A 114817-nucleotide genomic window follows, 5' to 3' on the forward strand; every position below is an offset into this window, starting at 1 on the left:
GGGATCCGTCTGGTCACCGGCACCGGCGAAGCGCTGGACATCTCCGCCGAGCACAACCCCGAGGTGCTGCCGGCGGCCCGGCTCTCCCTGGGCGCGCTCGGTGTCGTCACCCAGGTCACGCTGGACGTGCAGCCCCGGTACGAGCTGAAGCGGCGGGCGTGGTGCGCCCCGGTGGATTGGACCCTCGACCACCTCGCGGAACTCCAGCACACCAACCGCAACATGGACTTCTACTGGTACCCCCGCAGCGACATGACGCAGGTGCGCATCATGAACCGGGCGGACGACGTCGCGGCCGAGCGCCCGTGGGCCGTGCCGCGCGTTCCCGGCTCCGGGCCCTGGGAGGACCCGCGCGAGGTGCGGGTGGGCCCGACCCACCGGACCATCCCCCAGCACCGGGAGCTGCGATTCGAGGAGATCGAGTACATGCTGCCGTCGGAGGCGTTCCCAGCGTGCTTCGCCGAGGTGCGCCGCCGGATCCGGGAGCGGCACCGCCGGGACGTGGGCTGGCGGGTGCTGGTCCGCACGATCGCCGCCGACGACATCTGGCTCAGCAACGCGTACGGTCGGCCCACGACCACCATCGCGTGCCTCCAGAACACCTCCTTGCCGTACGAGGAATACTTCCGCGACGTGGAGGCGGTCTTCCGGCAGTACGGTGGCCGGCCCCACTGGGGCAAGAAACACTGGCTGACCGCCCGGGAGCTGCGCCCGCTGTACCCCCGGTGGGACGACTTCCAGGAGCTGCGCCGCCGGCTCGACCCGGACGGGGTGTTCCTCAGCCCCGACCTGGCCCGGTTGCTGGGGAAGGCGTGATGGCGGAGATCGGCGCGCGGACGTGGGTGGTGTCCGGCGGACGGGTGCCGTTCCCCAGTCACGGCCCGGAACCGGGGTTCACCGGCTTCGACCAGCTCTGCGTGCTCAACGCCACGGACCGGGAGGCCGAGCTGGCCCTCGACTTCTACTACGAAGACGCCGACCCGGCCGGGCCGTACCGGCTCCTGGTCGGCGGGCGGAGGATCCGGCACATCCGGGTCAACGATTTGATCGATCCCGAGGCGGTCCTCCTCGACCGGCCGTACGGGTGCGTGCTGCGCTCGCCGGTGCCGGTGGTCGTGCAGTTCCTCCGCCAGGACACCCGCTTGCCTGGAACGGTGGCGCTGACCGGCACCATGGCGTACCCGGCCTGAGAGCGTGCCAAGTTCGACCGGCGTCAGCACGGGTAACCGCCGCCATGGCGTCCGACCTTGCGGGTGGGTTGTTGGCCGGCTGGCTGCGGACCTGGCTCGCGGGCACCGGCCGGGACAGCGTGCGGCGGTTGCGGACGTACCTGATCATCGGCGTCCAGGCCGGCCTCGCGGCGGCGATCGCCTGGCTGATCGCCCACGAGGTGCTGGGCACCGAGGAACCCACCTTCGCTCCGGCCGCCGCTGTGGCGGTGATCGCCACGTCGCTGGGCAACCGTGCCCGGCGCACCATCGAGCTGCTCGTGGGCGTCGGTCTCGGCATCGCGGCCGGTGACCTGCTGATCGCCGTGCTCGGCACCGGGCCGTGGCAGACCGGACTGATCGTCTTCCTGGCGGTCACCGGGGCAGCCGCCATCCGTGGCGCCGGCCTGCTGATGACGCAGGCCGGCGCCACGGCGGTGCTGGTGGCGACGCTGACCCCCGGTAATTCCCGACCTGGAGCTGCCGCGCACGGTCAACGCCCTGGTCGGCGGCGCGGTCGGACTCCTCGTGATGCTGGTCCTCGCACCGTTGAACCCGCTGCGCACCGTACGCCGGGCCGCCGACACCGCCTTGGACCTGTTTGCCCACCAGATCACCATCTGCGCCAAGTCTCTCACCGATCGTGACGCCCGCCTGGCGGAGGCGGTGCTGGACCAGATGCGCGACTCGGAGCCGAAGCTGACCCAGCTCACCCAGGTGGTGACCGCAGCCGACGAGGTGGTCCGTTTCTCACCGCTCCGCTGGCGCCGCCGCCGGATCGTGCGCGCCTACCGCCAGGGCGTCAAGCACATGGAGCGGGCGTTCCGCAACAGCCGAACCCTGGTCCGCCGTGCCGGCACCGCCCTGCGGGACGCCGAGTCGGTGCCACCGGACCTGCCCGCCGCGCTCGAACACTACGCAGCGGCCGTGCGGCTGCTGCACCGCGAGTTCCTGGCCGGGCAGGAGCCGCTGCAGGCCCGGGAGCGCGTACTGCAGGCGGTGCGCCATGCCGGGGAGGCGTGCCGGCAGGACATCGGATTCTCCGGGACGATCGTGGTCTCCCAGCTGCGGACAGTCGCCAACGAGCTGCTGCGGGCCACCGGTGTGCGGCACGACGAGGCGCGCCGGCTGGTCCGCCGCGCCGCCGCCGGCTACTGACCAAGCCGTCCCCATCCTACCGTTAGCGCCACCGCCCGACGGCTGCGGACTTCTACGACGACGGCGCGACGGTGAACGCCCTGCGGCTGTCGGTCAGCGCGGTGACCCCGGACCAGATCGGCCTCGGGCTGGACCGGCTCGCCGCGCTGGTCACCGACGAGTTGGCCCACGCCGGGCTCGTCAGCCCGGGTGCGGTCCCCTGATCTCGCCGGAGCCGCGGGGGATCAGCCGGGACGGGACCAGGTGGGTGCGGGGCGGCCACCGCTCGCCGTCCAGCCGCCGGAAGATCAGTGACGCGGCCACCCGGCCCATCTCGGCCGCGTCCTGCGCGATCACCGTGACGGCCGGTTGGAGCAGGTCGGCGAGGGGGAAGTCGTCGAAGCCCACCAGGGCGACCCGGTCCTGCCAGCCGAGCTGCTGGAGGGCGCGGATGGCGCCGACGGTGACCAGGTTCTGCGAGGTGAACAGCGCGGTGGGTGGGGCGTCGGCGGTGAGTAGCCGGCGTGCCGCCTCCACCGACTCGCGCTCGGTGTGCAGGTCGTGGACGACGCCGGCCGGCCGGATGCCGTGCTCGGCGAGGGCCTCGCGGAAGCCCTGGAAGCGCTGGCGGGCGGTGGCGATCGTCTGCAGGTCGCCCAGGTAGGCGACGTTTCGGTGCCCGTGCGCGACGAGGTGGTGGACGGCGGTCGCGGCACCCTCGTGGTTGTCGGCGAGCACGGCGTCGGCCGGGAGGCCGATCGGCGGCCGGTCGACGAACACCACCGGGGTGCCGGAGCTGACCTCGCCGGCGAGGTAGCTCTGGTCGTCGCTGGCCGGCACGACGACCAGGGCGTCGGCCTGCCGCATGGTGAAGGCGTGGACCAGTTCCCGCTCCCGCTCCGGGCTCTCGTCGACGCTGCCGGCGAAGATGAGCACGCCCCGTTCCCGCGCGACGTCCTCCAGCGCCCGGTGCAGGGCGGCGGAGAACGGGTTGGCCAGGTCCTCCAGGACCGCGGCGATGGCCGCGCTGCGGCCGTTGGCGCGCCGCAGGCTGCTCGCGGTGAAGTTCGGCCGGTAGTCCAGCTGCGCGATCGCCCGCCGCACCGCGGCGGTCTTCGGCGCGGAGACGCCCGCCTCACCGTTGACCACCCGGGAGACGGTCTTCGGGCTCACGCCGGCGAGCTGGGCGACGTCGCGGAGGGTGGGCCGGGCCCGGCCCTCGGACGGCGCGGCGGAGGCGGCACTGTGCATGGGCGCTCCTACCGGACGGGTGTGGCGGGCGGCCATCGGAACGCCGTGGCCACCGACCGACGGTGATCGACCGACACGGTATCGGCCCGCTGGCCACGCCGTCCGGCCGGTACGTGCAGGGGCATCGTCGAGGCTGCTGACATCGTTGTCAAGAGTTGCGGCCGGGTTACGTACTGCTCCTGAAAAACTCGTGCTCAACTTATTGACATCGGCGGTCAACACCTCGGAAACTGCGCTGACATCGTTGTCAGCCTCTGCCACGGCAGGACCATGGGACCCCCGAGGGAGCACATATGATCCAGCGCACCCGCCGCCGCCGCGCCGCCATGCTGCTCGCCGCCGCCGCGGCGACTGTCCTGGTCGTCAGCGGATGCGGTGACAGCTCCGGCGACGACGCCTCCGGCGGCAAGACCGTCGCCGTCTCCCTGATCACCAAGAACTCCACCAACCCCTTCTTCGTCGCCATGCAGAACGGCGCCAAGAAAGCCGCCGAGACCGAAGGCGTCAAGCTGACCCTGGCCGCCGGCAAGGAGGACGGCGACGAAGCCAGCCAGGTGCAGGCGATCGAGGACGCCATCGCCCGGGGCGACGCCGGCATCCTCATCACGCCGAACGGCCCCGGCGTCAACCCCGCCATCAAGAAGGCGCGCGACGCCGGGCTCTACGTCATCGCCCTGGACACCCCGCCGGACCCGGCGGACACCGTGGACATCACCTTCGCCACCGACAACTTCAAGGCCGGCGAGCTGATCGGCAAGTGGACGGCGGTCCAGCTCGGCGGCAAGCCGGCCACCATCGCCCTGCTGGACCTGTTCAGCGACAAGATCGTCTCCGTCGACTACAACCGCGACCAGGGCTTCCTGACCGGCATGGGCATCGACACGGCCGACAAGAAGAAGAACGGCGACGAGGCGAAGACCGGCAGCTACTCCGGCGGCAGCTACACGATCGCCTGCAACGAGCCGACCAACGGCGCCGAGGACGGCGGCCGGACCGCGATGGAGAACTGCCTCACCAAGAACCCGGGCATCAACGTCGTCTACACCATCAACGAGCCGGCCGCGGTCGGCGCGCACAAGGCGCTGCAGGCGGCCGGGAAGAAGGACGTCCTGGTCGTCTCCGTCGACGGCGGCTGCGACGGCGTGAAGCAGGTCAAGGACAGCGTCATCGGCGCCACCTCCCAGCAGTACCCACTGAAGATGGCCGAGCTGGGCGTGCAGGCGATCAAGAAGATCGCCACCGGCGGGGAGAAGCCGAAGGTCACCGACGGTCTCGACTTCTTCGACACCGGCGTCGCCCTGGTCACCGACAAGACCGCCACCGGGGTCGAGAGCATCACCAGCACCGACGGCGCCCAGCGCTGCTGGGGCTGAGCCACCGGCCGCGGGCGGGGCGGGGGCATCCACCCCGCGCCCTCGCCCGGGCACCCCGTCCGTCACCGCCGACACCGGCAGAGGGAGCCCGCGATGACCGCCACCACACCGACGACCGCCGCGCAGGAGTTCGCGCTGCGCCGGCACTCGCCACTGCAACGTGTGCAGCACGTCCTGCACGCCCACCCCGCGATCAGCCCGTTCCTCGTCCTCGTCATCTCGTTCGTCGTCTTCGCCACCCTCAACCCCCGCTTCGCCTCGCCGAACTCGCTCTCGCTCGTGCTCCAGCAGGTGGCCGTCATCGGCGCGCTTGCCGTCGGGCAGACGCTGATCATCCTGACCGCGGGCATCGACCTGTCGGTCGGCGCGATCACCATCCTGGCGATGATGCTGGGCGCCAAGATCGCCGTCGGGCAGGGGCTGCCGGGCCTGCTCGCCATCGGGCTGGCCGTCGTGGTGGGCGCTGCAGCCGGCGCGCTCAACGGCGGGCTGGTGACCCGGCTGAAACTGCCGCCCTTCATCGTCACCCTCGGCACGCTCAGCGTCTTCACCGCCGTCGGGCTCCTCTACTCCGAGGGGCGCAGCGTGCAGGGCACCGACCTGCCCGCGGTGCTGAGCTGGACCGGGGAGACCTTCCCGGTCGGCCGGTTCCGGATCACCGTCGGCGTGATCATGGTGCTCCTGCTCTACCTGGCCGTCGGGTTCGCCCTCGCCAAGACCGCCTGGGGCCGGCACGTCTACGCGGTCGGGGACGACAAGGAGGCGGCCCGGCTCGCCGGCATCCGGGTCGACCGTGTCCTGCTGAGCGTCTACCTCGTCGCCGGCGCCATCTACGGCCTCACCGCCTGGATCCTCATCGGACGCGCCGGCGCGGCCAGCCCGAACGCGATCACCGACGCCAACCTGGAGAGCATCACCGCCGTCGTCATCGGCGGCACCAGCCTCTTCGGCGGCCGGGGCGCCGTGCTCGGCACCCTGCTCGGCGCGCTGATCGTCGGCTTCTTCCGTAGCGGCCTCTCCCTGGCGGGGGTCGACGACCAGTACCGCGTCCTCGCCGTGGGCGTGCTGGTGATCCTCGCCGTGGCCGTCGACCAGTGGATCAGGAAGGTGAGGTCATGACCGCCACCACCACGCAGACCCCCGCCGGGCGGCCGGGCAGCGCGGACAGCGGACAGCGTATGCCGGTGCTGTCGGCCCGGGGCCTGGTCAAGACGTTCGGCAAGGTCGTGGGCCTGGACGGGGTGGACCTGAACCTGTACCCGGGCGAGGTGCTCGCCGTCATCGGGGACAACGGTGCCGGGAAGTCCACGCTGATCAAGTGCCTGACCGGGGCGCTGACCCCCGACGCCGGCGAACTGTTCCTGGAGGGGAGGCCGGTGCAGTTCAAGCGCCCCCAGGACGCCCGGGACGCCGGGATCGAGACCGTCTACCAGACCCTCGCCGTGGCGCCGGCGCTGGACATCGCGAGCAACCTCTTCCTCGGCCGGGAGAAGCGCCGGCGGGGTGTGCTCGGTTCGGTGTTCCGGATGCTCGACCAGAAGGGGATGCGCCGGGACGCGGAACAGGCCCTCGCGGAACTCGGGATCGGCACGTTGCAGAACGTGGCGCAGGCGGTCGAAACCCTCTCGGGTGGCCAGCGCCAGGCGGTCGCGGTGGCCCGGGCCGCGGCCTTCGGCAGCAAGGTGATCGTGCTCGACGAGCCCACCGCGGCGCTCGGTGTCAAGGAGTCCAACCAGGTGCTCCGGATGATCGAGGAGCTGCGTACCCGAGGGTTGCCGGTCATCCTCATCAGCCACAACATGCCGCACGTGTTCGAGGTGGCCGACCGGATCCACATCCAGCGGCTGGGCCGCTGTGCCGGGGTGGTGACCCCGGCGTCGCACACCATGCCCGAGGCCGTGGCCATCATGACCGGCGCGACCACGCTCGAAGAGACGCCGGGCCGGCAGGCGGGCTGACCCGCCGCCGACGCGACCGGGCCCGCGGCCCGGGAAGGGAGCATCGTTGATCACGGTTGTCGGCGAGAGCCTGGTGGACCTGATCGAGGAGCCGACGGGCGAGGCGACCGCGTACCCGGGTGGGAGCCCGGCGAACGTCGCGATCGCGCTCGCCCGCCTCGGCGAACCCACCACCCTCCTCACCCAGCTCGGTGACGACGCGTACGGGCGGCTGCTCCGCGCCCACCTGGCCGGCAGCGGCGTACGGCTGGATCCGGCGTCGGTGTCGGACCTGCCGCACACCAGCGTGGCCCGGACCCAGGTGGGCGCCGACGGGCAGGCCCGGTACGACTTCGCCATCGACTGGCGGTCCTTCCCCGACATCGGCGCGGTGGCCAGCGGAAGTGCGTGCCTGCACACCGGGTCGCTCGCCACCGTCCTCGAACCGGGCGCCGGCGACGTGCTGGCACTGGCCCGGCAGCGGCGGGCGACCACGATGATCAGCTTCGACCCGAACTGCCGTCCGTCGCTGACCGGCGACGCGGCGCGGGCCCGGCGGCGCGTCGAGGAACTGGTCGCGGTCTCGGACCTGGTGAAGGTCAGCCGGGAGGACCTGGACTGGCTGCACCCGGGACGGTCGTCGGAGCGGGTGGCGCGGGAATGGTTGGCGCTCGGGGCCAGCCTCGTCGTGGTCACCCTCGGTGCGGAGGGGGCGCTGGCCGTCACCGCGCGGGAGGAACTCCGGGTGGCCGCTCCACGGGTGACCGTGGTGGACACGGTCGGCGCGGGTGACGCGTTCACCGCCGGACTGCTGTCCGCGCTGCGGGCGCGGGACCTACTCGGCGCCGCCCGGCGTCCCGCGCTGCGGGCCGCCGGACCCGAGACGCTCGCCGCCGTGCTCGGCGACGCCGCGCGCGTGGCGGCGTGGACCTGCGGACGGCGGGGCGCCGACCCGCCCACCCGGGCCGAGCTGGCCGCCCTGCCCGCCCCGGCGTGACACCGCGGTGTCGTCGTTACGTCACCATCCGTGTTTCCGGCGGGACATCCGTCCGTAGATAATGGACGGAGGGTTGCCTGGGAGTACGCGTCGCTGGTCCGCCGCTATCAGGGGCAGGGCCGCAACTTCCACGTGTCGTTCGTCTGGTACGCCACGGACGGGTCGCGCACCGACGTGACCGCGTACGGCGACACGGCGACCGCGCACTGAAGTGACCCCTGTCGGCCGGACACCTCGATGTCTGTCAGGGACTCTCGGTGGATCTTCTCGTAGGTGTCGGGGCTGACGTTACCTAGACGGCTGTGCCGGCGGCGAGGGTTGTAGAAGCCCTCGATGTAGGAGAAGACCTCCATCTCCAGCTCGTGTCGGCTGGGCCAGGCTCGGGTGTAGACCAGTTCGGTCTTGAGGGCGGCGAAGAGGCGGATTCAACCGATCGCTCCAGCAACCCCGTGTTGCGACGACCGGTTGAATCGCCCAGGCCACCGACGCAGTGATCGCCTTCGCGCGGGACCACGACGTGCTGATCCACCCCGTCACAGGCGAGTACCACGACTGCGGCAACCCCGCCGGATGGCTCGCAGCCAACAACGCTGCGGCCCAGAGCGGTGCCCTTGCAGGCTAGAGATCCGCAATGGCATCACGAAGACTGCCCGCCGCTTACGCCCAGCCTGCTGACCTGCAGCAATGGGCCCGGCTGGAATGGCATATCGAGAACCGGCTGCACTGGGTCCGCGACGTGACCTTCGGCGAAGGCACCCACCGAGCCCGCACCGGCACCGGACCCGCCGTCGCAGCCGTCCTCCGCAACACCGCCATCGGCTTCCACCGCGGCAACGGCGAAACCAACATCGCCCGAGCCACCCGACGCGCCAACCGCCGCCCCACGACCTCATCACCACCGTGACCAGCAGCTACCCACTACGCAATGACCCTGGGTTACGGTCCCCTCTTGATGGACCGGAAACAATCTGGCAACCTTCCTAGCATCGATGGGGAGCGCTCCCATACATCGATGCGAGACGTTACGGATGACGCCCGCCCACTTTCCACCTCGACATCCTGGTCACCCACCCAACGCTCGGATCCAGCACGCGCAACCGCCGCAACCTCGTGGCGCGGGCCAGCACCGCGCCCGTTCGCCGGATGAGTGTTGCGGGCGCATGACCGGTACCGGTGCCTCGACCATCCACATGAGAGAAGGACTCACAATACTCCCCATTTCAGACACTGGCTCCCGTTCCGTTAACCAGTGCATCTGCTCCACGGTGATTCACCCCAGGCGCGGCCTCCGGTGCAGGTCCGTCTGCACGTCGTACGACAGGAAGTGAGCAGCCAACCATGTTTCGAAGATTGGCCTTCTGCCTAGCCATCATCGTGGCGGCGGTAGGCTTCACCCCCGTGCCCGCAAGCGCAGCTGCGGACTTCAATGTGTTGATCTTCAGTAAGACGGCCGGTTTCCGGCACGACTCGATCCCGGCCGGCATCACCGCGATCAAGCAGCTCGGCACGCAGAACAACTTCACCGTCGAGACCACCGAGGACGCCGCCCAGTTCACCGCCGCGAACCTGGCCCGGTTCCAGGCGGTCGTCTGGTTGTCCACCACCGGGGACGTGCTCAACGCCAGCCAGCAGGCGGCGTTCGAGGCCTACGTCCGCGGCGGCGGCGGGTACGTGGGCATCCACGCGGCATCTGACACGGAGTACGACTGGCCGTGGTACGGCAACCTGGTCGGCGCGTACTTCGCCAGCCATCCGGCCAACCAGAACGCGACCGTGCGGATCGAGGACACCTCCCATCCATCGACGGCCGGGCTGCCGACGGCGTGGTCCCGGTTCGACGAGTGGTACAACTACCGGACCAACCCGCGTTCGCAGGTCCGCGTGCTGGCCAGTTTGGACGAGAGCACGTATACCGGCGGCTCGATGGGGGGTGACCACCCGATCGCGTGGTGCCGGGGCTACGACGGTGGCCGCTCGTGGTACACGGGCATGGGCCACACGAACGAGAGCTACAGCGAGGCGAACTTCCGTACGCACCTGCTGGGCGGTCTCCGGTACGCGGCGCAGGGGACCGGCAACTGCTCGACCGCTCCGCCGCCGCAGGCCGGCTACCGCATGGTGAACCTGGCCAAGGGCGTCGCAGAGGTCGGCGAGCCGATGGGTCTGACGGTGCTGCCCAACCGGGGCGTGCTGCACACCTCGCGGGACGGCACCATCCGCTACACCGACCCGGCCGGCATCACCAAGGTGGCGCTGACCATCCCGGTGTACACGCACGACGAGGAGGGGCTGCAGAGCATCAAGGCGGACCCGAACTTCGCCACCAACCGGTGGGTGTATGTGTACTACTCGCCGCGGCTGTCCACCCCGTCCGGCGACGCGCCGGCGACCGGCACGCCGGCGCAGTTCGCCCCGTTCAACGGCGTTAACCGGCTGTCCCGCTTTACGGTGAACAACGACTTCACGCTGAGCGCGTCGTCGGAGGTGACGGTCCTGGAGGTGCCGACCAGTCGTGGCATGTGCTGCCACGTCGGCGGCGACATCGACTTCGACGCGGCTGGCAACCTATACCTGACCACAGGGGACGACACCAACCCGTTCGACTCCAGCGGCTACACGCCGATCGACGAGCGGTCCAACCGCAACCCGGCCTACGACGCGCAGCGCAGCGCCGGCAACAGCAACGACCTGCGGGGCAAGATACTGCGGATCCGGCCGAGCTCCGGCGGTGGGTACACGATCCCGGCCGGCAACATGTTCGCGCCGGGTACGGCCAACACCAAGCCCGAGATCTACGCGATGGGTTTCCGCAACCCGTTCCGGATGTCCGTGGACAGGGCGACCGGCATCGTGTATCTCGGTGAGTACGGGCCGGATGCCGGCACCAGCAACCCCAACCGTGGGCCGGCCAACCATGTGGCGTTCGAGCGGATCACCCAGCCCGGCTTCTACGGCTGGCCGTACTGCTCGAGCTACAACACGCCGTACATCGACTACACCTTCCCGTCCGGTCCTTCGGGTGCCCCGTTCAACTGCACCGGCGGCCCGGTGAACAACTCTCCCAACAACACCGGCATCACCCAGCTGCCCCCCTCGCAGCGGGCGTGGCTGCCGTACGGCGGTGAGCAGAATCCGCCGGCGCTGGGCAGTGGCGGCCTGTCACCGATGGGCGGCGTGGTGTACAACTACAGCGCCTCGCTCGCCTCCGACGTGAAGTTCCCGGCGTCGATGAACGGCAAGGTGTTCCTCGGCGAGTTCGGCCGGCGGTGGATCAAGACGGCCACGGTCACCAGCTCCGGTGGGGTGGGCACGATCGAGGCCTTCCCGGCGTACACCGGTACCCAGGTGATGGATCATGAGTTCGGGCCGGACGGCGCGCTGTACGTGCTCGACTACGGCACGGGCTGGGGGAGTGGTGACGCAAGCTCGGCGGTGTACCGGATCGAGTACAACTCCGGCGGTGGCCGGTCGCCGACCGCGTCCGCCTCGGCCAACCCGACGAGCGGGAGCGCGCCGCTGACCGTGCAGTTCAGCTCGGCCGGCTCGGGCGACCCGGACGGCGACCCGATTACCTACGCGTGGGACTTCACCACCGACGGCACCACCGACTCGACGGCCGCCAACCCGTCGTTCACCTACACGGCCAACGGCGAGTTCACGGCCACGCTCACGGTGCGCGACAGCACCGGCCGCAGCTCGACGGCGAGCTTGGTGATCGGGGTGGGCCGGCCGACGGTCGTCCTCAACCTGCCGCTGAACGGCAGGCTGTTCGACCCTGGTGACGCCATCCCGTTCGATGTCACGGTCACCGACGCGAACGCACCGACCGTCGACTGTAGCCGCGTGAGGGTCAAGTACACCCTTGGGCACGACAGCCACGGTCACGACATAAGCAGCGCCACTGGTTGCTCGGGCACGCTGCAGACCACCGCGGACGGTGAGCACGACACCAACGCGAACATCTTCGGCGTGCTGACCGCCGAGTACACGCCGGCCGGCTCGACCACGCCGGTGACCTCGCCGCAGGTGATCATGCAGCCGCGGACCCGGCAGGCCGAGCACTACAGCGCCCAGCAGGGCACCACCACGGTGGCGAAGCCGTCGGCCAACGGCGGCAACGCGGTCGGGTACATCGAAAACGGTGACTGGATTTCGTTCACGCCGTACAACCTGAGCGGGGCCACGTCCTTCACCGCGCGGGTCGCCTCCGCCGGCTCGGGCGGGACCATCTCCCTGCGTACCGGCTCGGCGACCGGGCCGGTAATCGGCTCGGCCACGGTTTCGCCGACCGGCGGCTGGGAGACCTGGACGAACGTCACCGGCACGGTCAACGCACCGGCCGGTACGCAGAACCTGTTCCTGGTCTTCACCGGCGGCTCGGGCAACCTCTTCGACGTCGACGCGTTCACCTTCAACGGCACGCCACCACCTACCACGCCGCCGCCGACGACTCCGCCACCTACCACTCCGCCGCCCACGACGCCACCGCCCACGACGCCACCGCCCACGACGCCACCGCCCACGACCCCGCCGCCCGGTGGATGTACGGCGGCGTACTCGGTGACGAGCCAATGGTCCGGTGGCTTCCAGGCCGAGGTGCGGATCACCGCCGGCTCCACCTCGATCCGCGGGTGGACAGTCACCTGGACGTTCACCAACGGGCAGGCCATCAGCCAGTCCTGGAGCGCCACGGTCACGTCGAGCGGCCCCAACGTGACCGCGCGGAACGTCGACTACAACGGATCGGTCGGCGCCGGCGCCAGTACGGCGTTCGGGTTCATCGGCTCGGGGAGTGGTGCGTCCGGCGTATCTTCGCTCACCTGCACCGCCACTTGATCCACAAGCGGCGCGGCACCAGTATGGTGCCGCGCCGCTCCGAACCGGCCGCCATCGCAGCGGGCGCTGCGTCACGCGTGGTTGACCGAACAGATCCGCGCGGTGCATCTGGCCTCCAGCCGGTAGCCGGCGTCCGTGGCCGAAGCACCAGAGCCCAACCGCGAGCGATCTGGTCAACCGCGACTTCACCCGCTCGTCGCCGAACCAGTTGTGGGTCACCGACATCACCGAGCACCCGACCCGGGAGGGCAAGGTGTACTGCGCCGTCGTGCTTGGACACCTTTCCCCGCAAGGTCGTCGGCTGGTCCATCGACGCCACGCAGACGGCCATGCTGGTCACCAACGCCCTGAGCATGGCCATCAGCAACCGCCAGCCCACCGGCACCGTGATCCACTCGGATCACGGAGTCCAGTTCACCTCATGGGCCTTCACCCGCCGCGTCCAGGAAGCTGGCCTGGCGCCGTCGATGGGATCGATCAGCGACTGCTACGACAACGGCATGATCGAGTCGTGCTGGGGCCGGATGCAGACCGAGCGGCTCAGCCGCCGCCGCTGGCGCACCCGCATCGAACTAGCCAACGCAATCTTCGAGTACCTAAAGATCTTCCACAACCGGCAACGCCGCCACAGCTCACTCGGCATGCTCACCCGACCGAGTATGAAAGGCTCCACCCGATCGCCCTATCCGTAGCCTGACGCCAACCAACACGGCTCGGAAGAACCCGGGGAACATCAGATACATCGACATTGTGAAATGTATTGATATGATCTAGCGTATGCCCTGCCTGCGGCGTCGTAGGCGACACAAAGCAGAGGAGTTGGACATATGCTGCCCCTCAAGGCAAAGATCGCCGCGTCAGGACTTCTGGCGGCCGCTGCCGTTGTCGGCGGTGTGGGAGCGACCCCGGCCAGCGCTGCAACGGAGACCGTGACCGTGACAATCCAGGTCATCCGCAACAGCGTCCCGTACGCTCTTCCCTCGGTGCTCTACAGCGTCGGAGATGGGAACACTCAGTGTGCGGGTCGCTACACGCCGCTCCCGACAATCGAGGTGGTGGCCCCTAAGGGTGCGATGATCCGCCTTTTCTCGGTCTCGGGGTGTTACAGCGGTCTGGGCGGCGCGGCTCACTTGGTGGCCGACGCCACCAAGACCGTGCAGGTTGAGCTCTGACCCAGGACGGCGGGAAACTGCCGGGTTAGGTTTTTCAGGGTGAACGGCGGCTAGCACGTCACTGGCGGTCCCCGCTGAGACAACTCCCGCAGGAGACAGCCGTCGGCTTCACTTGCGGGAGTTTCCTGTGGGGCCGGATGTCAGGACTGTTACATAGTCGGTTGCAGGGCTGTTGAGCTGGGGTTTTGGCCGGGATTCGGCGAGATCCGGGGGTCCATGTAGGACGGGTGCGACCTGCTGGTGATCATGAGTTTGCGAAGCCATGACCCAGAACAGGACCGCACCCGCTGATGTCAGCATCACTGACCGAGATCGTGCTTTCGTACCGACCCCCACTATGCCGTCGGCCGGCTGTGGTCACCGATGGTTGGAGTAATCCGACTATGCAATAGCCCTGGCTGATCCTGCCGAGCGAAATTTTCCCCGAGCATTGGTCCCCAAGAGCCGGACCGGGCGGTCAGCGGAGCCCGGGACACCAGACTTTCGGCGTACCGGTGGAGCAGGCCGGAGGGGCTGCGCCACCTGAGGGCGGCGCTCTGGCGTTGCGAGTTGCGGTGAGCAGCGCTGTCCGACAGCCGACAGTGGCCGAGCCCGTCTGGGCCTTCCTCGGCTGGGATCGATGCTACAACGATGGGTGTCGCTAGCTGGCCCTTGTTGTGGAAGGAGCACCACATGAGGTTCCGGTCATGGTTGTCCGTAGCAGTGCTGGCGGCGGCGGGCGTGGTGGCCGTGAGCCCGCCTGCCCCTGCGGTGTCGGCCCAGTTCGACGCCACGCCGTCGGCCACGGCCCGCCCGACGAGTGGGTTGTCGGCCTCGTCGGTCGTCAGGGTCACGGCGACCGGCCTGCCCAGGAAGACCGAGGTCGACATCGTCCAGTGCGACGAGGCCACCTACGACGACGGCGGCCGCATCGGCTGCCCGGTCGTGCAAACGGCGACCACCAGCGGGCTGGGGCGGATCTCCGAGCGGGTGAACGCCAGCATCACGGTCTACCGCAGCCGCCCCTACGGCGACTCCGAGCCGGTCTACTGCCGCGCGGACACCTGCCGATTCTTCGTTGAATGGGTCACCGATGGTGATCGGCACTCGGTCGCCACGGCGGCCCTGGAGTTCACCGGCGACCCGGCCACCATCACCGCGACCCCGAACACAGGCCTGATCGACGGGCAACTGGTCCAGGTTACCGGCACCGCGAAGGGCTCACCCAGCCGGCACGTGACCATCACGCAGATCGCGTGCTACGACATCATCCAGGAGAGCGGCTGCGTCGACAGCACGCCGCTGGCCACGGTGCCGCTCACCGAGGACGACATGTTCACGACGACCGTGGCCGTCCAGTACTGGCCCAGCTGCGCGCCGGATTCCGATATCACCACGTGCGAGCTGCACGTGGTGGTGTTCGACGCGCAGGGGCAGCCCGACAGCTCGTTCGGCTCCGGCTGGTCCGGCCCGCACCGCGCCTACCTCGGCTTTGCGTCGGTGACCTAGTGCCTCGTCATGCAGCCTTGAACGGGTAATCCGGGTGGCGGATTTCGGAGTTGATCGCGAATCCGGTTTCGGGCGTGCTCGTTGGTTGCGCCAGCGGATGTAGGCGCCGATGGCGGTGTCCTGCTCGGCGTGGCTGCGGTGGTCGGTGCCGTTGAGGGCGAAGTAGCGCACGGCGGCGACTCGGCCTCGACCCAGTTCAGCCAGGACGCGTACGTCGGCAGGTACACCATGCGCGTCGCTGGGTGAGATCACCGACCACGTCGGCTACGCCAACCATGATCAGCCGTTAGCGTGACACGTCCCTGCTGGGCACGACCGCCGGGGCCTGCTCCAGCACCGCGGCGGGCAGCTGCGGCCCGGCCGGTAGCGCCAGCGGCACCTTGGCTCGGGTAACCAGCTCCACCACGGTACGGCTGAGTCGCGCCGACGACTCCGACATGGACCGGTTGGCGGTGACGATCGCGCCGACCACTTCGGCCCGTGCCTGCTGGCCATGGCGAACCGCGTCCTGAATGCCTCGGGCCTGCGCGTCGATCGACTCGGCGACCTCGAGGATGGTCTCCGGCCGGACCGTCGGGGTCTGGACCACCCGGGCGATCTGCGGCACTGCCGTTTTCGACGCCGACGCGTACGCCGACAGAACGTCGTTGGCGCCGTCGGCCACCGCCTGCTGCATGTCGGCGGCCTGGTTGGCCTGCAGCAGCAGCGCCCACTGGGCGATGGTCAGCTTCATCGTCGGGATGATGCTGAGGCGCCCGGCACCGAACATCGGCGCTCGAGCCGGAGTAGCCGTTCGTCTCCTCGGGCACGATCGGTAGGCGCCAGGCGGCGTCCAGCGTGCCGGGCACCGTCTGGCGGCCGTGGTTCGGTCCAGGACCTTGAGGTCGCTGCCCTGGATCGGGCCGAGGTCGGCGTCCCAGTTGAGGACGGCGGGCAGGCCGGTGGCGGGGTGGACGAGGACGATGGCGACGCCGTCGCGGCGCAGTACTGTCCAGGCGGCGTGCGGTGCGGGGGATACGTCTCTCCTGGTTCCCGTCGTCGAGCGGTACTGGGCGGGGTGGAAGGGCCGCGTCAGACGGGCGTCCTGGCCATGTGCTGCACGGGGATGCTGCGCAGGACGTGGAGGGCGCCACCGATGGCAGCGGCGGTGTCCACGTTGGCGGAGAGGAGGACACGAGGCCGGCTGAGCGCCCGGCTGAGCGCGTGGCGGGTCAGCTCCGCCTCGACGAAATGCTGGTAGAGCGGGCCGGCGCTGATGAGGGCGGGTCCGGCCAGCACGACGGTGTCGAGATCGAAGAGATTTACCATGGTCACCGCGGCGCGGCCGATCCATCGGGCGGATCGCTGGAGGATCGCGGTGGCGTCCGGGTCGTCTGCCTGCCACGCCCGGGCGACGCGCTCGAAGTCGGCGAGGGTGTCCTCCTCGTGGGCCTTGATGCCGAGGCGCCCGGCGAGGTCGGGATGAGCGAGCACCTGCGCGACGACGGTGTGCGGACCCGCCTCGGCCTCGGCACAGCCACAGTTGCCGCAGACGCAGGGGGCGCTGGCACCCATGAGCCCCACGTGCCCGATCTCGACGGCGTTCGAGGCGCGACCGCGGTAGGCGTTGCCGTTCGCCACGATGCCGCCGCCCAGGCCGGAACCCAGGTAGATGAGCCCGAACGTGTCGGTCGGCACCGTGCCGGACCACTGCTCGCCCGTGGCTGCCGCCGTCGCGTCGTTCTCCAGCAGGACGGGCAGGCCGAGCCGGTTCGACAGCGTCGACGTCAGGGGATACTGGAGCCAGTCGGGCGTCGGATGGGCCATGAGGAGCATGCCGCGCTCGCGGTCCTGAGGTCCGTGGGTGACCAGGCCGACGCCGATGACCCGCTCTCGCGGCACGGCGGTGCTGTGCAACAGGTCGTCGATGTGGTCGGCCAGCGCGGAGACGGCCGCATCCGGCCCGCTTGTCCCGGTACCGCGGAAGCCGGCGGTCGCGACCCGCCGGCCGGCGAAGTCGATCACGACGATGGTCGTCGTGGTGCGGTCGACTTGGACGCCGACGGCGTACCAGGCGTCCGCATTCAGCTCCAGCAGCCGCCGGGGCTGGCCCCGGCCCTGCTGCTCACGGCCCACCTCAAGCACGAGGCCACCGTCGATCAGGCGGCGGACCACGTGCGTGATCGTGGCCTGTGTGAGGCCGGACAGCTCGGCGAGCTCTACCCGGCTGAGCGTGCTGCGCGTGCGCAGGAGATCGAGCATCCGCCCAGCCGTGGTGACGCGGCCATCGTCGTTGCGGAGCATGCCGCGAGGCCTCCTAGACCCGTCCCGGAGCTGGAGTTTCCGGTGATCGCTCCAGCTCATGTCTTGAGGTAATCAACTAACTTGTCAATGATCCGGTGGCGGCGACCACGCTGGCCAGCGAAGTTGATGATGGTGGGGATCGGCGTGGTGTGGGTCGAGCTGGGTGCCGACGGCGTACCAGGCACCCGCGTCCGGCTCGAGTGGACACCGGCGACGGCCCCAAGGCATATCCGCTGCTCGTGCGCTATTTGACGTACGAGTGACCCTCGGCGAGGCGGCAGCCCGTGATCGTGGCCGGGGTGGGTCCAGGTAGCTGCGGGCCCGCTGGGTGGCGGTTGCGGTGCTGAAATTTAGCGAGATCAATCAAGTCTACTTATTGACTGAGTAAATTAAGTAGCCTAAGAATGCATGCCATGCCCTTCCTGGGCCACGGCGGGCGAGCATCGCCCCCGCACGTGAAAGGACCAAGATGTCTCTTCTCACCGGCAGGCCGCGCCGCGCTGCGGCGCTCGCGGGCGCAGCCGCGCTCGGCCTCGTGCTAACCGGCTGCTCCGGCGGGACCTCGTCCGCCGGCTCGGAGGCCACGCTCGTGGCCTACAGCGGCCAAGCGGGCGACTACCAGATCAACTTCAACCCGTTCTCGCCGTCCCGGATCGGGGGTTTCGGCACGATCTACGAGTCGCTGTTCTTCTTCAACAAGGCCAGGGTCTCCGACCCGGTGCCGCTGCTCGGGACGCAGCAGTCCTGGAACAAGGACGGCACGATCCTTTCGGTGACCCTGCGCGACGGGGTGACGTGGAGCGACGGCCAGCGCTTCACCGCGAAGGACGTCGCGTTCACCTTCGATCTGGTGAAGAACAACCCGGCGATCAACAACACCGGGTTCGACGGCACCGCCGCGGCGGTGGACGACACCCACGTCACCTTCACCTTCAAGGCACCCGCCTTCGTCAAGGGCCCCGACGTGCTCGGCGTACCGATCGTCCCCGAGCACCTGTGGAAAACCACCAACCCCACCGAGGACGTCGTCGAGAAGCCCATCGGCACCGGCGCCTACCTGCTCAACGAGTTCAAGCCGCAGGCCTTCACCTACGGGGCGAACCCCAAGTACTGGGGCGGCGAACCGAAGGTCAAGAAGATCCGTTTCGTCTCCCTGTCGGGCAACCAGGCCGGCGCCGACTCCATCGCGGCCGGCACCACCGACTGGTTCACCGGGCCGATCCCCGACATCAAGAACACGAGGAAGAACTTCCCGAAGTACGACGCGTACACCCAGTGGCAGAACCAGATGGTGCTCGCCACCTGCTCCAGCGCGGAGATGGGCTGCAAGGGCCCGCAGACCGACCCTGCCGTCCGGCACGCCCTCTACTCCGCCATCAACCGGACGCAGCTCAACAAGCTGGCGTTCCAGGAGACCGCGAGCGAAATCTCCCCCACCTTCACGCTCACCCCCAGCCAGGACCGGTTCGTCTCCGCCAGCCTCGCGGAGAAGGTGGCGCCCATGGCCGCCGAGCCGGAGAAGACCGCGCAGACCCTGGAGAAGGCCGGCTGGGCCAAGGGTGCCGACGGCATCTACGCCAAGGGCGGCCAGCGGCTGTCGCTGACGGTCGAGGTCGTCACCGGCTGGACGGACTACATCACCGCGATCGACACGATGGCTTCGCAGGCCAAGGCCGCCGGCATCGAGCTGCAAGCCGCCCAGTCCTCGTGGAACGAGTGGACGGAGAAAAAGGGATCCGGCAACTTCCAGCTGGTCATCGACTCGCTGGGGCAGGGCCCCGCGCCGGATCCGTACTACCTCTACACCTACTTCTTCGACTCCGGCACCGGGGCCAAGGTGGGCAAGTCCGCCGGCAACAACTACTCCCGCTACGCCAACCCCGACGTCGACGCGGCGCTCGACAGCCTGGCCGCGCTCCCGCTCGACGACCAGGCAGCCCGGCAGCCGTACTTCGACACCATCCAGCGGGCGGTCGTGCGGGACATGCCGTACGTCCCGGTCCTGACCGGCGGGACGACGAGCGTGTGGAACACCGCGAAGTTCAGCGGCTGGCCCTCGGACCAGGACCTGTACGCCTTCCCCGCGGTGTGGTCGGCCCTCGACGCCGCGGAGATCTTCAAGCGGCTCAAGCCCCAGAGCTGACCGCCCCAGACGTCGCCCCGAGGAAAGAGCTATGCCGTGAGTTACTTCCTACGCAAGCTGGGTTTCTACGTCGTTGCCCTGTGGGCCGCCCTGACCCTCAACTTCGCCATCCCGCGCCTCCTGCCCGGCAACCCCGTCGACATCCTGCTGGCCAAGCTGCAGCAGCGGGGCGGCACGGTCTCCCCGGAGACGCGCAAGGCGTACGCGCTCCTCCTCGGGGGCGACGACACGGGGCCCCTGTGGAGCCAGTACCTGAACTACCTCAAGAACCTGGTGCGCGGCGACCTCGGGATCTCGGTGAGCTACTACCCGGCCAAGGTCTCCGACGTGATCCTGTCGTCGCTGCCCTGGACCGTGGTGCTCGTCGGGGTCGCCACCGTCCTCGCCGCGCTGCTCGGGGTGCTCCTCGGCGCGATTGTGGGGTGGCGACCCGGCACGTGGCTCGACTCGCTGGTCCCGGCCACGACGCTGTTGGCCGCAATACCGTACTTCTGGCTCGCCCTGATCCTCACCTACCTGCTGGCCCGGATTCTCGGCTGGTTGCCGCTGCAGGGTGGCTACGACGTCGCGCTCACACCCGGTTGGAACGGGCCGTTCATCCTCTCGGCGGTGCAGTACGCGATCCTGCCCGCCCTGACCATCGTCCTGGCTTCGATCGGCGGGTGGCTGCTCGGCATGCGGAACATGATGGTCTCCACTTTGTCGGAGGACTATGTCCTGACGGCGGAGGCGAAGGGCCTGTCGCCGAGGAAGATCCGGCGCTCCTACGCGGCGCGCAACGCCGTCCTTCCCTCCGTGGCCGGATTCGCCATCTCTCTCGGGTTCGTGGTCTCCGGCTCGGTCATCACCGAGCAGGTCTTCTCCTATCCCGGGATCGGCGGGCGCCTGCTCGGTGCCGTGACGAACAACGACTATGCGCTCATGCAGGGGGTCTTCCTCTTCATCACCCTCGCCGTGCTCGGCGCCAACCTGGTCGTCGACCTGCTCTACGGCCTGATCGACCCGCGCACCCGCGCGCGGCACTGACGGGGACAGCACGATGACGAACCTCACCCCCGCCAGCGCGCCGACCGTGGCTGACGCTGCCGGCACGCTGACCCGGACGACGGTTCCGGCGGGCCGCCGGGCACGGGCCGGCTGGCGCATGCTTCTGCCCCCCATGACGCCCTGGTTGGCCCTCGGTCTTGCGCTGGTCGTCGGGATCACGCTCTTCGGGATCTTCGCCGTCTATTTCGTGGGCGACCCCAGGCAGATCCGGGACCAGGGGCTGACGCCGCCGTCGGCGCAGTTCCCGCTCGGCACCACCCAGACCGGGCAGGACGTGCTCGCGCAGCTCGCCTACGCCACCCGCGGCTCGCTGCAGATCGGCGTGCTCGTCGGCATCCTCGCCACCGTCCTGTCGGCGTTCTTCGGCATCTACGGCGCCTACCGCGGCGGGTTCATCGACGAGGCGTTCTCCCTGCTGTCGAACGTGTTCCTGGTGATCCCCGGCCTCCCGCTGGTCATCGTGATCTCCGGCTTCGTGCCGCGCGAGAGCCGCGGCCTGTGGACCATCGTCGTGGTGCTCGCCCTGACGAGCTGGGCCGCGTCGGCACGGGTGCTGCGCGCCCAGACGCTCTCGGTGCGAAACCGCGACTACGTCGCCGCGTCGAAGGTCGCCGGCGAGAAACCGTGGCGGGTCATCGTCGTGGAGATCCTTCCGAACCTTCTGCCCGTCATCGCGTCCCAGTTCGTGTTCGCGGTCATCGCCGCGATCCTCGGCGAGGCCGGTCTGGCCTTCATCGGCCTCGGCGCCTCGAACTCCTCGACGCTCGGCACGATGCTCTTCTACGCGCAGAACGGGTTCGCGCTGTCGCTCGGCGCCTGGTGGTGGTTCGTGCCGCCGGGCCTGATCATCGCGCTCTTCGGGATGGGCCTGTCCCTGGTGAACTTCTCGATCGACGAGATCATCAACCCGAGGCTCAAGAACCTCCGCCTGTACCGCAAGCGCGCGCGGCAGGTCGCGCGCATGGAGCGGGGACTGGCACGACGCGGGACAGGTGCCGCGGGCACCCCCGCCGACCGCTCGACCGTTTCGGAGGTGCCCCCGCGGTGAACACGAGGCTCCCGCACGACAACGCTCCCGCTGCCGACGGGTCGAGGGCCGACGCCGTGCTGACGGTCGAGAACCTCACCGTCGTGTACGAGGCGGACGCGCTGGTCACGGCCGTCCGGGACGCGAGCCTGACTCTGCACCGGGGGGAGATCCTCGGCCTGGCCGGCGAGTCGGGGTGCGGCAAGACCACCCTGGCGTACGCGATCAACCGCCTGCACCGCCCGCCCGCCAGGATCGCGTCCGGCCGCGTGACGTTCCACGACGGCGGCGGCGAAGACGTCGACGTGCTCGCGCTGACGGAAGCCGAGCTGCGCGCGTTCCGCTGGGAGAAGCTCTCCATGGTGTTCCAGGGGGCGATGAACGCCCTCAACCCCGTCACGACCGTGCGGGCGCAGCTACGCGACACCCTGCTGGCCCACCGCCCCGGCCTGTCGCGGGCCCAGGTGCGCGAGCGATCCGAAGAGGTGTTGCGACGTGTCGGGGTGGACCCCCGGCGCCTGGGCTCCTTCCCGCACGAGCTGTCGGGAGGAATGCGCCAGCGAGTCATGATCGCCATGGCGATGCTGCTTGAACCGCAGGTCATGATCATGGACGAGCCCACGACGGCGCTGGACGTCGTCGTCCAACGCGAGATCTTGAGTGAGATCGTGCGGCTACGCGACGAGCTGGACTTCGCCGTCGTCTTCATCACGCACGACCTGCCGCTGCTGCTGGAGATCAGCGACCGGATCGCCGTCATGTTGGCGGGCGAGATCGTCGAGCTTGGCGCGGCCGGCCTGCTGTACCGCCACGCACAGCATCCGTACACGCGCAGGCTCCTCGGCTCGTTCCCGAGCCTGTCCGGAGCGCGCGGCGCGTTCATCCGCACCGGGGTCGACGAGACCGCCGTACCGACCGACGGCGCCATCGAGGAGCGAGCATGACCCTTGTCCACGTGACCGACCTCGTCAAGGACTACCGGATTCGTACGGGCCTGCGCCGCACGCGGCTGCGTGCCGTCGACCACGTCAGCTTCTACCTGGTCCCCGGGCGCACCGTCGCCCTCGTCGGGGAGTCGGGATCGGGCAAGTCCACCATCGCCAAGATCCTCACGCGCATGGAGAAGCCCACGTCGGGCAGAGTCGACGTGCGTCTCGACGACGGCACTCCGGTGCAGGGGTCGCTGTACCGGCGGCAGGTGCAGATGGTCTTCCAGGACCCGTTCGCCTCCCTCAACCCCTTCCACTCGATCGAGCACCACATCGCCCGTCCGCTGCGCATCCACCAGCGCACCCGCACCGCCGCCGAGACACACGATCGGGTGCTGGAGATGCTCGAACGGGTCAACCTCACACCTGCCGAGACCATCGCGCAGCGCCGTCCGCACGAGCTCTCCGGCGGCCAGCGGCAGCGCGTCGCGATCGCCCGCGCGCTGGCGCCGGGGGCGCAGGTACTCGTCGCGGACGAGCCGGTGTCCATGCTGGACGTCTCGATCCGCCTCGGGGTGCTCAACCTCATGGGCCGCCTGCAGCGGGAGGACCGGCTCGCCGTCCTGTACATCACCCACGACCTCGCCACCGCGCGACATTTCTCGGACGAGATCCTCGTGCTCTACCGCGGTCGCATCGTGGAGCGCGGGCCGTCCGATGCGGTGATCCTCGACCCGCACCACGACTACACCAAGTTGTTGGCGAGCGCGGCGCCGGATCCCGAGCGCCTCGACCGGGTCACGGCCGCGGTGACGGTGGACCGCGACGCGATCGACAACAGCGTCTGCTACGACCACCGCACCCGTCGGTGGGAGGAGGCCGGGGTGCCGCCGGCCGCGGCGGACGGCCCGCCCGGGGGCTGACCCAGCTCCCGTACTTCCGCATTCGTTTTCGAACCCGAGGACATCGCATGGCTCACCTCCCCTCCACCTTCCGTGCCCTGCACCACGGCTGGGCCCTCACCGCCGCCGCGCTCCCCGACGACGTCCCCGCGGCCGTCGCCGCGGCCCTCGCCGGCGGCGTACCCGCCGTCGTGCCCGGCGAGGCGCACCTGGACCTGCGGCGCGCCGGCCTGATCGACGACCCGTTCGACGGCGCCAACGAGGCCGCGCAGCAGTGGATCGGCGACACGGCGTGGCGCTTCTCGACGACGTTCAGGTGGTCCGACGACCCCTCGACGCGCCACGACCTCGTGGCTCACGGGCTGGACACCGTGGTCACCGTGCAGCTCAACGGCGACGTGGTGGGGCGGACGCAGAACATGCACCGCTCCTACCGCTGGGACGTGCGCGGGGCACTGCGCGAGGGGGAGAACACTCTCACGGTGACGTTCGCCGCCCCGGTGCCCGAGGCGACGGCGCGGGCTCAGCGCGACGGCGCCCTGCCGCGCGCCAACCACCACGAGTACAACCAGCTGCGCAAGATGGCGTGCTCGTTCGGCTGGGACTGGGGCATCGACGTCGCCGGTGCCGGCATCTGGAAGCCGATCGGGCTCGACTCGTGGTCCGGGGTGCGCATCGCCTCGGTACGGCCGCTCGTGGACGTGGTGCCGACCGGGGGGAGCGACGGCCCCGTCCGCCACGACGACGGCCTGCTGAGAGTGCACGTGGAGGTGGAGCGCGACGGCGTACGCGCCGACGAGGACGTCTCGCTCGTCGTCACCGTCACCGACCCCGACGGCGCCACGCTGAACGCCAGCGGCATCGTGCCCGCCGGCGAGACATCCGCCGTGGTCCTCGTCACGGTGACCGACGTGCGGCGCTGGTGGCCCGTCGGGTACGGAGACCAGCCGCTGTACGGCGTGGAGGTCGAGGCAGGCACCGCGGGCGGCGTCGCGTCCTGGTACGGGCGCGTCGGCTTCCGCACCGTCGAGCTCGACACGACACCCGACGAGGCCGGGGCACCGTTCCTGCTCCGGGTCAACGGCGAGCGGGTGCTCGTGCGGGGCGCCAACTGGATCCCGGATCACGCGTTCCTCACCGCGATCGACCGCGACCGGTACGGCCGACGCGTGGCCGACGCGCTGGAGGCCAACATCAACCTGCTGCGCGTGTGGGGCGGCGGCATCTACGAGTCCGACGACCTGTACGACCTGGCCGACGAGCACGGCTTGCTGATGTGGCAGGACTTCCTCTTCGCCTGCGCCGCGTACAGCGAGGACGCACCGATGTGGACGGAAATCGACGCCGAGGCCCGCGAGAACGTGGCACGGCTCAGCCCCCACCCGTCCCTCGTGCTGTGGAACGGCAACAACGAGAACACGTGGGGCTCGGTGGACTGGGGGTGGCCCGGCCGCCTGGACGGCCGGGGCTGGGGTGACCTCTACTACCGCGACCTGCTGCCGCGCGTGCTCGCCGAGCTCGACCCCACGCGCCCCTACTCGCCGGCGAGCCCCTACTCGTTCGGCGACTACCGGCACCCGAACGATGAGCGCTACGGCACCATGCACATCTGGGACGTGTGGAACCGGGCGGACTACACCGTCTATGCCCGGTACAAGCCGCGCTTCGTCTCCGAGTTCGGCTTCCAGGCGCCGCCCGCCTGGTCCAGCCTCACCAGCGTGGTGCACGACGAGCCGCTCGACCCGTTCGGCCCGCAGATGCTGGTGCACCAGAAGGCCAACCTCGGCAACGCGAAGCTCGAACGTGGGTGGAAGGGCCACCTGCCCGACCCTGTCACCATCGGGGATTGGCACTGGACCACCCAGCTCAACCAGGCGCACGCCATCCGGTTCGGCGTCGAACACTTCCGCTCCCTGACGCCCCACAACACCGGGACGATCCTGTGGCAGCTCAACGACAACTGGCCGGTGGTGTCCTGGGCCGCCATCGACTTCGCCGAGCGCCGCAAGCCCCTCTGGTACGCCCTGCGGGCCGCGTACGCCCCGCGCCTGGCCACACTGCAGCCGCGCGCGTCCGCCGAGGCGTGGGCCAGCGCGTGGGAAGGACTCGAGCCGGACCCGGACACCCTCGCGCTCGTGCTCGTCAACGACACCGCCGAGGCGTTTCGCGGCACCTTCACCGTGACGCGGGAGACGTTCGACGGCACGCTGCTGGCGAAGGCCACGCTCGAGGCGTCGGTGCCCGCGCGCGGGGCGGCCACGCTGACGGTCCCGGACGAGGTCGCCGCGTTCGGGGATCCCGCCACCGAGGTCATCGTGACCGAGCCCGACGACGCCACCGCAGGATTCGCGCCGGCGTTCCGGCACGGCGCCGAGGTGCTCGACCAGCGCCTCGACCCCCAGCCGCTGCGGGTCGAGGCCGTGCCCACGGACGACGGCTGCCTGCTGCACGTGACCGCCACGTCCTACACCCGCGACGTGTTCTGCCCTGCCGACGTGGTCGATCCCGCGGCCTGCGTGAACGACGGCATGGTGAACCTTCGGGCCGGCCGGTCCGTCACCTTCCGCGTGACGTCGCCGTCAGGCGACCCGCAGGCCTTCGCCGCCGCCGTGCGCTGCGCCAACACCCTCTTGGGCCCGGCAGAGAGGACCCTTCCGTGACCGCCACCCCGGCCGTCCCCGTGGACCGGCTCGCCCTGCCCGCCCACCACGCATGGCTGGACGCCGAGTGCCGCCGGCTGCTCGCCTTCGGCGCGCGGTCCGCGCTGCCCGACGGCGGCGCCGCCTACCTGGACACGACTGGCGAACCGGATCCCACGTACGGCGTGCTCACCTGGATCACCGCCCGCACCACGCACGCGTACTCACTCGGTGTGCTGCTCGGCGTGCCCGGCAGCGCTCCCGTCGCCGACGCCGCGCTGAAGGCCCTGACCAGCCGACTGCGTGACGCCGAGCACGGTGGGTGGTTCCATGCGCTCGGACCCGACGGCGTCCCCGATCGCGCCGCCGGCAAGTCCTGCTACGACCACGCCTTCGTGCTGCTCGCTGCGTCGTCCGCGGCGCTCGCCGGCCGGCCCGGCGGCACCACGCTGCTCGCCGACGCCGCCGACGTCTACCTCCAGCGGTTCTGGGACGACGACGCCGGTCGCCCGGTGGACACCTGGGACGCCGACTTCACGCGGCCCGACGACTACCGTGGCCTCAACGCCACGATGCACTCCGTCGAGGCGCTGCTCGCCGTGGCCGACGCCGTCGAGGTGCTCGAGGCCCCGGACGCACCCGCCGTCGGCGGGGGAGCGGCCGCCTGGCGATACCGTGCCGCGCGGGCGGCACGGTTCGTCGTCGAGCTTGCCGCCACCCACGACGGGCGCCTGCCTGAACACTTCGGGCCGGACTGGGCTCCGGATCTCGGCCGCAACCGCAACCAGCCGGCCGACCCCTTCGAGCCGTACGGCGCCACCCCCGGACATGGTCTGGAGTGGTCACGGCTGCTGTTGCACGTCGAGGCCGCGGTCGGTGCCGATGACGCCCTCGCCGCAGCGGCGGTGCGCCTGTTCGACCGGGCCGTCGAAGACGGCTGGGACGCCGACGGCGCGGAGGGCTTCGTCTACACCGTCGACTGGGACGGCACGCCCTTGGTGCGCCAGCGGATGCACTGGGTGATGGCCGAGGCGATCGCCGCCGCGGCGGCGCTGTACCGGCGCACTGGCCAGCGGCGGTACGCCGCCCGCTACGCCGCCTGGTGGGACTACGCCGAGCGTCATCTGCTCGACCACACGGGCGGCTCGTGGTGGCACGAGCTCGACCCGCACAACAGGCCCGCCGCGACCGTGTGGCCCGGCAAACCCGATGTCTACCACGCGTTGCAGGCCACGTTGCTGCCGCGCCTGCCGCTCGCGCCCACGCTCGCACGGGCGCTACGGGCGGGGCTGCTCGGCCCTTCCAGGACGGGCACCGACGGCCGATGGCAGTTGACGTGAGCAGGCGCGTGGACGTGCCCCCGGTGAGGGCGGTGGTGGTGATCGGCGAGACGTTGATCGACGTGGTGTCGGCGAGCCGCGGCGACGGTGCCGACCTCGGTGTGCGCGAGCTACCCGGCGGCAGCCCCGCGAACGTGGCCGTGACGCTCGGGCGCCTGGGCCGCGGGCCGGTGCTCGTCACCACACTCGCCGACGACTCGCGCGGCGCCGCCGCGCGGGACTGGCTCGAGGCGTCGGACGTCGCCGTCGTGGCGCACCGCGCTCGACCCGGGCGCCGCCGCGGTCGAGGACGCGCTGCGCGAGGCCCGCGGGCGCGGGCTGGTGACGTTCGACCCGAACGCGCGCCCGGCGATCACCCCGGACGTCGCGCAGGTGCTGCCGCGCGTCGAGCGGCTGGTCAGGCTCAGCGACGTCGTCAAGGTGTCCGACGAGGACCTCGGCTGGTACCACCCCGGCGCCGACCCGGTGGAGGTGGCCCGCGCCTGGACGGCGTCGGGGCCGGTCCTGGTCGTTGTCACCCGGGGCGCGGACGGCAGCGTGCTCGTACGCGGCGACGAAGTCGTCACTGTGCCGGGCGTGCCGGTGACCGTGGCCGACACGATCGGCGCCGGCGACACCTTCATGGGGGCGCTCATCGACGCGCTCGTGGGTCTCGGGGCGCACGGTCCGACCGCGCGAGGCGCTCGCCGCACTGAGCCGGGAGAACTGCGCCGGGCTGCGTCTCGGTCGGCGAGCGCCGCCGCCATCACGGTGTCCAGGCCGGGCGCCGACCCACCGACGCCGGCCGAGCTCGACGCGGCGACGCAGGCGGCGACCGCCTGAGGCGACAGCGTCACCACGGCGGCTGCGGGTCGGACAAGACCCGCAGCCGTTCCGGCGGGGACGCGGGGGACGCCCGGTCAGTCCTTGTCGGGCCTTTCCTCGGCCCGAGCTGCCGCGTTGGCGGAGCGCAGCACGCGCGGATGCAGCAGAGCGGACGGGTCGGCCAGGGACGCCGCGGTGCGCACGGTGAAGGCGTGGGTCTCGCCCGCGAGCAGCGAGACGAGCATGTCGTCCACTACCGCGTCGGGGGCCACCTTGTCGGCGAGCAGGGCGAGGTCCCGCACGTACGACGTGGCTCGCACGACCACCCGGTAGCCGCCGGCCACGGGCGTGACCTCGGCGGTGTAGGGCGTCGGGTCGTAGGCGAGGTCGCGGTCCTCGGCGAACTGGTGGTGGACGCGGGCGCCGCCGGCGGCGGCGGCGAACAGAATCTCGCTTCTCGGATCGACGGGTGTAAGCAGGTCGTCGGTCAGATCCAGCAGGGCGACGGACCGGGGCGCGACATCGAGCGGCAGCTCGGCGGTCGCCAGGATGTCGCCGGCGAGGGTCTGCCGGGCGGCGAGGATCGTACCCGTCCACGGCTCGTCGTGGTCGTTGACCGCGACCAGTGTGGCTCGTCCCTCGCGGGGTTGCACGGTCAGCAGCCGCGGCGCGAACGCGTGCTTGAGCGCGTAGTAGAGGGGCTTGGGCCGTTCGTCGCTGTCCACGGCAGCCCAAGAGGTGACCGGCCAGCAGTCGTTGAGCTGCCAGACAAGGGCTCCGGCCGTCCGTGGCCACCAGGAGCGGAAGTGTTCGACGCCGAACGCCACCGCCCGCGCCTGGTTGAGCTGTGTCGCCCAGTGCCACTGCTCGAAGTCGTCCGGGACCGGCAGGTGGGGTGCGAGGCCGCGGTCCAGCTTGCCGTTGCCGTCACCGGCCTTCTGGTGGAGCAGGAACGCGGGTGAGGTGGGTGTCAGCGGCTGGTCGTGGATCCAGCGGGTGAGGGTCGCCCAGGTTGGTGGGCCCTGGAAGCCGAACTCCGCGCAGAACCGCGGGATCTGGTCGCGGTAGTGGGTGTAGTCGAGCACGTTCCAGACGTCCCACTCGTGGCGGGTGCCATAGAGGGCGTCGTTGGGCGGAAGGTCGCCAGGGCTGTAGGGGCTGCCGGGCGCGTAGGGGCGGGTGGGGTCCAGTTCGGTGACGAGTCCGGGCAGCAGTTCGGTGTAGTAGCCGAGCCCCCAACTGCGTCCGTCGAGGGCCTCCTGCCAACCCTCCCAGTCAGTGTAGGCGGGCAGGTTCTCGTTGTTGCCGTTCCACAGCACGAGCGACGGGCGGGCGACCAGCCGGGTGACGTTCTCCCGCGCCTCGGCCTCGACCTCGCCACACAGGGGCTCTTCCTCGGCGTAGAAGGCGCACGCAAAGGGGAAGTCCTGCCACACCAGCACGCCGCGTTCGTCGCAGGCGTCGTAGAAGTCGTCGGTCTCGTAGATGCCGCCACCCCAGATCCGCAGCATGTTCATGTTCGCCCCGACGGCCTGGTCGATCCGGCGGGCGAGCCGCTCGGGGGTGACCCGGGTGAGGAGGTGGTCGTCCGGGATCCAGTTGGCACCCTTGGCGAAGACCCGGGTGCCGTTGACAACGAAGGTGAACGGCGTGCCGGTCTCGTCCGGCTCGGTGTCCACGGCGACGGTGCGGAACCCGATCCGGCGCCGGTCGGTGTCCACCGGCTCGCCGTCGGCCAGGAGCGTGATGGCCAGCTCGTAGAGCGGCTGCTCGCCGTAGCCGACCGGCCACCAAAGCCGGGCGCCCGGCACGAGGACGGTGACGTGGGCGGCGTCGCCGGATACGGTTACCCGTTCCTCGCGGTCGCCGACCGTGACCACCGCGGTGTAGTCGCGGTCCGAGGCGCGGTCCAGTTCCAGGTGTACGTCGACGCGTCCGGTGCCGTCGGCGTCGACGGCGACGAGCGGGCGCACCCTGGCCAGGCGGGAGGTGTCCCAGCGTTCCAGCCGCACAGGCTTCCAGATGCCGGCCGTCTGCAGGTCCGGTCCCCAGTCCCAGCCGAACGAGCAGGCCATCTTGCGGATCGCGTTGTACGGGTGCGGGTAGGCGCGCTGACGCCAGCCGAGCCGGGCCTCCATCTGCTCGGCGTGGGTGAGCGCGGATCCCAGCGTCACGGTCAGCTCGTTGCCGCCCTCCCGCAGCGACTCGCGGACGTCGAACCGGTAGCCGCGGTGCATGTTGGCGGTGTGGCCGAGCACGACGCCGTTGAGCTCGATGGTGGCGACCGTGTCGATGCCGTCGAAGACCAGCTCGACCCGCTCGCCCACGCCGGGCGCACTCGCCTGGAACCCCGTCGTGTACTGCCAGTCGACGCGGTGCATCCAGGTCAGGGCCGCCTCGTTGCGGTCCAGATACGGGTCGGGGATGAGGCCGGCGGCCATCAGGTCGAGGTGGGTGCTGCCGGGCACCTGAGCGGGAACGTCCCGCTCGGCGAGGATGTCCGGCGCGGGGCCTTTGATGGCACGCAGACGCCAGCCCGCGTGCAAGGTCGTGCGCATCATCGGGGTCCTCCTCGTTGGCGGCAGGGACCAGACACGAGGATGATCCTTACGTAGGTTACCGAAGTAAGTCAACGCACCAGGTGCGCAGGGGCCTCAGCGGACAGCGACATCCGGGCCCAAACGCGCGGCGTCGCCCGAACCGGCGGCGCGCGTCCTGCCCTCCGGGCGGGGACGGCCGAGGGTCAGCTCGCTCTGCAGGACGAGGACCGCCCCGCCGATCGCCGCCGCGTCCGACCCGTTGACCGACGGCACGATCCGTACCGGGTGCGCCCGCCGTGCGAACATGCGGCGGTCCACCTCCTGCTGGATCATCGCCTGGTAGATCGAGCCGGCCACCGCGAAGCTCGGGCCGGCCAGGACGATCGCGTCCAGATCGAACAGGCACGCCATGGTGACCGCCGCGCAACCGAGATAGCGGGCCGACTGCTCGACGAGGCCCCGTGCGTCGGTGTCGCCGGCGTTCGCCGCGGCCGCGATCCGCGCGAACTCGGTGAGGACGTCGGCGGCGGTCGGGTCCAGCGCCAGCCGCCGGGCGAGCCCCGGTGTGGCCAGGGCCTGCCGGACCAGCGCCGACGGGCCTGCGTAGTTCTCCAGGCAGCCGACGTTGCCGCACGGGCACTCGTCGCCGTTGATGTCGATCGAGATGTGACCGATCTCCACGCTGTTCGAGGAACTTCCCCGATAGACCTCGCCAGCGACCACGACCCCGCCGCCGATCCCGGTGGCCATGTAGATGCAGCCATAGGTGCTACGCGGGTCCACCGAGCCCATCCAGTACTCGCCGATCGCGGCCGCCGCCGCGTCGTTGTCGAGCAGGACGGGCAGCCCGAGACTCTCCGCCAGCCGCCGCACGACCGGGTGGTCGAGCCACTCGTCGGTCGGCTGCGGCGTCAACAGCACGCCCGCGTGTCGATCCTGCGGCCCGTAGCTGACCAGGCCGACCCCCAATACCCTGTCGCGATCGACGGCCGCCGTGGCCAGCAACGCGTCCACCTGAGTGGCCACCAACGGCAGTGCCCGCTCCGGCGGCATCGACGCCACCCCCTGGAACGACGTCCGGGCCACCTGCCGGCCCGCCAGGTCGACGACAACGATCACGCACGTGTTGCGCTCGAGCTGGACCCCGACGCTGTAGCGGGCCAGCGGATTGAGCTGCACCATGGTGCGTGGCTTGCCACCCGTCGGCGCACCCCGGCCAGACTCGACCACCAGGCCGTCACCCATCAGCTCGCGCACGACCTCGGAGATCGTCGCGCCGGTCAGACCCGTCGCCGCCGCGAGCTCCACCCGGCTGATGCTGCGCGCCGACCTGATCACGTCCAGCACCAGGCCGCGCGTCTTCGGCCGGCTGGCCCAGATCGGGCTGCTCGCCACGGTCCCTCCCCCTGTATTCCGCCCGCTTTGCCAGGTTACTTCACTTACCGCTTTCTTGGTCACCCGCACTGCCTTCGCCCATAACTCAAGCGCGGCCCTGCGGTGTATTGACTTTCATAACCAGCCTAATAAAGGGTGTTCCGTAGCGCTCCCATCGATCTCTCACCAGCACGAGGAGATCAGATGCAACATCGTCATGCGCTGCTGGCCGCCGGCACCGCTGGCGCGCTGATGCTGGGTGGCATGGCAACGGCCACCCTCCCTGCCGCGGCGGCCTCCCCCGGCTGCGCGGTCAAGTACCTACCAACAGGGCGTCAAGGACTACGTGGACCTCTTGGTCGCCAACGGCATCAACGTCATCCTCGACCTGCACTGGAACTGGGGCGCCTACACGAACAGCCCGGACTGGCACTGCAAGGACGAGCACGCCACCTGCCAGAAGCCGATGCCGGACGCGCGGTACGCCCCGCAGTTCTGGACCGGCGTCGCCAACACCTTCAAGGGCAACGACGCGGTCGTCTTCGACCTGTTCAACGAGCCGTACCCGGACATGCCCGCCGAATGGAACAAGACCCTGGGCTGGCAGTGCCTACGCGACGGCGGCACCTGCGCCGGCCTCCCCTACGAGGCCGCCGGCATGCAGGACCTCGTTCTCGTCGTAGGGAAAGTTGTCCCTGGCGTCCGCCCAGTTGCCCCTCGGAATCGGCTGGTAGCTACCTGCGCCGTACGGCCATCATCATCATGTGCTCCATGTCAGTAGCCGATGCCATCTCAGGCTCGGCACGCGGCGGTGCCTGAACCGGATGCGGTGGCGGCTATCCCAGGCGCCATTGTTGGTTGTTGCCGCCGTTGCAGGACCACAGTTGTGCCAGGGCGCCGTTGGCGGTGGAGCCGCCGGTGACGTCGAGGCAGAGGCCGGACTGGACGCCGGTGATGGTGCCGTTGGCGTTGACGTTCCACTGTTGGTTGGGGTTGCCGGTGCAGTCCCAGATGGTGAGCTGGGTGTCGTTGGTCTGGGAGGCGTTCGGGACGTCCAGGCACTTGCCCGCGCCCACCGCGCGGATCGGCCCGCCGGAGGCCGGCGGCGTGGTGACCGGCGGGGACGACGGCTGACCGGTGGATCCGTACGGGCATTCGCTGAGGTACCGCGAGACGCCCGTGGAGTCCGCGAGTGACGGGCACAGGAACTGCGTGTAGCGGTTGTCGTTGTCGAGGAAGATCTTCAGCCAGGGGATCTCCCGCCGGGTCACCTGGGAGTTGCCCCAGGTGGGGAACCCGTGGCCGCCGCCGGAGAGCTCGACGTAGGCGCCCTTCGTGGTGGACGGTTTGGTGGCCCACAGACTGTTGAGCGAGGACGCGGGGATGGTGCCGTCGTCCCGCGCGCCCATCATCAGCGTGGGTACTCGTACGCTGGACAGGTTCTGGGAGAACGAGGCCGGCGCCAGGGGCACGGCCGCCTTGAGTGAGGGTCGGCGCATGGTGGCGCTGATGGCACCGCCGCCGCCCATGCAGTGACCGAGCACGGCGAGCCGATTCGGGTCGGCCCGGTCTCGGACCGGGCTCTGCCCGGTGAGGTATTCCAGCGCGGCCAGTATGTCGATGCGTCGCGAGCATGTATGTCCGGTTCGGGCGCGGAGCTGGTTGATGGCATCAAGAAACTGGGCCAGCCTCACCCGGGTCGCGGGAGGCGGGCGTCAGCGGCCGAGGATGCGGTGCTGCAGAGCGATGACGGCGGCGCCCCGGGCCCACTCGCTGAAGGTGAAAGGCTTGACCACCACGTCGATGGGCGTCGAGGTCCAGTGGGTATGGGCGGCGAGCGCCGCGTCGAACGCCCCGGCGCACACGTCGTACATCGCCACCGCCTCACCGGACAGGATGACCAGCTGCACGCCGGTGATGTTCGCGACCGTGGCGACCACCTGCCCAAGAGCTTCGCCGGCCTCCTCCAAGATGCGCCGGGCAGCAGGCTGGCCCTCCGCCGCCAGCGCCAGGCACGCCTCGAAGGTCAGATCCGGACGGTCGAGGGTCGTCGCGACAGCGCGACGGATCGCCGCCGAGCTCACGTACGCCCGGGCGCAGCCGCGGTGGCCCATCTCGCACAGCGGACCGCTGTCGTGGATCGACATGTGGCCCACCAGGCCAGTGCCTCGGCCGGCGCCACGCACGAGGCGGTCGCCGATCACGAGGCCGCAACCGAGACCGGCGCCTACCGTGACCAGCGCGAACGAGCTGTGCCCCACGCCCGCACCGAACCACTGCTGCGCGGCGGTCAGCGCGCGTACGTCGTTCTCCACCACCACCGCTGGTATGCCCGTGGCCGCCGCAACGAGGCCGCCCAGGGGCACATTCCGCCAACCCAGAAACGGAGAGGTGGGCACGACCGGGTCTCCTCCGGAGGCCGTGCCCGCCAGGCTTATCCCGACCGCCGCGGGCGGCTTCCCCGATCCGGTCAGATCGCGTACGGCCTCGCCGACGCAGGCCACGACGTCGTCGACGTCGTGGCTGATCAGGGGGCGACGCAGCTCGCGCTGTATCTCGGCGCGAAGATCGGTGCGGACCGCGAACAGCTCGTCTTCGGTCAGCTTGACACCGATCAACGCCGCACGGGCCGGATCGACCGCCAGTGGCTGGGAGGGGCGACCCATCGCGTTGCGGTCGCCGACCGGCTGTTGGAGCAGATAGCCATCTTGCAGCAACGGCTTGGTCAGCTTGGTCACGGCGGACGGCGACAGGTCCAGCCGGCGTGCCGCCTCTGCCCGTGACAGCGGCCCGTGCACCAGCAGCTCCACGAAAACCGATCGCATGCCCTCGGTCAGATGCGCCTCGGACAACACACTGGACATCCTGACCGGGTTTGTTGATGATGTCAAGGAATGAACGTGGCCCGCTCGCCGCTCGGCGCTTGTTCTGCCGAACATAGTTCACGGAGGACATAATACCGCTGGTGCCGCTCGACCAGCACGGCCGGTTGTGGGCACTCAGCACCCGCAATTCCACCTACGTGGTCGGGGTCGAGGTCGACCCCGCGACCGACGAGGCGCTGGTGCTTCAGAAGTACTGGGGAACGAGCCTACCGCCGCAGGCCGCCCGGGAAGCCGCCACCATGTCGGCCGGGCCCGCCAACCCGTCGGGTGCCGGACGGCACGTCACCAGTTTCTCCCGCCCGTCGTAGATCGAGGAACTGCTACCGGTCGACGGCGGCCTGCGGTGGGGCGTGCCGGCCCTGCAGGTAGCAGTGGACCAGGTGCGGTCGCTGGAGCTGCGGTTCGTCAGCGCCAGCGCGGTCTCGGAAGAGGGGGCGGACCGGCTCGACATCACACAGGAGGACCGCTTTTCCCGATCGACGTGGTGCTGCACGCGCGCGTTACGCCGACTCGGACGTTATCGCACGATGGGTGACCGTGCGGCACCGTGCCGGCAGCGACGCGACCGTGGAGATCACCCGCCTGGACTCCGGCAGCTGGTTCATTCCCGACGCCGAGGACTACCGGTACCGGGCGCTGTCCGGGGCTTGGGCGGAGGAGAGCCAACTCCAGCAGGGTCGGCTGCCGGTGGGCGAGTTGACCTTCACCAGCCGGCAGGGCACCACCGGCCACCACGCCAATCCCTGGATCACGATCGACGCCGGAGACGCCGGCGAGGAACACGGCGAGGTCTGGAGTGTCGCCCTGGCCTGGAGTGGCAGTTGGCGGATGACCACCACCCGCCGGCCGGAGGGCGGGACCGCCGTGACCGCCGGGTTCGGTCACGACGGTCTGCGGTGGCCGCTGCCGGCCGGGGCCGAGCTCGTCACCCCGACGGTCCTCGGCCTCTACAGCACCAACGGGTTCGGCGGCACCAGCCGCGGCTGGCACGAGCACATACGCCGGCACATCCTGCCCGCCGGCGACGAGGACCGCTCGGTGCTCTACAACTCCTGGGAATCAACCGGCTTCGCGGTCACCGAACCGGAACAGCTCTCCCTCGCCCGGCGTGCGGCCGGCCTTGGCGTCGAGCTGTTCGTCGTCGACGACGGATGGTTCGGCCGGCGCGACGACGAGCACAGCTCCCTGGGCGACTGGTGGCCGCACCGGAAACGGTTCCCCGACGGGCTCAAGGACCTGTTCGACGGCGTTCGCGCGCTGGGTATGAAGGCCGGGCTGTGGGTGGAACCGGAGGCGGTCAGCCCGGACAGCGACCTCTACCGGGCGCGCCCGGACTGGACGCTGCACCTCGAAAACCGTCGCCGCGACCGCAAACGCCACCAGCTCGTGCTCAACTTCGCCCGCACCGACGTACGCGGCTGGGCCCTGGGATGGCTCGACCAGCTCGTCACCGACCTACGCCTCGACTACCTCAAGTGGGACATGAACCGGCCGTTCACCCAGGCGGGCTGGCCCGACCCGCGCCAGAGTCACGACCGTGTCTGGATCGAACACACCCGGCACGTCTACCAGGTCATGGCCCAACTGCGCGCCCGCCATCCCGGATTGCGGATCGAGGCGTGCGCCGGTGGGGGCGGCAGGCTCGACCTCGGCATCCTGCACCACATCGACCAAGCCTGGCCGTCGGACAACACCGATCCGGTCGACCGGCAGACCACGCAGCACGGCGTCTCCCAGCTCTACCCGGCCAACGTCATGTCCGCGTGGGTCACCGACTCGCCGAACGCGAACGTCGGCCGGTCCACGCCATTGCGCTACCGCTTCCACGTAGCGATGGCCGGAGTGCTCGGTATCGGAGTGGACCTGGCCCGATGGTCGGCCGCGGAGATGAACGAAGCCCGCGCACTCGTCGAGCGGTACAAGACGGTACGCCGCACCATCCAGCACGGCCAGCAGTACCGGCTCGGCGGACGGCCCGGCGCTGAGCGGTCCGCCCTGGAGTACGTGCTCGACGACCAGGTCGTGGTACTCGTCTACAACCCGCACGGAAACGCCAAGAGTGGCCCCCGGTGGTTGCGGCTGACCGCCCTGGACCCGGGCGCACTTTACGAGGTCGCCACCGGTGGCGACACCGACAGCGTACCCGGACGGCTGGCCGTCGAGTCGCGCTGGCACGGCAGCACGCTCATGGCCGTCGGCATCCGCCCCACCTCCTGGGAACCCATCGGCGCCGACCACCGCAGCGACCTGATCGTGCTGCGCCGCACGCAACACTGACGCCCCGGCCCCGGCGGCCATGCCGCAGTCACCTGAGGGAACCTCAAGCCGACCCTCGCGTCTTTTGTGGTTACCCGCCGGACTGGCATATTTGACCTCACCGACGGCCTCCTTCTCGTCACCGCCATGCCCTGTCTGGCACGGTGGGTTGAGGCCAGCGGCTCATAGCAAGTCCGCCGGACAGGGCGAGTTCAGGATCCAGAAGCTGAGATCACCGACCACGTCGGCTACGCCAACCATGATCAGCCGTTAGCGTGACACGTCCCTGCTGGGCACGACCGCCGGGGCCTGCTCCAGCACCGCGGCGGGCAGCTGCGGCCCGGCCGGTAGCGCCAGCGGCACCTTGGCTCGGGTAACCAGCTCCACCACGGTACGGCTGAGTCGCGCCGACGACTCCGACATGGACCGGTTGGCGGTGACGATCGCGCCGACCACTTCGGCCCGTGCCTGCTGGCCATGGCGAACCGCGTCCTCAATGCCTCGGGCCTGCGCGTCGATCGACTCGGCGACCTCGAGGATGGTCTCCGGCCGGACCGTCGGGGTCTGGACCACCCGGGCGATCTGCGGCACTGCCGTTTTCGACGCCGACGCGTACGCCGACAGAACGTCGTTGGCGCCGTCGGCCACCGCCTGCTGCATGTCGGCGGCCTGGTTGGCCTGCAGCAGCAGCGCCCACTGGGCGATGGTCAGCTTCATCGTCGGGATGGTCAGGTTGATCAGCAACGCCAGCCGCTGGCCGAGCCCGTAGTTGAGGCTGCGGATGTTGCGCACCTGCGGTGAGGTGGACCAGGCGACGAAGAGCCGCTGCTGGAACTCGTTGATCCGCACCTCCAGCGCCTGGATGAACTCGGTGACCGCCGACAGCCGCTCCTGGCGGTCCCGCTCGTCCGGCGCGTCTGGGGTGACGACGATGGACTTCGCCTCGGCGAGGGCCTCGTCGCGGACCAGCTCCATCACCGCGATCGCGCCGACCAGTTGGCTGATGGCCGCCTCGTTGGCCCTGTACAGCTCGTCGCAGAGCACCACGTTGCGACGCAGTTGGAGCTGCTTGTCGCTGAGCTGCCCGGCGACCCGGTCGAGCTGCTGCTCGACGGTGCGCGCCTCCTCGAAGAGCATCTCCAGCAGGTCCCGGCCCTTTCGGAACAGACCGCGGATGGCGTCGGAGAACTTGGTGAAGGTCTCCCGCACCTTGGGGTCGCTCGGATCGTACTTGCGGCGGAAGCCGCGCATCCGGTCGTTGATCTCGTGCATGATGCTGGTCAGTTCCGGGATGTCGACCCGACCGACCTCCCGGAAGATCCGGCTGACCTGGGCATTGACCTGGTCGAGCGCCTGATTGCCGAAGCTCGCCAACGCCTCGGTGTTGACCAGCATCGTCGGGTAGAGCTGTCGGGCGGCCTGCCGCGCCTGGTCGAGCTGCCCGGGGGTGAGCAGGTCCCGACAGGCGAACGTGGCCGGCTGGGCGCCGGTGGCCAGCGCGGTGGTGATGGCGGCGTCGGCGGCGCCGGCGGGGGGTTCGGCCTGCCCACCCACGATGGTGCCGAAGTCGATCTGCAGTCCCTCACTCATGTCCGGTCCCCTTCATCGGCACGCGTTGGCATCTTTCATGCAGCTGAGCAGGGCGAGCGTCACGTCCGCGGCGGGTGCCGGCGCGGCGCGGATCTGATCGGCAAGGCCGATGCCCGGGAAGTCGCCGACGTCGTTGGCGCCGACCTGAACGGCGGAGCGGAAGCCGTACCGCTTCCAGGCGATCTGCTGGATCTTCGGGTCCTTCATCGCGTCGGCGAACCGGCCGGCGTCGGGGTCGAGGGCCAGCACCGGGTGGTCGCTGTAGATGGTCGGGTCGGGATAGAGCACCCGGACGTTCTTCAGCAGCGCGGCGCTGGCATCGCCGCTCTGCACCACCTGCTGGATGATCTGGTTCTCGTAGCCGGCGTAGAGCGGTGCCTTGAACTCGCCGCCCTGGGTGAGCCACTCCCGGAACCCGGAGTCGGAGCTGCGCGACTGCAGGCCCTGCGCGTCGTACAGGGCGCGCACGGCGGGCAGCGCCTTGCGGGCCTGGGCCAGGTTCGGCGCGGAGAAGCCGTCGTCGGTGGCGATGATGTTCAGCTGTAGCTGGGCCATGGTGAAACCGCTGTTCGACCTCACCGGGTCGGTGCTGGAGACGGTGATCGGGCCGCGCAGGTCGGTCGCGCCGAGCGCCTCCCAGGTGCCCCGCCTGACCACCTGGTTCAGCAGGAGGCCCTTCATGTCCACCACGAAGTACCGGTCGCCGCGGCGCTGCACGATGCCCTTCCTCAGCAGCGCGTCGGTGCCGCGCGGACCGGCGTAGATGACCTCCGGCGACTGCAGCACGTTCTCCGCCCGGTAGCCGGAGAACGCCCCGGCGTGCTGGGCCTCGAAGACGCCCTGGGCGCTGGCGCTGGACGGCCACAGGCAGTCCAGCTTGCGGGCCTTGATCTCGTCGGTGCTCAGCTGCACCTGGTCGTACGAGCCGAGCGGCTGGAACGCGACCTCCAGCCGGTAGTCGTCGCGAAGGATCCGCTTGACCTCCGCGTCGGCCATCAGCTCCGACTTCTCCGAACCGCCGACGCAGGTGACGGTGGTGGGCGGGGCGGCGGCAGCCGGCGCGTCGGCCGACCGCTTCCACAGCACCGCCGCGACGACGCAGACGGCGATCACCGTGACCAGTCCGATCAGGAACCGGGTGCTCGGCAACCTCAACGTGACTCCTTCATCGGCCAAGGTCGGGTAGGCTCGGTGGGGCGACGGTGTCCAGGTTGGCGGTGTACTGCGCGATCTCGCCCTGGTTGACCAGCCGGACGCTGTCCAGGGCGAAATCGGCGAACCGGCGGAACGCCCGCTCGCCGTCGCGCTGCAGCCGCTCCGGATCGTGGTAGAGCACCGGCTGGCGCTGGATGTCCAGGTACTGCCGGACCACCCCGTCGAGGCTGCGCAGGTGCCCGCCGACCTGGGCGGCGGTGGAGTAGAGGCTGTCCGGCGAGCGGTCCCGGACCCGGTCGAACAACTCCGGGACGTACCGGCAGGCGTCCTCCAACGCGCGGCGCGCCTCGGGGCGGCGGACGTCCCGGCTGAGCCGTTGGATGCCGCGCACCACCCGCAGCGCCTCCTCGACCCGACCGCGGGCGTCGTCGGCATAGCTGTCGCTGTCCACCCGTGCGGCGGTACGGTCGTCGATCATGAGGTAGAGCCCGACGGCGCTGCCGACGGCGAGCAGCGGCGCCCAGATCAGGCTGTCGGTGATCAGGAAGACCATCGCGAAGACGGCCACCGCGGCGGCCAGTGCCACGGGGGCGGCGAGCCGGTGCCTCACTTGTACCCCGCCGCCTGCCGCAGGGCGGCGACAAGGTCGTCCTCCCGGACGAAGGTACCGTTGGTGGCCTTGGCGACCTCCTCCAACTGGCGCGGATCGGCGTCCCGCCCGAACGCGATCGCGACCACCGGCACGTCGGCGGACCTCAGCGCGTCGAGCGCATCGTCCCGCTGCTCGGCACCGGACTGGCCGTCGGTCATCAGCACCACCAGCCGCTTGCGGTCACCGTTCTGCTGCCCGGTCAGCTCCGTGGTGGCGCGCAGCAGGCAGGCGTACATGTTGGTGCCGCCCTCGGGTTCGTAGTCGGCGACACTGCGGGCCAGGTCGCGCAGCGCGTCGCCGTCGTTGCCGCGTACCTGCCAGGGGCTGCCGCCCGTGACGCCGCCGTTGAAGATGGCGACCGTGGTGACGTCCTGCGGGTGGGTCTGTAGAAGGTTCTGCGCGGCCTGCTCCGGGTCGAAGACCTGCGTGGCGGCGGCTTCGATGCCGGTCCACCCGTCGTTGTCGCCCATCGAGCCGCTGCCGTCCAGGCAGTAGTACGCGGCGACCGGGCGGCGGTAGCGGGTCTGGTAACGGTCCAGCGCCGCCTGGATGACCGGCGCCGACGGGTACTGGATGCCCTGCTCGTTGATCGTGCCCTGGATGCCCCACGCCGGGTTGAAGACCGTCAGGTCGGGATTGTCGAGGGTGAGCCCCACGCTGGCGGCGGGCCGGCGGCCCAGCTTGAGCAGTGCCGCCTGCGCGCCGGCGTCCTTGAGCAGGTGGTCCTGCAACTCGGTGAAGATCCGGCGGGCGTCGTCGTTGCCGGGCTGCGGCAGGAAACCCAGCGGCGCGTCGCTCACCGCCAGCGAGCCCCGGGGGTACGCCACCAGCAGCGGCTCCCTGCCGACCCTGACCAGCTCGGCGTTCTTCTCGATGACCAGGTCCTCGTAGGTGAACATGGCCCGGCACTGGTCGGTGTGGGCGAGGCACTCGGTCATCAGCGTGCCGGTCGACGGCGGGGTCTGGTCCATCGCCTTGACGAACCGGGTGACGCCCTGCTCGACCGCGGGCGAGTCGAGCTGCTGCTGGGTGAGCGGCGTGCCGGGGCCGTTGCCGGCGAAATGGTTCATGAAGCCGAACAGCACCGTGGCGCCGGAGTTGGACTGGGTCGGGTTGGTGATCCAGACCCGGGTCTTCCCGGACTCGACGGCGGCCAGGATGTCGGCGATCGGCACGTCGGTGCGGCCGGCGAAGCCGAGCTTGGTCATCTCCGAGCGCCAGGCGGCGAAGACCACCGGGGTCAGGAACATCGGCCGGACGTCCTGCAGCGCGTTCGACTGGTCGCCCAGCTGGAGGAAGACACTGGAGGCGAACCAGTACGCGTCGTGGTCGCGGCTGCCGCTGGCGAGCATCCGGGCCTGGTCCACCGACCCCTTGAGGGTCACCTCACAGGTGTACCTCCGGGCGGCGCACCACGGCTTGACGATGGTGTCGACCACGCTCTGCTGCTCGCTGCCAGCGACGATCCGCAGCGTGCCGGCCCTCGGTGTGTCGCTGTGCGCCGGCTCGCCCTTGTCGTTCGTGCAGCCGGTGACCAGCACCAGCACCATGGCGGCAAGCGCCGTGAACCTCGTGGCCCGCACGTCCACCCCGTCCCTGTTCGGTCGAACACCACATTCGGTCGGATCGAGGTTGTTGGTAGCACCGGCGAACCAACGTGACTGCCAACAATGGACGAACACTGGGTGTCGCTCCAGGCGCGACAGGGCCCGGGAGCCGGCCATGGTGACGTGGTCACGGCCACCGACACCCGCCTCCACGGCACCGCGACCGCACGGGCCTGGCACCGGCTGCACCCCACGCTGACTCACCGCACCGCCTGGACCGCCCAGCACGGCCCGCTGCCGATCATCGACGGCACCACGTATTCGGCGGCTTCACCTTCGACGACCAGATCGACGCGCCGAAAGGGCAGGCCGCATCTCCCACAGCCGCACGGTGCAGGGCAGCTGGACGGCGATCCGCAGCAAAGGCCGCGACGGCTTCCAATGGTGGGTGCTCGGCGCCTTCGAGTCCCGGACACCCTTCGTCGGCGACCCGCACGAGGCCGCCACCCGAATGGCCGCGGAATTCGCGGCGCCGCTGCCTTAGCTGATCGCCGCGACCGAGCCGGGCAATGTGCAGCACTGGGTCCTGCGTGACCGCGAACCCCTCCAGCGGTGGTCGAAGGGCCGGGTCACGCTCGTCGGCGACGCCGCTCACCCCACCAGGTCGTACGCCGCCTACGGCGCCGGCATGGCCACCGAGGACGGCTACTTCCTCGGCCGAAGCCTGTCCGGCATCGACCTGTCCGACTACCCCGGTCATGATCGACGGCCTCCGACCTGCGCGAGGTGCCACCTGATCAGCGAGGACATCGCCCCGCCATCACCGGCTTGCCGACGGCGTTGAGCATCTGGTCAACGCCTAGATCTACTCCCGGGTCGGGCGCGGAAGGGTGTCACCGCGCCTGGCCGCCAGGATGGCCGCGCCGGTCGGCCCCAGGGTCCACCGTCCGGATCGCGACTGGATGATCAGCTGCGTTGACTCCACCGCTGGTTCGACCCACCGTGGCATGACCAGAGGATGAGCTTGGTGCCGTTGGCGGTGCCGGCACCGTTGGCGTCCAAGCACAGCCCTGACTGCGCGACGGTGAGGGTGCCGTTCGAGTTGAAATTCCACTGTTGGTTGGTGCCGCCGTGGCAGTCCCAGATGATCACCTGGGTGCCGTTGCTGGTGCCTTGCCCGTTGGCGTCCAGGCATTTATTGCCGTACACCTGGAGTTGTTTGTTGGCGGTGTAGGTCCAGCGTTGGGCGGTGCTGTTGCTGACGCAGTCCCACAGCTGCACCTGGGTGCCGTTGGCGGTGCTGGCGTTGGGCACGTCGACGCAGCGACCCGACTGCCCACCCACGAGTTGGACACCCTGTTGCGGGTTGCCGCCGGCCGGAGCGTATCCGGCAGCGGTGATGTTGGCCTGCACGGCGTTCTCGGTGGCTTCTGACGGGTAGCCGGAAGTCAGCACGCCCTCGAAGAAGGTGCCGCGGCCGGTGACGCTGTTGTCGCCGCCGATACCGAGCAGGATGGCCCCTTCCTTCTTCATCGGGTGGTATCCGTTGGGGCGTCTTCCATCGAAGTAGGTCGTCAGGCCGCCGAACTGCGCGTTGCCGCCCCGGATCGCCCAGTGGTTCGGCTCACCCTTGACCATGGCAGTCACGAAGCGGTGGTTGATGGAGGGGATGTTGTTGTACCCCGCGTTCACTCCGGAGAAGAGTCCCCACTCCAGGTCGGCCATGATCCAAGGGCCCGGCCCGGCACCGTAGCCCCACTGCTTGTTCGCTCCGAAGTAGACGGTCTCCATGATGGCGGGGGCGTCGGCCACGCCGTCGGTCTGCGCGTTGCCGTAGTCGAAGCAACACCACTCGTTGTAGTGCGTGCCGTCGACGACGGCGTAGATGCCCTCCGGCTGGTCGCCGGTCGCGACGCCGTTGGTGTTGTTGTTGCGGTAGCCGGTGCCGGGGGCGATGTAGACGCCGTACGCCTTTTGGCCGCCAACCATGACCGGGGCCGCCTTCGCGTCGGCTAGATTGTCCCATCCACCGGGGGCGGGCCCGGGCCAGGTGCCGGGGGGCGCCTGGGTCAGGCGGTTGTTCCGGCCGGACTGGTCGTAGATGATCGTGATGAGGCAGGTTGTGTTAGCGCAGAACGAGTCCTGCGCGGCGGCATCGGCGTAGCCACCAGCACTCTGCACACCGATGTCCCGAGTGGTGTTGTCCGACGAGCGCCGGACCTGGTAGAGCGGACCGTTGTACGCGCCGTACAGCGCCCGGGTGGTGCTGTGCGCCGCCACACACGGTGTGCCACCTGAGGCGTAGATGTCACACGGCCCCGTCGTGGCGGCCAGCGCCGACGACGCGGTGGAGATGATTGCGACTCCGACGCCCGCGAGAGCCAACGAGGTTACCGCACCCAAGAGGCGGCGACATTTACTTTCCACGTTCATCGGTTCTCCGCCGATCGGTACGTGCGAGGTCATGTCGCGACGATTTGCCACTGCTGGTTGGGTCCGCCGCTGGCGGCCCATTGGATGACCTGGGCGCCGTCGTCCAGCGAGCCGCCCGACACGTCAGCGACAAGTCCGGTGCGGACGTTGACCAGGCGGTAGTAGCCGTCGCCGGTGTCGACCAGTTGCCACCTCTGGTGGGAGCTGTTCGTGTCGGACCACTGGTCGAGCTGGACGCCCGACGTGGTCGAGCCGCCAGGGACCTCTAGCACCTTGCCACTGTGGCGGCTGACCAGTTTGTATGACGCGTCGACGCCGGGCTCCAACCGCCATTGCTGGTTGGCGCCGCCGGTCCAGGTCCACTGGATGGCCTTGGCGCCGTCGGCGGTGGACCCGCCGGAGACGTCGAGCACCTTGCCGCTGCGCCGGTTCACCAGGCGGTAGTAGCCCTGGGGCAGACCCCCGGCAGGCAGACCCACGGTGATCTGCACCTGCTGACCGGCGGTCAGTGAGATCACGCGGGCGTGTGACCCGAGGGGGGAGGAGGCGACGGGCGCGGAGGTGGAGACGGATGCCATACCGCGGCGGCTGATGAGCGTGATGTTCTGGGTGACCGCCGAGGTGAGCGTCACCGTTGCGGTGCGGGCGGCCAGGTCCCAGCCGAGGCTGTCGATGCGGACCCGGTTGCGGCCGCGTACGCCGGTGATGTTGCCCTTTGCGAGCTGGTCGGGCAGGGCAGGCAGCAGTTCGACGAGGCCGGGCCTGGTGTAGACGATCGCTTCGGCGAGCACGCCAGGCAGGGCGTTGGCCGCGTCGGCGTTGTAGATGTCCAGGTTCGGGTTGTGTGAGGTCATGAGCGACCTGAAGACCATGTTGTTGCCGAGGATCTTCCGGAGATTGCCGTAGACGAGGTTGCTGTCCTTCAGCCGTGCGGCCGCCAGGGCCCGGTGCAGGCTGCCGTGCGCGGAGAGATTCTCGTCGCCGCGCAGGGCCAGCGCCCGGAGCGAGGCGGTGACCAGGGCAGGCTCGTCCTCCGGGTTGATCTCGTGCAGCGGCCATGCCCCGTACAGGTGATGGACGTGCCGGTGGTTGTAGCGGTCGGTCAGCCCGGGCCAGGACCATTCGGCGAGGGCGCCGTCGCCGTTGACGGCGTAGGGCGGCAGCTTGCCCAGCAGGGCGGTCCAGCGTTCGACGCCCTGGCCGCGGCCCTGTTCGACGCCGAGGGCGTTGGCGGCATCGACAGCGGCACGCAGGGCGTGCTTGCCGGCCTGGATGTCGCCGGTGGCGTTGATCGCCAGGAGGACGCCGGTGCTGGCCGGCGAGTTCTCCATGGAGAAGGACGGCACGAACACCACGTCGCCGTTCGCGTCCGTGCGGGTCAGGAAGTCCTCGTAGAACAGGGCCAGCTCCATCAGCGCCGGGCCCAGCTTGTCCCGGAGGAAGGCCTGGTCGCCGGTGACCTGGTAGTACTCCAGTAGCGGGTAGAGCAACCAGTCGGCGCCGCCGGTCCAGCAGTGACCGGGAAAGCCCGCGTCGAAGTGCAGCATGTGGCCGTACTCGCCGTCGGTGCGGGACGGGGCGTGAAAGCCGCGGGCGCCGTAGAGGTTCCGCGCGTTGGTCCGCCAGTGGGCGAGTTGGCCGAGGATCAGGTCGAAGTAGCCCTGCATCGCGTCGGTGAGGTCGAGGATGTTGCCTCCGGCGACCTGCAGGTTGACGTTGGCGTCGGTGGTGAAGTCGTCGGCCCAGGCGGCGTTCCAGGATCCGGCCCAGATGCCGGTCAGCCGCGGCGGCAGCACCCCGCTGGAACTGATGAACAGGTAGCGGCCGGAGTCGTAGAGCCGCTCCAGCAGGGCGATGTCGATGACGTTGCGGTTGGCGTTCTGCCGGGCGATCAGTTCACTCGTCGACAGCTGCCGGTCGGCGGCGGAGACGTTCAGGTCGAGGCGGGAACGGTCGTACATCGCCGAATGCAGGGCGACGTGCCGGCTACGGAGCGCGGTGTAGTCGGCGCTCAGCGTGGCCAGCGCGGCGTGTAGTGGTCTGGCGTCCCACGCCGTGGGCGACTCGTACCGGTCGAGTTTGGTCAGCAGCACGAGCTTGGTGGCGCCGGTGACGACGATGGTGGTTCCGTTCACGGTCACCGTGCCACCGGTAGGGACGACCCGGGTGACCCCCTCGTAGCCGAACGCACCCTGCCCGGACGGGTACGTGCCCCGCAAATTCAGATAGCCGGAGCCGTTGCTGACCGTGGCGAGGGTGGTGAAGCTGACCGAGCCGGGGACGCCGGCCAGCGCCGTGTTGAGGCTCAGCGTGGTGTCGATCGTCCGGCCCGGAGCGGGCGCGAGTTCGTGGACGACCACCTTGTCCGCCCGGGAGGCGAAGGCCCGCCGGGTCCAGACGCCGGAGCCATCGGTCCAGGTGGAGGTGACCTCGCCGGTGCGGAAGTCGGTGATCCGGGCGTAGTCGTTGACTGTGGTCACGCCCGGAGTGCTGATCCGCAGCTCGTAGCCCGGGTGGAACGCCTGGGTCCAACGCAGGCTCCAGCCGGAGGTGAAATCGGTGTTCGCGCCGCGGTAGTCACCGGCCATCGCCTTGCTTCGGACGCCGGCGAGTCGTCCGGAGATGACCGGTGGGGTCTGGCTCCGGGTGCCGTTGGGCAGGACGTAGCGATGGTGGTTGAGAACCACCCGCTCCAGCGCCGGACCACCGAACAGGACAGCGCCGTATTCGCCGTTGCCGGTCAGGAAGCCGTGCGTCCAGTCCGTGGCGGGGGCGGTGTCGTAGATCCCCCGTTCGGGGAGCGTGACCTGGGGAGGCACCGCGGCGGCGGCCGATCGGGCGAAGACCGCCGCGGGCAGGGTTGCGGCGCCTATGGTCAACGCAGCGGCCGTGACAAAGCGCCTGCGATCCATGGGCAAATCCATCAACGAGACTCCTTCGTCGCGGTCATGCGGTCGAGAGCGGGCGGGCAGGGCGCGCGGGCTGCGCACCCGCCGGCCCGATGGCCGCCGTCCTTCGCCGTGCCGGGCACGGCTCAGTTACGCAGGCTCCACTGCTGGTGGGATTGCCCGTTGCAGGACCACAGGATGATGTCGGCGGTGCCGGCGCCGTCGGCGTCCGCATCGACGACCGTCGGGAACCGTGCGGACGTTTGGATCGAGTGGCGCAGCGTTCTCCCTTCGGCCGGACGCGCACCACACGCGGAAGCGACGAGTTATCGAATCGACGTGCGGTGCCTTCGCGTCGCGCTCAATCTGTGCTCGCCGGTCTGGGGATGGCCGGCGTGCGTACGCTGACTGAGCGAACCGGTTCGGCGAATGCTACCATCAAGTGAACGATATAAATAGGTCTATCTCTTGAGTGCACCACGGCGGCACTTGCCAGCGCACCTGGCCATCTGATCCCGGCCGCGCCGCACGCCGCGCAGAGGGCGCAACCTGAGCGAGAACTTCCGAATCGACTCGTAGCCTCTTGGTCCGCCCCTGAGGGATCGCCGAAATCAACTCGCTGGTTTGATCTCTTGCTGCCGACGCAGGCGGCGCGGGTGGACGTGCCGGCTCAAGCGCGGTTGACGCGGCGAGCTATGGACACCGCTTGCCCAGGCGCGTTGCCAGTGGGAGCGTGCACAGCGCAGCCGGGGAAACTCGACGCCCCGGCGCTCGCGAACCCGCCAATAGCCGGCAGGCGCATGGGTCTGCTGCACCGATAGGTGACATCTGAGATGGCTCGCCCGGTGGGCGGGCTGGAAGGATGTTGCTGTGCCCAAGCCTTACCCCGGGAGTTCCGCGACGATGTCGTGCGGGTGACCCGTGACCGCGAGCCAGGCGTGACGGTCGAGCAGATCGCCAAGGACTTCGGGGTCCATCCGATGACGTTGTTCAAGTGGCTGCGCCAGGCCGACGTCGACGCCGGCCTCACGCCGGGGACGGCCGGCGGTGAGTCGGTCGAGCTGCGGGAGGCGCGTAAGCGGATCAGGTTGTTGGAGCAGGAGAACGAGGTTCTGCGGCGGGCCGCTGCCTACTTGTCGCAGGCGCATCTGCCGGGAAAGGCTCTACCCGCTCGTGAGCGAGCTGGCCGCTGACGGGATCCCCGTGGCGGTGACGTGCCGGGTGTTGAAGATCGCTCGTCAGCCCTACTACCGGTGGCTGGCCCGACCCGTCACCAGCGCCGAGCAGGTAGCGGCGTGCGGCCTGCCGACATCAGTGCGGGTGAGCCGTATCCGTTGGTGTTCGGCACGCACTAGGGAGACCGCGGTCCGGGCCCATCGGTCGATTCAGCGATGCAGGTAGGCGCGGATGGTGGTGCCTGCCGAGGTGGTGTGGACCCGGACAAGATCGCACAGCTGGTTGACCAGCAGCAGGCCTCGGCCGCCGCCGAGCGCGTCGGGCGGCACAGGGATACGTCCGGCGAGGGGATCGCTGAGGCACCCGTCGTCCGTCAGCTGACAAACCAGCTGGTCATGGTCGGTCCAGAGCGCGAGTTTCCCCGTTCCGCCGCCGTGCCGCACGGTGTTGGTGGTCAGCTCGTTCACGGCCAGGACCAGATCCTCTGTCCGCTGCGGTGGCAGCCCGGCCCGCTCGGCGTGCTCGGTGACCATGCGCCGCACGATCGGCAGGGCGAACACGTCGACGGTGAGGGTGGCCGCATGCGGTGGTGGGTCGGGCAGCGGCAGGTTGAAGCTCGCGGCCACCACGACGGGGTCGTCGTAATGGACGCTGTCGAAGCCACCGTCGGCGTTGAGCATGACCGGGTGGGTCTTGTAGGCGTCCTCGATCCACGCCGGGTCGAGCAGCCGGGTGTTGTAGGGGCACAGGATCGTGGCTGGCCGGCCGGTGAACGCGGCGTTGATCAGCGCCTCGTGCTGGGCGCATGCCGGGTATTCGGTGGCGCTGCGGCCCGCCCAGATCGGCTCGCCGATCAACCGTACCCGCTGCCCCGGGTGGGCGTTGGCGAAGGCCAGCAGAACGGTGGGGATGATCCGGCCCGGATTGCGGCCGGCCACCATCATGTCGCGCAGCAGGACCCGCTCGGCGTCCGCGCCGAGAGCGTCCCGGATCAGGGCGAGGTTGTCGGCGGGCACGGCCACCGCGACCGGTTCCCCGGCGGCCAAGCCCTCGCGGATGTATGGCACGGTGCCGGCCAGGTATTCGTCGTCGTCGCAGTACAGCAGCGCCGGATGGATGAACGCTTCCGCGGTCGTCGTGCTCATGCCTCCAGCTCCGTCCCAGTGGCGCGGCTGAGGTGAACCGCCGGCAGTTCGGTGATGCCCAGGCAGGCTAGAACCCTTGCCACCGGGCCGTGGTATCCGATTAGGCGCACGCCGGAAGGTGCGCGCAGCGCGAGTCGTGTGAGCAGCGCGGCGGTCGTGGCGTCGGCGAACCGCAGGCCTGCCAGGTCGACGTGGATGGGCGTGGCCGGGTCGGGATGCTGGTCCACCAGAGCCTCGACGGTCGCGGCCACCGCTTGGCCGCTGCTGTAGTCCGCCTCGCCGGTCAGCCTCAGCCCGTACGGGTCGCTGGTGCGGCGGATGCGCAGCAGCGGCGCCCAACCCGGGGCCGCCGCTGTCGCGCGGGTCGCGGGGTGCGCGCACGTGACCTGCTGCAGCAGGGCACCGTCGAAGGCGTGCCGGTCGTAGACGCAGACACCCAGGGCCTGCCCGTCCATGTACAGGTGGTTGACTTGCGCCTCGTAGGCGGCCAGCTGCCCGACAGCGGCCGGATCGCTCAGCGCCCAGGCCATGTCACCGACCAGGCGCAGCCCCGGAAAGCCGTCGAGTGTTGCCCGCTCGACGTGACCCAGCAGCGATTCCATGAGACGGTCCGGCTCAAAGCGGCCCGCCGGCAGGTATGCCTCCCGCGCCGACAGCACCTCCAGTTGCCCCGGCCGGCCTTCCCGGCCGGGCAGAATGCCGCGGGTTTCCAGCCGGGCCAGCACCTGCGCCGGCGGCACCGACTCGGTGAACACCATCACCCGGTCACCGGCAGCCAGGCCGACCGCGACGGCCTGCGCGATCACCTCGAACCCGTCAGCGGCACCATCGACAAGGGCGCAGACGTGGTCACCGAGTTGGAGCCCCTCCACCGTTCCGCGCCCTCCACCTCGATCACCTCGTGTCGATCCCATTATGCACGCGACGACGACGGCAACACCGTCGCGCCAGTACGGCCCGATCGACGGATCAGCACGTCAAGATGGCACCACGCGGGCATCGCAACGCCCCGGCCCCGGTGTTCGCTGCGGTCGAAGCGCAGGCGTTGCGGCCCGCCCGGTTAGTGCCTCATCGGCTCCTTGGCTGCGGCTACCCGCAGCGGCCGGTAGTCGTTCTCGTCGAGTTCGGCCGATTCGCCGTCGATTTCCACCCAGAGGGTGCTGGAGAAGTTGACGTTGGCACCGTGGCCGGGCCAGATGTGCGCCAGCAGGTCGACGCCGCTCGGGCGGCCGGAGCGGCGCAGCGCGGTTACCGCGAGGCCGTAGTGACTCGGTGGTTTAGCCGCGCTGCCCTACCCGCAGCCAGCTGACCAAACCCTCGCGCACGGCTGACGCACTCAGCCGAGTCAAGTGCACAGTTGCCGTTTGTCAGCGAGGAACCGCAAGGTCAGCTCGAGGCCTTCGGTTTCGCCGAGCCAGCCTTCGGCCGGCGCGTGTGGGGGATGCCGGCGCTCTCGCCGCGGGTGGCGGTGAGGGCGCCGGCATCACGGTGGGGTCAGTTGGTGACGCGGAAGGTGGCGTCGCCGCGTGCTGTCGTGGTGGTAATGGGGTCGAGGCGGAGTTGGTAGGCGTAGTGGCGGATGTAGCGGTCGGTGTGGTTGTAGGACTGGAAGGACGACCAGGTGGGATCGGCGAGGCCGGCGACCTGTCGGAAGGTGGCGTCGGCGGCGAACTGTGCGGTGCCGTCGTTGCGGACCAGTTGGAAGTCGTAGTTGGCGTGGCGCAGGAAGTAGCCGGGGAAGTTGACCGACTCGAAGGAGACGGTGCCGGACCCGGCGAGGCCGGGCCGGAGCCGGAACTGGGCGTCCGGGCCGGTGATGTTCTGGTCGATGCGTACGTCGTAGTTGGCGTGCCGCACGTACCGGTCGGGGAAGTTGTACGACTGGATCCGCTTGGCGGGGGTGCTGGGCCAGCGGGCGAGGACGCGGCCTTCCTCGGCGGCGGTGAGGGTCAGGATCGAGCCGTGGCGCTTCTTGGTGACACCCATGTTGTAGCTTCCCGACGCCGGGATCTGGTAGGTGCCCACGGTGGAGGGGTCGGTCGTCGTGACCGGCATGTACCCGCGTCCGGACGAGTACTGGTCGAGGTAGATGGCCCACTCGTTGCGGTCGCGGAACTTCATCCACATCGGGCCCTCGACCTGGGAGCCGGTGAGGCCGATGCCGGAGAGGTTGCCCAGGTGTGTCCACGTCCCGAGGATCGAGTTGCTGCCTTCGAGGGTGATCTGGCCGTCGCCGGAGGCCCGTACGTAGCGGTGGGTGCCGACGCCGGCCGGCAGCTCGACGATCTGGGTGTCGATGAGTTCCTGGGTGCCGGGGCGGTCGATGTAGATCTGCGGGGTGGTGATGGTGCGGAAGTCGCTGGTGCGGGCGTAGAAGATGCGGTGCTTCGTCTTGCCGTCGAGTGGCACGTTCGTCGCCCAGTACAGGACGTAGTCGTTGGTGGCCGGGTTCCAGATCGCCTCGGGCGCCCAGGCGTTGCGTCCGTCGGGGATCGCGCCGGCGACGTTGAGCAGCCACGGCTGCGACCAGTTGATCAGGTCCGTCGACTCCCACACCACGAAGCTGCGGCTGCCGTTGTTGATGGAGCCGTCTACCGTCGACCCGCAGCCCCAGCACAGGTCGGTCGCGATGATCCAGTACCTGTCACCACCGGGGGAGCGGACCAGTGCGGGATCGCGCACCCCGCGCGTGCCGAGCGGGGAGCGCAGGATCGACGCCCCGTCGTTGAGGTCGTTCCAGTGCAGGCCGTCGGTGCTGTGCGAGAGGTAGATCTGCTGACCGGTCGACCCCTCACCGATGAAGTGGACCATCAGGTAGCCCGGGTCGGCGGCGACGGCTCGCTGCGGTGCGGTCACCACCCAGGAGGTGAACAGCAGGCAGGCGGCAGCCAACGTCGCCACCAGCCTGAGCAAGATCTTGGACATTTGTCTCCTTTGGGATAAATAACCTAAGTCGGCGGTCCAGCCGGGACATTCGCGTCTCATTCCTAAGCGACCATGCGGAACGTGGCGTCGGCGCGTCCGGTGGCGGTGCTGATCGGGTCCAGGCGGAGCAGGTAGTCGAAGTGCCGCACGTAGCGGTCAGGGTGGTTGACCGACCGGAACGACACGGCCGAGGCGTCCGACAGACCGGGTACGCGCTGGAACGCGCCGGGCTCGGGTTGGGGTCGATCCGTGCGTCGAAGTCAGCCTGGTGCATGTACCGGTCAGGGAAGGATCCCGCAACCCAGCGTCCCAGCGGTCGGCCTCGCCACCGGGTTGTTCTGGTTCAGCGAAGACCAGTTGAGGCCGTCAGAGCTGACGGCCAGGTGCAGTGCGTAGCTGTCACCGAGCCGGTTGGGACTCTCGGTGAAGTACGCGAAGACGTACGCGGTGTTGGCCGCCAACGCGGCACGCGGCCTGGACGGGACCGCGCCGGCGCTGACGGCAGTGGTCAGCACGGCGAGGCGGTTGACCGACCGACGGGACAGACGCATGTCGAAGACCCCCTTCCTGATGCAATAAATGGACTGACATCGATGTTAGCGTTAACATTTTTGGAAATTGGGTGGGCGGGTGATCGGGGATGGTGTGCGGCCACAATGGATCATGTGACGACGTGAGCGGCCTCGCAGAGTGGGTCAACCCGCAACCACGACTTTAGTTTCGGTAGTGTTACCGTTCACATAAACCATGTCAAGAGTGCTTCCAAGGATCCAGAAGCGCCACGGGCGAGGTTGGTGCTGGGTGAGGGTGACGCTCGCACACCCGGTCGGGCGCCGCCGTGACACGTTCCGGCTCAGCCCGCCGGAGCTCGCTGCCGCCGCACGGAGTCCGTCCAGACCGCGTTGGCCATCTGATGTTCCTGTTCACTGCAGAGCTTGAATGGTTGAGTCGATCTATTGGTGGTCGGCGTGACTGGAATCGATCAGTTGTTGTAGGCCGGGTGGTTGAGGTATCCCGACAGTGGTGGTCTGACCGCGCCGGCGCGGGCGAAGCGAGAGCAGGTGCGACGGCAGGCGGCGGATTGGTTTGAGCAGGGCGTGCTGCCCCCCGGCCCGGCCGCCGGGGCGGTCGGGCCATAGACGGCCCGTAGCAAGGCGATACCGTCAGCACCGACCTGTTGCACGTACTCGCGCAGGGCGACCGCCCCGGTCGGCTGCCGCTCGTGACGCACCGACCGGCCATACCGCTGCGCCCACTCCGACGGCATGACACCGGCAGCCACACCTCATCCACCCTCGCCAGGGCCTCCAACGCCGCCCGTATCGTCTCCGCGACCAACTCCACCCGACTCAGCCGGCGCACCGCCGCAAGGACATGGGTGGAATCCGTACGCTGCCGGCCCCGCGCCCGCATGAACCCCGCTCCCGCCAACCGCTCCACCATCACCGCGAGCAACCGATCAGCCCGATCACCCTCGGCCAACCGGTCCCGGAACTCACTGAGCACCGAATGATCAAACCCCGGCTCGGTCAACTCCATCCCCAACGCGTACTTCCAGTCGACACGCCACCGCCCGCGCCGCCTGCCGATCAGTCAGGTTCTCCGCGTACTGCAACATCGACACCAACGCCAACCGGGCAGGCGACACCCCACGACGACCATCGGCCGGGAACCAGCCGACGAAGTCATCGTCAACGAACAGGTCCTCCAACCGATCCCGCATCACCATCGCCGGCGTGCCCTTCGGACTCGCCGCCCACGCCACCCGAGCCGTCTCCACCGGCACCACCGAACCCGACCCCGCCCCAACGACATCCGCTACTCCAACACTGAAGAGTCCTCAGCTCTGGCAGCGACGCACCCGACCCAACCAAACTACCAAGATCACCAACAGCATCCCGAATGTGAGACAGAGCCTAAAAGGCGACCCGTCTCGGTGACGGTTGGTTGACGTGGACATAGCTGTAATGGGGCCCATGAGAACCCTCCGCGCTTTCCTGCTCGTGGTCGCCGTCCTGGCGGCGACCCTCGTGACACCGGCCCCCGCGCAGGCTGTCACCACCCACATCTATCCCGCCACCCGGGACACCTACGTCAAGGCCAGCTCCCCGAACACCAACTACAACAGTCAACGACAGCTCGTCGTCGCCGGCAGCCCGGACCGGATCTCCTATCTGGCCTTCGCGGTCACCGGCCTCACCGAGCCGATCCTGCACGCGACCCTACGGATGAAGACCCTGGACACCAGCAACGCCGGCAGCACCGACGGCGGCCGCGTCTTCCCGGTTGGCAGTTCGTGGTCGGAGACCACGCTGACCTACGCCACCCGCCCGGCACCGATCGGCCCCTCCGTCACACCCATCGAGCGGGTGAAACCCGACACCATCCACGACATCGACGTCACCGACGCGATCCGGGGCAACGGGGTGGTCAGCTTCGGCATCTTCTCCAACCACACCGACGGCGCGTACTACCACAGCCGCGAGAACAACGAGGCGGCCGGCCCCGCCCTGCTCGTCTACACCGGGGTACCCAGCACCGACGACACCGTGATACTCGCCGCCGGAGACATCGCCGACTGCCGCACCGAACGCGACGAGCAGACCGCCAAGATCCTCGACACCGAAGTCGGCGTCGTCGCCGCGATCGGTGACACCGCCTACGAGAAAGGCGCCCCCGAGGAGTACGCCGCCTGCTACGCCCCCACCTGGGGACGACACAAGTCCCGCACCCGCCCCGCTGTGGGCAACCACGAGTACCTCACCCCCAACGCCGCCGGCTACTTCGGCTACTTCGGTGCCGCCGCCGGGCCGCCAGGTCAGGGCTGGTACTCCTACAACATGGCCGGTGGCCAGTGGCACGTGGTGGTGCTGAACTCCAACTGCGCCAAGATCGGCGGTTGTCACGCTGGATCACCTCAGGAACGGTGGCTGCGCGCCGATCTGGCTGCCAGCAAGGCACGATGCACCGTTGCCTACTGGCACCAGCCGCTTTTCGCCTCCGGAGGCCGCGGCAGCTCCGCCTATCGGCCCCTGTTCCAGGCCCTCTACGACGCCGGAGTCGAGGTTCTGCTCAACGCCCATAACCACCAGTACGAACGCTTCGCCCCACAAACCCCGACCGGAGCCGCCGACCCCGACCGAGGCGTCCGGCAGTTCATCATCGGCACCGGCGGCCGCTCACTCCAACCAGATTTCCCGACCGTCGCGGCCAACAGCGAGGTCCGCAACGGCAACGTCTTCGGCGTGCTCCGCCTGACCCTGCTCCCCGGCGAGTACCGCTGGCGATTCGTGCCCGTCGCCGGTCAAACCTTCAACGAGGTCGGCACCGGCCTCTGCCACTAGATTCTGTCTTGCGGACCATGAGTCTCGCTCGTTGAGCCTGGTATGGCACGAGGTGATCTCACGAACCACGAGTGGGCTGCGCTGGCACCGTTGTCGCCGGCGCAGCCCGTACGGGGTGGCCGGTGGCGGGATCACCGGCAGGTCATCAACGGGATCTGCTGGGTGAAGCGCACCGGATCCCTGACGAGCTAGACCCGCCGGCCGGACCCGGGCCGGGTGGGTCCGGATCAGGGGCGGAGGGCCGCTGAGGGGAGGCCGCCGCCGGGCTGCGCCACGTCGGGCCACTCGCGCTGCTGCCCACGACGAGCGTCCACGATCGTGCAGGCCATCGTCGTTCTGCACCACGTCGAAGCCAACCGCTACGCAGGATGAAAAGGGCTCAACGTGTGCCAGAGCCGTTAGATCCACAGACCCTCTCGATCCCCACCGCCGACGCCCGACCGGCCGAGCTGCAGGACTAGATCCGCGTGAGTGACTGATCGAGAACTGCCCTCCGGCGCCGCAGTAGGCAACTTGGCGGTTCGGCTCAGGTTTGGCAGGGTTCCCGTCGCAATGCCGCATCGGGTTGGTCGGCGGCATGCCATACCGGGTTGAGTGCCAACGGCAGGGCTGGTGCCTGCCACGCTCCGGCGACTCTCTGGAGGGCCGAGTATTCCCACGTGAGCAGGTTGCGCGGCGGTTTACCGGTGAGGTGGTCGGCCAGGTGGCGCAGCCCGCGTCGCCGGTCGATCAGGTGGCCATGGAAGCCGGCCATTTCGATCACGGGAATCCGGGCGTTGAGCTCCGCCGGGAGCGCAATCGCATCGACAGTCGGCAGTAACGCAATCATCCGCACGCCCGGCACCGGGCAGAGCACGCGGTTGCGATAGAACGGCGCGTCGTCCAGCAGGGAGCGAATGAACGGCGAGTCGGGACTGTCCGGTGCCTCGCTGGTGGCTTCCATCAGCTTGAATATGCCGCGCAGTTGCCAACCCGTGGCGATGCCCCATCCCGAACGAGCCTGCGGCGGCGGGTAGTAGACACGCCCGGCCCGCAGGATCGGGCTGTCCAGGACCACGGTGTCGACCGCGGGGTGCGGGTAGCGGTCCAGGTAGTAGCGTACGACGAGGGCGCCTTCGCTCTGCCCCACCAACGAAACCCGTTTGCCGCTACGCGAGTGCAACTGATCCACCTGGGTGGCGAGCAGTTGGGCGCTGATGGACAGCGACTGGTGGGTGTCGGCCGGTACGTAGAACACCGGTTTGCCGTGGTTGTCGGTGCCCCGGTAGGAAAAGCGCACCACGGGAGGTTCGGATTCCGACGGGTCGCCATAGTGGGCCGAGTTGTAGCCGCCGAGGAAGATCACTGGATGGTCGATGTCCCCGAACTGTGGCAGGGCGTCGATAGGTTGCAATGACTGGCCGGCACCGCGGGCCCCCCGGTCCTCGGCGTATTCGACCAACAGCAGGCTGCTCACCACCAAGGTGACGACGAGCGGCATTCCGGGCAGTCGGGGCCACCGCACCCGCTGCTGGAGCACCGTTGCGCGCACTTTTCGCTGCCACAGCAGGCCGTTGGCCATGCCGGCCACGGCGGCCGCCGGTACCGTCAACCGATCCGGGACGGACCAGACGAGCGCCGCGCCCGCGCAGAGGGTCACGAAGTTGAGCAGCGACCAGCCGATTATGGCGGCCGACGGCAGGCCACGCCACCAGTTCGGCAGGATCCCGCCCCGCTGGAGCAGCGGGGCCAGGACTATTACCGGCATCAACACAAGAAACTGGAAGTAGGCCAGCGAAACGTCCGAGACGACCACGGCCAGCGCGGTGAACGGCGAGAGAATCACGGTGGCGACGACCGCGAAGGCCAGGTTGCGGCTGGCCAGCCGGCGAAACGACGGACGCGACCGTTCGGCTGGCCAGGCGAGCGCGACCAGGACTGCCGAGAACAGCCCGCGGAGCACGATGGCACCCAGCGACAGGCCGGCAAACATGGCCCAGGAGTTGTGAAACACCAGTATCCAGCGCAGGTCGAAGAACGTCGCGTACGGCGAGATCGCACTGACCTGGGGCGCCAGGCCGAACGCCGAGGAGAAGTCGACGGCGTACAACACGGCCGCCACCGCCGCCGCCGGCACGGCAGTCAGGACGAGCAGCCACAGCAGACGTACCCGCTCAGGGCGCACGGTTCCACCTTCCGCCAGCCACCGGAGGGCACGAGACCAGTTGGGATCAACTTACCGTTTTATGGCTATTTCCGGGCCAGTAGGACGATCCCGGTCAGCCCGAGGGAGCACACGTCGGCCCCTTGGGCTGCCCTCACCGAGACAGTCGTTTCTGCCCCGTGCGGCCGAGACGAGACAGTAGGCTGGGGCCGGGTGATCGGCCGACTGCTCATCCCGCTTGCCGCGGTCGAGACGCGGTCGGCCAGGGCCCGTGCTGCGGCGCGGCCCCGGCGAAGCTCTTTGACGATGGCCCGTCCGGTACGCCCGGCCCGTGCCGGTTCGGTGAGCGAGCGGCGAAGGACTTCGCCGCCGCCGATTCCGATGCGCCAGGGCAGTGTGGGTGCGGCTGCGGGCCGTACGCCGTCGAAGAAGGAGAAAGAATGCGTGTCACGCGGGCGGCGGCAGTAGTCGTGTTTGCGACACTCTCACTCATTCCTGGCTCCTGCGGCAGGGGCGACAGCGGCCCCGATGTCATCGAGAAGGCCGCGGAAACAAAGACGATCACCATCGGCGTAATTCCCAACCAGCCGAACCTCAGCTTGAAAACCGACGGCACCTACGTGGGCTTCGACGTCGAGATCGGGAAAATCGTCGCCAAGGGACTCGGCGTCGACCCGGCCAACATCCAGTGGAAGGACACCACCGTGCCGGACCGCGAACGGGTCATCAAGGACGGCACAGTCGACCTCGTCGTGGCCACCTACACAATCAACGACGCGCGTAAGAAGGAGATCAGGTTCGCCGGTCCGTACTACGTCGCCGGCCAGGACTTGCTGGTCAAGGCCAACTCGACCATCAAAGGGCCGGAGGATCTCGAAGGCAAGGTCGTCTGCTCGAGCGCCGGCTCGACACCGGCCAAACGGATCCGATCGCAGTACCCGAAAACCCGCCTGCAACAGTACGACCAGGAGTCCCGGTGCCTGCCGGACCTCGAGTCAGGCGCGATCGACGCTGTGACCACCGACAATGTTGTCCTCCTCGGCTATTCCATGCGGCCAGAGAATGCGGGCAAGTTCAAGCTGGTGGGCAATACCTTCTCCGAGGAACCGTACGGCATCGGGATGAAGAAGAGAGACAGAGCCAGCTGCGAGAAGATCAACGAGATCCTGCAGGCCGCCGCGCGGGACGGGTCGTACAAAGCGGCCTGGGACGCCACGTTGGGCAAGGGCGGCGGCAACTCGGCACCGACGCTGGACGCCAGCAAAATGAGCCACTGCAGTGCGTGAGTGACCAGGCACGCGAGTGTCGGCGCGACGAGTGAGGGCCCGTGTAGCACGATGGCCGGAATCGATCGGTGAGGCACGTCGGACGTTATGTGCCCCGCCCCGTCCGCGGAGGAAGCGGCGGACACGTGGTTGGCCACCCTGGCGCAACGACTGATCGACGGTGAAGTCGACCCGCGAACCGTCAGCGAACACGTCTCAGCCTTCGTATCCTGGCACCTCGATCTCGACGAGATCCGCGCAGCCCGTGCACCGACCTACACGTCATCGTGGACGAATGGGACCAGGGCTGGGGGCGCGGCACCAGGAACTGGCCGCGACGGTTCGCCAGCTATGCCGTGATCACCTGTCACTGCTCCGCTTCGGCGGCCGCTCGTCCTGTCTCCTCCCGCTGGCCGCTGAGGAAGAAGGCGCCGAGTGCGCCGGCGAGGGTGCCGAGGACGACCACGGAGTACGCGGCGAGGAGCAGTTCGAGGACCTGGAAGAAGGTGTCGGTGGCGGTGAGCGGTTCGCCGGTGATGGTGGTCAGGGCGACATCGTGTAGGGCCTGCTCGTACGTCCGGTATGAGCTGGTGACGACCAGGAGTTGCCCGCGGCGAGGATGATCGCCGTGGTGACCACCGCGAGCCAGGCCAGCCGATCGGTCAGGAGCCGGCCTGCCGATCGGGAGCCGCGGACCGCGGCGGCGATCACGCCGGTGCCGCGTGCGGCGCGCAGCGCGGTGGCGGCGCGGGCGAACCGCAGGCAGGGTACGGCGAGGAAGATCACACGGGCAGGGTCGGATGCCTATCTCGTCGTCAGATCCGCCGAACACGGTCAGGAGGCAGGGCGGAGTCCACGCTCACGTCCCAGATGATGTTTCGGCGGCCGACCTGGCTTCTTGCCCGCGGGCAGCACCGGCTCCAGCACCGCCCACTGCGCGTCGGTCAGATCGTGCCGCCTCGTTGCCGCTACGCTGGCCACAAGGTCTCCGGTATTCAGGTCTTCTTGGTCGAAGAACCATCTACCGGAGATCTCACCGTCTATCGATCACCGACACGCCAACGAGCCGTGACCCGCCCGGTGCCTTGTAGGGTCAGCCCATGATCGCTGACCTGCAGTGTGTGGTGCTGGACTGCTCTAACCCGGCGGAACTCGCCGAGTTCTACCAGGCACTCCTTGGCGGTGCCGTCAATCAGCGGGATCAGCGATGGGCACTCAGCGACGACTGGGCCACGCTACACACGCCGTCTGGCCTTGTCCTGGCCTTTCAGCGGGTGGCGGATTACCGGCCACCGCTCTGGCCCGATCCGGCCCGGCCCCAGCAGTTTCATCTGGACTTCGGTGTTGCCGACCTAGAACGCGCCCAAGAGCAGGTGCTGACCCTGGGCGCAACGGTGTTGGACGATGGAGCAGATGGGCGCAGTTGGCGTATCTGTGCCGACCCCGCGGGGCATCCGTTCTGCCTGGTCCGCCACTTACGAAACACCACCTAGCTTGATCTTTGACCTGCGGGGCGGTGGTGTCGTCCTTGGCTGATCATGGGGACAGTCCTTGATCGATCATTCCTCTTGTCTGGGGAAGAAGATCGCATACCAGGGGTTGTCTGGTGATCGGTGTGCTCGATGCCAGGTCGACCGGTGAGGTCGGGCGGTTGGCCGCGTTCCGGTGCGAGTTCCACGTCTGTCTTACCGCTGGCCGGGGTGTGTTGTTCGAGCTGGCCGATGCGCTGTTGTGCGCGGACGCGCCGGTGTGGTCCCTGGTGGAGTTGTCGCTGGTGGGTGAGTGCCGTCGCGGTCACGGCTCGTTGTATGCGGCGTTGAACCGTGGTCGGATCGACATCGGTCGGCTGTGGACCGCGGTGGCGGTGGTGCCGCTGCCGCGGGCCGCTGACGGCCGGCTCGTCTTGGCGGTGGACGTCACCTGCTGGCTGCGGCCGGAGGCGCACACCTGTCCGGAGCGCGTTCCTGCTACACCCAGCTACGCCTCGCCCGAGGCGCCGTCGGCGACCTACGCCGACCATGGGAACGCCCAGCCCCCCGAGCGACTGTAGCTGGAGTTTGTTGGTGTGGTGAGTCGGTGGCTTTGCGCAGCCAGCGCCGACACCCAACCGACGCTGAGTGCCACCAGGTCGTCAGTGGTTTGTGCCATGGCCGGCGTCGATGAGGATCTCGGCGATGACTCGTTGCTGATCGGCGGCCTTGGCCGGGTCGTCCTCGTCGACGGCGTCGGCGAGGAGGATCAGGGCCTTCCACAGTGCCCAACCGCGGGCACGCGCCCACGTGCCGTCGTCGGCGCCGACCCGGTCGCGGAACACCGCGCGGCTGCGCCCGGTCAGCATCGTCCAGGCGATCACCAGATCACAGGCGGGGTCACCGACGCCGCAGGTGCCGAAGTCGATGATTGCGGCCAGCCTGCCGTCGCGGACCAGCAGGTTCCCGACGGCGATGTCGCCGTGGAACCACACCGGCCGGCCGTCCCACGTCGGTTCCAGCGCCGCGCCCAGCACCGCGGTGACCGCATCACGGGGGATCCGGTCACCGAGGGCGTCGATGGCCTGCCGGGCCGCCGGGGCGTAGCGGTCCAGCGGCCCACCACGGAACCAGTTGTGCAGCCCCGGCCCGGGCCCGCCGGCCGGGTCGACCTGCTGCAACGCCACCAGGAAACCGGCCAGGTCGGCTGCGAACACGGTGAGGTCGGCAACCGTGCCGGGCCGTGCCGGCGCACCGTCGATCCACTCGTAGACCGACCAGTGGAAACGGAACCCTCCGCCGGGTTCACCCTGTGCGAGCGGCACGGGAACCGGCAGCGGAACCCGCTCGGCGATGACCGGCAACCAGCGGTGCTCCTTGGCCACGGCCAAGGCGTACTCGGCGGCGGTCGGCAGCCGTATGGACATGGTGTCACCGAGGTGGAAGGTCTGGTTGTCCCAACCGTTGGTGGCCACCGGCCGCACCGGCAGGCCGGCCCACTGCGGGAACTGGGTGGCGATCAGGCGTCGAACGACGTCGGCGTCGACGAGGCGGCGATCGGGCAGAGGCACGATGTCGGGTTCGGTGGTCACCGCACCACTTGATCGGTTCCGGTTCCCGGGTGGCAACCGATTTCGGCCACCGTCGGGTATGGCCGGATGATGTCGCCGACCTCGAACCGCTCGACCCCAACGAGCGCGGCGCCACCGTTATACCGGTGCCCGGCGAGCTGGCTGCACGACTGATCGGCAGGCTGGATTGGGGCGTGCCGGCCATGATCGGCTCCCGCCTCGACCACGCTCTCGCCGGCACCTTCGCCAGCTACCCCGCAATCGCGACGGCAGTCATTCCACGGGGTCGCCGACCAGCAGCTCGACGAACTGCGTCAATCCAGAGGCGCCCGTCGTCGGTACCACAAGCCGGCCAGCCACACTGCCAGCGCCCCGCACACCACCGAGCCGATACCACCGACCAGCCACGCCGACCCGTCCGCGGTCCACGAGATGACCAGCGCGACTATGGCCGCCACCGCGAACACCACCGCGGCCACCAACAGCCCCTGGCCGGACGGCACCGTCTCAGGGGTGGGCTGCCGCGGCTCGGTCGCGGTAGGCGGCTGCCGGGCGTCGCGGGCTTCTTGCCATTCGCGCATGCTGGCGCGGCTTTCGAGGTAGACGTCGCGGACGCGTTGGATGTTGAGGTAGCGCAGGAGCCGTTCGAGGCTGACTTGGCGGGCTCACCCGCGACCTGACCTTCTACCTGGCCGGGAGACGGTGCCGACACACCCGGGTTTGAGCGGCGAATGGGCGGAGCTGGCGTATCGGGTCGACGGGCGTGGCTGCCGCCGGATGGTGCGCATCGTCTGGGGTCGGCGCGGTGGAGTTCCGCAACCCGGACGAGGCCTTACCCCGCGACTTCGACGTGCGCCGCACGGAGCACTACCAGTCGCTGCGCAAGTCGCTGGACCCGGCGATGTTCATCGACGCGTTGCAGACCGAGATGCGCGCCGAGCTGGGGGCGTTCAGTCGTCTTGATGGCGAGAACGGGCGGCTGGTTGGTGCAGGCCCGGGTGGACACCCGCCGGGTTTCCGGTGTGCTCGGCGAGCTGTTGCAGGACAGTGACGAGCCGGGCGCGTTCGCTGGCGTCGAGTGGGGTGAGGATCTCGGCCTCGTGCTGGTCGGCGACGCGGCGAGCGCGGGGTAGCAGCCCGCGCGCGGCTTCGGTCAGGTGGATGGCGTGGGCGCGGCGGTCGCTGGGATGCCGTCGACGTTCGACCAGGTCGCGCTGCTCGAGGTCGTCGAGCAGGCCGACCATGACCTTGCGGTGAATGCCCAGCGCGTCGGCGAGTTGTTGCTGGGTGCTGCCTTCGCTGCGCTCCAAGTGCATGAGCAGCCCGAAGTGGTTCGGCGCGATGCCCAGCGGCGCCAGCCGCGCGGCGAACGTCTGCGCGACGTGAAAGCCGAGCTGTGACAGCAGGAAGTTGGCCCGGCTGGCCAACGGCCGGTACGTGCCTGGTGCGGAGTCGTCGAACACTCCAATATTGTACGTCCTCGTTATTGTCCGCTACGGTAACAGTTACCGACATTCCACAACTGGAGGATGCTGATGAGGATGACCGTCTTCGGGGCGACCGGGGGCATCGGCAGCCACGTCGTGCGCCAGGCGCTCGACCGCGGGTTCACCGTGACCGCGGTCGTTCGCGACCCGGTCCGCCTCGACGTGCGCCATTCCGCACTGGAGGTCACGACGGTGTCGACACTCGACGACGCCGATGCGTTGGCCCCCGTGGTGCGCGGCAGCGACGCGGTTCTGTCCGGTGTGGGCCCGCGCGGTCGCCACGACGGACCCGTCGCCTCCACCGCCACGCGCGCGATTCTGCGCGCGATGCACGCCGAAAGTGTCCGCCGACTCGTCGCGGTCAGCGCCGCTCCGGTCGGCCCCACACCCGACGGGGACAGTTTTCTCAACCGCCGCATCGTTCTACCGGCCATCAGCGCCCTGCTCAAAGATCTGTACGCGGACCTGCGCGCCATGGAACACGCAATGGCGAACAGCCCGGCGCAATGGACGGTCGTACGGCCGCCGAAGCTGGTGAACAAACCGCTGACCGGCCGGTACCGCAGCGCCATCGGCAGCAACGTCGCGCGCGGCTACACGATCTCGCGGGCCGACGTGGCCCATGCCATGCTCGACGCCGTAGGCGACCCCGCGACCATCTACCGGGCGATCGGCATCGCGTACTGACCGGCCACCGTCTACCGGCAATCCCGAAGGATGCACAATGCCCTATCCGCCACCCCGGTTCGCCGAACCCGAACCGTACGGATTCATCTATCTGGGCTTTCAGGCCGAGCCCGCACAACGGTCACCCGTCTACACCCGCACCCCGCGCCGGCAACAGGTGGCGGCAAAACTGGCGCAGGCCGTCCCCGCCCTCGTGCGCCGTGAGGACGTCGTGTCCGTCCGCATCTTCCGGGCGGTGTTCATTCCGCCACTGCCGGGCGCACCGCGGTACGACCTCGCCATGCTGATCCGCACCATGCGTGTGGACCAGCTGCAAACGGTGCGTACCTGTGACGAGGTCTCGGTCTTCGCCGGCGAGCAAATCCTCGCCGGCGTCAACGTGGCCCGGATCGGCGACACCGAGGCTCGAACCGACGGCGACTTCCTGTTCAACCACTTCACCGCCGTGCCGGACACCGACGCCGAAGCGGTCTGGCGCTCTGTCACCGGCTGGTACACCACCAAGACCGGAGTCGACAACTCCACCGCCCTGCGGCCCATCGGGCCCTCGTCGTTCGCGCTCGTCAACTACGCGCGTCTGCCTGCCGGGTCGATCCGCTTCCTATCCGGACAACTCACGCGGCCGAGCTTCCATCGCTTCGTGCGCGCCACCCTCGACGCCCATAAAATGCGCGCCCTGCCGGCCGTCCACCGGCTCGTCCACGCGTCGGCGTAACGCTCGATCGAAGGAGACTGCCGTGAGCTTCTCTCGCCTTGCCGGCATCGCCGGGATGGGCTTCGTCGTCATCCTCATCGTGGCGAACCTGCTGCTGACCATGGCGGGCTTTCCCACCCCGTCCGAAGCCGCGTCCCTCGACGAGATCACCGCGGTCTTCGCTGCCGGATCCGGGTCACTGCGCCTGGCCTCGGCACTCCTGCCGGTGGCCTGGTTGCTGGCCACGATCTTCGCCGTCGGGGTGTGCGTCTGCGTCCGCCGCGACGAGCGGACCCGGACGGATCCGTGGTCCCTTGTCGGTCTCGCCGGAGTCCTTATGCAGTCGGTCGTGTTCACCAGCGTCGAGGCCACCCGCCTCGCACTGATCTCCGCAGCCCAGCACGACAGTGGCAGCGTCGCCGGGCTCTGGGGCCTGTACAGCGCCCTATTCGGCTTCAACCAGGTCTTTTTGGCGACCGCACTGCTCGGGTTGTCCATGCTCGGCATCCGCACCGGCGCCATAGCCCGATGGCACGCCGGCACCGGCCTCCTCGCCGCGACGCTGCTCTTCGTCACCGCGACGACCAGCCCGTACGGCGTCGGCAGCGTTAATCCCCTCGCACTACTCGGCCTCGTAGGCTGGCTCCTCTGGCTGGTATGGATCGGGGCGTATGGCGTCATCCTGATCCGACGTGCGCCCGAGCAGTCCGTCCCGACCGGCACACCCGACACGTCTGCCGCATCCGCCCACACGTAGCTACACCAAGACCGAGCATCCGTTAACCGCCGGGGACAAAGCTCCCGGGTCGCCTGTGCGAGGTGGGTGTCCGGTCGGTCGCCGTTGACCTGGGCTGGTGCAGGGCGGCCAGTGGAGGTCGTTATGTCGACCAGGCGATCACCGGCGGGAACGCCCGGGAGGCCGACGCATCTGATTGCTGCACGTATGGCCGGCTCTGGCGGCGGTCAACCCCGGGGCGCCCGAGGGCCGGAGCATTTGCCGCTCGGTCGGGATGGCAGCAGTGTCAACGCCGGAAAGTACGCACTGTCCCGTCGCGGCTTGGAGCGTTATCGCGGTCAGGGGTGCGCATGGCCCATCTCGGCGTCGATGCGTCGTTGCTCGGCATCGCGGAGATTCAGGTAGTGCGCTGCTTTGCCGCGGTCGCCGATCCGGTTGGCGGCTGCGGTGGCGGCCCGTAGCACTACCAGGGGCAATCCGGGCACGTGGCCGGCCTGGCGGTCTGCCTCGGCGAACACCACGTCGGCCAGATCGCGGTCTGCGGAGCCGGCCAGAAGGAACAGCTCCTCTACGTACATCCGTCCCAGGCCCACCCTCGTCCAGCCGGCGACGCCGTCCAGGGCCCCGGCGGCACTCACGCAGCGCCTCCCAGGCGGCGTGGTGGGTGCCGGCCTGGCGTTCCAGTCGAGCCAGGGACTGCCATGCCGAAGCGGAGTCCCAGGCGCTGCCGGCGAACACCAGGCTTTCCCGCTGCGCCTTGGCCGCCTCAGCGAACTCTCCCAACTCGGCCAACTGGTACCGAAGCTGGCTCAGCGTGCTCTTGTCGCGCGGGCGACCGCCCGCCCACCGATCCAGCCACCGGCGGGCGAGCTCACCATCGCCCATCAGTTGGGCCCGTTGCACCCATCGGAGCGGATCCTCGGCGGCCGGGTCAGCCGGGAAACGCGACCGCTCGCGTCGCGCCCACTGCGCCAGGTCGTCCTCGGACACGCACGGCTGGCCCTCCTCGTTCAGCAGACGCTCCAGCACATCGTCCCGGTCGACGTGGGCGCTGTCACGGACGAAATCGACGGTGGCCTGCGCCCCGGCACCGAACAGGTGCTCGATGTCGTAGCCACACCACGTGTCGAAGTTGGCCCGCTTGATCTCCCAGTGCAGCCAGACATCCTCCACCTGCCGGTACTCCGCGAGCAGAAGACCAGCCAGCTCCGTCTCTTCAGTCAGCCCCTGAAACGGCGCTTCGCGTCGGCACAGCGCCTCCTGTTCGGCCAGCCACCGCACCAGCGGAAGATCCGCCGCCCGCCGGTCGTACTGCAACGCCCACAACACCGACGCCCGTCGCGCCGCATGACCGTCACAGGCATACCCGTCGGCGCCGGTCACCCGCTTGTAGCGCAGGTCCTCCCATGCAGCCGAGGACGCCCGCATCCGGTCCAGCTCACGCCGCGCAGCCTCCATCACGCGCCAAAGATCCCATCACGAGCGGTGCTTTGTCACCCGCGCGGACCACCGCTACGGGTTTCGAAGGCTCAGGTAGTGCGCACGCCGGACGGGTGGTCCTGCTGTACGTCACCGGCCAGGCCGGCCTTCCGACTCGTTCTCGTTTACGCCAGGGACCGGCACTGCTGGCTGGCTGGGGCACTGATGCCGGTGGGAACAGTTGACGCAGCGCCGGGCCGATGGCCCTGGCCAGGGTCCCATCGTCGCCGGAGTGCATGACCAGGTTGACCACCCCGGCTGCGGCGTGTCCGGTGCGGGTTTCGGCGGCTGCGGCCGCGATGTCGGGTAGCGCGAGATCGGCGAGTAGCTTCCGCACCAGGACACCTTCGCCCCAGAGTGCCTTTACCGGAACGGAGAGCCGGCCCAGCCAGGACAGTAGGACCACTGCCCTGCCGGTAGGTGAGGGCATAGCGGCGGTGAGCTGTCGACGGACGTCGTCAACGTGCGCATCGGACGGCTCGCCGCATTGCTGACCGGTGGCGGCGGCCAACACAGGATGCAGCTGTTCAGGTACTCCACGCTCGGTCAGGTACCGCCTGCCCTCCTGCCCTGCGGGCCGGCACTGCGGGTGGCCCTTGATCCACCAATGTCAGTCTTTAATGCCTGTAGCCGAGCCTCGCGGCGTACTTTAGTCCTGAGTTTGCTCATCGCCCTGGTCGCCCGCGGTTATCTCGCTGCTCAAGGCGACGATCGGTCACTGCTTCACGTCGTACCCGCAGATGCTCGTCGGCGATCGCCAGCGCGACCTCGGGGACGTAGTGCGCCAGTGCTCGGAGCGGGTCCAGCCATGGGCCTAGCGCCAATGCCTGCGCCAGCCAGCGACGGATCAGCGTGTCCGAGTCCGGTGGGCAGTGGTTGAGGCCGGCCACGGCGACGGCGGCGCCAGCGGCGCCATCCCCACCGCCCAGCCCTGGCAGCGCACCGTACGCCGCCCGGTCCCCGACCCCGAGCTGACCGTCGGCATCCTCATCGACGCGTCCGGGTCGATGACCGACTTTGCGAAACCCATGTCCTCGGCGGCGTGGATCGTCGCCCAAGCGGCCACCCGTGCCGGAGCCACCACCGCGACCCTCGCCTACGGCGACCGAATCACCGTGCTCATCCCACCCGGCCGCCGCCCGGTCAAGGTCCGCGACATGCGAGCCGACGCCGGCACCGAACGCTTCGTCGAGGCCTGCGCCGAAGCCGACCGGCTCCTGTACCTGTCCACCCCGGTACCGCACGGCTGCTCGTCGTCGTCTCCGACGGCCACTACGTCAACCCCGACGAAAGCCAAGCCACCATCACCCGACTCCACCACACCGGCTGCGCCGTCCTGTGGCTCGCACCAGCCCACGAAAGCTGGCCACCCCGGGTGTACGAGCCACCACCGCCATCACCGTCGGCGACCCCACCACCTGCATCAACCTCATCGGCCAAGCAGCCATCGACGCCCTGACCAGGGCCTGAGTCCGCGCCCGTTGCGCGGGCCCGGTCACCCGGGCAAGCGGGACCCGGCTCCCGACACGTCATGTCGGGAGCCGACCCTCACGCTCGGCCCGTGAATGAACGACATTCGACGTCGCTACTCGGAATCCGGTAGCGACCCTTCGCGCACGATTTGTCTCCGGCGCCGCAACGAGCGTGAATTCGGACTAACGACCTCGTGCACGGTAGCGAGTCCTTGAGCATCGATGGTTGTTGTTCGCGTCTTGGTGGGTGCTGCGATCATGACCAACCGGCGTTTGACGGGCCTGTCCCGCTCGGTGATTGAGATCCTGGTCAGCGAGTTGAGGCTGCGGTGGCGGGCACGGCACCGTGACCGGCTCGCTTTCGCGGATACGCCGTCGCCGGATCAAAGCAGGTGCCAAGCACCGGTTCGGGTTCGTTGATCGGCTGCTGGCCACGCTGGTGCATCTGCGGCACGGGCTGACCCACGACGTGATCGCGGCCTGGTTCGAGGTGCATCGCTCGACGATCAGCCGCAGCATCGCCGAGATCAGACCCCTGCTGGCCGAGCGCGGCTGCCGGGTGCACGACGGCGTCCGGCTCTGGACCCTCGCCGACGTGGTGGCCCACCTCGGCTACCACCCGCAAGCGTTGATGGACGCCACCGAGGTGCGGGTACGTCGGCCGGTCGCGGGCCGAGCGGGTCGGGACCGGTTCGTCTCCGGCAGGCACTCGGACGGGTCGCCAGTCGGATGCTGAGCAGGCAGCGGGGATATGCCCGCACTGCCCGGCGGCAGACGATCTGTCACCAGGGACGCGCACATCGGCATGCAGCGTGGTCGTTTCGGCATGGCGCAGGTGGCAGGTCGGGGAGCGAGGCTTTGATCAGCCGCGCCGTGAAGGGTACGGCTGACCGGGAAGGAGCATCACATGGGCCGATATGACCTCGCCCTCATCGGCTTCGGCGGTGTCAATCGTGCGCTCGCGGCGCTCATCTGCGAGCGCGGGGAGCGGCTTTCCGCGGAGTTGGGCTTCGCTTTGCGCGTTGTTGCGATCACCGACCTGCGGGCCGGTTCCCTGGTCGACACCGAGGGCATCGACCTCGCTCCGCTGCTGGCGGTCGAATTCGGCGAGCTCACGTTCGCCGGCATGACCGGCGGAAGCGCCGACCCCCGCAACGAGTGGGTGATCCGCGAGGTGCCGGCAGACATCGTGGTGGAGGCGACGTTCACTGACCCCACCGAAGGCGAGCCCGCCCTCTCCCATGTGCGCTGGGCCCTGGAGTCCGGCAAGCACGTGTGCACCACCAACAAGGGGCCGGTCGCCTTCGGCGGCCGTGCGCTGCGGCGGCTGGCCGCCGAGCGCGGTGTCAGCTTCGAGTTCGAGGGCGCGGTGCTCAGCGGCACACCGGTCCTGCGAACCGCCCAGCGCATGCTCGGCGGGCTTGAGATCGCCGGCGTCCAGGGCATCATGAACGGCACGTCGAACTACATCCTCGGCCGGATCGAGGCCGGTATCGATCTCGCGACGGCCATCGCGGAAGCCCAGGAGCTGGGATACGCCGAGGCTGACCCCACGGCCGATCTTGAGGGCCACGACGTCCAGCTCAAGTTGATGATCCTGGCCAACGAGGTCCTCGGCGCCGACCTGCGTCGCGAGGACGTCTTCCGCGAAGGCATCTCCAACATCACTCAGCAGGATGTGCAGAACGCCATGTCGAAGGGACTGCGCTGGAAGCTGGTCGGCTCGGCGACGCGCCAGGCGGACGGCAGCGTCGACGCCCGGGTGTCCCCGCGCGCGCTGCCCGCCCATCACCCGCTCGCCGGGATATCCGGACCTGTCAACGCGGTCGCCTTCCACACGGACCTGCTCGGCATCGTCACGGTGTCCGGACCGGGTGCCGGACGTACCGAGACCGCCTACGCCCTACTGTCGGACATCATCGCAATCCACCAGCGTCATCCCGCGGACGACGACAGCGCCCTGCGCCGCGTTCCTCAGGAGACCCCCCATGGCTGACACAGTGGTGAGCGCCCGCATCCAGCTCGGTGCCGGCATGCAGGCCGTGCACAACCCGTACACCGGTGAGGTCGTCGGCTCGGTCTGCATCGTGGACGCCACCGCCATCGCCGGCATCCTGGAGCGGGCCAGGCGCGGGCGCCGCACCGCGGGCGCGCTGTCGCGCGCCGCCCGGGCCGGTGCTCTGGACCGGGCGGCCCGGCTGGTGGAGCGGCACGCTGAGTCCTTCGCCCATCTGATCGTCAGCGAGGCCGGCAAGACCATCGCCCAGGCCCGCAAAGAGGTCGCCCGCGCGGCCAACACGCTGGCCCTGTCCGCGGCCGAGGCCCGGCGCAACGCCGGTGAGATCATACCCTTCGATGCCCACGAGGGTTCCGAGAGGCGGCAGGGGTGGTTCACCCGTGAACCCCTCGGGATCATCGCCGCCATCACCCCGTTCAACGATCCCCTCAACCTGGTCGCTCACAAGCTCGGCCCGGCCATCGCCGGCGGGAACGCGGTGATCCTGAAACCGTCCGCCCTCACCCCACTGTCCGCGCTCCGCCTGGCCGACACGCTCATCGAGGCCGGCCTGCCCGAGGAGATCGTCACGGTCGTCAACGGCTACGCCGACATCGGCGCTGCGATCGTCACCGCACCCGACGTGCGCATGGTGTCGTTCACCGGTGGATTTGCCACTGGCGAGGCCATCACCCGCACAGCGGGGCTGAAGAAACTGGCCATGGATCTGGGCGGTAACGCTCCGGTCATCGTGATGGAAGACGCGGACCTGGACGCGGCGGTGCAGTCCTGCGTCTCCGGCGCATTCTGGGCGGCTGGCCAGAACTGCATCGGCACGCAGCGGATCCTCATCGCCCGAGGGGTGTACGGGCGCTTCCGCGACGCGTTCGTCGCCCGCACGAAGCTGCTCCGCGTCGGTGACCCGTCCGACGAGTGCACGGATGTCGGCCCCATGATCACCGAGGAGGCTGCGCGGGCCACCCGGGCCAAGGTCGACGCCGCGGTTGCCGACGGGGCGGTGCTGCTGTGCGGCAACGAGCTGAACGGCTCCCTGTACACGCCAACGGTGATCGAGAACGTCCCGGCCAGCTGCGGGATCTGGCGGGAGGAGGCGTTCGCACCGGTCGTCGTTCTGCAGCCGTTCGACTCCTTCGAGGACGCCATCGACCAGGCCAACGCGATCGAATTCAGCCTGCACGCGGGGATCTTCACCTCACGTCTGGACCGCGCGCTGTCGGCGGCCCGACTGCTCGATGCCGGCGGAGTGATGATCAACGACTCGTCCGACTACCGGCTCGACGCAATGCCGTTCGGCGGGTTCAAGTACGGCAGCATGGGCCGCGAGGGCGTGCGCTTCGCCTTCGAGGAGATGACTCAGCCGAAGGTCGTCTGCCTCAATCGTTTGGACGATGTGCGGTGACGGCCCTCTATACCGGGTGCGATTCACCGGATGAACTCGCCGTCCTTGGTCCAGGCCGGGCTGCTCGGAAGGAAGCAGGCTGGCTGGTTGGCTGCTCACCTTACCCGGCGATCCTCCGCCTTCCTCGCGGTCGGTTGACCACCCGGGACAGGGCAAGCGCCGTGACCATGTCACGTACGCCGGGCATCTGGGCAACCTCTTCCCAAATGTCCTGTATGCGGTCCAGGGATCTCGCTTCGAGCCGCACCATGATGTCGAAGTCGCCGCTGAGGACTTCGCAGATGGTGACCTCGGGGATACGTGTGAGCGCAGCCAGGACATCGCCCCCGCGCATACGGTCCTGGCGGTAGACGAGCACCAGAGCGCAGACGAGGTCGTCGGCGGCGTCGCGGGTAGGACGGACGACGGTGTAGCCGGCGATGTGTCCCTGCCGTTCCAGCCGCTCGACGCGCTGGCGCACCGCGTTGCGGGACAGCAGGACCCGGCTGGCCAACTCGGCATGCGAGATGCGGGCGTTGCGGGTGAGCTCGGCAATGATCTTTTCGTCGATCGTGTCCAAGATGGGTGCCCTCCTTCGTGATCGACAAGGCCCCCGGCAGTCGATGGCGCGCTACTGGAGACGGGTGTGATGGATCGAAGCCGGTCAGGAACAGGGGTGCGAGACGAGGTCCTTTGGCTCTCGCGGGGACACCAACATCTGCGCCAGGGCTCGCGGGGACTCGGCGGTCGCGTACGCTCCCGTCGATTCGACGGGAGCGCCGTACCCCCACAGCACGCGGATCGCCGGGATGCCTTCGGCGGCGGCGCTCTGCACGTCGTAGCCCCGGTCGCCCACCATGAGGGGCCGGGACGTGTCGATCCCCTGCGCCCGTAGCCGCAGCAGGCATTCCCGGATCACGTCCCGCTTGGTGCTCCGGCCCGCCCCATCGGAGGTGCCGCACACGGTCACCAGGTGCTCGGTCAGACCGTAGTGTTCGATGATCCGCTCGGCCTGGTGCTCCACCTTCGAGGTCGCCACCGCCATGGGGAAGCCAGCCGCAGCGAGCGTCTCCAGCAGCGCCGGGACCTCGTCGTACAGTCTGCTGTTCAGGGCACCCCTCTCCACGTAGGCCGCCCGGTAGAGCTGCAGGGCCCGGCTGGCGGTCGACTCGTCGAGGCCGAGAACGCTGCGAAACGACTGGTACATCGGCGGGCCGATGAAACTGAGCAGCGTGCCCCCATCGGGAAGGGGGACGCCGATTTCCTTGAGGGCCACGACGATACTGGCGGCGATGCCCGCAGCGGAGTCCACCAGTGTGCCGTCGAGGTCGAGCAGAATGCAGGTGGGTGTCACGGAGGCACCTTCCAACTACGACGTCGGCGAAGAAACGGGTTGTCCCGGTGGGACGGCCGCTAGTGTGCGGCAGCGGTGGGGAGTGTTCTGACGGCCAGGAGCGTGGTCGCGCCTGCGGCGGCGAACACGGCGGCCAGCACGAGCCAGCCGGTGGTGCCGAGGGTCAGGGCCGTGCCGGTGACGACGAGGGGTGCGAGCATGGCGCCAGCGGCGACGCTGGCCTGGTTGATGCCCTGGTAGGCGCCGGCCGCGCTGGTCGGTGCGAGGTCGAAGGCGAGGCCCCAGTTGCCGACGTCGGCGGCGACTTCGCCGAAGGTGTGCAGGATGACCGCGCCGAGCAGCAGGATGACGGCGATGGTGGTGGGTGCGCCGGCGGATGCCGAGTAGATGAGGCACGCCGCGGCGAGGGAGAACCCGCCTACGTGGACGGCCCGGGCACTGGTGTGGATGCCGTGGGCTCGTCGTGCGACAGGCGTCTGGATGACGACGACGGCGGCGGTGTTGAGCAGCAGCACCAATGTGACGGTAATCGGCGGCGCCGACGTGTGTTCGGTGATCCAGAGGGGAACGCCGACGGTGAGGAGGCCGGCGTGCATGGCCAGGAGCATGTTCAGGGCGCTGACCATCAGGTAGGTGCGGTCCTTCAGTGGTGACCGTCCGGCGGGGGGCGGGGGCAGAGAAGCGATCACGTCGTCGCCGGGTGGTCTGCGGGCGGCAAGCTCGGCACGGATGGCCAGCAGGGGCCAGACGGAGGTCAGGACGAAGATCCCGGCGCCCAGGATCGCCAGGGTGTAACCGGCGTCGGTGTCGGTGAGCAGGGCGAATCCGCCGCAGACGCTGCCGACACCCATGAAGACGTTGATGACGACGCCGAGGTGGGCTCGGACGAGGACACGGTCGGCGCCGGTGAACGCCTGCGCCAGGACGGCGGCACGGGCGGTGCCCTGGGCGGCTCTGCTGGCGACGGCGAGGCAGGCGGCCAGGGTGAACGTGGTGACGGCCGACGCGACGGGGTAGGCGAGCAGGGCGAGTCCCTGGGTGGCGGTCGTTGCCACCAGCACGGCAGGTGCGCCGACGCGGTCGGCGACGCGGCCGGCGGCGAACGAGGCGGCGATGGCGACTGCGCCCGCGACGGTCAGTCCGACGCCGACCTGACCGACGCTCAGGCCGACGACCTTGGTGAAGAACAGGGCACTGACGGCGTAGAACACCCCGTTGCTGAACGACGAGGCCATGGCCGAGGTCGTCAAGGCCGCGGCGATCGGGTCGGCCGGCCGTAGCGCCGCCGCGGCGCTGCGGGCGAACGCGCTGAGCGGTCCGACCGTCGCTGTTCCCCGACGGGTGGGGTCCCCGGCTGTCACGAGCCGGTCGGGGGATGGGGCGTGCGCGCGAAGCACACCGACTGGGTCGCGCCCACGTAGGGGCCGAAGTTGTCGATCTGCTCGTAGCCTTCACGCTGGTAGAACCTGATCGCCTCGGGTTGTGACGTCCCGGTCTCGAGCACGAGCCGCCGGATGCCGGCATCGTAGGCGCGCGCTTCGAGGTCGCGCAGGATCGCCGTCGCGACGCCCGTGCCGCGGTGCGCCGGGGCCACGTACATCCGTTTGATCTCCGCCACGCCAGAAGCGAGCATGCGCAGCCCGCCACAGCCGATGGCAGCAGCCCCCTCGCGCTCGCGTGCGACGACGAAGACCGCCATGTCGCCGGCGCTGGGCGCCGTGCCCGGTTCGTGATCGTCGTTTCCGTACCGGGCATCGAGTTCGGCGCGCTGCGCGGCGCGCAGCCGGGCGGCGTCGGGCGCGTCCCACGGCTCCGGAGCGATTGCCACGTTCATCTGATCTCCCTGATCGTAACAAGCGTTACCGTATCAATTATTACCGTAACACGTGCTACCGTGGAGGTGAAGGTCCCGCTCGGCCGGAAGGACGGCATGTCTCGCACCCGCGATCTCGAGGCTCAGCAGCAACGGCTGTCGACCGCGACGTGGGCGGTACTAGCCCACGACGGGCTGACCGGACTGACGGTCCGGGCCGTCGCCGAACGCGCCGGCTGCACGACGGGCCTGGTGATGCACACCTTCCCCGACAAACGGTCCCTACTGCGGCACGCACGGGACCTGCTGCACCAGCGCACCGCCGAGCGCGCCGATCAAGCAGAGGCGGCCGCTGCCGACCCGCAGAGCCGGCTACGAACCGTGCTGTCGCAGGCGGTCACCCTCGCCGACGACAAGCGCCAGGAAGCCCGGGTCTGGATCGCGTACGCGGCGGCCGCCGTCGCCGATGCCGACCTCGCCGAGCTCCACCGCAAACACAACCGTGCCTTTGTCGCCCGCATCGACCGGCTCCTGTCCGATGCGTACCCGCACCTCCCAGACGACGCCCGAGCAGACGCCGCCACCGCTCTCGTAGCGCTCGTCGAAGGCCTCAACACCCTCGCCGCGCTCGATATCGCGACCTACCACCCCGACCAGCAACGCCGAGCCATCGACGACGCCCTGACCCGACTCACCACACGTGCGCGCCCGACGGGATCTCGATAGCCGCCTGGCGTGTCTTGACAATTCAATCCGACAGACGGAGCGTAGGAGCGCTTCCATCGAACTTCACGACCGGTGGGCCTGTCTCGCCAACGGTGTTTCCGGCGGTCTTGTTTAGTAGGTTTCAGCGGCCGGGAAGCGGTCGCTGAAGGTGATGGCGAAGGCGTTCAACGCGGGTTTCCAGCGCATCGTCCATCGGGTTCTGCCTGTGCCGGTGGGGTCCAGCGACCTGGTCACCAGGTACAGACGCTCATTGGGGAAATGGCCACGGGCCTTGACCGCCCGACGGTAGCGGGCGTTCAACGACTCGATGGCGTTGGTGGAGCAGATGACGGTGCGGATCTCCAGCTCGTTGTCGAGGAACGGGATGAACTCCGCCCACGCGTTGTCCCACAGCCGGATCATCGCCGGATACCTGCCGCCCCACTTGTCGGCCAGGTCGTTGAACGCCGCCCTCGCGGCGGTGGCGTTGACGGCGGTGTAGATCGGCTTGATGTCCCGCTTCAACTCGTCCCAGTACCTGCGGGAGGTGAGCCGGAACGTGTTGCGGATCAGGTGGATCACGCAGGTCTGCACGATCGTCTGGGGCCACACGTTCGTCACCACCTCCGGCAGGCCCTTCAACCCGTCGCAGACCAGGAAGAACACGTCCTTCACGCCCCGGTCGCGCAGGTCGGTGAGCACGCTCATCCTGAACTTCGCGCCCTCACCACCGGTGCCGGCCCACAGGCCGAGGATGTCCTTCTCCCCGTCGAGCGACACGCCGATCGCGGCGTAGAACGGCCGGTTCGCGACCTGCCCGTCGCGGACCTTGACCACGATGGCGTCGCTGAACACCGCCGCATAGATGGCGTCCAGGGGGCGGTGGGACCAGTCGGTCATCTCCTCGATCACCTTGTCCGTGATCCGCGAAATCGTCTCCTTCGACACCGACGCCCCATAGATCTCCGCGAAGTGCGCTGAGATCTCACCCGTGGTCAACCCTTTGGCATACAGCGACAACACGACCTCGTCGACGCCGGAGAGGCGCCGCTGCCGCTTCCGCACGATCTGCGGGGTGAAGGTGCCGGCCCGATCCCGCGGCACATCGATCTGCACCGGCCCGGACGCGGCGGTCAGCACGGTCTTCGACCGGGTCCCGTTGCGGACGTTGCCCGACCCGACGCCGGCCTGATCGTGCTTCTCGTAGCCGAGGTGTTCGGCGACGCCTACAAGATCTTCGGCCCACGCACCGTCGCCGTCCAAGCCGGCGAGGTCAGCGTCAAACAGGCCGCCACCGAACTCGGCACCCCCGCCGACGCCGTCTACAACTGGCTGCGCCACGGCCAGGTCCCCGCCCGCCGTGGCCCCAGCGGACGCTGGTGCATCCCTTGGGACCCCGCCATCCGGGAGGTTTACCAGCGGAAGGTCGCCGGCTCGTTCCGCCTCACGCCGCTGCCACCTGCGCAGCGGGCTCCAGCCTGACCTCTATAAGTCCGGACAGCTGCCCTGGATTCCCCTACACGGCCGGGAGTCCGCCGTCCCGTCGGTGCCGGCGGGAAGGCTCGCGCCGATCCGCCTCGTTGTGGTGGTCGCGTAGGGTCACCATCTCGTCTGGACCAACTGGCGGTAACACAAACGATCGGCGATGGATGCTGTGTGAGTCAACCAGTGAGCCGGCTCATGCTAACCGGTTTCTACTGATCGCCTCGGCTGGTCGCTACAGTTGTTCCGGTGCAGGTAGCGGTGGTTACGCCGGAGTCGGGAGGGTTTCCCCGGCACAGCCATGATGACGAGTACGTGATCAGCGTCAACGTCCACGGCTGGGAGAAGGTCCGCCTCGATCGTGCCTCGTTCGAGGCTGGCGTCGAAGAGGTCACCTTCTACAACCCCGGCCAGGTGCAGTCCAGTACCACCCAGACCGCGGACACCCGCCCTTGGTCCTGCGTCAGCCTGTACGTTCCGGTCGCCGACATGCTGGCCCTGACGGGCGGCGAGCCGGTCGAGTTCGCCCGCCCGGTGCTGTCCGCACCCGATCTGCGCCACCGGATACTGGCCATCGCGGCCGGGGCGCCGGCGGACCTCGACGCGATCCTGGTTGACGTGCTGCGTCGAGGCGCCGGCGGGTCCCGGCCCGGCGGACCCGCGCCCGGCGACGTGCGGATCGCCCACGTGCTGCGACGGCTCCGGGAGGACTTGTCGGCTGCAGTCAGCGTGACGGATGTAGCCACCGAGGTCGGCCTGTCGCGGGAGCAGCTGATCCGGTCATTCTCCCGCGCGGTGGGATGTTCGCCGTATGCCTGGCATCTGCAGGCCCGGCTGGCGCACGGACGCCGGCTACTGCGCGAGGGCGTACCGATCGCGCACGCCGCGGCGTCGGCCGGTTTCGCTGATCAGGCTCACTTCCACAAGCACTTCCGTGCCGCCTACGCGATGACGCCGGGACGGTTCCGACGCGTGTCAACATCTGACAAGACCCGCTAGCTCGCCGGTAGGCACGCTGGAGCCCATGTTGCAGATCATCATGACGGCCATGGGTATCGGGCTGGTGTTCAACGCCACGCCCGGAGCGGTGTTCACCGAGTCGCTGCGCCGCGGGGTCCGGGGCGGCTTCCGCCCGGCCTTTGCCGTGCAGGTCGGTTCGCTGACCGGCGACGCCGTCTGGGCGATTCTCGGGCTCAGCGGCGTGGCCGCCTTGTTCCTCCTACCTTCGGTGCAGATCCCCCTGACCGTGGTCGGATGCCTGATCCTGGCAGGGCTGGGTGCACTGGGGATACGCGATGCTCTTGCCGGTGATCGCAGCGCGGTACCCGCCGAGGCCCGCGGCGGGCGGTCGTCGGCGGTTCTGACCGGCGCCGGTATGTCGTTGGGCAACCCCTGGAACGTCGTCTACTGGGCTGGCGCGGCTGGCGCCGTGGCCGGAACGCTCGGTCAGCAGCCCGAGCCGCGTCACCTCGTCGCGTTCTTCGCCGGATTCATGGTCTCCTCGCTGCTGTGGTGCTTCGTCTGCGCGGGGATGATCGCGGGAGTGCGCCGCGCTCTCAAACCCACCGCGATCAGAGCCATCGAAGCGATGTCCGGCGTCGCTCTGCTTGCCTTCGCCGGGTTGCTCCTCATCCGCCTCTTCTCGTCGTAAGGCGACACCGACGCCACCTGTCCGCAAGTGTGCGGACGGAACACCTCGCCGTGGTCCACCTCCTTGGCGCTGGTCAGCAATGCCACATTCGGCGTCGTCCTCTTCTCCTGCGACCTCGGAATGGCCAAGCCCGACTCGGCGATCTACCTCACCGCCACCGACCAACTCGGCGCCGACCCCGCAGACTGCCTCTACGCCGGCACCGGTGCCGGCGACGAACTGGCCGGAGAACCGCAGCCAGGCCTGACCACGCTGCGCATCATCGAACTCAACAACACCAATCCGAACTGGCAGGGCACACACTCGCCGCGATCGGCGACCTGCCGACCCTGCTCCGCCAGGATCTGCAAACCTTTAGGGGTTCGAGTGCCTTCGGGCACACTTCACGATCAAGGACGTGGCCAGCGGAAACGCGGGTCACGGCCTTGATCGCTTCTGTGGGCTGGGACGGATCTTCTCAGGATTTGGAATCTGGTGCTCCGATGGTGCTCCGTTGTCGGTGTGCTGTTCCGGCAGTGGTCCGTGCCGATCTGTGCTGACCAGTGTGTTTGCGTGTCGGCTGGTCGGGATCATGGTCGGGAGGCCGATGCGTCGGAGTGCGGCTGTTGTCCACTGTGGCCTGTCTTGTGGATCTTGCTCGGGGCGCGGTAGTCGCCCTGGCGCTGATCTTCGACGACGCAGCGCCCCTTGCTGTCGCCGTCGCGATGGTCTGGACCGTCGCCCCAGCTCTGACGAGATGGCGGTCCGAAGATCATCCACAGAGGTTGCACCTCACCAAAGCATCGACTACTATCGATGAAAGTGGAGCAATTGGTGCAAGTCATGATTTACCGACACCGCAAACGCGCGGCCCGGCGCGTACTCCTACCCTCAGCAATCGTCAGTGGACGACTCGACTTTCTCAGACGGTGGCCTTGCACTCGATCGGGCGTCACCCGCGCTCAACACTGAACGCAATCCCTCAACGACATGACGCCCACCTTCCGTTGGAAGGCGAACCTCCGTGCGTCTTCGCTCGGCTTGAACCTGTCCGAGCCGGGTTTTTCATCCGTCCGCGCCACCGCAGCCGAAGGTGCGGCATCGAGACCAATCGGAGCAGAGAAAGGTATTGCGATGATGATTCAGTCCGTTCCGCCGACCGTTCGGCGGCTGCCACACACCTTGGTGGTGGTCGGCCTCCTGGCAGCGGTTCTGGGTACTGCCTCGGCCCCTGCCGCGGCGAGTCCGGGCCCCGCCGCACGTAGCACGCCAGCCGTTGACGCCTGCCCATTCACAAACACGCTCTGCCTGTTCGAGGGCACCAACTTCACCGGTGAGCGTCTCACCGTGAGCTCCCTGGTATCGCCCGGTACATACGTAAGTCTGGTGGACGCCGGTTGGGGAGACCGTGCGCGTTCCGCGATCAACACCAACAGTCGGAGTGCTGCGATGTTTATGAACGATGACTGTGTCGGGGGGGCCTTCGAAGTCCCTGGCAATAGCTCCCGGCCGGACTTCGGAGGGTTCACGCCCGAAAGTGCCTGGGTGCCTCGGTAAGGCCAGCACCGGGTGACACGCTGTCGCGTGTCACCCGGTTCCTCCGGCTCGGGAGTGTGGCGATTTCCGTGTTTGGGCCTGTGGTGTGATCGAGGTTGTTAGATGGTGATCCGGTCGCCGTAGGCGAGGATCAGGGCGTTGAGGGCCTTGGCCCAACCGTAGACCCGGCCGGTGATGCTCCCACCGCCCTTGCGTTTCTGCTGGACGACGAGGCAGAGGACCTTCATCGCGGCCTGCTCGGTCGGGAAGTGCCCGCGCCGTCGGGCGGCTTGGCGGAACCGGCGTTCAGGCTCTCGATGATGTTGGTGGTGTAGAGGAGCTCCTGCGATTGGTGTAGCGCAGGGATGCCCGCACGAGGTGAACGACGCGCTGCTGGTGCACCGCCCGCGGCCAGACCTGCTCGATCGCGTCGGTCATGCCCTTCAACCCGTCGGAGCAGACCACGAACACGTCCTCGACACCGCGGTTGCGTAGTTCGGTGAGGTAGCCGGCCCACTGCTTGGCACCCTCACCGCCGGTCCCGGCCCACATACCGAGCACGTCGCGTTCCCCGTCGAGGCTGATGCCGACCACGACGTAGACGGGCCGGTTCGCGACCTGCCCTTGGCGGATCCTCATCATGAGGGCGTCGATGAACACCACCGGATAGACCTGTCCAGGGGGCGTTGCCGCCAGGCTTGCATCTCGTCCAGGACGCTGTCAGGGACCCGGCTGATCAGCTCCCGGGACACGTCGACGTCGTACACGTTTGCCAGATGCGCGGAGATATCCCCGGCCGTCAGCCCTTTGGCATACAGCGACAATATCGCCTCGTTGAACCCATTTAGGCGGCGCGTGTGCTTGGGCACGATCCGCGGCGTGAATGGCCCGATCCTGCGGGACCTGGATCCGCACCGGCCCGACCTCGGTCTGCACCGTCTTCGCCCCGTGACCGTTACGCACGTTGCCCCGCCGACCAGTCGTCTCGTCGACTCCGGCCTCGTCGAGGTGCGCATCCAGCTCCGCATCGAGGGCCGATTCGAGCACGGTACGGGTGATCCCCGCGAGGAGACCACCGGGCCCGACCAACGAGACTCCGTCGGCCTTGGCCCGCTCCACCAGCTGTTGGGCGAACTCCACCTCCGCCGCCGTCGGCTGTGGAAGCGGCACAGCGTTCTTCTTGTCTGTTATGACGTGGTCCTTCCCGGACAGGATCAACGTCCTGCCCAAGGGACAACACCCAGGCCAAACACGGAAATCTACGCAGTCCCGTCCAAGATCAGGGGCAAGGCCCGCCGGCGAAGACGGGGGGTTGGCGGTCGTGCCAGGGGACTCTCGTGCGCGGGTGGTGCCAGCACACCACGGGTGCGTGCGAGCTGCGGGTGCTGCCCGGCAGGCGCTTCTATCTGATCGACCAGCAGCCTGCGGTGCTAGCGGCGATCCGGGACCGGCTGGGTGGGTAGCCGGCCAGAGTCATGACGGACATAGTCCTCCGGACCGCCCACTGAAAAGGACGTGGGCGTCAGACCTCCATAGGTTCGGGGGTGCCGAGGGGTAGCCAGTGGACGGCATCGCGGACGGCGGGTGAGGCGCTCGCGAAGGCTGCCTCAATTCCGGGGCGTCCCTCGTGGAAGTGGCTCCAGCCCTCGTAGTGTATGGGCAGGATCGTCCGTGGGCACAGGAGGTCGCAGAGTGCGGCGCCGTCGCGGCCGGTCATGGTGTAGCGCAGTGGGCCGGTCACGCTGAACCGCACCGCGCCCAGGTGAAGCAGGACCGTGCCTACGTCGAGTCGGGACGCGACCTGCCGGACGCGTCCGTAGAAAACGGTGTCGCCGGAGATCCAGAGTTGGCCGTGCCGCTGGCCCTCCCAGCGCAGCGCGAAGCCGACGACGTGACCCGTGATCGGCCGGCTGAGCGGTGGGCCGTGGCGGCACGGGGTGGCAGTGATGTCGAGGGCGGGCCGCCCAGGGGACTCGAGCCGGGTGGCCTGCCAGGGCCGCAGACCGCGGGCGCTGCCGCCGAGCCGCCCGGCGCCGGCCGCGGTCGTCACGACGGTGTCGGTAGCGGACAGTACCGAGCGGCCGAGGTCGTCGAGGTTGTCGGCGTGGTGGTCGTGGGTGAGCAGGACCGCGTCGACCGGTGGCAGGCTGGACAGCGGGACCGCGGGCCCGGTTTCCTTGCGGGAGGCCGAGCCCCAGCCGAACGTGTACCGGCGTCCGGGCGGGTCGAAGGTCGGGTCGGTGAGGATCCGCCACCCTTCCACCTCGATCAGCACGGTCGGGCCGCCGATGTGGGTGATCCGCACTGTGGTCATCGGGCGTGGCGTAGCGCCCAGTCGAGGGCGAAGTCGGCGATCTCCTCCCAGCCCTTCTGGGCAGGCAGCAGGTGCGCGTAGCCGTCGTACTCGACGTGCTCGGTGACGGTGTTCGACTTGTAGTGTTTGGCGTTGGAGCGCTGCACGGCCGGTGGCATGATGTGGTCCTCGCTGCCGGAGATGAACAGCAGCGGCGCGCGGTTGTCGTTGTGGTAGTCGACCCAGGTGTCCTGGTGTCCGGGCTGGAAGTTGGCGAGCACGCTGCCCCAGAGGATGCCGCCGTTGGCCGGGATGTGGTAGCGCTCGTACAGCGCTTTCGACTCCTCGGCGGTGAACGTGTTGGTGAAGGCGTACTTCCATTCGTCCAGAGTCAGGCCGATCGCCTTGTGCCGGTTGGCCGGTGACTTGAGCACCGGGAACGTCGACTTGACTTGGGACAGCGGGACGACCCGGACGCCTTCGGTGGGCGCCGAGTTCATCGCCACGCCGGCCGCGCCGAAACCGTGGTCGAGCAGGATCTGGGTGAACGCTCCGCCGGCCGAATGCCCGATGATGATCGGCGGCTCGGACAGAGCCTCGATCTCGGCTTCCAGCTTTTCGATGATCGCCGGCACGGTCACCGCGGTGATGATGCCCGGGTCGGCGTTGAGCGCCTCCACCTCAACCTCAAAACCGGGGTAGCCCGGGGCGATCACCTGGTGTCCCTTGGCCTCGTAGTGGGCGATCCAGTTCTCCCAGCTGCGTGGGGTGACCCAGAAGCCGTGGACCAGAACGATCGGTTTCACCCGTCGTGCTCCTTCAGGAAGGTGAGCAGGTCGTCGCCGAGCTGCCGCTTGTGGGTGTCGGTGATGCCGTGCGGCGCGCCGGGGTAGACGATCAGCTCGGCGTCCTTGACCAGGGCGGCCGACGCCTTGCCGCCGACCTCGAACGGCACCACCTGGTCGTCGTCGCCATGGATGACGAGGGTGGGCACGTCGAACTTCGCCAGGTCGTCGCGGAAGTCGGTGGCCGAGAACGCGGCGATCGACTCGTACGCGTTGCGGTGTCCGGCGGCCATCGACTGCAGCCAGAAGGCGTCCCGGATGCCCTGCGAGACGGACGCGCCGGGTCGGTTGTTGCCGAAGAACGGCCCGTCGGCGAGATCCTTGTACAGCTGGGAACGGTCCGCCGCGGAGCCGCCGCGGATGCCGTCGAACACCTCGATCGGCACGCCGCCAGGGTTGTCGTCGCGGCGCACCATCAGCGGCGGCACCGCGGAGACCAGCACCACCTGCGCGACCCGCGAGGTGCCATGCCGCCCGATGTATCGGCTCACCTCGCCACCGCCGGTGGAGAACCCGACCAGGGTGACGTCGGTCAGGTCGAGATGCTCGATCAGGGCGGCGAGGTCGTCGGCGTACGTGTCCATCTCGTTGCCGTGCCAGGTCTGCGTCGACCGGCCGTGCCCGCGCCGGTCGTGCGCGATCGCCCGGTAGCCGTTCTCGGCGAGGAACAGCTGCTGGGCCTCCCAGCTGTCGGAGTTCAGGGGCCAGCCGTGGCTGAGCACGACCGGGCGGCCGGCGCCCCAGTCCTTGTAGAAGATTTCGGTGCCATCGGCGGTGGTGACGAAAGGCATGGTCTGCTCCTAGTGGTGTGATGCGGCCTGAAGGATGAGGGCGAGGGTGACGTCGGGCCTGGAGGTCATGGCCACATGTGAGGCGCGTACCCCGACCACGTGGGCGCTGGCCCGGTTGGCCATGAACCGCTGCGTGGCAGCCGGGATAACCTGGTCGTCCTTGGCGACGAGGGTCCAGGACGGGATGGTCTTCCAGGCTGGCTCGCCGGACGGCTGCCGGAGGGTGGCCAGGTCGGCGGGGCGCTGCGAGACCGCCATGACGGCAGCGGTGGAGGCGGGCACGTCGGCAGCGAAGATCTCGCGCCACGTTGTCGGCCCGCGCCGCCGCCACGGACACGACGGCGCCGCCATAGCCGTGCCCGACCAACAGCACCGGCCCGTCAACCAGCGCCGCGGCGGCCGCCACGTACCGACCGTCCGTAGCCAGACCGCGCAACGGGTTCGGCACAGCGACGACATCCGTACCGAGATCGGCGCCGGCCCGGAGCGTGCCACCCCAGCTGCCCGTATCGGCGAACGCGTCGTGCACCAGCAGCACCGTCGGTGTGCTGCCGTTGCGGATTGCCCTACCTGCCACCCGCCCAACGTAGGATCGACGGCCGGCGGCTCGCGTACGTACGACTACGTACTATCGGCCATCAGCCGTGCCAACTCGCCGCGCGACTTGATGCCGAGCTTCGGATAAATTCGGTACAGATGCGTCGTGATCGTGCGCGGCGACAGAAACAGCCGCTCAGCGATTTCCTTGTTGCTCAGCCCTTCGGCGGCCAGCCGAGCGACCTGCAGCTCCTGTGGGGTCAGGACGCCGGCCGCGTCGACCGACCGGCGCAGCGACTCACCCGACGCGCGTAGCTCGGCCCGGGACCGGTCGGCCCACGGCACCGCGCCGAGGGCGTCGAATGTCGCCGCGGCCGAGCGGAGCAACGGCCGCGACTCGGCCGCCCGCCGCTGCCGCCGCAGCCACACGCCGTACGCGTGCTGGAGCCGCGCCCGCTCGAACGGCCACCCGGACAGATCAGCGTCGAGCGCCAACTCGAAGACTGCGGCATCGTTGGCGAGCAGCGCCCCGGCGTACCGCAGCGCCACCGCGAGCGCGGGCGACCCGCACTCGCGGGCGACCGGGGAGAGCTGCGTGACGATCGCGCGCAGCGCGCCCTCCTGCCCGCTCCGGGCGGCCGCCTCGGCCAGATGCCCCAACGTCACGAAACGCATCTGCGGGTGGTACGACACGTCACCCGGGTCGAAGATCCGGTGCAGCTGCCGGTACCCGTCCTCGGGCCGGCCGCCGGCGAGCGCCTCCACCCCGCGGATCGTCTGCACCAGCGCCAGCATCGGCAGCCGCCCGCTCGGCAGCAGGATGCTCTCGCCGAGATCCGCCGCCTGCCGCGCGGCAGCACCGTCGCCGCGCAGGGCCTCGGCGTGGCCGAGCATCAGCCGTGCGGTTAGCGCCCACGCCGGTTGGCCGGTCTCGGTGGCCAGGCTCGCGGCCTCCGCAGCCGCCGGCACGGCCACCCGCGCGTCACCTAGGTTCGCCGCCGTGAACGCCTGGCTCGTCAGCAGTTGGGCGAGGACACCGATCCGCCCCTGGGCGCGCACGCCGGCCGCGGCAGCCGCGTAGAACTGCGCCGCCATATCCAGCGCCCCGATGGCGCCGGACGCCAAGCCCAGCGCGTGCAGCTCGGCCGGATTCAGGTCGAAACGGGTGCGCAGTTGGGTGATCCGTTCCAGCGAGACGGCGCCCCGCTCGATCGGCGCGATCATCGCCACGGTGGCCACCAGGCGGGGGTCCTCCTCGACGGCGTCGAACTGGTCGGCGACGTCCAGGTACAGCTGAATCGTCTCGGGCTCCGCGTTCGACCAGAAGAACCGCAGACCCATCGCGTGTAACGCGTCCGCCGCCCGACGCAGGTCGCCTTCTCGGCGCAGGGCGTCCACCAGCTCTGCGTAGACGGCCAGCCGGGCGGTGCCGGACCAGCCGGTGACGAAGAACGTCTCGCGTAGATACGACAGCCACGCCTGGTCGGCCGGTCGCAGGTGCTCGTCGACCACCTCCCCGAGCAGCCGCCGCGCGGCACCGATGTCGCCGAGCTGGGAGGCGACCTCCGAAGCGGCCAACAGCCGCCGGCCCCGTTCAGCCGGGTCCTCGCTCAGCTGCACCGCCCGCTCGAACGCGGCCAAGGCGACGCCGGCCGCCTGGCGGTTCCCGGCCCGGGTGGCGGTCTCGGCAAGCTCCCGCGCCAGCGCCTCGTCAGGCCCGGGCCGCCGCCGCTGCCCGGTGCCACACATACCGCTCACGGTCGGCGGCTACCACCTCGGCCAGCGCGGCGTGCACCCGCCGCCGCTGCGCCGCGCTGGCCGACTGATAGAGCGCCGACCGCAGCAGCGGATGCCGAAACCGCAGCCGGTACGCGTCGTCGACCTGGACCAGCCGGGTCACGACGGCCGGCTCGACGTCGTCGACGGTCACCGGCCGCCCTTCCACCTGGGCGCACGCCGCGAGGACCTCGTCGAGGCCGTCGCCGTCGTCCAACGCCGCGACCAGCAACAGCGACCGCGTGACCACCGGCAGCTCGGCCACCAGCGCGGCGAACGTCCGCTCCACCCGGGTGCTCAGCGGCAACCACGACGGGAGCAGCGCCCCGCTGCCCGACCGCGCGGCCACGCCGCCCAGCTCGACCAGCCCCAGCGGGTTACCCGCCGACTGCTCCAACACCCGCTCCCGCAGCGCGGGAAGGAGGCCCGGCGCAACCCGATCGAGCAACACGCCCGCGTCGACCGCCGATAGCGGCTCGAGCCGCACCTCCGGCAGCCCCGCCTTGGCCAGCAGCTCGTCGATGTCTTCGCCGTCGCGCGCGGTCAGCACAAACGCGACCGGATCCGACCCGACTCGCCGAGCCGCGAACGTCAGCGCCTCCCACGAGCCGCGGTCGAGCCAATGCGTGTCCTCCACGGCCACGAACACCGGCTCCCGCTGCTCGCCGAGCAGTTCCAGCAGATCCACGGCGGCCCGAAAGGGCGACTCGATGTCCTCGGCCCGGAACGCGGCACCGACCTGCAGCGACCGCAGCAGCCGATGTAGCGCCGCATACGGCACATGCACCTCCGCCTGCACCCCGGACGTGCCGATGACTCGCATCCCGCGCTCACCCGCCAGGGTGGCCACGTGCGCGAGCAACGCCGACTTGCCGATCCCGGCCTCGCCGCGCACTACCGTGGCACCGCCACGCTGGTCTATCGCCCCATCGACGACCGCTGTCAGCACGATGGACTGCGCCTCGCGGCCGACCAGCATGCGCCCATGGTAGCCAAAATGATCTTAGAGATGGTGCGGCCGGGCGGGTTGGTGCTGTCGGGTAGGAGGATTTGCGGGCGGGGCGCACTGCGGCCGAGGTGGATCGCCTTGTGCCCCTGGTAGGCCCATCCGGCGTGTCCGGGTATGACCCAGCGTCTGGCCCCGGTAGCGGGGATTGGTCGCTGAATGTGACAGCCGGCCGTAGTTGTCACTTTTCCACGGTGATTGTCACCGCGCTCGTGTGACTACGCCGGTTGGCAGGGATGGCCAGGCCCGAGTACTTCTTGATCATCAACGGTTGTTGACGGATGATCTCCCTATCAACTAAAGTTGATGACATGGTTGAGGTTCCACCACCCGAGGACCCGGAGGCCGCACTGGCCGCGGTCGTGGCGCTGCGACGCCTCGCCAACCAGCTGGAGCGCGCCGCGGTCGACCACGCGCTGCGGCAGGGGTGGACCTGGGCCCACATCGGCCAGGCACTTGGCATCAGCGCCCAGGCGGCCCACAAGAAACTCGCCCAGAAAATCGCACAGGAGAAGGACGAAACGTGAGACTTCCCCGCACCATCCAGGACATGCGCACCATCAAGATGCTGCTGACCGCCGCGGAGACCGAGGCGCAGCAGTCCGGCGACAACCTACCCGGCCCCGAGCACCTCCTGCTGGCGGCGTTCGACCTGCCCGACGGCACGGCCCGGCGGGCGTTCGAACGGGCCGGCACCGACCCGGCCGGGTTCCGGGCGGCGGTCGACGAGGCGCACCAGCAGGCGATGCACGACATCGGCGTCCACGTCGCCAGCGCCGGCCTGCCGCTGCCGGCGGCCGCCCCGGCCGGCGGGATCTACCGGCTGACCGCTCCCGGGCAGGAGGTCTTCCAGGCCGCGGTGCAACTCGCGAAGGCCGGTCGGCGGTCACCGCTGCGCGGGGCGCATGTCGTCGCCGCGGTCGCCGACCAGGAACGCGGCACCGTCGCCCGGGCGTTGAAGACACTCGGCGTCGACCGCGGCGCGCTGAGTGCCGCCGCCGGTGAGGTCCTCACCGGGCGCTGAGACTGGCCCCCCAACGGAACAGACCACGACATTCGCGACGGCCCATCCTGCACTGCCCGAAATTTCTGTTGAACGGACAGCTGCAACGCCGCCGAGACCGACATCGCCGCCGTCGCGTCCGGCCTCAAACGCATCCTGAACGCAACGGTGACGCCGTCGGTGTCGAGCGCAAGGGAGAGGAGGTCGGCCGCTGGGTCTACGATTTGGCGGCCAAACGCGGCAATGCCCAGTTCGAGACTCGTCGACCTCAAAGAGATCGAATTGTCGTTCTTTGATGATCCGTTGCCGCCGAGTCTCGGGCAGTACCGCCAGCCGGCTCGCCGAACAGCCGGTCCGCCACCAACGACCTGCATCGTCTGCGGTTCTTGATGGTAGAGCCGCGTCTGTCCTGCGTCCTGGGCCGCGTCTACTCCCGCGTCTCGGAGAAGGCAAGTCCGGCAAGAATCGCATGCACGTTACGCATGTAGCCGACGTCGGAATCTCGAGCCCCGGCCGATCTCGTCCACGCTGATCCCGTTGCTCGTCCGTGCATTTGGCGGGCGATCCGTTTGGTTTTGGTGTTGACGCCTTCGGTGGGGCCGTTGCTGTAGGGAAGCGTGAGCGCGGCGTTCACGGCGTCGCGGTCGCGTTGCAGGCCTCGGGTGAAGGCGTGCAGATGAGGTAGGTCGGCCGCGCGGACCTGGACGGTCCAGAGCGAGAGCCGGTCGGGTTTTTCGGCTGGGGCGTCAGGAGTTCGGCGAAGCGCCCGACTATGGCGGCGAGTTGGGTCATCTCGGGGCAGGCTGCGGTGAGTTGTGCCAGTAGATGTCGATGCTCGGGTGTGAGGTTGTCGGGTCTGGTGAGGATAATCGGGGCGGGCCGGCGGGGGAGATGTGGCTGCGGTCGGCGTCCGCGCGGCCCTGGTTGATGTACTTGTGCAGGAGGTTGAGGCAGCCGGTGTAGCCGAGGGCCTTGATCTCGTAGAAGAGGTGCGCGACGGGGACGCCGGGGTCCTGGGCTGGAAGTTTGCGCAGGTGTTCGCGGTAGGGGTCGACGAGGCTGGCGCGGTATTTGGGGACGCGGAGCATCCGCTCGGGTCGGTCTGCTCGTGCGTAGCGTGTGACGGTGTTCAGGGCCAGTTGTAGGCGGCGGGCGGATTCGAGCAGGCCCACGCCCTGGTCGAGCAGGTCGTGGGCCTGGTGCCAGCGTTGCAGGGTCGTCTGTGCGCGGGGCCCGTCGTAGATGGGTGCGTCCAGTACGGGGGCCCAGCAGGTGCTGTGTGCCTTCACCTCGCTGAGGGTCGCTTCGCATGGGTTGTGCCATAGGTGCCACCGGTCCGCGACCTGCACCGCGTGGGGTAGGGCGCGGCGGATGGCTTCGGCGTAGGTGGCCGAGCCGTCTCGGCACACGACCTCGACGCCGGGATGCTCGCGCAGCCACGCTTGCAGGGTGTTGGCGGTGCGGTCGGGTAGTACGTCGATCCGCTCATGGGTCTCGGCGTCGATCACCACGGTGGCGTAGCGGTGCCGCCGGCGCAGGGCGAAATCGTCGGCGCCGATCACCCGGGGCGTCCGCCCGGTGGGCAACGGGATGCGCAGCAGAGTGCGCAGGGCCGTGTGACGGGACAGGCCCATGGCCGGTATCGCCAGCAAACGCGCCCCTGCCCGGCCCGCCAACTCCTTGACGACGGCTTTTACCTGCCTGTTCAAACGGGCCGTGCGGCGCTGGTATCGCTCCAACACCCGGGAACCTGTTCACGGAAGGTGTGAGAGGCCGGTTCGTTAGGTTAGGTCCGTTTCGGGGTGAGGGTGAACACTCCGGTTGGGGTGTGTCCGAACCTATGCTGTCACCGGCAGGTGGTAGTGCACGCTGGTGAGGTCTTCGGATAGCTCCCACAGCCGTTTGGCCGACTCTGGCGAGGTGGCAGCGGCCACGGGATCTTGCACGGTCGGGAAACCGCTGCGGCCCTTGGGTCCGATGTATTGTCCGCTGAGCGCCTCGGGTGAGACGGCCGCGTAGAGCTGGCTCCAGGCGCCCTTCTGCACCGGCTGGGCGAAGACGCGATTGGTGATGCGGCCGAGAACTTTCATCATGCCGGTGGGTCCGGTGGTCTGCAGGTTGGTGGCAGCGTAGCCGGGATGGGTGATGATGCTGCGCACGGCCGAGCCTGCGGCGCGCAGCCGCCGGTCGAGTTCGAGTCCAAACAGGACGTTGGCAAACTTGGATTGCGAGTAGAAGCCGGCCGGCGAGTATTTCTTCGCGCCGGTCAGGTCATCCCAGTGGATGGAGCCTGAGCGGTGCAGGTCCGAGCTGACGGTCACGATCCGATCGGTGATCTGGTCGAGCAGCAGCCCGGTGAGCGCGAAGTGACCCAGATGGTTGGTGGCGAACTGGCTCTCGTGTCCCTGCGGGCTCAGCGAGCGGGGCGGCATCATGATGCCCGCGTTGTTGACCAGCACATCGATCGTGTGGTCGCGCAGTCCGGCGGCGAGCCGTTTGACCGAATCGAGGTCAGCCATGTCGGCCACGAGCAGCTGCAGGCTGGCGCCTGGCACGGCTGCGCCGATCGAGGCGAGCGCCTCGCGGCCCTTGGCCTCGTTGCGCACGACCATGATGACGTGGCCGTGGTGGCGGGCCAGCTCGAGCGCGGTGACGTAGCCCAGGCCGCTGTTGGCGCCGGTGACGAGGAAGGTGCGGTCGGTCTGGTCGGAGATATCCTGCGCGGTCCATGTCATATTCACAGCATGCCGCGAGTGGCACTCAGTGTCAACCCTGGCGTGGCGTGACGAATCAGCTACCATGGTCACGTGAACCTCGCACACCGCAAGCGGCAGCTCGTCCGCGACGAGCTCGCCGAGGCCGCGCTCAAGCTGCTGGCCATCCAGGATTTCGAGGACACCACCATCGATCAGATCGCTGCCGCTGCGGGTGTGTCGCGGCGCACGTTCTTCCGCTATTTCCAATCCAAGGAGGATGTGATCGTCGAGTCCTTGGCCACGGTGGGCGAGGAACTACGTGCCGCGCTCGAGGCTCGACCTACGGGCGAGCGGCCCGCGACGGTGTTACGCCAGACGTTTTGCTTGTTTGAACAGGCATGCGCCGAGATCCCGGAAAAGACGTTGCGGTTGACCCGGCTCATCCTGCACACGCCTGCGCTCAACGCCAGATATCTGGAGCGGCAGGCGGAGTGGAAGGCCGCGTTGGCCGAAACTTTGGCGCTGCGGGAAAAGGCCTCCCGGCACGATTTGCAACCGGTGGTCGCCGTCGGAGTCGCCTTCGCCGCGCTCGATGCCGCGCTGGGCGCATGGGTCGCCGGCGATGGCAAGCGCGACATCGCCGACCTGCTCGATGAAACCTTCACGCTCGCCTTCCCGAGGTGATCGGCGCCGACTCCGCCCCCTTTATCTCGATCGGCGGGAGCTCGCCGATTGCTGCGCGAACCGGCCGCCTCCTTGAGGGGTCCCTCACCGGACAGGTCACGGCCTGGTCGACTTCGACGACGCTTAGTACTGCAACGGCAGTTGGTCAGGGGTAGCCGCGTCGTCGGTAGTGGCAGGTTCGGGCTTGGTGTTGGCGTCGTCGGCGCCATCGGGACCAGGCCCAGACCTGCTCGGGTAGGTGGGTCGATCGCACTACGAGTGCGGTGAGCAGTCTTCGGATCTCCGGTACCGTGTAGCCGATCATCATGTCGTCGCCGGGACCGGTTCCCCTTTTGTGGTAAGGGATCGGGCGACGGACAGCCAGGCGTGGGCGGCCATCGCGAGGGTGATGTGGGCGTGCCAGGCTCGCCAGTCGCGGACCTGGTATTCGTCGAGGCCGGCTTCGTTCTTGGCCTGTTGGAAGCACTCCTCGATCGCCCACCGGGTGCCGGCGATGCGGGCCAGGTCGACCAGGCGGGTGCGGCGAGGGCCGTAGCAGACGTAGTAGGCGATCTCCCCGGTGCTCATGTTGCGCCGGGCGAGCAGCCAGTGCCCGCGTCCGGGTTGCCAGCCGACGCGCACCGGCACTCGTGCCCACCAGTACTCGCGGGGGCCGTGGGCGCCGGCGCCGGCGGACAGCCGGCACCACGCCCGAGCAGGCAGGGCGGCGATGAGTTGGTCAGCGCGGGCGATGCCCATCGTGGTGGTGATCATGTCGTCGTTGCAGCGGGTCGCGACCACATAAGCCACATCCCGGTGTTCCAACCACACCCGCAGCGACTTCGACTGCCCGTAGGCCTCGTCCATCGTCACCCACCCCACGGGCACCCCGGCGTCCAACGCTCGGGCCAGCATCTGGCGGGCCATCTGCACCTTCGTGGCGAACTCCACCTCGTCCGGGACCCCGGCGGCCCGGCACCGCTGGCGGTCGTCGGTCCACGACGTCGGGAGGTACAGCTGCCGGTCGATCAACGCGTGGCCCTTGGCCGAGCGGTAGGCCAGGAACACCCCGACCTGGCAGTTCTCCGTCCGCCCAGCGGTACCGGAGTACTGGCGTTGCACCCCGGCCGACCGCGTGCCCTTCTTCAGGAACCCGGTGTCGTCAACATTCAGCACACCGCCCGGGTCACCGAGGTGCTCGACCACGTAGTCCCGCACATCATCACGGACCGCGTCGACGTCCCAGTCCGCCCACCGCAACAACCGCTGCATCCCGTCCGGCGACACATCACCGGCCTGCTCCGCCAGGGTCCAACCGTTCTTACGGCCCAAGCCCGAGACCAGCCCGCACAGGTACTGCCGCGCCCGCCGACGAGGCTCCGACCGACGAAACCTGGGCCCGATCCGAGCATGCAACCGGTCCAACTCACCATGCCAACGATCGACATCAACATCCGTCACAAGCAGACCAACGAACCCGACCCGAAGACGATTCGCCTACTGCCCTTGCAGTAGTAAGCCACGATCACCGGAAAAACCGTTGGCGAGGCCCCGAGACAGCCCCGACTGAGTTACCGCCAGCGTTCGGTGAAGAGCTGGTCGGTGGGTGGCTCGCCCGGTAGCGGGTCGCCGTTGCCGGCGCGTAGGCCGTTGAGTGCGATGGTGATGATTCGTTTGCGTGCCTCGGTCGCGGCGGGCATCAGGCCTTCTCGACCCTGTTGGCGGAGTTGGTCGACGACAGGTGATCTGGCGAGTTGTTCGATCAGGAGCGAGATGTCTACCGGCGTGACCTCCGGCCGCAGGACGCCGGCCTGGTGGGCGCGGGTGACCAGGGCCATCAGCCGTTTGTTGGCCGTTCTGGCCAGCGCCCGCATGTCGTCGGTGACCTCGATGGTGCCGGCGACGGGGGCGAGCGAGCCTTGCCCGAACTCGATGCACGCGGTCACGTAGCGGGATAGGCCTTCCCAGGGGTCTTCAGCGGCCAGGCCCCGTTCGGCCGCCTCGGCCGAGTGTCGCAGCGAGAGCGTGCTCAGCTGCTGAAACAGCTCCTCCTTGGTGCGGTACCGGCGGTACAGGCTGCCGATTCCGACGCCGGCGCGTGCGGCGATCGCGGCGACGGTGGCGTGTGCTCCATCGATGGCGAGGACTTCCCTGGCGGCCTGGAGCAGCGCACGGTCGTTTCGTTCGGCTTCGGCCTGCCGGGGAGCGCGACGCGGCGGCGGTGTGCTCACGGCCACATCCTACCAGTTGCGGAGCGATTTACTCCGGTATAACGTGACCCATGCGGAGCATATCGCTCCGTTAAGGCGGAGGGGCTTTGATCATGTACGCGGTGACGCTGGAACAGTTCGGAGGTCCGGAGGTCTTGCGGTTCCGCCGGATCCACGACCCGACACCGGGACCGGGCCAGGTGCTGGTATCGGTGAAGTTCGCCAGCATCACCTTTGTCGAGACACAGGTGCGTGCGGGGCGCGGTCCGGCGGCCAAGGCCAGGCCGCCGCTGCCGATGGTGCCGGGCAACGGCGTCGGTGGCCGCATCGTCGCCACCGGGCCGCAGGTGGACCCCGCGCTGAGCGGGACAGTCGTGGTGACCACCACCGGCGGCAGTGGCGGCTACGCGCAGCTCGCCGTGGCGGAGGCCACCAACTGCGTACCAGTTCCGGCCGGCATGCTGCTTCGTGACGCGGTGGCGTTGCTGGCCGACGGTCGCACGGCTGTCCTGCTGCATCGCAGGGCACAGGTCCGGCCCGGCGAATGGGTGCTGGTGGAGGCGGCCGGCGGTGGTGTCGGCAGCCTGCTGGTGCAGCTCGCGGTCGACTCGGGTGCCCGGGTCATCGGGGCGGCCCGCGGCAAGGGCGATCTGATCACCTCGCTGGGGGCCGCACACTACGTGGACTACACCCGTCCTGCTTGGGAACGCGAGGTGGTCGACCTCACCGGCGGCGCCGGCGCCGATGTCGTCTTCGACGGCATCGGCGGTGACGTGGGCGCACAAGGCCTTGCCGCGGTGCGGGCCGGCGGCCGGGTCAGTATCTACGGAATGGCAGCTGGCTCGTTCACTCGGCCCGACCACCAGATCCGGGTCGTGGACAACGGGACCGCCCCCACTGCGGCGGAGGCACGCGCGCTGACCGAGCAGGCGCTTGTGCTCGCGATCCGCGGCCGACTACGGGCGGTCGTCGGCCAGACGTTCCCGCTCGCCGAGGCCGCCGCCGCGCACCGGGCCATCGAGGAACGCAGAACCGTCGGCAAGACCTTGCTCGTCGTGTCCTGACCGCCTCGGTGGCCGCCCGCGCCACCCTCGCACCACTCGGCCGCTGCCGGTACCAACCACGTCAAGCGCCGCACCGGGCGGCCCACCGGTCCCCTCATGTCCGGTGCGCACCTCGCAACCACCCTCTGATGAAGGACAACAATGACCCAGCAGAAAACTGTTCTTGTCGTCGGCGCTACCGGCAACCAGGGCGGGGCCACCGCACGACACTTACTGCAAAGCGGCTGGCAGGTGCGGGCACTCGTTCGCGACCCTGCCAAACCGGCGGCGCGGGCACTCCAGGATCTGGGCGCCACCCTTGTTACCGGAGACATGGAGGACGCGGATTCGTTGCGCACCGCGATGGACAGCGTGCATGGCGTCTTCAGCGTCCAGGCGCTGGCGCACGAGCCGGACACCCTCGCCGCAGAGGTCAGACAAGGCAAGACCGTCGCGGATGTCGCCACGCAGAGCGGTGTCAAGCATCTCATCTACAGCTCGGTCGGCGGCGCGGACCGACACACCGGCATCGAACACTTCGAGAGCAAAGCCGAGATCGAACGTCACATACGAGCGCTGGGCCTGCCGGCGACCATCCTGCGGCCGGTGTTCTTCATGGACAACCTTCTCTACTATGCCGACGCCGCCGATGAACGCGTCCTGAAGCTGCCGGTGTTGCCCGACCGCCCCATGCAGATGATCGCCTCGGACGACATCGGCCTCATCGCCGCGCACGCGTTCGACCACCCGGCCGATCTCGGGCAGCAGATTGAGATCGCCGGTGACGAGGTCACCTTCACCCAGGTCGCCGAGATCTACGAGAAGCTCACCGGCACACCAACGCGCCTCGAACCGCAACCCATCGACGGTCGCATGTTCGAATGGTTCGCCGAAAGCGGCTACGAAGCCGACATTGCCGACCTACGCCGTCGATTCCCCACCCTGCTCACACTCGAGGAGTTCCTCCGAAGCCGCCTCGCCACCGGCCGCTGATGTCGTGCGCTACCCCGACCTCGACGGCCCGGCCGAACCCCACGATCAAGACAACGAAAGGGCTGCCGGCCGGGCCTCCGTCGAACACCCGGTCGGACCACTTCCTGAATTCCGGCCGCGCTTCCTCGTCCACCATCACGGCAGGCTAGAACCCGAGGCGTTCCGGCCCTCGCATCGCCGGGTCAGCCGGCACCGGCACCGGTCTTAAATGGCGCCGGTCAGCGAGTCTTCTTCGTTGCTCGTTCGCGGGGTGGCGTCAGCAGGTCGGCGATCGCGGCGATGGCGGACGGCACGAGGCGGTAGTACGCCCAGACGCCGCGCTTTCACGCTCAAGCAGGCCGGCCTCGGTCAGGATCCGGTGATGACTCACGGTCGGCTGGGAGAGCCCGCGTGGCGCGGTGAGGTCACTGACGGACGCTTCCCCCTCTGGAGCCGACTGGATCAAACTGAGCAGGCGTAGCCGGGCCGGGTCCCGCGAATGCCTTCAGCACTCCCGCGAGCCGCTCGGCATCGGCACGCTTGATGGGCTCGCCGGCAAGGGGCGAGATGACGGGCGTCGCAGTCTTCACAGTTCCCACGTCTCGTATCGTTGCAGCAACACCCTCGGGCGCCGGTGGAACGAGGGCAGGATCACCGTCATCTCGTGTGGGAGCCTGCCCCGTCGTCAGGTCGGGGTGATGATGAAGGCCAGGTCAGCACCCCGGCCGGGTCACCGAGGTGCTCGACCACGTAGTCCCGCACATCGTCACGGACCGCGTCGACGTCCCAGTCCGCCCACCGCAACAACCTTTGCATCCCGTCCGGCGACACATCCCCGGCCTGCTCCGCCAGGGTCCAACCGTTCTTACGGCCCAAGCCCGAGACCAGCCCGCACAGGTACTGCCGCGCCCGCCGCCGAGGCTCTGACCGGCGAAACCGCACACCGATCCGAGCATGCAGCCGGTCCAACTCCCCATGCCAACGATCGACATCAACATCCGTCACAAGCAGACCAACGAACCCGACCCGAAGACGATTCGCCTACTGCCGTTGCAGTATTAGGACCTGCACATTCTCATTTACCCCGTACGGTGACCATTCTCAGTAACCCGGGCTATCCGTTACACCGTTACGCTCCGACCGCCGGGCTTGACGGTCGGAGCGGGCTGCTGCCGCGACTCGATCGTTAAAGAACACGGGCCAGCTTCGCGTGGTGCGAAGTGACCGATACGCATTGCCGTCCGACGTCGCCACGAGGTGACGTTCAGCGGGTGGCTTCGTGCTCATGAACCCAACAGCGATCCCCGGAGAGGCAGTATGAGAGGACGGCTCGAGAATCTTTGAGTTGATCTATGGTCCGCGCCCGGTTGAGGGGCTTTGTGTGGGTCAGCCATGATAGCTGATCCACGATGCCGTGGAATGTGAACCTCGGTCGTGACCTTCGAGGCGGGGCAGCGTTAGGCCGGTCATGGGTGATCGAAAACCGTACCCCAGTGACGTCACCGACGCGCAGTGGGCGCTGATCTGGCCGTTCCTGCGCGCGTGGAAGGCCAGGCGGGTCTCGGTCTCGGGCCATCAGGGCGACTACGACCTGCGGGAGATCGTGAACCCAATCCTCTACCAGAACCGGACCGGCTGCCAGTGGGCGTACCTGCCGCCGAAGTCGGCCACCTACTACTACTTCGCGTTGTGGCGGGACGACGGCACCGACCAGACGATCCATGACCTGCTGCGCTGCCAGGCGCGGGAGAAGGCCGGCCGGGCCGAGGACCCGACCGCGATCGTGTTGGACACCCAGTCGATCCGCGCGGCGAACCATGTGCCCGCGTCCACGACCGGCAAGGACGTCGGCAAGAAGGTGCCCGGCCGTAAGCGGGGCCTGGCCGTGGACAGACTCGGTCTGGTCATCGCGGTCGTGGTGACCGCCGCCTCGGTCACCGACAACGCCATCGGCATCCAGCTGCTCGACAAAGTCGTCGCGCACACCCCGACCGTCACCCGGGCCTGGGTGGATGCCGGGTTCAAGCAGGAACTCGCCCTGCACGGCGCCGTCCTGGGGGTCGACGTCGAGGTCGTCAAACGGTCCGACACCCGGCCCGGGTTCGTGCCGAAACATGTCGAGAGCGCCCGCGCGAAGCTCAAACGCATGGTCAAGCATCACATCCTGACCGAGCACCAACCCGGAGTGTTCACCCTCACCCCGAAAGGGACCTAACCAAACGAACCGGCCTGTGACGGCAGCCACGCGTGGGACACACCAGACGCCGCACCCGCACACGGACCACCACCCACCCGCCCGTCGAGCGGAACGTCGGCCACTGTCCGCCAGTGATAGCCGTGGACCCGTCCCGACGACGCCCCGCACCTCGGGCAGACCGCGGTGTCCCGTGGCGTCCGGGCGAGCACTAGGATCCGCTCACCCTCGTCGGTCACGTCCTCGATGACCAGCGGGGACAGCCCGGAGAACACCGTCTGTACAAGTCTGTTGACGTCCTCCACATAGGAACAACGACACCGGCCACTGTCTGTCACCACCGAAACTGAGACAGGGCCGTTCGTTTGACAGACCCGGTGCAGACGGTCATGTCGGGCGTGGTTCCCGGCAGACCGGGTGCAGGTTCGACCGGGATACGTGGTGACGATTGGTGTTTTTGTCCGATGGTGTGGCCGGTGACCCAGGAGGTCTGAAGCGGCCTCAGCCCGGATCGCCGGGCCGCGGCTGCCGGGCGCGGTCAATGCCGTGCTGGGCGCGGGTTTGCTCGTCCCGGTCGCCGGTCTCCACCGCCAGGGTCAGCGCGGCGTTGTGGTGGTACAGCGCCTCGTGCGGCCGGCCGGTGGCGTGGAGTAGCTCGCCCAGCCCATTCAGCGCGCTCGCCTCTCCGTAGCGGTGCCCCAGGTCGCGGTACATCGTCAGGGCCTGTTCGAGGTTCTCCCGGGCCTGCTCGTACCGGCCGATCTGGACCTGGGCGGCGCTGGCGTTCGCCAGTGTGGTGGCCTCGCCGTAGCGGTGGCCGAGCTCGCGGAAGAGCACCAGCGCTCGCTCCAGGTGCTCGGCCGCCTCGTGGTGTCGGCCCAGCTGGTTGTAGAGGTCCCCGAGGTTGGCCAGGCCGATCGCCTCGCCGCTGCGTTCCCCGATCTCGTGGAAGATGGTCAGCCCGTCCTGAAGGTTCTCGCTGGACAAGTCGTGCCGGCCGAGGTAGCCGTTCGCAGTGCCCAGGTTGATCAGCGAGCCGGCCTCGCCGTACCGGTCGGCGATCTGGCGGTACGCGGCCAGCGCCTGCTCCTGGTAGCGCACGGAGCGCCGGTAGTCGCCCAGCCGCTCGTAAACGATGCCCAAGTGCGACAGCGTACGTGCGATGCCGTAGCCGTCCCCGGTCTGCCGGTGGAGGGCCAGCGCTCTCTCCAGATGGGTAATGGCCGGCCGGTACTGGCCCTGGAGCCGGTACACCGAGCCGATGTTGGTCAGGGCGTGCGCCTGCCCGGCGGTGTCGTCGATCCGGCGGGCGGCGTGCAGGGCGTGGGTGTGGATGGTGAGCGCGTCGGCGTAGGGGGCGGACTCCAGGTAGCGGAAGAGTGCGGTGGAGAACCGGATCGCGTGTGTCGGCCAGTCGTGGGTGGCGGCGTACCCGCAGATCACGGTGAGCGTCGGCAACTCGGCGTCCAACCAGCCGCGCGCTTGGGCGGGGTCCGGCATCGGTGGCGCGGGGGTTCCCGGATCTGCCACCTGGGGCCGGTGGTGCCGGTCACCGGGGTGCAGCAGGTCCATCGCGACGATGATGGTGAACAGGTAGTGGTCTAGGAGCCGGCCGATCGCCTGCGCGCGGTCGGCCGCGGTGTCCTCCGCCTCGCTCAGCTCGGCCGCGTACGCGCGCAGCAGGTCGTGCATGCTGAACCGCCCGGCGCCGGCCGGCTGGACCAGGTGGGCCCGGGTGAGCTGGGTCAACATCTGGTCAGCCGCGGGCAGGTCGGCATCGTTCAGCGCGGCCATCGCGTAGGGCTCCAGGCTGGGGCCGGGGTGAATGCCGGCGCGGCGGAACGCCGTCGCCACCCGGTCCGGGAGGTGCCGGTACGACCAGGAGAAAACCGCCCGGGCCGCGGCTCGGGGGTCGCCGCCGGCGTCCAGCCACCGCAGCCGGCGCCGCTGATCCTCCAGCTCCCGCACCAGATCGGCCAGGCGGGTGGTCGGCTGGGTGCTGGCCAGTTCGGCGGCGAGCCGCAGCGCCAGCGGCAGCCGGGCGCACTGCTCTGCGAGCACCGCGGTGGCCTGCTCCTCGGATTGCGCCCGGGCACCGATCAGGCGGCGGAGCAGGCTGGTGGCGTCCTGGATGGTGAGCAGGTCCAGGCTGAGCCGGTAGGCGCCGTGCAGGGTGACCAGGCCGGCCAGGCTGCTGCGGCTGGTGACCAGCACGGCGCAGGAGGGGGCACCGGGCAGCAGCGGCCGGATCTGGTCGGGGCTGGCGCCGTTATCCAGCACCACCAGTGCCCGCCGGTCGGCCATCTCGGTGCGGTATCGCTCGGCCCGGCCCTCCAGGTCGAGCGGGATGCTGTCGGCCGGCACGCCGAGCGCGGTCAGGAACCGGACCAGCACGTCATCGGCCGAGGCCGGCTGCTTCGGGTCGTAGCCGCGCAGGTCAACGTAGAGCTGGCCGTCCGGGAACCGGGCCCGGGCCCGGTGCGCCCAGTGCAAGATCAACGCGGTCTTGCCCACCCCGGCGGTACCGGAGATCACGCAGATCGGCATACCTGGGCCGTTTTCGTCCAGCAGCGTGTCCAGCTCGCGTAGCTCGCTCACCCGGCCAGTGAAGTCGCGAATGTCCGCGGGCAGTTGAGCCGGCACCGGGTGCGCCGCGGGCGGCCGGGCTGGTGCGGCCGGGGCGGCGTCGGTCAGCAGCGCGGTGTGCGTGGAGGCGAGGTTCAGGCCGGGATCCACCCCCAACTCGTCGGCCAGCCGGCGCCGGGTGGCGTGGTAGGTGGCGAATGCCCGGCCGCGCTGCCCGACTGCGTGATAGGCGCGGATCAGCCGGGCCTGCGCGTCCTCGTCCAGCGGCTGCGCGGCGGCCGCCTCCTCCAGCAACGGCAGGGCGTCCGCGGCCATCCCGATATTGATCATCATGTCACCGCACCGGGCCAGCACGCTGCGCCGCTCCACCTCCAGCGCGACCGCCTTGGGGTGCCGGGCCAGCGCCGGGACGTCGGCGAACGGCGGGCCGTGCCATAGCCTCAGCGCCTCGGCGAGCAGGGCCGCCGCCCGATGCTCGTCGCCCTCGGCGCGGACCTGCATGGCCGTCGCGACCAGGCTGCGGAACCGGGCCAGGTCCAGCCTGCCGTCGGGGAGGCAGAGGGCGTATCCGTCGCCCATCGACGGCAGGATATTGCTCGGTGAACGGGCCGGCCGGTGCGGCTCTAGCAGCCGGCGCAGGTGCTTGATGTGCGTCTGGATCACGTTCGCGGCGCTGGCCGGCGGATGCTCGCCCCAGAGCGAATCAGCGATGTCGGATCTATGCACGGATTGCCCGTTGGCCAGCGCCAGGATGCCGAGGACGGTCCGCCTGCTGGTGGCGCCGAGACCGATTTCCTGCCCGTCGCGCCAGATGCGGACCGATCCGAGGATTTGGACAAGCACGCCTTCGCCCGCACGCATGCCTGCGATCATATAGACGCCATTGACTGTACGTCGGTTGGCGAACGTCTCGCGGGACCATGCGTTCGCCCGTAGGCGGCAGCGGCGGGTCCGGGAAATCAGCCTGCCGGCCGCCGGCGTACGGTGATCCCGGTGATGCCCGACCCGGCGTGGTCCACGGTCACCTGGAACGCCGGGGCGAGGGCCCGGATCAGGTAGTCGATCTCGGCGGGGGTGCGCATCGCGTCGTGCGGCACCTCGGCGCCGGCGGTGTGCACCAGCAGCACCTGCGCGGCTGCCCGGGTCGCCTCGTGGAGGAAGTCGCACAGGTCGTACCACTGCAGGCAGCGCCAGAAGTCCACACTGACCACCCGGTCCAGCGCGCCACCGCCGGCCGGGATGTTGACCCCGACCAGGTGGTAGTTGCCCGATCCGGGCGGTGCCTGGTAGTCGAAGGTCAACGCGTCCTGGGGAACCGGCACCTCGCCGGTCCCAGTGCCGATCAACAGGATCTGGCCGGTGGACGGCAGCTTCCGGGCGAGCCACGGCCAGACCGGAGCCAACCGGCCGGTGCCGGCCTTGACGCACTGCTCGATCACCGCGCGGTAGTAGCGGACCTTCGTGGACACCTCGGGCGACGACCGCATCGACTGGAACTCCCAGTCGATGTTGGGGTGCAGCCGCCGGAGCACCGGCCTGTTCTCGAACATCTCCTGGTAGTACTTGTTCTGGTCGCGGTGCTGAAGGAGGTGGTAGGAGACCGCGCCGAGGTCGTATTCGAACGCCTCGGCGTGCCGGTCCAGGTGCTGGTACACCCGGTAGAACAGCTCCAGGTCCTCCCAGCCCCAGCGCTTGCCGAACTCCTCGTTGAATCCGCCCACCGCGGTCAGCAGGTCCCGGGGGAGGGAGGCGTTGTTGGAGTGGGCGAACAGCCAGGGGGTCTGCATGTATCCGGCGATCTCCGCGGGGTCCAGGCCGGCGAACTTGATGTCCTGGTGCCGCGCGGCGGCGAGCAGGTCCGGCGGGATCGGCTCATCCCGCAGCAGCAGCGCCAAGTGCGGCCAGTCGATCTCGTGCCGGTTGCCCAGCAGCACGTGCGGGCCGGTCCGCTCGGCGTGGAACGCGTGGTGCCGGGCGAGCAACTGCGGATCGGCGTAACAGTCGCTGTCCAGGAACAGCACCGTCGCTCCGCTGGCCAGCGCGATGCCCGCGTTCCGGGCGCCGGACCGCCCCCGGCGCTGCGGAAGGGTCTCCACCCGCAGGTCGAGGCCCGGACCGTGCCGCTCGATGCCCTCGTAGCCGCTCAACCGCCCGTCCTTGACCACGATGACCTCGAACAGTTCGGCCGGCAGGGTCTGCCCGGCGAGCGAGCGCAGGGTGAGTTCCAGGCAGTGCGCGTCGTTGTAGGTGGGAATAACCACACTCAACACGGCGGTCTCCACTCGATCAGGCGCCACGGTGCCGGGCCGCGGCGAGTTCCAACTCGGGAACGATGTCGTGCATGGTCGGGGTGGCCAGCATCTCCTGCTGTGCCTCGCGGGCAGACGCGAGGAACGAGGGCTCCGCCAGCAGCCGGATCACCCGATGCCGGACCGCCTCGGCGGTGACCTCCTCCAGCTCCAGGAACAGGCCGTAGCCGCGCTTCTCCTGGGCCAGCGCGGAGACCCGCTCGGCCCAGGTGGTACCCGGGATGATGAGCTGCGGTACCCCGTTGACCACCGCGTTGCCCAGTGTCGCGCCGCCGCCCTGGTGCACGATCGCCGCGCAGCCGGCCAGCAGCTCGTTGAGCGGCACGAAATCGACCGCGCGGACGTTGTCCGGCAGCCGGGGCACGTCGGCCAGTTGCTCGGCGTTGAGCGTGGCGACCACCTCGACGTCCAGGTCGGCCAGCCCGTCGAGCAGGCTGGCCACCGAGGTCTCTTCCTGCCCGTGCACCTGCCGGGCGGAGACGCCGAGGGTCACGCAGATCCGCGGCCGGGCCGGCTTCTCCAGCAGCCAGTCCGGCATCGGCAGCGGCCGGTTGAACGGCGCGAACCGGACCGGTACGTAGTTGACGGGAAGGTCGTACCGGATGCACGCGGGCCCGGGGTCGATGCTGGCGTGCCCGAACCGCAGCCGCTCGTCGAACGCGCAGCCGTGCCGGTCCAGCCACTGCGACATCCAGGTCACCAGCGGGTCCGGCTCCCGGCCGGCCGGATCCACCCGGCGCATCAGGTCCCGGTACTGGAACGAGATCCGGGCGGTCTGGTCCGCCGCGATCAGCATCCGCATGCTCGCCGCGCCGACCGCCTGGGCGATCAGCGGCCCGGCGTAGACGATCGGATCCCAGAGCACCAGGTCCGGTCGCCACCATCGGGCAAAAGGCAGCACATCGTCCAGGAAGGACTCGGGTGCCGCCCAGTGGAGGGCCCAGGCCCACATGTCGTAGACGGTGCGGATGTAGTCGTCGGTGTACTTCTCCGGCCGGCTCTCGGAGATTTTGTACGCCGAGTCCATTCCGCCCTCGCTGTCCAGCCCCCGGGCCGCGCGCCGGTGCCGGGCCAGGTCGAAGTCGTCCCCGAACCACATGGTGTCCAGGCCGGTCTCCAGGAACGGCTCGACCTCGGCCGGGTTGTGCTGCACCACGAAGCGCACCTCGTGCCCCGCCGCCCGCAGCGCCCAGCCGATCGGCGCGACGCCGTAGATATGCGTCCTGGTCGGGAAGACCATCAACATGACTCGCACGGCGGCCAGCGTAACCACGCCCCGGCCGGGTCCGGGCCAGTGCGCGGCCGGGTTAGGGGGCGTCGACCGGCCGACCCCATAGGGGCTGGTGGGCCGGTCGACGCCCCGGCTAGACAGGTCCGGGTGGCCCGGTCGGGCGGACTCTGGCTTCTCCGGTGAGGTGATGTCGCGTGGCTGTGGCGCCCGACGCCAAGGGCTGGCTGCCTTACCGTGAGTTCCGCACCTGGTACCGGGTGACCGGATCGCTGGACACCCCGGTTCCGGCCGTGGTCACCGTCCATGGTGGACCGGGTAGTAGCCACGACTACCTACTCGGCCTGTGCTCGCTGGCCGCTGCGGGCTGGCCGGTGGTGCACTACGACCAGCTCGGCAACGGCGGCTCGACGCATCTGAGCGACCGGGGCGCGGAGTTCTGGACCCCGCGGCTGTTCCTCGACGAGCTGGACAACCTGCTGCACGGGCTCGGCGTGGCCGGCAACTACGTGCTGTTCGGGCAGTCCTGGGGCGGGATGCTGGCCGCCTGCCACGCCGCGGGCCGACCATCGGGGCTTCGCGGCCTGGTGATCGCGAACGCGCCCGCCTCGTACGTTCTGTGGCGTCAGGAGATGGCGGTGCTGCGGGCCGCGCTGCCCCCGGACGTGGACGCCACGCTGCGCCGGCACGAGGCCGCCGGAACCACCGACAGCGACGAGTACCACCGCGCCATGCGGGTCTTCTACGACCGGCATGTCTGCCGGGTCGTGCCGTGGCCGCCGGACTACCTGGCCTCGTTCCTGGAGACCAGCAACGACCCGACGGTGTATTCGGTGATGAACGGGCCGAGCGAGTTCCACGTCACGGGGACGCTGCGGGACTGGTCGGTGATCGACCGGCTGGCCGACATCGCGGTTCCGACGCTGGTCATCTCCGGCCGGTACGACGAGGCCACCCCGACCACCGTCCGCCCGTACCAGGAGCACATCCCGGACGTCCGGTGGGAGATCTTCCCGGAGTCGAGTCACCTGCCGCACCTGGAGGAGCCGGAGCGCTTCCACCGCGTCATGGTCGACTTCCTCCACGGGCTCCGCGGCTAGAGCCGAAAGGGTGTACACAGTGGACGAGGAGCGCACGGCGACCGCGATGGTGTTTCCGGGGATGGGGCCGACCCGGTTCCCCGACGTGGGCCGCTTTCTGGTGACCAACCCGGCGGCGCGGCGACTGGTCGCGATCGCCGACGCCCGGCTCGGCTACTCGCTGATCGATCGGTTCAGCGAGGCCGAGGGGGACTACAGCGAGTACGCCCAGGTCGGTTTCCTGGTCAGCTGCCTGGCCCTGGCGCAGTGGGCCCGGGACGAACTCGGGGTACAGGCCGATGTCTGTGCCGGACCCAGCTTCGGGGGCAAGCCGCTGACCGCGTTCGTCGGGGCGCTGCCGGCCGACGAGGCGATCTGGCTGACCGTCCGGCTGGCCCGGTGCATGGCCGAGTTCTTCGCCACCGAGCACCGGGACGTGGTGACCGTCTCCGTGGTGCGGACCCCGGCGGAGCGGCTGGGCGAGGTGCTGGCAGATCTCGGCGCGCGCGGCGAGTGGTACGACATCTCCTGCTACCTGGACGACGACTTCGCCATGGTGTCGCTGCGCGAGCGCGCCGTCGAGCGGTTCGAGGCCGGCGTCCGCCGGGCGGGCGGCCTGCCGCTCTACGCCATGCGCCCGCCGATGCACTCGGCGGCCTTCGGCGCGCTGCGCCGCAAGGCCGAGGACGAGGTGCTCGGTGACCTGCCGTTCGCGGACCCGCGAACGGCCGTCGTGGCCGACCAGGACGGGTCGGTGGTACGCACCGGAGAGGGGATCCGGGCCATGTTGCTGGACGGCTTCGACCACCCGATGCGGTGGCCGGCCGTGCTGGCGACGCTGCGCCGGCTGTCCGTCGGGACGGTCTGCGTGGCCGGGCCGGACAGCCTCTTCGGCCGGGTGCCCGCCACCACCCGGAACTTCCAGGTGCTGGCGGTCAACCCGAGGCTGGCCCTGCTGCCCCGGCGCCGGAACGCGGTCGCCGGGTGACTCACTCGGCGGCGCCGGTCAGTCCGGACAGCGTCTTCCACAGGATGGCCGGGGTGGCGAAGGTCTCCAGCGACAGCGCCTGGTCGGCGAAGTGCACCTGGTACTCCCGCTCCAACTCGGCCAGCAACTCGACCGTGGCGAGCGAGTCGAGGCCGAAGTCACGCAGCCGGGCGTCCTGCTCCAGCGGCTCGTCCGGCGACAGGAACGGCAGATGCCCGCGCAGCAACTCCGCGAACCGGTTGTCCCACATGCGTCGCTCCGATCGGCGATGGCGGTCGGGCCGGACCGGCCGGACCGGCTCGATCCAGGACGCTACCGGCCGGGCAGGGCGGCGGAACCCCTATTCATGACGGAGGTCGAGATGGCTGAGACGCCCAGCGAGCCGCTCTACACCCGGTTCCTGCGGGGACTGGCCCGGTCCGGGCGGGAACCCGCGATCCGGGTCGGTGACCGGTGCGCCAGCTACCCGGAGGTGCACGAGCTGGCGCTGCGCTGGGCGGGAGCCCTGGCGGGCACCGGGGCGCGGGCGGTGGGGGTACTCGCCGACAAGGGAGTGACCGGATACGTGGGTACGCTCGCCGCGCTGTACGCCGGGGCCACCGTGGTGCCGCTGCGGCCGGACTTCCCGCCGGCGCGTACCCGGCAACTGCTGGCCGCGGCCCGGGGTCGGTGCGCTGGTCGTCGACGAGTCCTGGGTGCCGGCTGCTGCCGGAGCTGCTCGACGAGCGGTCTCCGGACCGCCGGTTCTGGGCCCGGATCTGGCCCCGGGCTGCACCGGGCGCTGATCGGGTCCGGCCCGCGGCGGGCGCCCTCGACCGGCCGGTACCGGTGCGGCCGGACGACGTCGCGTACATCCTGTTCACGTCGGGCTCGACCGGCCGGCCGAAGGGAGTGCGGATCACCCACGGGAACACTGCACACTACTTCCGGCAGCTGGACGCGCGCTACGACTTCGCCCCGCAGGACGTGTTCTCGCAGACCTTCGAGCTCAACTTCGACTGCGCGCTGTTCGACCTGTTCTCCGCCTGGGGCGCCGGAGCCACCGCGGTGGCGGTGCCCGCGCCGGCGTACCGCGAACTCCCCGCGTTCCTGGCCGGGGCCGGCGTCACCGTCTGGTTCTCCACGCCGAGCGCGATCGACCTGGTCCGCCGGATGGGCGGGCTCACCCCGGCCGCGCTGGCCGGGCTGCGGTGGAGCTTCTTCGCCGGCGAGGCGTTGCAGTGCCGGGACGCCGCCGACTGGCAACGCGCCGCGCCACACTCCACACTGGAGAACCTGTACGGCCCGACCGAACTCACCATCACGGTCACCGCGCACCGCTGGGCCGGTGCGGACTCCGAGCGCCTGGCGGTCAACGGGGTGGTGCCGATCGGCGTCCTGCACGAAGGCCACGACCGGCTCCTACTCGGCGACGACGGCGAGCGGGACGACCGGGAGGGCGAGCTGTGCGTCGCGGGTCCGCAGCTGGCCGCCGGATACCTCGACCCGGCCGACGAGGCGGGCCGGTTCCTGCACCGGGCCGGGCGGCGCTTCTACCGCACCGGTGACCGGGTCCGACGGGTCGCCGGGGACCAGCTGCTCTACCTGGGCCGGCGGGATTTCCAGGTGCAGGTCCAGGGCCAGCGGGTCGAGCTGGCCGAGGTGGAGCACGCGCTGCGGGCCTGCGGCGCGTACGACGCGGTCGCGGTCGGCGTCCCGGGGCAGGCCAGCACCGAGCTGTTCGCGTTCTACACCGGCACCCCCGTGCCGGTGGTGGATCTGGTACGCCGGCTGCGCGAACTGCTGCCGGACGGCGTGATTCCCCGGCACTACCGGCATATGGCCGAGTTCCCGTTGAACGGCAACCGGAAGGTCGACCGGGCGCGCCTGGCCGACCGGGCCCGGGAGTTGGTGGCCGGTACCGGATCCGGCGCGGCATAGGGGGACGCGTAGTGGACGCCTAGTAGGGGTGTGGCGCCCGTCGGCCGCCACGGTAGCTTGCCGAAAGTCACCGGTCTTTTCCCGCTTGCGGGCCTGCTCGGGAGCGTTGCGTTGGACCTGTTGAAGCCTTTGTCCGATGAGTCGACAGTGCACTCTCTACTGGACGCCGCGGCCGCCGCCGCAGCCGGATCCCCCGCGGTACGCGACGCCGCCGGCGGGTGGTCCTATGCCGAACTCGCCGCATGGAGCCACGCGGTCGCCGCCTGGCTGGAATCCCGGGGCGTGCGGCCGGGCGACCGGGTCGCGGTGCAGTGGCCGACGACCCGGGAACTGGTCGCGATGTTCTTCGGGGTGTCCCGTCGGGGCGCGGTGTTCGTACCGCTGAATCCCGCGATGAAGCCGTTCCAGCTGCGCTCCGTGCTGGCCGGCGCGCAGCCCCGGATGTTCCTCACCGAGGCCGACGCGGCGGAGGTGTGGACGCAGGTGCGCCTGCTGCGCTCGGCCGGCCGCGCCGATCCGGTCCCGGTCGCCCCGGACGACGTGGCGGTGCTGATGTACACCTCCGGCAGCACCGCCACCCCGAAGGGCGTCATCGGGCCGCACGCGCAGCTCACCTTCGCGTCCCGGGCGATCCAGGCGGTGCTCGGCTACCGCGGCGACGACGTGGTCTTCTGCCGGTTTCCGATGTCCTGGGACTATGGCCTCTACAAGGTGTTGCTGTGCTGCCTCGGCCGCGCCGAGCTGGTATTCGCCGGCGCCGAGGCGGATCCGGTGCTGCTGGCCCGGATGCGCGAGGTGGGCGCGACGGTGGTGCCGATAGTGCCGTCGCTGGCCACGATGATCCTCACCCACGTGGATCGGGAATTCACCGCCCCGGCCCGGGAGACCGTGCGGATGTTCACCAACACCGGTGCCGCGCTGTCCGCGACCACCATCGCCCGGCTGCGCGCCGCGTTCCCCGGCGCCTGGGTGGTCCGCCAGTTCGGCCAGACCGAGTGCAAGCGGATCGCCATCATGCCGCCGGAGCAGGACGGCGCACGGCTGGGGGCGGTCGGCCTGCCGCTGCCCGGTACCACCGTGGCGGTCATCGACTCCGAGGGCCGCCCGCTGCCGCCCGGCCAGATCGGCGAGATCGTGGTGTCCGGCCCGCACGTGATGCCCGGCTACTGGGGCGATCCGGAGCTGACCGCGCGTACCTTCCGGCCCGATCCGGTCACCGGCGCGCGGCGCCTGCACACCGGCGACTACGGGCACATGGACGCGGACGGGTTCCTCTACTTCACCGGGCGGTCCGACGACATGTTCAAGCGCAAGGGCATCCGGATGAGCACCCTCGAGATCGAGGCGGCCGCGATGGACATTCCCGGGGTACGCGCCGCCGCCGCGGTGCCCCCGACCGGCGAACTCGACCTGGCCGTCTACGTCGAGGCCGATCTGGCGCCGCACGCCGTGCTGCGCGAGCTGGCCCAGCGGCTGGAGCCGGCGAAGGTACCGGCGGTGTGCCACGTGGTGGACAAGGTGCCGCTCACCGCGCACGGCAAGAACGCCATCCGGGAGCTGCGGGCGAGGGCGGCCCGATGACCGGCCCGGACGAGCTGGCCGAGCGATTCGGTACCCCGCTCTACGTCTACGACCTGGATCGGGTGGCCGAGGCCCGGTCCCGGTTGTTCGCCGCCCTGCCCAGCGGATTCGACCTCTTCTACGCGGTGAAGGCCAACCCGCACCCGGACGTGGCCGGCGCGCTGCGGGACGGGCCCGGACCGGCCTGCCGCGCCGAGATCAGCTCGACCGGCGAGCTGGACGCCGCGCTCGCCGCGGGGTACGCCGCGGGGGAGTGCCTCTACACCGGACCGGGCAAGACGGACACCGAGCTGGCCGTCGCGATCGCCCGCGGGGTCCGGCTGTTCTCCGCCGAGTCACCGACCGATCTGCGGCGCATCGGCGCGGTCGCGGAGCGGTACGGCGCGGTGGCCGAATGCCTGCTGCGGATCAACTGCACCACGGCCGGGGCCGCCACCGGAATCCGGATGATGGGCCGGCCGTCCCAGTTCGGCCTGGATCTGGAGAGTCTGCCGGCGCTGCTGCCGGAGCTGCGCGCGACCCGCGGGGCCCGGCTGGTCGGCGCGCACTTCTTCACGATGAGCAACGCCGGCGACGAGTCCAACCTGGTCGCCGAGTTCGAGCAGGTGGTCGAGCTGGCGGCCGGGCTGGCCGTCGACTCCGGCCTGCCGCTGGAGCTGCTGGACCTGGGCGGCGGGTTCGCCGCGCCGTACGCGGTGCCGGGCGCCCCGATGGTCTACCCGAAGCTGCGTACCGAGCTGGAGCGGCTGCTCGACCTGAACCTGCCCCGGTGGCGTACCGGCACCCCCCGGCTGGCCTGCGAATCCGGCCGCTATCTGGTCGCCGGGTGCGGGACGCTGCTGTGCGGCGTGGTGAACGTCAAGCGGGGCCGGGGGCAGACCTACGTGATCGTGGACGCCGGGATCAACGCGATCGGTGGGCTCTCCGGCCTGGGCCGGCTGCTGCCGATGGCGGTGTGCCTGGACGGCGCCGACGCGACCGAGCGAGCCAGCCTCGTCGGTCCACTGTGTACCCCCGGGGACCTGCTCGGCCGGGATGTCCAGGTGCCGGTCCTCGCCGCCGGTGACGTGGTGCGGATACCGAACGTCGGCGCGTACGGGATCACCGCCAGCCTGCTCGGCTTCCTGAGCCGGCCGGCTCCGGCCGAGGTGACGGTCCGGAACGGCGAGGTGGTGTCGGTGTCCCGGCTGGAGCCGCGCCGGGTGCCGCTGTCGAAGGGAGCCCCGTCGTGACGTCGACCGCGCGACTCGACCCGCACCCCGCGGCGTCGCGCGACGGCCACCCGACCGCGGTGGTCAGCAGCATGGCCTCGGACGCGCACACCTGGAACCTGGTCTTCCTCCAGTTGCTGGTCGAGGAGCTGGGCTTCGAGGTGACCAACCTGGGCCCGTGCGTGCCGGACCGGCTGCTGGTCGAGCAATGCCGGATCCGCCGGCCCGCGCTGGTCGTGCTCAGCAGCGTCAACGGCCACGGCTACCAGGACGGGCTGCGCGTGATCGGGCAGTTGCGCGGCGCCGCCGGGCTGGCCGGCATGCCCATCGTGCTGGGCGGCAAGCTCGGCGTCTCCGGCGAGCACCGGGCCGAGCGGGTGGCCGAACTGCGGGACGCCGGCTTCGACGCGGTGTACGACGACCGGCCCGACGCGATCGAGTCGTTCCGGCGGTTCGTGGCCGGCCGGGTCGCCGTGGGCCGGCCGTGAACTTCGGGGAGTTCGTCCGCTGGCGGCACGCCCGGGGCGCGCTGGTGGTGCAGCCCCGGATGGGCTTCGCCGACCCGACCCTCATGCGCGCCGGGCTGCTGGCCACCCGGCAGGCGGACGCCGCCACGGTGGGCACCATCACGCTGGACAGCTACACCCGGGTCGGCGACCTGGACGCCGCGGGACACGCGCTGCGCCAGGGGATCGCGCTCAACGGGTACCCGATCGTCAATCATCCGGTGGACACGACCCGGGCGGTGCTGGACGGGGTGCTGGCCGAGGACTTCCCGGTGCAGGTGCGCCACGGGTCCGCCCGGCCGCTGGACATCTTCGCCGCGCTGATCCGGGCCGGCCTGCACGCCACCGAGGGCGGCCCGGTGTCGTACTGCCTGCCCTACGGCCGGACCCCGCTGGCCGAGTCCGTGGCGAACTGGGCGGCCGCCTGCGAGCTGCTGCTGACCACCCGCCAGGACGGGGTGGAGCCGCACCTTGAGACGTTCGGCGGCTGCATGCTGGGCCAGCTCTGCCCGCCCAGCGAACTGGTCGCGATCAGCGTGCTGGAGGCGCTGTTCTTCCACCGGATGGGGCTGCGGTCCATCTCGGTCAGCTACGCCCAGCAAACCAACCCGGCCCAGGATCTAGAGGCGGTGACCGCGCTGCGCCGGCTCTGCGCCGAGCTGCTGCCCGGCGCGGACACCCACGTGGTGGTGTACGCCTACATGGGCCTGGCACCGCGCACCCCGGCCGGCGCGCGCCGGCTGTTCGCCGAGGCGGTGCGGCTCGCGGTCGCCGGCGGCGCGCAGCGGCTGATCGTCAAGACGGTCGCCGAGGCGTACCGCATCCCGACGATCGCGGAGAACGTGGCCGCCCTGGAGCACGCCGCGGCGACCGCCCGGGCCATGCCCCGGCCGGCGGACCCCGCGGCGTCCGGGGGCCAGGTCTACCGGGAGGCGCGTGCGATCGTCGAGGCGGTGCTGGACGGCGCCCCCGACCTCGGGCGGGCCATCGTCCTGGCGTTCCGGCGCGGGCTGCTGGACGTGCCCTACTGCATCCACCCGGACAACGCCGGGCGCAGCCGCAGCCACCTGGACGAGGACGGCACCCTGCGCTGGACCCGGCTGGGCAACCTGCCGCTCGGCGGCCTGGCGGAACTGCGCCCCCGGGACCCGGTCGGCTCGACCGAGCTGCTGTCCGCCCTCTCCTACACGCAGCGCACCTTCGACGCACCCCATCTCAAGGAGGTCTGATGGTCTCCGGCGGTCCGATCCGCGACTACCCGTTCGAGATGCACGAGATCGACAGCTCGCCGCTGTACGCGACGCTGCGCCGGGACGAGCCGATGAGCCGGGTGCAGTTGCCGTACGGCGAACCGGCCTGGCTGGCCACCCGGTACGCCGACGTGAAGGTGGTGCTGACCGACCCGCGGTTCAGCCGGGCCATCGCCCAGGGACTGGACCAGCCGAGGCTGCGCCGGCAGTTGGACGGCGACGGCATCATGGGCATGGACCCGCCGGACCACACCCGGCTGCGCCGGCTGGTCGGCAAGGCGTTCACCGCGCGGCGGGTCGAGGCGATGCGGGCCGACGTGCGAAACCGGGCCCGCCGCCTGGTCGACGCGATGGTGGCCAAGGGGCCGCCGGCCGACCTGGTCGAGGAGTTCGCCCGCCCGCTGCCGGTCTCGGTGATCTGTGACCTGCTGGGGGTACCCTTCGCCGACCACCAGATCTTTCGGGAGTGGACCGAGGGTCTGACCGACGACGCGACCGCCAAGCGCGAGGTGTTCTTCGAGCTCGGCGACGCGCTCGGCGACTACATGGCCGGGCTGGTCGCGCAGCGTCGCCGGGAGCCCACCGACGACCTGTTGGGCGCGCTGGTGCGGGCCCGGGACAACGGCGACAAGCTGTCCGAGGACGAGCTCATCTCGATCGCCGGGCCCGGGCTGCTCACCGGCGGCGTGGAGACGGTCTCCTCGGGCCTGCCGAGCTTTGTGTTCACCCTGCTCACCCACCCGGAGCAGCTCGCCCTGCTGGGCGGCTCGCCGGAGCTGATGCCGACCG

Annotated in this window: 97 protein-coding genes and 18 pseudogenes (2 of these 115 only partly in view); 62 read left to right on the forward strand and 53 right to left on the reverse strand. The window is 69.5% G+C overall.

Annotation, left to right across the window (positions count from 1 at the left end):
* The 5 genes and pseudogenes from MCAG_RS26225 to MCAG_RS32920 form a co-directional block, all read left to right on the forward strand.
* Nucleotides 1–816: the 3' portion of a D-arabinono-1,4-lactone oxidase gene (locus MCAG_RS26225; protein ID WP_232290285.1), read on the forward strand. Its footprint begins 396 nt before the window's first position; 816 of the gene's 1212 nt are visible here — the last part of the coding sequence; its start codon lies off the left edge, out of view; the stop codon is at nucleotides 814–816.
* Nucleotides 816–1190 (forward strand): sensory rhodopsin transducer, encoded by a 375-nt coding sequence (locus MCAG_RS26230; RefSeq protein ID WP_232290286.1) that lies wholly within the window; start codon nucleotides 816–818, stop codon nucleotides 1188–1190. Before MCAG_RS26225 ends, MCAG_RS26230 begins: the two co-directional genes overlap by 1 nt.
* 44 nt (nucleotides 1191–1234) lie before the next feature.
* Nucleotides 1235–1855 carry an FUSC family protein gene (locus MCAG_RS35255; RefSeq protein ID WP_007075974.1) on the forward strand — a complete coding sequence of 207 codons (621 nt, stop codon included), beginning with the start codon at nucleotides 1235–1237 and terminating at the stop codon, nucleotides 1853–1855.
* Entirely contained in the window at nucleotides 1740–2366 is a 627-nt protein-coding gene (locus tag MCAG_RS35260; RefSeq protein WP_232290287.1) for a hypothetical protein, read from the forward strand. Before MCAG_RS35255 ends, MCAG_RS35260 begins: the two co-directional genes overlap by 116 nt.
* 44 nt (nucleotides 2367–2410) lie before the next feature.
* Nucleotides 2411–2569 (forward strand): annotated as a pseudogene (locus MCAG_RS32920) (PLP-dependent aminotransferase family protein); the annotation flags it as partial.
* Here the strand turns inward: MCAG_RS32920 and MCAG_RS26240 are convergent.
* Nucleotides 2547–3596: a LacI family DNA-binding transcriptional regulator gene (locus MCAG_RS26240; RefSeq protein ID WP_007075976.1), complete on the reverse strand. Its 1050-nt coding sequence runs from the start codon at nucleotides 3594–3596 to the stop codon at nucleotides 2547–2549. The pseudogene MCAG_RS32920 and the gene MCAG_RS26240 sit on opposite strands and share 23 nt — an antisense overlap.
* Nucleotides 3597–3889: 293 nt before the next feature.
* Between MCAG_RS26240 and MCAG_RS26245 the strand changes: the two genes are divergently transcribed.
* The 4 genes from MCAG_RS26245 (at nucleotide 3890) to MCAG_RS26260 (ending at nucleotide 7903) form a co-directional block, all read left to right on the forward strand.
* Nucleotides 3890–4969: a substrate-binding domain-containing protein gene (locus MCAG_RS26245; RefSeq protein ID WP_007075977.1), complete on the forward strand. Its 1080-nt coding sequence runs from the start codon at nucleotides 3890–3892 to the stop codon at nucleotides 4967–4969.
* Nucleotides 4970–5062: 93 nt separating this feature from the next.
* On the forward strand, nucleotides 5063–6088 hold the full coding sequence (locus tag MCAG_RS26250; RefSeq protein ID WP_007075978.1) for an ABC transporter permease: 1026 nt from the start codon (nucleotides 5063–5065) through the stop codon (nucleotides 6086–6088).
* A 59-nt stretch (nucleotides 6089–6147) separates the two neighbouring features.
* Complete coding sequence (locus MCAG_RS26255; RefSeq protein WP_198141780.1) at nucleotides 6148–6927, forward strand: ATP-binding cassette domain-containing protein; 780 nt, start codon at nucleotides 6148–6150, stop codon at nucleotides 6925–6927.
* A gap of 46 nt (nucleotides 6928–6973) precedes the next feature.
* Nucleotides 6974–7903 carry a carbohydrate kinase gene (locus MCAG_RS26260; RefSeq protein ID WP_007075980.1) on the forward strand — a complete coding sequence of 310 codons (930 nt, stop codon included), beginning with the start codon at nucleotides 6974–6976 and terminating at the stop codon, nucleotides 7901–7903.
* A 275-nt stretch (nucleotides 7904–8178) separates the two neighbouring features.
* Here MCAG_RS26260 and MCAG_RS35815 read toward each other — a convergent pair.
* Nucleotides 8179–8328, reverse strand: a pseudogene (locus MCAG_RS35815) (IS3 family transposase); the annotation flags it as partial.
* Nucleotides 8329–8534: 206 nt separating this feature from the next.
* Here MCAG_RS35815 and MCAG_RS26270 point away from each other — a divergent pair.
* The 5 genes and pseudogenes from MCAG_RS26270 to MCAG_RS26290 all read left to right on the forward strand — a co-directional run bounded on the left by MCAG_RS26270 (nucleotide 8535) and on the right by MCAG_RS26290 (nucleotide 15399).
* A complete protein-coding gene (locus tag MCAG_RS26270; protein WP_007075981.1) occupies nucleotides 8535–8807 on the forward strand; it encodes a transposase in 273 nt (90 codons plus the stop codon).
* A gap of 494 nt (nucleotides 8808–9301) precedes the next feature.
* The gene (locus MCAG_RS26275) at nucleotides 9302–12739 is read left to right on the forward strand and encodes a ThuA domain-containing protein (protein WP_369751337.1); all 3438 of its coding nucleotides are present in this window, start codon (nucleotides 9302–9304) and stop codon (nucleotides 12737–12739) included.
* Nucleotides 12740–12896: 157 nt separating this feature from the next.
* Nucleotides 12897–13431 (forward strand): annotated as a pseudogene (locus MCAG_RS32930) (IS3 family transposase); the annotation flags it as partial.
* A gap of 135 nt (nucleotides 13432–13566) precedes the next feature.
* Nucleotides 13567–13911 (forward strand): hypothetical protein, encoded by a 345-nt coding sequence (locus tag MCAG_RS26285; protein WP_036375336.1) that lies wholly within the window; start codon nucleotides 13567–13569, stop codon nucleotides 13909–13911.
* A gap of 672 nt (nucleotides 13912–14583) precedes the next feature.
* Entirely contained in the window at nucleotides 14584–15399 is an 816-nt protein-coding gene (locus MCAG_RS26290) for a neocarzinostatin apoprotein domain-containing protein (protein WP_157548243.1), read from the forward strand.
* A 286-nt stretch (nucleotides 15400–15685) separates the two neighbouring features.
* Here the strand turns inward: MCAG_RS26290 and MCAG_RS26295 are convergent, their stop codons facing one another.
* Complete coding sequence (locus MCAG_RS26295; RefSeq protein WP_198141632.1) at nucleotides 15686–16132, reverse strand: hypothetical protein; 447 nt, start codon at nucleotides 16130–16132, stop codon at nucleotides 15686–15688.
* Nucleotides 16133–16470: 338 nt separating this feature from the next.
* Nucleotides 16471–17682 (reverse strand): ROK family transcriptional regulator, encoded by a 1212-nt coding sequence (locus MCAG_RS26300; RefSeq protein ID WP_036375343.1) that lies wholly within the window; start codon nucleotides 17680–17682, stop codon nucleotides 16471–16473.
* A 469-nt stretch (nucleotides 17683–18151) separates the two neighbouring features.
* Here MCAG_RS26300 and MCAG_RS26305 point away from each other — a divergent pair, with 469 nt between their 5' ends.
* The 9 genes and pseudogenes from MCAG_RS26305 (at nucleotide 18152) to MCAG_RS35270 (ending at nucleotide 28531) form a co-directional block, all read left to right on the forward strand.
* A complete protein-coding gene (locus MCAG_RS26305; RefSeq protein WP_007075987.1) occupies nucleotides 18152–19825 on the forward strand; it encodes an ABC transporter substrate-binding protein in 1674 nt (557 codons plus the stop codon).
* A 36-nt stretch (nucleotides 19826–19861) separates the two neighbouring features.
* On the forward strand, nucleotides 19862–20851 hold the full coding sequence (locus tag MCAG_RS26310) for an ABC transporter permease (protein WP_007075988.1): 990 nt from the start codon (nucleotides 19862–19864) through the stop codon (nucleotides 20849–20851).
* A gap of 13 nt (nucleotides 20852–20864) precedes the next feature.
* Nucleotides 20865–21920, forward strand: coding sequence for an ABC transporter permease (locus MCAG_RS26315; RefSeq protein ID WP_007075989.1), 1056 nt, complete (start codon nucleotides 20865–20867; stop codon nucleotides 21918–21920).
* Nucleotides 21917–22843, forward strand: coding sequence for an ABC transporter ATP-binding protein (locus MCAG_RS26320; protein ID WP_007075990.1), 927 nt, complete (start codon nucleotides 21917–21919; stop codon nucleotides 22841–22843). The genes MCAG_RS26315 and MCAG_RS26320 overlap by 4 nt, the downstream gene beginning before the upstream one ends.
* On the forward strand, nucleotides 22840–23751 hold the full coding sequence (locus MCAG_RS26325; RefSeq protein WP_007075991.1) for an ABC transporter ATP-binding protein: 912 nt from the start codon (nucleotides 22840–22842) through the stop codon (nucleotides 23749–23751). Before MCAG_RS26320 ends, MCAG_RS26325 begins: the two co-directional genes overlap by 4 nt.
* 47 nt (nucleotides 23752–23798) lie before the next feature.
* Nucleotides 23799–26390, forward strand: a complete 2592-nt coding sequence (locus MCAG_RS26330) for a glycoside hydrolase family 2 protein (RefSeq protein ID WP_007075992.1) — start codon at nucleotides 23799–23801, stop codon at nucleotides 26388–26390.
* Complete coding sequence (locus MCAG_RS26335) at nucleotides 26387–27709, forward strand: AGE family epimerase/isomerase (RefSeq protein ID WP_007075993.1); 1323 nt, start codon at nucleotides 26387–26389, stop codon at nucleotides 27707–27709. The genes MCAG_RS26330 and MCAG_RS26335 overlap by 4 nt, the downstream gene beginning before the upstream one ends.
* A pseudogene (locus MCAG_RS36395) lies at nucleotides 27694–27957 on the forward strand (PfkB family carbohydrate kinase); the annotation flags it as partial. The gene MCAG_RS26335 and the pseudogene MCAG_RS36395, both read left to right, overlap by 16 nt.
* A 46-nt stretch (nucleotides 27958–28003) precedes the next feature.
* Nucleotides 28004–28531, forward strand: coding sequence for a PfkB family carbohydrate kinase (locus MCAG_RS35270; protein WP_369751385.1), 528 nt, complete (start codon nucleotides 28004–28006; stop codon nucleotides 28529–28531).
* A 77-nt stretch (nucleotides 28532–28608) separates the two neighbouring features.
* On the opposite strand, the gene MCAG_RS26345 is transcribed toward MCAG_RS35270, so the two are convergent.
* A complete protein-coding gene (locus tag MCAG_RS26345) occupies nucleotides 28609–31074 on the reverse strand; it encodes a glycoside hydrolase family 2 protein (protein ID WP_036375346.1) in 2466 nt (821 codons plus the stop codon).
* A gap of 93 nt (nucleotides 31075–31167) precedes the next feature.
* A complete protein-coding gene (locus MCAG_RS26350; protein WP_050778069.1) occupies nucleotides 31168–32448 on the reverse strand; it encodes an ROK family transcriptional regulator in 1281 nt (426 codons plus the stop codon).
* A 238-nt stretch (nucleotides 32449–32686) separates the two neighbouring features.
* Between MCAG_RS26350 and MCAG_RS26355 the strand changes: the two genes are divergently transcribed.
* Nucleotides 32687–33208, forward strand: coding sequence for a cellulase family glycosylhydrolase (locus MCAG_RS26355; RefSeq protein ID WP_007075997.1), 522 nt, complete (start codon nucleotides 32687–32689; stop codon nucleotides 33206–33208).
* 55 nt (nucleotides 33209–33263) lie between these two features.
* Here MCAG_RS26355 and MCAG_RS26360 read toward each other — a convergent pair whose 3' ends face one another.
* A complete protein-coding gene (locus MCAG_RS26360; RefSeq protein ID WP_007075998.1) occupies nucleotides 33264–34121 on the reverse strand; it encodes an RICIN domain-containing protein in 858 nt (285 codons plus the stop codon).
* A gap of 21 nt (nucleotides 34122–34142) precedes the next feature.
* A complete protein-coding gene (locus tag MCAG_RS26365; RefSeq protein ID WP_050778072.1) occupies nucleotides 34143–35282 on the reverse strand; it encodes an ROK family transcriptional regulator in 1140 nt (379 codons plus the stop codon).
* A gap of 110 nt (nucleotides 35283–35392) precedes the next feature.
* On the opposite strand from MCAG_RS26365, the gene MCAG_RS29925 reads away from it, so the two are divergent.
* A complete protein-coding gene (locus tag MCAG_RS29925; protein ID WP_050778073.1) occupies nucleotides 35393–35620 on the forward strand; it encodes a hypothetical protein in 228 nt (75 codons plus the stop codon).
* Nucleotides 35621–35843: 223 nt separating this feature from the next.
* Nucleotides 35844–37589, forward strand: a complete 1746-nt coding sequence (locus MCAG_RS26370) for an alpha-galactosidase (protein ID WP_050778074.1) — start codon at nucleotides 35844–35846, stop codon at nucleotides 37587–37589.
* Nucleotides 37590–37838: 249 nt separating this feature from the next.
* On the opposite strand, the gene MCAG_RS26375 is transcribed toward MCAG_RS26370, so the two are convergent.
* The 4 genes from MCAG_RS26375 to MCAG_RS26390 are packed head-to-tail and all read right to left on the reverse strand — an operon-like array spanning nucleotide 37839 to nucleotide 42548.
* Nucleotides 37839–39158 (reverse strand): toxic anion resistance protein, encoded by a 1320-nt coding sequence (locus tag MCAG_RS26375; RefSeq protein WP_007076001.1) that lies wholly within the window; start codon nucleotides 39156–39158, stop codon nucleotides 37839–37841.
* A gap of 12 nt (nucleotides 39159–39170) precedes the next feature.
* Nucleotides 39171–40313: a hypothetical protein gene (locus MCAG_RS26380; protein WP_198141634.1), complete on the reverse strand. Its 1143-nt coding sequence runs from the start codon at nucleotides 40311–40313 to the stop codon at nucleotides 39171–39173.
* A gap of 10 nt (nucleotides 40314–40323) precedes the next feature.
* Nucleotides 40324–40923 carry a 5-bromo-4-chloroindolyl phosphate hydrolysis family protein gene (locus MCAG_RS32935; protein WP_036375352.1) on the reverse strand — a complete coding sequence of 200 codons (600 nt, stop codon included), beginning with the start codon at nucleotides 40921–40923 and terminating at the stop codon, nucleotides 40324–40326.
* Nucleotides 40920–42548 (reverse strand): vWA domain-containing protein, encoded by a 1629-nt coding sequence (locus MCAG_RS26390; protein WP_198141635.1) that lies wholly within the window; start codon nucleotides 42546–42548, stop codon nucleotides 40920–40922. Before MCAG_RS26390 ends, MCAG_RS32935 begins: the two co-directional genes overlap by 4 nt.
* A gap of 355 nt (nucleotides 42549–42903) precedes the next feature.
* On the opposite strand from MCAG_RS26390, the gene MCAG_RS36400 reads away from it, so the two are divergent.
* Nucleotides 42904–43056 (forward strand): hypothetical protein, encoded by a 153-nt coding sequence (locus MCAG_RS36400; RefSeq protein ID WP_007076004.1) that lies wholly within the window; start codon nucleotides 42904–42906, stop codon nucleotides 43054–43056.
* Nucleotides 43057–43083: 27 nt separating this feature from the next.
* Entirely contained in the window at nucleotides 43084–43356 is a 273-nt protein-coding gene (locus MCAG_RS33970) for an FAD-dependent monooxygenase (protein ID WP_007076005.1), read from the forward strand.
* Between the two features lie 122 nt (nucleotides 43357–43478).
* Here the strand turns inward: MCAG_RS33970 and MCAG_RS26400 are convergent, their stop codons facing one another.
* Both MCAG_RS26400 and MCAG_RS26405 read right to left on the reverse strand, forming a co-directional pair.
* Nucleotides 43479–44978: an arabinofuranosidase catalytic domain-containing protein gene (locus MCAG_RS26400; protein ID WP_007076006.1), complete on the reverse strand. Its 1500-nt coding sequence runs from the start codon at nucleotides 44976–44978 to the stop codon at nucleotides 43479–43481.
* Nucleotides 44975–47857, reverse strand: a complete 2883-nt coding sequence (locus MCAG_RS26405; protein ID WP_232290288.1) for an RICIN domain-containing protein — start codon at nucleotides 47855–47857, stop codon at nucleotides 44975–44977. The genes MCAG_RS26400 and MCAG_RS26405 overlap by 4 nt, the downstream gene beginning before the upstream one ends.
* Nucleotides 47858–48666: 809 nt before the next feature.
* Between MCAG_RS26405 and MCAG_RS33975 the strand changes: the two genes are divergently transcribed.
* Nucleotides 48667–49026, forward strand: coding sequence for a transposase (locus MCAG_RS33975; RefSeq protein ID WP_050778075.1), 360 nt, complete (start codon nucleotides 48667–48669; stop codon nucleotides 49024–49026).
* A gap of 192 nt (nucleotides 49027–49218) precedes the next feature.
* Here MCAG_RS33975 and MCAG_RS26415 read toward each other — a convergent pair whose 3' ends face one another.
* The 7 genes and pseudogenes from MCAG_RS26415 to MCAG_RS36405 all read right to left on the reverse strand — a co-directional run.
* Entirely contained in the window at nucleotides 49219–50154 is a 936-nt protein-coding gene (locus MCAG_RS26415; protein WP_007076009.1) for an anti-sigma factor RsbA family regulatory protein, read from the reverse strand.
* Nucleotides 50151–51026 carry an MEDS domain-containing protein gene (locus tag MCAG_RS26420; RefSeq protein WP_036375362.1) on the reverse strand — a complete coding sequence of 292 codons (876 nt, stop codon included), beginning with the start codon at nucleotides 51024–51026 and terminating at the stop codon, nucleotides 50151–50153. Before MCAG_RS26420 ends, MCAG_RS26415 begins: the two co-directional genes overlap by 4 nt.
* A 622-nt stretch (nucleotides 51027–51648) precedes the next feature.
* Nucleotides 51649–53079 carry a glycoside hydrolase family 43 protein gene (locus MCAG_RS26425; RefSeq protein WP_036375364.1) on the reverse strand — a complete coding sequence of 477 codons (1431 nt, stop codon included), beginning with the start codon at nucleotides 53077–53079 and terminating at the stop codon, nucleotides 51649–51651.
* A gap of 62 nt (nucleotides 53080–53141) precedes the next feature.
* Nucleotides 53142–53291, reverse strand: a pseudogene (locus MCAG_RS31415) (AbfB domain-containing protein); the annotation flags it as partial.
* A 69-nt stretch (nucleotides 53292–53360) separates the two neighbouring features.
* Nucleotides 53361–53630, reverse strand: coding sequence for a hypothetical protein (locus tag MCAG_RS26430; RefSeq protein ID WP_007076012.1), 270 nt, complete (start codon nucleotides 53628–53630; stop codon nucleotides 53361–53363).
* Between the two features lie 431 nt (nucleotides 53631–54061).
* Entirely contained in the window at nucleotides 54062–54361 is a 300-nt protein-coding gene (locus MCAG_RS35280; RefSeq protein WP_232290289.1) for a hypothetical protein, read from the reverse strand.
* A 179-nt stretch (nucleotides 54362–54540) separates the two neighbouring features.
* A pseudogene (locus MCAG_RS36405) lies at nucleotides 54541–54808 on the reverse strand (transposase); the annotation flags it as partial.
* 247 nt (nucleotides 54809–55055) lie between these two features.
* On the opposite strand from MCAG_RS36405, the gene MCAG_RS26440 reads away from it, so the two are divergent.
* The 3 genes and pseudogenes from MCAG_RS26440 to MCAG_RS32945 all read left to right on the forward strand — a co-directional run.
* Entirely contained in the window at nucleotides 55056–56423 is a 1368-nt protein-coding gene (locus MCAG_RS26440) for a DNRLRE domain-containing protein (protein WP_036375367.1), read from the forward strand.
* Nucleotides 56424–56465: 42 nt separating this feature from the next.
* Nucleotides 56466–56603, forward strand: a pseudogene (locus tag MCAG_RS31430) (transposase); the annotation flags it as partial.
* 108 nt (nucleotides 56604–56711) lie between these two features.
* Nucleotides 56712–56795 (forward strand): annotated as a pseudogene (locus MCAG_RS32945) (IS5/IS1182 family transposase); the annotation flags it as partial.
* Between the two features lie 154 nt (nucleotides 56796–56949).
* Here MCAG_RS32945 and MCAG_RS26445 read toward each other — a convergent pair.
* Nucleotides 56950–58587, reverse strand: coding sequence for a triacylglycerol lipase (locus MCAG_RS26445; RefSeq protein ID WP_007076015.1), 1638 nt, complete (start codon nucleotides 58585–58587; stop codon nucleotides 56950–56952).
* Nucleotides 58588–59006: 419 nt separating this feature from the next.
* On the opposite strand from MCAG_RS26445, the gene MCAG_RS26450 reads away from it, so the two are divergent.
* Together MCAG_RS26450 and MCAG_RS35285 are read left to right on the forward strand one after the other, a co-directional pair.
* A complete protein-coding gene (locus tag MCAG_RS26450; RefSeq protein ID WP_007076016.1) occupies nucleotides 59007–59852 on the forward strand; it encodes a glutamate ABC transporter substrate-binding protein in 846 nt (281 codons plus the stop codon).
* Between the two features lie 274 nt (nucleotides 59853–60126).
* Nucleotides 60127–60393, forward strand: a complete 267-nt coding sequence (locus MCAG_RS35285; RefSeq protein WP_050778076.1) for a hypothetical protein — start codon at nucleotides 60127–60129, stop codon at nucleotides 60391–60393.
* Here MCAG_RS35285 and MCAG_RS29940 read toward each other — a convergent pair.
* Nucleotides 60375–60617, reverse strand: coding sequence for a hypothetical protein (locus MCAG_RS29940; RefSeq protein ID WP_050778077.1), 243 nt, complete (start codon nucleotides 60615–60617; stop codon nucleotides 60375–60377). The two genes, MCAG_RS35285 and MCAG_RS29940, sit on opposite strands and share 19 nt — an antisense overlap.
* 90 nt (nucleotides 60618–60707) lie before the next feature.
* A pseudogene (locus tag MCAG_RS35290) lies at nucleotides 60708–60812 on the reverse strand (transposase); the annotation flags it as partial.
* A gap of 119 nt (nucleotides 60813–60931) precedes the next feature.
* Here MCAG_RS35290 and MCAG_RS26460 point away from each other — a divergent pair.
* Nucleotides 60932–61324, forward strand: coding sequence for a VOC family protein (locus MCAG_RS26460; RefSeq protein ID WP_007076017.1), 393 nt, complete (start codon nucleotides 60932–60934; stop codon nucleotides 61322–61324).
* A gap of 113 nt (nucleotides 61325–61437) precedes the next feature.
* A pseudogene (locus MCAG_RS26465) lies at nucleotides 61438–61794 on the forward strand (transposase); the annotation flags it as partial.
* Nucleotides 61795–61962: 168 nt separating this feature from the next.
* Here the strand turns inward: MCAG_RS26465 and MCAG_RS26470 are convergent.
* The 4 genes from MCAG_RS26470 to MCAG_RS26485 all read right to left on the reverse strand — a co-directional run bounded on the left by MCAG_RS26470 (nucleotide 61963) and on the right by MCAG_RS26485 (nucleotide 64334).
* A complete protein-coding gene (locus tag MCAG_RS26470) occupies nucleotides 61963–62892 on the reverse strand; it encodes an aminoglycoside phosphotransferase family protein (RefSeq protein ID WP_036375373.1) in 930 nt (309 codons plus the stop codon).
* On the reverse strand, nucleotides 62889–63098 hold the full coding sequence (locus tag MCAG_RS26475) for a hypothetical protein (RefSeq protein ID WP_036375376.1): 210 nt from the start codon (nucleotides 63096–63098) through the stop codon (nucleotides 62889–62891). Before MCAG_RS26475 ends, MCAG_RS26470 begins: the two co-directional genes overlap by 4 nt.
* 87 nt (nucleotides 63099–63185) lie before the next feature.
* Nucleotides 63186–63350: a hypothetical protein gene (locus MCAG_RS26480; RefSeq protein ID WP_198141639.1), complete on the reverse strand. Its 165-nt coding sequence runs from the start codon at nucleotides 63348–63350 to the stop codon at nucleotides 63186–63188.
* 471 nt (nucleotides 63351–63821) lie between these two features.
* A complete protein-coding gene (locus tag MCAG_RS26485; protein ID WP_007076020.1) occupies nucleotides 63822–64334 on the reverse strand; it encodes a MarR family winged helix-turn-helix transcriptional regulator in 513 nt (170 codons plus the stop codon).
* 78 nt (nucleotides 64335–64412) lie between these two features.
* Here MCAG_RS26485 and MCAG_RS26490 point away from each other — a divergent pair, with 78 nt between their 5' ends.
* Genes MCAG_RS26490 through MCAG_RS26500 form a run of 3 tightly spaced genes read left to right on the forward strand, consistent with a single transcriptional unit; the run spans nucleotide 64413 to nucleotide 66496 of the window.
* Nucleotides 64413–65045, forward strand: coding sequence for an NAD(P)-dependent oxidoreductase (locus MCAG_RS26490; protein ID WP_232290290.1), 633 nt, complete (start codon nucleotides 64413–64415; stop codon nucleotides 65043–65045).
* 37 nt (nucleotides 65046–65082) lie between these two features.
* The gene (locus MCAG_RS26495; RefSeq protein WP_007076022.1) at nucleotides 65083–65760 is read left to right on the forward strand and encodes a hypothetical protein; all 678 of its coding nucleotides are present in this window, start codon (nucleotides 65083–65085) and stop codon (nucleotides 65758–65760) included.
* A gap of 22 nt (nucleotides 65761–65782) precedes the next feature.
* Complete coding sequence (locus tag MCAG_RS26500) at nucleotides 65783–66496, forward strand: hypothetical protein (RefSeq protein ID WP_007076023.1); 714 nt, start codon at nucleotides 65783–65785, stop codon at nucleotides 66494–66496.
* Between the two features lie 317 nt (nucleotides 66497–66813).
* On the opposite strand, the gene MCAG_RS35295 is transcribed toward MCAG_RS26500, so the two are convergent.
* Together MCAG_RS35295 and MCAG_RS32955 are read right to left on the reverse strand one after the other, a co-directional pair.
* Entirely contained in the window at nucleotides 66814–67113 is a 300-nt protein-coding gene (locus MCAG_RS35295) for a hypothetical protein (protein ID WP_232290291.1), read from the reverse strand.
* Between the two features lie 1506 nt (nucleotides 67114–68619).
* Nucleotides 68620–69198, reverse strand: a complete 579-nt coding sequence (locus tag MCAG_RS32955) for a hypothetical protein (protein ID WP_157548253.1) — start codon at nucleotides 69196–69198, stop codon at nucleotides 68620–68622.
* 574 nt (nucleotides 69199–69772) lie between these two features.
* Between MCAG_RS32955 and MCAG_RS26520 the strand changes: the two genes are divergently transcribed.
* The 3 genes from MCAG_RS26520 (at nucleotide 69773) to MCAG_RS26530 (ending at nucleotide 72842) form a co-directional block, all read left to right on the forward strand.
* Nucleotides 69773–70162, forward strand: coding sequence for a transposase family protein (locus MCAG_RS26520; protein WP_007076025.1), 390 nt, complete (start codon nucleotides 69773–69775; stop codon nucleotides 70160–70162).
* A 171-nt stretch (nucleotides 70163–70333) separates the two neighbouring features.
* Nucleotides 70334–71422, forward strand: coding sequence for a homoserine dehydrogenase (locus tag MCAG_RS26525; protein ID WP_007076026.1), 1089 nt, complete (start codon nucleotides 70334–70336; stop codon nucleotides 71420–71422).
* A 37-nt stretch (nucleotides 71423–71459) separates the two neighbouring features.
* Nucleotides 71460–72842 (forward strand): aldehyde dehydrogenase family protein, encoded by a 1383-nt coding sequence (locus MCAG_RS26530; protein ID WP_198141640.1) that lies wholly within the window; start codon nucleotides 71460–71462, stop codon nucleotides 72840–72842.
* Between the two features lie 100 nt (nucleotides 72843–72942).
* Here the strand turns inward: MCAG_RS26530 and MCAG_RS26535 are convergent, their stop codons facing one another.
* The 4 genes from MCAG_RS26535 to MCAG_RS26550 form a co-directional block, all read right to left on the reverse strand.
* Nucleotides 72943–73401 carry an Lrp/AsnC family transcriptional regulator gene (locus MCAG_RS26535; RefSeq protein WP_007076028.1) on the reverse strand — a complete coding sequence of 153 codons (459 nt, stop codon included), beginning with the start codon at nucleotides 73399–73401 and terminating at the stop codon, nucleotides 72943–72945.
* Nucleotides 73402–73485: 84 nt separating this feature from the next.
* Nucleotides 73486–74175 carry an HAD hydrolase-like protein gene (locus MCAG_RS26540; RefSeq protein ID WP_157548255.1) on the reverse strand — a complete coding sequence of 230 codons (690 nt, stop codon included), beginning with the start codon at nucleotides 74173–74175 and terminating at the stop codon, nucleotides 73486–73488.
* A 59-nt stretch (nucleotides 74176–74234) separates the two neighbouring features.
* Nucleotides 74235–75536 carry an MFS transporter gene (locus MCAG_RS26545; RefSeq protein WP_007076030.1) on the reverse strand — a complete coding sequence of 434 codons (1302 nt, stop codon included), beginning with the start codon at nucleotides 75534–75536 and terminating at the stop codon, nucleotides 74235–74237.
* Nucleotides 75533–76009 (reverse strand): GNAT family N-acetyltransferase, encoded by a 477-nt coding sequence (locus MCAG_RS26550; protein ID WP_036375391.1) that lies wholly within the window; start codon nucleotides 76007–76009, stop codon nucleotides 75533–75535. The genes MCAG_RS26545 and MCAG_RS26550 overlap by 4 nt, the downstream gene beginning before the upstream one ends.
* 96 nt (nucleotides 76010–76105) lie before the next feature.
* Between MCAG_RS26550 and MCAG_RS26555 the strand changes: the two genes are divergently transcribed.
* The gene (locus MCAG_RS26555) at nucleotides 76106–76714 is read left to right on the forward strand and encodes a TetR/AcrR family transcriptional regulator (protein WP_007076032.1); all 609 of its coding nucleotides are present in this window, start codon (nucleotides 76106–76108) and stop codon (nucleotides 76712–76714) included.
* 111 nt (nucleotides 76715–76825) lie between these two features.
* On the opposite strand, the gene MCAG_RS26560 is transcribed toward MCAG_RS26555, so the two are convergent.
* Entirely contained in the window at nucleotides 76826–78112 is a 1287-nt protein-coding gene (locus tag MCAG_RS26560; RefSeq protein ID WP_369751386.1) for an IS256 family transposase, read from the reverse strand.
* A gap of 312 nt (nucleotides 78113–78424) precedes the next feature.
* Between MCAG_RS26560 and MCAG_RS26565 the strand changes: the two genes are divergently transcribed.
* From MCAG_RS26565 to MCAG_RS36410, 4 genes are all read left to right on the forward strand, one after another.
* On the forward strand, nucleotides 78425–79174 hold the full coding sequence (locus MCAG_RS26565) for an AraC family transcriptional regulator (RefSeq protein ID WP_083802358.1): 750 nt from the start codon (nucleotides 78425–78427) through the stop codon (nucleotides 79172–79174).
* Between the two features lie 25 nt (nucleotides 79175–79199).
* Complete coding sequence (locus MCAG_RS26570) at nucleotides 79200–79826, forward strand: LysE family transporter (RefSeq protein ID WP_007076035.1); 627 nt, start codon at nucleotides 79200–79202, stop codon at nucleotides 79824–79826.
* 63 nt (nucleotides 79827–79889) lie between these two features.
* A complete protein-coding gene (locus MCAG_RS32960) occupies nucleotides 79890–80255 on the forward strand; it encodes a hypothetical protein (RefSeq protein WP_007076036.1) in 366 nt (121 codons plus the stop codon).
* Between the two features lie 687 nt (nucleotides 80256–80942).
* Nucleotides 80943–81362: a peptidase inhibitor family I36 protein gene (locus MCAG_RS36410; RefSeq protein ID WP_369751387.1), complete on the forward strand. Its 420-nt coding sequence runs from the start codon at nucleotides 80943–80945 to the stop codon at nucleotides 81360–81362.
* A 98-nt stretch (nucleotides 81363–81460) separates the two neighbouring features.
* On the opposite strand, the pseudogene MCAG_RS36415 reads toward MCAG_RS36410, so the two are convergent.
* The 7 genes and pseudogenes from MCAG_RS36415 to MCAG_RS29955 form a co-directional block, all read right to left on the reverse strand.
* Nucleotides 81461–82532: pseudogene (locus MCAG_RS36415) on the reverse strand (IS256 family transposase).
* Between the two features lie 331 nt (nucleotides 82533–82863).
* The gene (locus MCAG_RS26580) at nucleotides 82864–83655 is read right to left on the reverse strand and encodes an MBL fold metallo-hydrolase (RefSeq protein WP_036375394.1); all 792 of its coding nucleotides are present in this window, start codon (nucleotides 83653–83655) and stop codon (nucleotides 82864–82866) included.
* Nucleotides 83652–84440 (reverse strand): alpha/beta hydrolase, encoded by a 789-nt coding sequence (locus tag MCAG_RS26585; protein ID WP_007076039.1) that lies wholly within the window; start codon nucleotides 84438–84440, stop codon nucleotides 83652–83654. The genes MCAG_RS26580 and MCAG_RS26585 overlap by 4 nt, the downstream gene beginning before the upstream one ends.
* Nucleotides 84437–85270, reverse strand: coding sequence for an alpha/beta fold hydrolase (locus tag MCAG_RS26590; protein ID WP_007076040.1), 834 nt, complete (start codon nucleotides 85268–85270; stop codon nucleotides 84437–84439). Before MCAG_RS26590 ends, MCAG_RS26585 begins: the two co-directional genes overlap by 4 nt.
* Nucleotides 85271–85279: 9 nt before the next feature.
* Nucleotides 85280–85729, reverse strand: coding sequence for an alpha/beta fold hydrolase (locus MCAG_RS31445; protein WP_369751388.1), 450 nt, complete (start codon nucleotides 85727–85729; stop codon nucleotides 85280–85282).
* Between the two features lie 162 nt (nucleotides 85730–85891).
* Nucleotides 85892–87556, reverse strand: coding sequence for a LuxR family transcriptional regulator (locus MCAG_RS29950; protein ID WP_050778080.1), 1665 nt, complete (start codon nucleotides 87554–87556; stop codon nucleotides 85892–85894).
* Entirely contained in the window at nucleotides 87519–88562 is a 1044-nt protein-coding gene (locus tag MCAG_RS29955) for an AAA family ATPase (RefSeq protein ID WP_050778081.1), read from the reverse strand. Before MCAG_RS29955 ends, MCAG_RS29950 begins: the two co-directional genes overlap by 38 nt.
* A 338-nt stretch (nucleotides 88563–88900) precedes the next feature.
* Here MCAG_RS29955 and MCAG_RS26605 point away from each other — a divergent pair, with 338 nt between their 5' ends.
* The gene (locus tag MCAG_RS26605; protein WP_036375397.1) at nucleotides 88901–89116 is read left to right on the forward strand and encodes a hypothetical protein; all 216 of its coding nucleotides are present in this window, start codon (nucleotides 88901–88903) and stop codon (nucleotides 89114–89116) included.
* Complete coding sequence (locus tag MCAG_RS26610) at nucleotides 89113–89613, forward strand: Clp protease N-terminal domain-containing protein (RefSeq protein ID WP_036375400.1); 501 nt, start codon at nucleotides 89113–89115, stop codon at nucleotides 89611–89613. Before MCAG_RS26605 ends, MCAG_RS26610 begins: the two co-directional genes overlap by 4 nt.
* A 517-nt stretch (nucleotides 89614–90130) precedes the next feature.
* Here the strand turns inward: MCAG_RS26610 and MCAG_RS31920 are convergent.
* Together MCAG_RS31920 and MCAG_RS26620 are read right to left on the reverse strand one after the other, a co-directional pair.
* A pseudogene (locus MCAG_RS31920) lies at nucleotides 90131–91363 on the reverse strand (ISL3 family transposase); the annotation flags it as partial.
* Between the two features lie 67 nt (nucleotides 91364–91430).
* A complete protein-coding gene (locus MCAG_RS26620; protein WP_036375403.1) occupies nucleotides 91431–92327 on the reverse strand; it encodes an oxidoreductase in 897 nt (298 codons plus the stop codon).
* A 72-nt stretch (nucleotides 92328–92399) separates the two neighbouring features.
* On the opposite strand from MCAG_RS26620, the gene MCAG_RS26625 reads away from it, so the two are divergent.
* Nucleotides 92400–92972, forward strand: a complete 573-nt coding sequence (locus MCAG_RS26625; RefSeq protein ID WP_007076046.1) for a TetR family transcriptional regulator — start codon at nucleotides 92400–92402, stop codon at nucleotides 92970–92972.
* A 145-nt stretch (nucleotides 92973–93117) separates the two neighbouring features.
* Here MCAG_RS26625 and MCAG_RS26630 read toward each other — a convergent pair.
* Both MCAG_RS26630 and MCAG_RS26640 read right to left on the reverse strand, forming a co-directional pair.
* Nucleotides 93118–94412: pseudogene (locus tag MCAG_RS26630) on the reverse strand (IS701 family transposase).
* Nucleotides 94413–94522: 110 nt separating this feature from the next.
* Nucleotides 94523–95182, reverse strand: coding sequence for a TetR/AcrR family transcriptional regulator (locus MCAG_RS26640; RefSeq protein WP_157548259.1), 660 nt, complete (start codon nucleotides 95180–95182; stop codon nucleotides 94523–94525).
* A 92-nt stretch (nucleotides 95183–95274) separates the two neighbouring features.
* Here MCAG_RS26640 and MCAG_RS26645 point away from each other — a divergent pair, with 92 nt between their 5' ends.
* Both MCAG_RS26645 and MCAG_RS26650 read left to right on the forward strand, forming a co-directional pair.
* Nucleotides 95275–96225, forward strand: coding sequence for a zinc-binding dehydrogenase (locus tag MCAG_RS26645; RefSeq protein ID WP_036378042.1), 951 nt, complete (start codon nucleotides 95275–95277; stop codon nucleotides 96223–96225).
* 141 nt (nucleotides 96226–96366) lie between these two features.
* Nucleotides 96367–97197, forward strand: coding sequence for an NmrA/HSCARG family protein (locus tag MCAG_RS26650; RefSeq protein WP_007076051.1), 831 nt, complete (start codon nucleotides 96367–96369; stop codon nucleotides 97195–97197).
* Between the two features lie 218 nt (nucleotides 97198–97415).
* Here the strand turns inward: MCAG_RS26650 and MCAG_RS31455 are convergent.
* Together MCAG_RS31455 and MCAG_RS31460 are read right to left on the reverse strand one after the other, a co-directional pair.
* Nucleotides 97416–97784 (reverse strand): annotated as a pseudogene (locus MCAG_RS31455) (ArsR/SmtB family transcription factor).
* 106 nt (nucleotides 97785–97890) lie between these two features.
* A pseudogene (locus tag MCAG_RS31460) lies at nucleotides 97891–98181 on the reverse strand (transposase); the annotation flags it as partial.
* A 463-nt stretch (nucleotides 98182–98644) separates the two neighbouring features.
* Here MCAG_RS31460 and MCAG_RS26655 point away from each other — a divergent pair.
* Nucleotides 98645–99292, forward strand: a pseudogene (locus MCAG_RS26655) (transposase); the annotation flags it as partial.
* Nucleotides 99293–99407: 115 nt separating this feature from the next.
* On the opposite strand, the pseudogene MCAG_RS32965 reads toward MCAG_RS26655, so the two are convergent.
* The 4 genes and pseudogenes from MCAG_RS32965 to MCAG_RS26670 form a co-directional block, all read right to left on the reverse strand.
* A pseudogene (locus MCAG_RS32965) lies at nucleotides 99408–99645 on the reverse strand (transposase family protein); the annotation flags it as partial.
* Between the two features lie 226 nt (nucleotides 99646–99871).
* Nucleotides 99872–102817, reverse strand: a complete 2946-nt coding sequence (locus MCAG_RS26660; protein WP_198141641.1) for a tetratricopeptide repeat protein — start codon at nucleotides 102815–102817, stop codon at nucleotides 99872–99874.
* A gap of 98 nt (nucleotides 102818–102915) precedes the next feature.
* The gene (locus MCAG_RS26665) at nucleotides 102916–104226 is read right to left on the reverse strand and encodes a glycosyltransferase family 2 protein (RefSeq protein ID WP_157548261.1); all 1311 of its coding nucleotides are present in this window, start codon (nucleotides 104224–104226) and stop codon (nucleotides 102916–102918) included.
* A 16-nt stretch (nucleotides 104227–104242) separates the two neighbouring features.
* Nucleotides 104243–105511, reverse strand: a complete 1269-nt coding sequence (locus MCAG_RS26670; protein WP_050778083.1) for a nucleotide disphospho-sugar-binding domain-containing protein — start codon at nucleotides 105509–105511, stop codon at nucleotides 104243–104245.
* Between the two features lie 179 nt (nucleotides 105512–105690).
* On the opposite strand from MCAG_RS26670, the gene MCAG_RS26675 reads away from it, so the two are divergent.
* Both MCAG_RS26675 and MCAG_RS26680 read left to right on the forward strand, forming a co-directional pair.
* Nucleotides 105691–106593, forward strand: a complete 903-nt coding sequence (locus MCAG_RS26675) for a proline iminopeptidase-family hydrolase (RefSeq protein WP_007076059.1) — start codon at nucleotides 105691–105693, stop codon at nucleotides 106591–106593.
* A 10-nt stretch (nucleotides 106594–106603) separates the two neighbouring features.
* On the forward strand, nucleotides 106604–107560 hold the full coding sequence (locus MCAG_RS26680) for an ACP S-malonyltransferase (RefSeq protein ID WP_007076060.1): 957 nt from the start codon (nucleotides 106604–106606) through the stop codon (nucleotides 107558–107560).
* Nucleotide 107561: 1 nt separating this feature from the next.
* Here MCAG_RS26680 and MCAG_RS26685 read toward each other — a convergent pair whose 3' ends face one another.
* Nucleotides 107562–107810 carry a phosphopantetheine-binding protein gene (locus MCAG_RS26685; RefSeq protein ID WP_007076061.1) on the reverse strand — a complete coding sequence of 83 codons (249 nt, stop codon included), beginning with the start codon at nucleotides 107808–107810 and terminating at the stop codon, nucleotides 107562–107564.
* Between the two features lie 111 nt (nucleotides 107811–107921).
* On the opposite strand from MCAG_RS26685, the pseudogene MCAG_RS35315 reads away from it, so the two are divergent.
* The 7 genes and pseudogenes from MCAG_RS35315 to MCAG_RS26715 form a co-directional block, all read left to right on the forward strand.
* Nucleotides 107922–108164, forward strand: a pseudogene (locus tag MCAG_RS35315) (D-alanine--poly(phosphoribitol) ligase); the annotation flags it as partial.
* A 224-nt stretch (nucleotides 108165–108388) separates the two neighbouring features.
* On the forward strand, nucleotides 108389–109480 hold the full coding sequence (locus tag MCAG_RS26690) for an AMP-binding protein (protein ID WP_232290294.1): 1092 nt from the start codon (nucleotides 108389–108391) through the stop codon (nucleotides 109478–109480).
* A 147-nt stretch (nucleotides 109481–109627) separates the two neighbouring features.
* Entirely contained in the window at nucleotides 109628–111061 is a 1434-nt protein-coding gene (locus tag MCAG_RS26695; RefSeq protein WP_232290295.1) for an AMP-binding protein, read from the forward strand.
* Nucleotides 111058–112293 (forward strand): decarboxylase, encoded by a 1236-nt coding sequence (locus MCAG_RS26700; protein WP_007076064.1) that lies wholly within the window; start codon nucleotides 111058–111060, stop codon nucleotides 112291–112293. Before MCAG_RS26695 ends, MCAG_RS26700 begins: the two co-directional genes overlap by 4 nt.
* A complete protein-coding gene (locus tag MCAG_RS26705; RefSeq protein ID WP_007076065.1) occupies nucleotides 112290–112760 on the forward strand; it encodes a cobalamin B12-binding domain-containing protein in 471 nt (156 codons plus the stop codon). Before MCAG_RS26700 ends, MCAG_RS26705 begins: the two co-directional genes overlap by 4 nt.
* The gene (locus tag MCAG_RS26710; RefSeq protein ID WP_007076066.1) at nucleotides 112757–114007 is read left to right on the forward strand and encodes a methylaspartate mutase; all 1251 of its coding nucleotides are present in this window, start codon (nucleotides 112757–112759) and stop codon (nucleotides 114005–114007) included. The genes MCAG_RS26705 and MCAG_RS26710 overlap by 4 nt, the downstream gene beginning before the upstream one ends.
* Nucleotides 114007–114817: the 5' portion of a cytochrome P450 gene (locus tag MCAG_RS26715; protein WP_007076067.1), read on the forward strand. It continues 386 nt past the right edge of the window; the window shows 811 of its 1197 coding nt (coding positions 1–811); its start codon is at nucleotides 114007–114009; its stop codon lies beyond the right edge, outside the window. The genes MCAG_RS26710 and MCAG_RS26715 overlap by 1 nt, the downstream gene beginning before the upstream one ends.

This window comes from Micromonospora sp. ATCC 39149, assembly GCF_000158815.1.
In the GTDB taxonomy this organism is placed as follows: domain Bacteria; phylum Actinomycetota; class Actinomycetes; order Mycobacteriales; family Micromonosporaceae; genus Micromonospora.

Excerpts from the sequence above, each read along its gene's own strand:
- MCAG_RS26230 (WP_232290286.1), top strand. The coding sequence starts at position 816 with ATGGCGGAGATCGGCGCGCGGACGTGGGTGGTGTCCGGCGGACGGGTG.
- MCAG_RS35255 (WP_007075974.1), top strand. The coding sequence starts at position 1,235 with ATGGCGTCCGACCTTGCGGGTGGGTTGTTGGCCGGCTGGCTGCGGACC.
- MCAG_RS35260 (WP_232290287.1), top strand. The coding sequence starts at position 1,740 with ATGCTGGTCCTCGCACCGTTGAACCCGCTGCGCACCGTACGCCGGGCC.
- MCAG_RS26240 (WP_007075976.1), bottom strand. The coding sequence starts at position 3,596 with ATGCACAGTGCCGCCTCCGCCGCGCCGTCCGAGGGCCGGGCCCGGCCC.
- MCAG_RS26245 (WP_007075977.1), top strand. The coding sequence starts at position 3,890 with ATGATCCAGCGCACCCGCCGCCGCCGCGCCGCCATGCTGCTCGCCGCC.
- MCAG_RS26250 (WP_007075978.1), top strand. The coding sequence starts at position 5,063 with ATGACCGCCACCACACCGACGACCGCCGCGCAGGAGTTCGCGCTGCGC.
- MCAG_RS26255 (WP_198141780.1), top strand. The coding sequence starts at position 6,148 with ATGCCGGTGCTGTCGGCCCGGGGCCTGGTCAAGACGTTCGGCAAGGTC.
- MCAG_RS26270 (WP_007075981.1), top strand. The coding sequence starts at position 8,535 with ATGGCATCACGAAGACTGCCCGCCGCTTACGCCCAGCCTGCTGACCTG.
- MCAG_RS26285 (WP_036375336.1), top strand. The coding sequence starts at position 13,567 with ATGCTGCCCCTCAAGGCAAAGATCGCCGCGTCAGGACTTCTGGCGGCC.
- MCAG_RS26290 (WP_157548243.1), top strand. The coding sequence starts at position 14,584 with ATGAGGTTCCGGTCATGGTTGTCCGTAGCAGTGCTGGCGGCGGCGGGC.
- MCAG_RS26295 (WP_198141632.1), bottom strand. The coding sequence starts at position 16,132 with ATGAAGCTGACCATCGCCCAGTGGGCGCTGCTGCTGCAGGCCAACCAG.
- MCAG_RS26300 (WP_036375343.1), bottom strand. The coding sequence starts at position 17,682 with ATGCTCCGCAACGACGATGGCCGCGTCACCACGGCTGGGCGGATGCTC.
- MCAG_RS26305 (WP_007075987.1), top strand. The coding sequence starts at position 18,152 with ATGTCTCTTCTCACCGGCAGGCCGCGCCGCGCTGCGGCGCTCGCGGGC.
- MCAG_RS26315 (WP_007075989.1), top strand. The coding sequence starts at position 20,865 with ATGACGAACCTCACCCCCGCCAGCGCGCCGACCGTGGCTGACGCTGCC.
- MCAG_RS26325 (WP_007075991.1), top strand. The coding sequence starts at position 22,840 with ATGACCCTTGTCCACGTGACCGACCTCGTCAAGGACTACCGGATTCGT.
- MCAG_RS26330 (WP_007075992.1), top strand. The coding sequence starts at position 23,799 with ATGGCTCACCTCCCCTCCACCTTCCGTGCCCTGCACCACGGCTGGGCC.
- MCAG_RS26345 (WP_036375346.1), bottom strand. The coding sequence starts at position 31,074 with ATGATGCGCACGACCTTGCACGCGGGCTGGCGTCTGCGTGCCATCAAA.
- MCAG_RS26375 (WP_007076001.1), bottom strand. The coding sequence starts at position 39,158 with ATGAGTGAGGGACTGCAGATCGACTTCGGCACCATCGTGGGTGGGCAG.
- MCAG_RS26400 (WP_007076006.1), bottom strand. The coding sequence starts at position 44,978 with ATGACCTCGCACGTACCGATCGGCGGAGAACCGATGAACGTGGAAAGT.
- MCAG_RS26405 (WP_232290288.1), bottom strand. The coding sequence starts at position 47,857 with ATGGATCGCAGGCGCTTTGTCACGGCCGCTGCGTTGACCATAGGCGCC.
- MCAG_RS33975 (WP_050778075.1), top strand. The coding sequence starts at position 48,667 with ATGGCTCGCCCGGTGGGCGGGCTGGAAGGATGTTGCTGTGCCCAAGCC.
- MCAG_RS26415 (WP_007076009.1), bottom strand. The coding sequence starts at position 50,154 with ATGAGCACGACGACCGCGGAAGCGTTCATCCATCCGGCGCTGCTGTAC.
- MCAG_RS26425 (WP_036375364.1), bottom strand. The coding sequence starts at position 53,079 with ATGTCCAAGATCTTGCTCAGGCTGGTGGCGACGTTGGCTGCCGCCTGC.
- MCAG_RS26430 (WP_007076012.1), bottom strand. The coding sequence starts at position 53,630 with ATGCGTCTGTCCCGTCGGTCGGTCAACCGCCTCGCCGTGCTGACCACT.
- MCAG_RS26440 (WP_036375367.1), top strand. The coding sequence starts at position 55,056 with ATGAGAACCCTCCGCGCTTTCCTGCTCGTGGTCGCCGTCCTGGCGGCG.
- MCAG_RS26450 (WP_007076016.1), top strand. The coding sequence starts at position 59,007 with ATGCGTGTCACGCGGGCGGCGGCAGTAGTCGTGTTTGCGACACTCTCA.
- MCAG_RS35285 (WP_050778076.1), top strand. The coding sequence starts at position 60,127 with ATGGGACCAGGGCTGGGGGCGCGGCACCAGGAACTGGCCGCGACGGTT.
- MCAG_RS26460 (WP_007076017.1), top strand. The coding sequence starts at position 60,932 with ATGATCGCTGACCTGCAGTGTGTGGTGCTGGACTGCTCTAACCCGGCG.
- MCAG_RS26490 (WP_232290290.1), top strand. The coding sequence starts at position 64,413 with ATGACCGTCTTCGGGGCGACCGGGGGCATCGGCAGCCACGTCGTGCGC.
- MCAG_RS26495 (WP_007076022.1), top strand. The coding sequence starts at position 65,083 with ATGCCCTATCCGCCACCCCGGTTCGCCGAACCCGAACCGTACGGATTC.
- MCAG_RS26525 (WP_007076026.1), top strand. The coding sequence starts at position 70,334 with ATGGGCCGATATGACCTCGCCCTCATCGGCTTCGGCGGTGTCAATCGT.
- MCAG_RS26530 (WP_198141640.1), top strand. The coding sequence starts at position 71,460 with ATGCAGGCCGTGCACAACCCGTACACCGGTGAGGTCGTCGGCTCGGTC.
- MCAG_RS26550 (WP_036375391.1), bottom strand. The coding sequence starts at position 76,009 with ATGAACGTGGCAATCGCTCCGGAGCCGTGGGACGCGCCCGACGCCGCC.
- MCAG_RS26555 (WP_007076032.1), top strand. The coding sequence starts at position 76,106 with ATGTCTCGCACCCGCGATCTCGAGGCTCAGCAGCAACGGCTGTCGACC.
- MCAG_RS26570 (WP_007076035.1), top strand. The coding sequence starts at position 79,200 with ATGTTGCAGATCATCATGACGGCCATGGGTATCGGGCTGGTGTTCAAC.
- MCAG_RS36410 (WP_369751387.1), top strand. The coding sequence starts at position 80,943 with ATGATTCAGTCCGTTCCGCCGACCGTTCGGCGGCTGCCACACACCTTG.
- MCAG_RS26580 (WP_036375394.1), bottom strand. The coding sequence starts at position 83,655 with ATGACCACAGTGCGGATCACCCACATCGGCGGCCCGACCGTGCTGATC.
- MCAG_RS26590 (WP_007076040.1), bottom strand. The coding sequence starts at position 85,270 with ATGCCTTTCGTCACCACCGCCGATGGCACCGAAATCTTCTACAAGGAC.
- MCAG_RS31445 (WP_369751388.1), bottom strand. The coding sequence starts at position 85,729 with ATGTCGTCGCTGTGCCGAACCCGTTGCGCGGTCTGGCTACGGACGGTC.
- MCAG_RS29950 (WP_050778080.1), bottom strand. The coding sequence starts at position 87,556 with ATGTGTGGCACCGGGCAGCGGCGGCGGCCCGGGCCTGACGAGGCGCTG.
- MCAG_RS29955 (WP_050778081.1), bottom strand. The coding sequence starts at position 88,562 with ATGCTGGTCGGCCGCGAGGCGCAGTCCATCGTGCTGACAGCGGTCGTC.
- MCAG_RS26605 (WP_036375397.1), top strand. The coding sequence starts at position 88,901 with ATGGTTGAGGTTCCACCACCCGAGGACCCGGAGGCCGCACTGGCCGCG.
- MCAG_RS26620 (WP_036375403.1), bottom strand. The coding sequence starts at position 92,327 with ATGACATGGACCGCGCAGGATATCTCCGACCAGACCGACCGCACCTTC.
- MCAG_RS26645 (WP_036378042.1), top strand. The coding sequence starts at position 95,275 with ATGTACGCGGTGACGCTGGAACAGTTCGGAGGTCCGGAGGTCTTGCGG.
- MCAG_RS26650 (WP_007076051.1), top strand. The coding sequence starts at position 96,367 with ATGACCCAGCAGAAAACTGTTCTTGTCGTCGGCGCTACCGGCAACCAG.
- MCAG_RS26660 (WP_198141641.1), bottom strand. The coding sequence starts at position 102,817 with ATGCGTGCGGGCGAAGGCGTGCTTGTCCAAATCCTCGGATCGGTCCGC.
- MCAG_RS26670 (WP_050778083.1), bottom strand. The coding sequence starts at position 105,511 with ATGTTGATGGTCTTCCCGACCAGGACGCATATCTACGGCGTCGCGCCG.
- MCAG_RS26685 (WP_007076061.1), bottom strand. The coding sequence starts at position 107,810 with ATGTGGGACAACCGGTTCGCGGAGTTGCTGCGCGGGCATCTGCCGTTC.
- MCAG_RS26700 (WP_007076064.1), top strand. The coding sequence starts at position 111,058 with ATGACCGGCCCGGACGAGCTGGCCGAGCGATTCGGTACCCCGCTCTAC.